Below are 115,343 nucleotides of genomic sequence, written 5' to 3'. Positions count from 1 at the left end.
GGCACCCTGCTGCCCGGCCACGGCGGGATCATGGATCGGCTGGACTCCATCCTGCCGTCCGCGTTCGTCACCTGGCTCGTCCTCGGGGCCTTCGTCTAGGCCGGTGACGAGAAGGCAGCGGTCCGACACGCACGGGGTGGTGCCCAGCCCCAACATCTGGCACTGGCCGGAGGTCTACGAGGAAGAGAACCGCGCCCAGGACGTCCACGGCGTCGTGTACACGGCGCTGCGCGAGGCATACGACTGGGCCGGTCGGGACGTGGTCGACGTGGGCTGCGGCACCGGCTTCCACCTGCCGATGTTCGCGGCCGCGGCGCGCACCGTGACCGGTGTCGAACCGCACCCGCCGCTGGTGGAACTGGCACGGCGACGGATGCGGGGCCAACCGGGCGTGCGAGTGCAGACCGGTTCGGCCGAGCACCTGCCGCTCGCGGACAGCAGCGTGGACCTCGTGCACGCCCGTACCGCGTACTTCTTCGGTCCCGGGTGCGGGGCAGGTATCGCCGAGGCGATGCGCGTGCTGCGGCCCGGCGGCGCCCTCGCGATCGTCGATCTCGACGCGACCGCCCATCCGTACGGCGAATGGATGCGCGCGGACCTGCCGCACTACGACCCGCGCACAGTCGAGGCGTTCTTCGACGCCCAAGGTTTCGACCTGCGCCGGCTCGACACGGAGTGGCGTTTCCCGGACCGCGCCACGCTCGAGCGCGTACTCGGCATCGAGTTCGGCCCGCGGGTGGCCGAGCGCGCGGTGCGTGGCACGGCAGGCACCGCCCTCACGGTGCGCTACCGGCTGCACGTGCGCCGCAAGCCCCGGGGACTGGAGATCGCCTGACCGTGCCGTGAACCTGCCGGGGGTCGCGAACCTGCCGGGGCCGCGAACCTACCGGTGGTGGGTGCCCCGGATGCGGAACACCCGGGCCAGTTCGCTGATCCTCTTGGCCTTGGCCAGGCGGGGCAGGTCACTGCCGTCGCGCACACCGCGGCCGTCCTCCCCGAGTGTGTCGATCACGTCGCGGGCCCAGCCGACCTCGTCGGAACTGGGGCTCAGGGCGGCGTTGGCGAACGGTGCCCGGGCCGGGGTCATGCACAGCTTCCCGGTCATTCCCATGGAGGCGGTCAGCTTCGCCTCCCGCTCGAGAACCTCGGGGTCGTCGGTCAGCGACGGTCCGTCGACGGGACCGGGCAGGCGGGCCGCCCGGCTCGACACGACCAGGCGGGAACGCGGGTACGCCATCGCGAGCGGGGAGTCGTCCATTCCGGTGTCGCGGCGGAAGTCGCCGCTGCCGAAAGCCAGCCGGAACGTCCCGTCGGCGCGGGCGATCTCGGGCGTGGCCTCGAGGCCCACCGCCGACTCGATGAGCACGAGGATGCGGGTTCCGGGCGGCAACTGAGCGGCGGTGGCGTCGACCTGCTGGCCGCTTTCGGTCTTGGCGAGCATCACGCCCTGCAGGCCGGGAACCGCGGCGAGCGCGGCGAGATCGTCGGCCCAGTGCACGGTGGTGGCGTCGTTGATCCGCACCCAGGCACGGCCACCGCCGCGCAGCCATTCGACGACGTGACCCCGTGCGGCGGCTTTGCCGGCCGCCGGCACGGCGTCCTCGAGGTCGAGGATCACGGCATCGGCTGCGGACGCGGCAGCCGCCGCGAAGCGCTCCGGGGCGGTGCCCGGAACGAGCAGCCAGGATCGGGCGAGCTCGGGTGCGACGGTGGCGGAGGCGGGGGCATCCAGGTGGGCGGTCACGTCAGGCTCCTCGGGTGAAGGTCTTGTCTCCAGGGTGCCCTCTTGTCGCCGCGTTGGGGAGATTGGGTGCGTTGTGTTCGTCACCCGCCGCTGGGCGGCGCTGTGTCACCGCCGCTTCGCGGCACGCTTGATCTGCAGGATCCGCACACCGCCCGCCAGCGCCATGACGAGGGCTCCCGCGATGGCCGACAGCAGCAGGCTCACCCCCAGCGGCAGGGTGAACTCCCAGGCGAACAGTTCCATGGTGACCGAGTCGAGGTTCTGCAGGATGAACACGAGCAGCAGGATCAGGACCAGAACACCGATGACCAGGCCGGTCCACGTCGATGCCGCGCGGCTGCGGTCGAGGGGAATCTCCGGCGCGGGACGGAGGTCGGAATCGGGCGTGGCCTTCGTCGAGCCCTGCCGGTCGGGCCGATCCCCGCCGGGCAGGTCCGGTACCGGATCGGGCAGATTCGCGGGGCGGTCGGTCATGGATCGATCATCTCGCTCCGGCTGCCGCTGCACACCGTATTCGGCGAGGAAGACCGGCTCCGCCGCCGTAATGGATAATGGGTCATTATGCCCTCCTCTCTTCCCCTGGTTTTCGACGCGCCCAAACGCGGTATGCCGCCGCGTCACCTCGCCGACCTCGACGCCGAGCAGCGCCGGGCGGCCGTGCGTGAACTGGGCCTGCCGGCCTTCCGGGCCGATCAGCTGGCCCGGCACTACTACGGGCGGCTCGAGGCCGATCCGGAGAAGATGACGGATCTGCCGGCGAAGGTGCGCGAGCAGGTGGGGGCGGCGTTCTTCCCCGCGTTGCTGACACCGGTCAAGCACGTGGCGTGCGACGGCGGCGAGACCCGCAAGACGCTGTGGCGCGCCGGGGACGGCACCCTCCTCGAGAGTGTGCTCATGCGCTACCCCGACCGCGCCACCCTGTGCATCTCGAGCCAGGCCGGCTGCGGGATGGCCTGCCCGTTCTGCGCGACCGGCCAGGGCGGCCTGGATCGGAACCTGTCCACCGCCGAGATCGTCGATCAGGTGCGCGCCGCGGCCGCGGCCCTGCGCGACGGTGACGTGGCCGGGGGACCGGGTCGTCTGTCCAACGTGGTGTTCATGGGGATGGGGGAGCCGCTGGCGAACTACAAGCGGGTGGTGGCCGCGGTGCGGCGCATCACCGCCCCGCCGCCGGAGGGACTGGGCCTGTCGCAGCGGTCGGTCACCGTCTCCACCGTCGGTCTGGCGCCGGCGATCCGCCGGCTGGCCGACGAGGGACTGCACGTGACCCTCGCCGTGTCGCTGCACACGCCGGACGACGAACTGCGCGACACGCTGGTGCCGGTCAACAACCGCTGGCCCGTCGCCGAGGTGCTCGACGCCGCGCGCTACTACGCCGACCGGACCGGTCGCCGTGTCTCCGTCGAGTACGCCCTGATCCGCGACGTCAACGACCAGCCGTGGCGGGCGGACATGCTGGGCAAGAAGCTGCACAAGGCGCTCGGCCCGCTGGTGCACGTGAACCTGATCCCGCTCAACCCGACGCCGGGCAGCGAATGGGACGCCAGCCCGAAGCCGGTCGAGCGCGAGTTCGTTCGTCGCGTCCAGGCTCAGGGGGTCTCGTGCACCGTGCGGGACACCCGGGGCCAGGAGATCGCGGCAGCCTGCGGCCAGCTCGCCGCCGAGAACTGAACACGGACTCGCGGCAAGCGAAGGGTCCGCCCGGGACGAACCGGGCGGACCCTTCGGTGTTGCTGTGGGGACGTGCGGCTACCTGCGGCGCCGGCGCTGGACGATGTCGCGCACCAGGATGGCGACGAGCAGCGCGGCGAAACCGATCAGGAACCAGTTCTCGACGTTGCCGTTGTGGTTGCCGATGATCATCGCCAGCAGGAACAGGGCGATGAGCCAGCCCATGAAACGGAACAGGCGGGGCGCCTCGCCACTCCAGCCCCACTCCGCCGACGGCACCTCGGCCGTGTCGACGCCAGTGGTCTTCAACTCGGTACCGGCCACCGCTTGTCCTCCTGGTCGCAAAGATCTTCGCTGTTGGGCCAATCGTGACATACGACCGCCCGTCGTACGAAGTGGGGGCGCGCTCCCGCGCGCCGGGCGGGTGATTCAGCCTCCCCTCAGGGCGGTCGGGAACAATGTCGGCGTGGCCGACTCGCAACCCAGCTCCCGCACCCGTGTCCTGCTGCTCGGCAGCACCGGCTCCATCGGCACCCAGGCACTCGAGGTGATCGCCGCCAACCCCGACCGGTTCGAGGTGGTCGGTCTCGCCGCCGGTGGTGGCAACATCGATCTGCTCGCCGAACAGATCCGCGTCACCGGTGTGACCGAGGTGGCCGTCGCGAACGCACAGGCCGCCGCGCGCCTCGACCTCCCGGGCCTGCAGGTCCGCAGCGGGCCGGAGGCGGTGACGAGGTTGGTGCGCGACGTGGAGGCCGACGTGGTGCTCAACGCCCTCGTCGGATCCCTCGGCCTGGAGCCGACGCTGGCCGCACTGGCGACGGGCGCACGCCTGGCGCTGGCCAACAAGGAGTCGCTCGTCGCGGGCGGCGCACTGGTCACCGCCGCCGCGGCCCCGGGGCAGATCGTGCCGGTGGACTCGGAGCACTCGGCGCTGGCCCAGTGCCTGCGCGGCGGCAGCCCCGACGAGGTGGCCCGGCTCGTGCTGACCGCCTCGGGTGGTCCGTTCCGCGGCTGGACGGCCGAACGGCTCGAGTCGGTCACCCCCGAGCAGGCCGGCGCCCACCCGACCTGGTCGATGGGCCCGATGAACACCCTGAACTCGGCGACCCTGGTGAACAAGGGACTGGAGCTGATCGAGACGCACCTGCTGTTCGGCATCGGTTACGACCGGATCGACGTCACCGTGCACCCGCAGTCGATCGTGCACTCGATGGTCACCTTCACCGACGGTTCCACCCTCGCCCAGGCGTCGCCGCCGTCGATGAAGCTGCCCATCGCGCTCGCGTTGGGCTGGCCGCACCGGATCGCGGACGCGGCGCCGGCCCTCGACTTCGCGACCGCCTCGACCTGGGAGTTCGAGCCGGTGGCGCACGACGTGTTCCCGGCGATCGAGCTGGCACGGGCCGCGGGGGAGGGCGGTGGCTGCCTGACCGCGGTGTACAACGCCGCCAACGAGGTGGCCGCGGAGGCGTTCCTCGCCGGTGCCCTGCCGTTCCCCGGGATCGTGCGCACGGTGGCGGCGGTGCTGTCCGACGCCGACGACTGGTCCGCCGCACCCGCTACCGTGGAAGATGTGCTCGCCGCCGACGGCTGGGCTCGGGACCGAGCCCACGCGCTCGTGAAGTAGGAGGACCGGCCACCGATGATGTTCGTTCTGGGCGTCGTGCTGTTCGCCCTCGGCATCGCCGTATCCATCGCCCTGCACGAGGCCGGACACATGTGGACCGCGCAGCGTCTGGGGATGAAGGTGCGGCGCTACTACATCGGGTTCGGGCCGCGGCTGTTCTCGTTCCGGCGCGGTGAGACCGAGTACGGCCTCAAGGCGATCCCGGCGGGCGGGTTCTGCGACATCGCGGGCATGACTGCGCTCGACGAGCTGGCTCCGGACGAGCACGAGCGCGCCATGTTCAAGCAGAAGGCGTGGAAGCGCGTCGTGGTGATGTCCGGCGGCATCGCGATGAACTTCGTCCTCGGCATGGTGCTGATCTTCGGGCTCGCCGTGGCGTGGGGTCTGCCCCGGCTGGGGGAGACCCCGGCGGAGATCGGCGAGCTCTCGTGCGTCGCACCGACCCAGGCCGGTGAGTCCGGGGGCTACGAGCTCGCGCCGTGCAGCGGGCCGGGTCCGGCCGCCGCTGCCGGCCTCGAAGTCGGGGACGTCGTCGTCTCCGTCGGCGGCACCGAGGTCGCGACGTTCGCGGACCTGGTCGACGTCACCCGCGCCGCGACCGGCACGGTGGATTTCGTCGTCGAGCGCGACGGCCGCACGTTGACGATCCCGGTGCCGGTCCAGTCCGCCCAGCGGTGGGTGCAGGACCCCGAGACGGGCGCGATCACTTCGGAGACCGTCAGCGCCATCGGCGTGGCCGCGCCGCCGTCCGTCACCGAGTACAACGCGGTCACGGCGGTGGGTGGCACGCTGCAGTTCACCGGCGACATGTTCGTCCTCACCGCGCAGGCCCTCGCCGACCTGCCCAGCAAGGTGGGGGCGCTGTGGGAGTCGGTGACGGGCGGCGAACGCGACCCCGACACCCCGATCAGCGTGGTCGGCGCCTCCGTCATCGGTGGGCAGGTCGCCGAGCGTGGCATCTGGCAGATGTTCGTCCTGCTGCTCGCGCAGCTGAACTTCTTCCTGGGCATGTTCAACCTGCTCCCGCTGCTGCCGCTCGACGGCGGCCACATCGCCGTCGTCGCGTACGAGAAGGTCCGCAACTGGATCCGCGGGCTGCGCGGGCTGCCGGTCGGCGGCCCGGTCGACTACACGAAGCTGCTACCCGTCACCTACGTGTTCGTCCTCATCGGCGGCGCGTTCATGCTGTTGACACTCACCGCGGACATCGTCAACCCCATCCAGCTGTTCTGACCCGCATCGCTAGAATTGCCGCGTAGCTACGAAAGAAGGCGAAACGTGACCAGCCCCGTCGGTTTGGGCATGCCCGAAGTCCCCGCCGTCCTCGCGCCCCGGCGCAAGACCCGTCAACTCATGGTCGGCGACGTCGGCGTGGGCAGCGACCACCCGGTGTCGGTGCAATCGATGTGCACCACCAAGACACACGACGTCAACGCGACGCTGCAGCAGATCGCCGAGCTCACCGCGTCCGGCTGCGACATCGTCCGGGTCGCGTGCCCGCGCCAGGAGGACGCCGACGCGCTCGCCACGATCGCGAAGAAGAGCCAGATCCCGGTCATCGCGGACATCCACTTCCAGCCGCGCTACATCTTCGCCGCCATCGACGCCGGCTGCGCCGCGGTGCGCGTCAACCCCGGCAACATCAAGGAGTTCGACGGCCGCGTCAAGGAGGTCGCCAAGGCCGCCGGTGACGCGGGCATCCCGGTCCGTATCGGGGTCAACGCCGGCTCGCTGGATCCGCGCATCCTGAGCAAGTACGGCAAGGCCACGCCCGAGGCGCTCGTCGAATCCGCGTTGTGGGAGGCGAGCCTGTTCGAGGAGCACGGCTTCGGCGACCTCAAGATCTCGGTCAAGCACAACGACCCCGTCGTGATGGTCGAGGCCTACCGTCAGCTCGCCGCGCAGTGCGACTACCCGCTGCATCTGGGGGTAACCGAGGCCGGGCCCGCGTTCCAGGGCACGATCAAGTCGGCCGTCGCGTTCGGTGCGCTGCTCAGCGAGGGCATCGGCGACACCATCCGGGTGTCGCTGTCGGCGCCGCCCGCCGAGGAGATCAAGGTCGGCACCCAGATCCTGCAGTCGCTGAACCTGCGCCCGCGCAAGCTCGAGATCGTCTCCTGCCCGTCGTGCGGCCGCGCCCAGGTCGACGTCTACACCCTCGCCGACGAGGTCACCGCCGGCCTGCAGGGCATGGAGGTGCCGCTGCGGGTCGCGGTCATGGGATGCGTCGTCAACGGCCCCGGGGAGGCACGCGAGGCCGACCTCGGCGTCGCGTCCGGCAACGGCAAGGGCCAGATCTTCGTCAAGGGCAAGGTCGTCAAGACCGTGCCCGAGGCCCAGATCGTCGAGACCCTGATCGAGGAGGCCATGCGCATCGCCGAGGAGATGGAAGGCGACGCCGGCACCGGAAACGCGGTGGTCTCGGTCGGCTGAACCGGTTCGGCGGGCACAGGACTCCCGCGCGGCCCCGGCTTCTGGCAGTCTGATTGCGTATCCGCAGTCGACAGGTGGTGGGACGTGCTCAAGCTTCTGGGAGTCCGGTCTCTCGGTGGCCGTGACACCGCACACGTGTTGCGGGTGCTGGCCCGCGATCCGGTGGCGGCGTGCATGGTGGCCGGCCGGATCGAGGAGTACGGTCTCGATTCCCGCGCAGTCGGCGGCGACATGTGGAGCCGGGGCGGACCCGACGAGTCGCTGTGCTTCTCGGGGGCGAACCTCGTCCCGCTGCTCGGTGATCGCGACGATCTGCACGCCTTCGCGGACCGCGCCGCCCGTGGCCCCCGCCTGTGCTCGTCGCTCGTCGGCCGCGCCGAACTCGCACTGCCGATGTGGGAGGTCCTGCAGCCGGAATGGGGTCCCGCGCGCGAGGTGCGGGCCGAACAACCGCTGCTGGTACTCGACCGGGAACCCCTCGTCGTCCCCGACCCGCTGGTGCGGCGCGTGCGACCGGACGAGATCGACGCCTACATGCCGGCCGCGATCGCCATGTTCCGCGAGGAGGTCGGGGTGGACCCGTGCGCGGGCGACGGCGGATCGGGATACCGCCGCCGGGTCCAGAGCCTGATCGCCACCGGACGCGCATGGGCCCGCTTCGAGCACGGCCGCGTGGTGTTCAAGGCCGAGATCGGCTCCCAGTCCTCGTCGGTGGGGCAGATCCAGGGTGTGTGGGTGGACCCCGGCAGGCGCGACGCCGGCCTCGGCTCGACCGGCACCGCGGCCGTCGCCGCCGCCGTCACCGCCGGTGGCCGGCTGCCGAGCCTGTACGTCAACAGCTTCAATCACCGCGCCCGCGCGGCGTATGCCCGTATCGGCTTCCGGCAGGTCGCGACCTTCTGCACGGTTCTGCTGGACTGAGGGGCCGCTTCGACCGGGTCCGTGTCGCCTCCCCGATCCCGGGTGCCACCGGTCCTACGATGACGGCGATGAGAACTCGATCCACCCGCGCCCCGGTCCCGCCTGTCCGGTTCGTCGCGGCACCGCGCCGGCTCGTGCCGATCCTGGCAGCCGCCGTCGCGCTGGCCGGCGGCGTCGTGGCATGCACTCCGAAACCCGCCGGACCGGAGCCTGCCGCCCAGGAGTTCCTCACCGACTTCGCCGACCGGGACTTCGCCGCGGCCGCTGCCCTGACCGATCGTCCCGAGTCGGCCGAGGAGGCGCTCGCGGCGACGTGGTCGGGGCTGCAGGCGGAAGGGCTCGAGGTGGACACCGACGGGGTGCGGATCGAGGGGGACACCGCGACCGTCACCTACGTCTACGAGTGGGACCTGCCCGGCGAGCGTGTGTGGCGGTACTCCGGGCAGATGAACATGGGCCGCAGCGGCGAGGACTGGGTGGTGCGCTGGACGCGATCGAACCTGCATCCCCAGCTCGGGGACCGGCAGCGGATGCAGCTGCGGACCAATCCCGCCCCGCGTGCCCGCGTCAACGAGCATTCCGGCTCGGACGTGCTCGTCCCGGGCATCGTCTACGGAATCGGTTTCGATGCTGCGCAGGCCGGCGACGTCCGGGCGGCGGCGCGGTCGCTGTCGGCGGCGCTGACCGAGTTCGACCCGTCGCTGACCGCGCAGTCGATCGCCGAGACCGCGACGGCCGCCGACGGCGCCTACTCGGTCGTGCGGCTGCGCGAGGAGGACTACGAACGCGTCGCCGACACCCTCGCGGCGGTGCCCGGCGTCACGATCACCGAGCAGGCCGATCTCGTCGCCACCGACCGCACCTTCGCCCCCGACCTCGTCGGCCAGGTCAAGAAGACCGTCATCGACGAGGTGGACGGCAAGGCCGGGTGGAGCGTCGTCGCGGTCAACCAGAACGGTGTCGACACCGGGGTGCTCACCGAGACCCCACCCGAACCCGCGCCGTCCTTCTCGGTCAGCCTGGACCGTCCCATCCAGGTGGCAGCGCAGGCCGCCGTGGACGCGCGCACCGACCAGGCGATGATGGTGGTGATCGAGGCATCGACCGGCGCGGTCCTCGCCGTCGCGCAGAACAAGGCCGCCGACCGGGACGGCCCCGTCGCGCTGGCCGGGCAGTATCCCCCCGGCTCGACCTTCAAGATCATCACCTCCGGCGCCGCGATCTCCGGAGGTGTCGCCACCCCCGGCACGATGGTGCCCTGCCCGGGCCGGATCACGATCGGCGAACGCAGCGTCCCGAACTACAACGAGTTCTCCGTCGGCACCGTGCCGATGGCGACGGCGTTCGCGCGCTCGTGCAACACCTCGTTCGCCAAGATCGCCTCCGAGCTGGCGCCCGACGCCCTCACCGTGGCGGCGTCCCAGTTCGGCATCGGTCCTGACTACGACATCGTGGGCATGCCCACGTTCTCCGGGTCGGTGCCGCCCGCCGAGGACATGGTCCAGCGCGCCGAGGACGGCTTCGGTCAGGGGCGTGTCGTCGTCAGCCCGTTCGGGATGGCGCTCGCCGCGGCGACCGTCGCGCACGGGAGCACCCCGGTGCCGTACCTGCTGCAGGGACGCGAGACCGTCGTGACCGGGGACCGGCCGCCGGTGACCCCGGAGATGGTCGACGGCCTGCGCGGCATGATGCGCCTGGTGATCACCAGCGGCACCGCCGAACGCATCCGCGACCAGGGCGAGGTGTACGGCAAGACCGGGGAGGCCGAGGTCGAGGGCGGTTCGCATGCCTGGTTCGTCGGCTACCGCGGGGACCTGGCGTTCGCGACGCTCGTCGTGCGCGGCGGCAGTTCCGACAACGCCGTCGCTGTCACGCGCGACATGTTCGCGGCGCTGCCGGAGGGCTACTGACCGGCCGGACGCGGCGCGGGAGAGCCCTCCGGTCGCCGGTCAGGGCAGCAGTCCCAGGCGCCGCGCGGCCACGACGGCCTCGTGCCGGGTGTGGGCGTCGAGCTTGCCCATCGCGCTGCGCAGGTAGCTCTTGACCGTCTCCTGACCGACCGACAGCCGGTCGGCGATCTCGGCGTTGGTGCATCCCAGCGCCACGTGCGCGAGCACGTCGGTCTCGCGTGGCGAGAGCACCACGTCGGTCTGCTGCGGTGCCGGGCCGCCCAGCGCCCCGGCCAGCCGGTCCGACAGGGCCCGCAGCTTGCGCTGCAGACCGGCATCCTCGACGCACTGGGCGAGGCCGCGCAGTTCCGCATGCACGTCCCGGATCTGGGCGGCCGCGACCGGGCTCTCGGCCGGGCGGTCGAGGGAGCCGAGCATCGCCAGCCGCCGGTCCACCTCGTCCCGGACGGCGATCTCGCTGCTGAGCCGTCGCGCCGCCTGCACGAAGGCTCCCACCGCGCGGTCGCCGATCGGTGAGCACTCCCGGATCGCGCCGTAGAGCACGGCACGCGCCGCGCCGCTCACCATCACCGGCACCGCGAGGATCGAGCGCAGCCCCTCGCCGAGGACCGGCCGATCGAAGTGGTGGGTGATCGACGACGACCGGCCGTAGTCCGGCACCGTCGCCGGCCGGGCCCGGTCCACCACGAGCCCGCCCAGACCGGCCCGCGGCGGCACCACGACTCCCTCGAGGCCGTTGGTGCGGGTGCCGAAGAACTCGGTCAGATGCAGGTTCCCGTCGCGGACCTCCCCGGCGAACACCACGGGAATCAGGGCCTCCGCCGCGGTACGACGGAGTTCCCCGCGCAGTGCGTCGCTGTCGCGGGGACGAAGGAGAGGCGAGGTGCCGGCCGGCGGCATCGGTCACCCCTTTCCGGGGGTATCGGGACGGACGTGTGACTTGGATCATAAAGGAATCGATCCTCGGGACGTTCACCCCGGGGTGCTTCACGAGAGGACGGATTCGATGACCACCGAGACCACCGCGCGTGCGCATTCCGAGCAGGAGGCACGGGTGCGGGAACTGCTGGAACGCTACGACACCGTCGACGCGTGTGCCGCAGAGCTGTTGTGCGACGGACATCCCGCGGACGCCGTCGCGTTCACAGTGGTCGAGGCGGATCTGACCGCGACCGACCTGACCTTCGGTGAGCTGCGTGCGCAGTCGACCCGGTTCGCCGCCGCCCTCGCCGATCTCGGCGTCGAGCCGGGCGACCATGTCGCCACCCTGATGGGCAAGTCCGCGGATCTGGTGGTGGCGCTGCTCGGCATCTGGCGTCGCGGTGCCGTGCACGTGCCGTTGTTCACCGCGTTCGCACCCCCGGCGATCGGTTTCCGACTCCAGGCCAGCGGTGCGAAGGTCGTCGTCGCCGACGCGGACCAGGTCGGCAAGCTCGCGCCGGGCGAGGACATCCCCGCCGACGCGCCGTGGCAGATCGTCGTCGCGGGTCCCGCCGAGGCCGCTGCCGCCGGCATCGGGGTGGGCTTCGCCGACCTGGTGGCCTCACACGATGTGGACGACCCGCGCGGTGCCGCGGTTGCCGTCGGTGGGCACGGCGGGCTCGTGCAGCTGTTCACCTCCGGCACGACCGGCACCCCGAAGGGTGTGCCGGTGCCGGTGCGGGCGCTCGCGTCGTTCCACGCCTACCTGGACTTCGGCCTGGACGTGCGTGAGGACGACGTGTTCTGGAACGCCGCCGATCCCGGCTGGGCCTACGGGCTCTACTACGCGCTGCTCGCGCCGCTGGCCGCCGGGGTGCGCAGCCTGCTGCTGCACGCCGGGTTCTCCGCCTCCCTCACCTGGCAGGTGATGGAGAAGTTCGGGGTCACCAACTTCGCGGCCGCGCCCACCGTCTACCGCAGCCTGCGGGCGGACTCGGCGCCGGTGCCGGAGTCTATCTCGCTGCGGCGCGCCTCGTCCGCCGGCGAGCCGCTCACCCCGGACGTCGTGGCGTGGTCCGAGCAGACCCTCGGCGTGATCGTGCGCGACCACTACGGCCAGACCGAGCACGGCATGTTCGTCGTCAACGCGTGGGCCGACGGGCTGCGCGAGCAGGTGCGGCCGGGGTCGATGGGCAAGCCCCTGCCCGGCTGGTCCTGCGCCGTGCTCTCCGACGACTCCGACGAGATCGCCGCCCCCGGCGTGCCCGGACGGGTGGCGATCGACACCCACGCCAGCCCCCTGCTGTGGTTCACGGGGTACGTGGACGCCCCGGAGAAGACCGCGCAGCGGTTCACCGAGGACGGCCGCTGGTACCTCACCGGCGACGCCGGTCAGGTCGACGAGGACGGGTTCTTCTACTTCTCCGCCCGCGACGACGACGTGATCATCATGGCGGGTTACCGGATCGGCCCGTTCGACGTCGAGAGCGTGCTGGTGATGCACGAGCATGTGGTCGAGGCCGCCGTCGTCGGTATGCCCGATCAGTTGCGCGGCGAGGTGCTCGAAGCGTTCGTGGTGCTGCGCGACGGAGTGGAGGGCACCGACGAGCTCGAGGCGGAGCTGCAGCAGCTGGTCAAGCGCAAGTTCGCGGCGCACGCCTACCCGCGGACCGTGCACTTCGTGCCGCAGCTGCCGAAGACGCCGAGCGGCAAGATCCAGCGCTACATCCTGCGCCAGGGCTGAGCCGCCCGCGGGGGGCGGCGCGGCCGACGCCGCGTCGCCCCTCGCCGGCCGGGGCTTATCCTGGTGACCATGCCTGTTCGCACCGCACTCGTCCCCGGAACCGTCTCACCCGTCCGCGCCGTCCCCAACGGGATCGCGCGACCGGAGTACGCGTGGAAGCCGACGGCGAACGAAGGGCACGAGCCGTGGGTGCAGACCCCCGAGACCATCGAGAAGATGCGGGTCGCCGGCCGTATCGCCGCCCAGGCGCTGGCCGAGGCGGGCCGGGCCGTCGCGCCGGGCGTGACCACCGACGAACTGGACCGGATCGCGCACGAGTACATGTGCGACCACGGCGCGTATCCGTCGACGCTGGGGTACAAGGGCTTCACCAAGTCGTGCTGCACGTCGCTGAACGAGGTGATCTGCCACGGCATCCCGGATTCGACGGTGCTCGAGGACGGCGACATCGTCAACATCGACGTCACCGCCTACATCGGGGGAGTGCACGGCGACACCAATGCCACGTTCCTGGCGGGCGAGGTCTCCGAGGAGCACCGCCTGCTCGTGGAGCGGACCCGCGAGGCGACGATGCGGGCGATCAAGGCGGTCAAGCCGGGCCGGGCGCTCAACGTCGTCGGCCGGGTCATCGAGTCCTACGCGAACCGGTTCGGATACGGGGTGGTGCGTGACTTCACCGGCCACGGCATCGGCGAGACGTTCCACAACGGGCTGGTGATCCTGCACTACGACCAGCCGTCCGTCGACACCGTGCTCGAGCCGGGCATGGTGTTCACGATCGAGCCGATGATCAACCTCGGCACCGTCGACTACGAGATCTGGGACGACGGCTGGACCGTGGTCACCAAGGACCGCAAGTGGACCGCCCAGTTCGAGCACACCATCGTGGTCACCGACACCGGAGCGGACATCCTCACGCTGCCGTGACGCAGCCGGGTGCCGGACGCATCGCCTTGTCGCGTACCGTGCTTCGGCATGGAACCGACTGACGTGGCGATCCCGGCCGGCACCTTCACCGTGCGCATCGACGGCCCCGAGAGCCGGCATGCGGTGCTGTTGCTGCCCGGCGCCGGGGAATCCGCCGACGTCTACGACGCGGTGTGTGAGCGGCTGCACCGTTCGGATCTGCGTACGTTCGTCCCGGAGACCATCGAGGGTCTCGACGTCGCGGGCGTGCACGCACTGCTCGACGCCCTGCAGTTGCGGTGGGTACACCTCGTCGGCAGCGGGGCGGGAGCGGAGCTGGCGTGGGCGGCCGCCTCGGGCCGGTTCGGGCGGTTCGCCAGCCTGGTGGTCGCCGACCGGGGCCACCCGGCGGTCCCGGACGTCGAGGGCGTCGTGCGGGACGCGAACGCCGCCCCCGCCGAGGTGCCCACCACCGTGGTCGTGGGCAGCGCTGCCCGCCGCCCGGAGGCCGACGCCTCGATGCGGTACGTCCTGTCGGAGTTCCGCGTCGTCGAACTGAGCGGAGTGGACAACATCCCCGCCGAGGCGCCCGCGGAACTGGCCGGCGCGATCGCCCTGCGCACCGGCAGCTGGTAGGCGGCTTCGCCGCCGGTGTGTCCTTCGGGCGGTGGGAGCCGCCCGAAGGACACCCCGGTCACAACCCGAGGAGAGCGTTCTCGACCAGTTCCGGCAGGGCCGGATGGATCCAGTACTGGCCGGTGGCCGTCTCCCGGGCGGTGAGACCGAAGCTCATCGCCTGGATCAGGGGCTGGATCACCGACGACGCCTGGGCGCCCAGGATGTGCGCGCCGAGCAGCTTGCCCGTGGTGCGATCGGCGATCACCTTGCAGAAGCCCTCGGTGTCCTCCATCGCCCAGCCGTACGCGACGTCGCCGTAGTACTGGATCTTCACCGCGACGTCGTAGCCCTGGGCGCGGGCCTGTTCCTCGGTCAACCCGACCGTCGCGACCTGCGGGTCGGTGAAGACCGCGGACGGCACGAACCGATGGTCCGAGCGGCGCAGGACCGAGAGGTCCTCGCCCCACGCGTCGTGGAGCAGATTGTGCTGTACGACGCGGGCCTCGTGATTGGCGACGTGCTTGAGCTGGTGCGGCGACGAGACGTCGCCGAGCGCGAATACCCCGCGCGCGGTGGTGCGCTGGAACTCGTCGACGACGATCCGGCCGTCGTCGTGCAGCGCGATGCCGCCCGCGGCGGCGTCGAGTGCGTCCCCGTTGGGTGTGCGGCCGACGGCGACGAGCAGCGCGTCGCCGCTGACGATGGTGCCGTCGGCCAGTTCCACCTCGACGCCGTCACCGACGGGTCGGAACGCCGTCGCGGGGTTGGACAGGTGCACGTCCCACCGGTCGGTGGCCAGGCCGGTGAAGTGCTCGGCCAGATCGTGGTCGAGGTGCCGCAGCAACTGGCCGGTACGGGCGAGCACCGACACCCGGGTGCCGAGAGCGGAGAAGACGTGCGCGAACTCCATCGCGATGAACCCGGAGCCGAGGATCACCAGCGATTCCGGCAGTTTCGGCAGCCGCATGATGTCGTCGTTGGTGTAGTAGCGGACCCCGCCGTCGAGCACCTCCTGCGGGATCACCGGACGCGCGCCCGCTGCGACGACGACCTGGTCGGCGGTGATGATCTCGCCCGTACCGGTGTCGAGGGTGCGCTCGCCCACGAACCGGGCGTGCCCGCGGTGGACGGTGACATTCGCGCAGTCCTCGGTGCGGTAGCGGTCTCCGCCGGCCGCGATCGGGTCGATCCGGCCGAACACCCGGTCGACGATGTCGCTCCACCGAACCCCGTCGAGCGTCGCGTCGACGCCGTACTTCGCGGCCTTGCGCACGGTCTGCGCGACCTCCGCCGCATAGACGTACATCTTGGTGGGGATGCAGCCGACGTTGAGACAGGTACCACCGAAGGTGCCCTGCTCGAGGATCGCCACCTTCCGGCCGTCGAATCGCTCGTCGATGATCGAGTTTCCGGATCCGGTGCCGATGATGGCCAGGTCGTAGTGACTCACTGTTCTCCCGTTGTCAGGTTCGCGTGGACGATCACAGGGATCTGCTGTGACCGTCCAACCAGTCCAGCCACAGATCCAATTCCCGGAATGCCACATCGAGCACGTCGGGTGTGGAGAGGAACACATCGTGGCGGGCCCCGGTGATCGGAACGATCGTCGTGCGATCGCCCAGGCATCCGGCCCACCGGGCGATCTGCTTGACGTCGAGGACCGCGTCGGCGGTGTCCACCGTGGGGTCGTACGCGGGGGCCCAGCGGGTGTCCTTCGACCGCAGGATCAGCGACGGGACGCCGACATCGAGGCCGCGGTGCAGTTTCGCGTGGCCGCGCCGGACCGCACGGAGCCAGCCGAACGTGACGGGAAACCCGGCCAGCGGCTTCCAGTCCAGGTCGTACTCCCAGTGGCCGTTGGCGTCCTTGTGCAGGCTCATCCCGTAGGTGTCCAGGCTCTGCCCCGGGATGACGGCGCGGCTGCGGACCCGCCCGACGGCATCGACCGCGACGGTACCGAGGCCGCGCAGGATCGACGGTCCCTGCAGGTCGAACCACGGGCTGTTGAGGATCAGGCCGTGGATCCCGGCGCCGCCCGTGCCGCCGGGCCGGCGGTTCAACCGATCGAGCCACAACGGCAGGACCAGCCCGCCCGTGGAATGCGCCACGAGCAGGATGCCGCCGTCGACCTCACCGCGGACGATCCGCAGTGCCTCCTCGAGTTCGGCGTCGTAGTAGGTCAGATCGGTGACGAAGTGCGGTGTCTGTCCGGGTTGCCGCGAGCGCCCGCACTTGCGCAGGTCCAGGGCGAAGAACCGGTAACCCTGGGCGGCGAAGTGCTCGGCGAGGTGCTGCTGGAAGAAGTAGTCGGTGAAGCCGTGCACGTAGATCACCGCACGGTCCGGCGCGGACTCGCCGCCGGGGTAGACGGAGGGCTGGTAGCGGACGAGGGTGGCGACGGCCTCGCCCTCACCGTCCGGATCGGGGCCGAGAGGCAGCGTGAGCTGCTCGTATCCGTCACCGAGGATGTCGGGCTGCCAAGTAGTCACGATCACACTGTATTGGTCGGTACGCGGACCTGTCGTCGGGGCACAATTGGGTGAAGACAAACGCCGGACAACGCGCGGGTAACCTGTTCGTCGCAGTCGGCGCGGCCGCGACGTCGCCGGGATCCGTGAGTTCAGCGAGACCCGGCGGCCGAGCACGGACGTGCACGGGACACTCATGCGGCGCAGTGCGGAACGCAGCGGCGCGTGCGAACAGACAAGGAAGTCGATCCTCCAGTGTCAGAGAACGTGGTAGAGGCCAAGACCGATGTAGTGCTCGTGGGTGCGGGCATCATGAGCGCGACACTCGGCGCCATCCTGCGCCGGCTGCAGCCCGACTGGTCCATCACCGCTTTCGAGCGGCTCGACGCCGCAGCGGCCGAGAGCAGCGACCCCTGGAACAACGCGGGCACCGGCCACTCGGCGCTGTGCGAGCTGAACTACACGCCTGCCAAGCCGGGCGGTGGCGTGGACATCACCAAGGCGATCAACGTCAACGAGCAGTTCCAGGTCTCGCGCCAGTTCTGGGCGTTCGCGGTGGACAACGGCATCCTCACCGATCCCAAGAACTTCATCAATCCCGTTCCGCACGTCAGCTTCGTCCACGGCGCCGACAACGTGAAGTACCTGCGTGCCCGCTACGACGCGCTGGCCGGGCACCCGCTGTTCGCGGGGATGGAGTACTCGGAGAGCCCCGAGTACTTCTCCGAACGGCTGCCGCTGATGGCGCAGGGCCGTGACTTCTCCGAGCCCATCGCACTGAACTGGACCCAGGACGGCACCGACGTCGATTTCGGCGCCCTCACCAAGCAGCTGCTGAACAACGTCGCCGCCTCCGGTGGCACCGTGCACTTCGGCCACGACGTGACCGATCTGGACAAGCAGTCCGACGGCAGCTGGATCGTCAAGGTCCGCAACCGTCGCACCGGCCAGGCCCGCAAGGTGCACGCCCGGTTCGTGTTCGTCGGTGCCGGCGGCGGCGCGCTGCACCTGCTGCAGAAGTCGGGCATCGCGGAGGCCAAGGGGTTCGGCGGCTTCCCCGTCTCCGGCCAGTTCCTGCGCTGCACCAACCCGGAGCTGATCGCCATGCACAGCGCCAAGGTGTACGGCAAGGCGGCCGTGGGTGCGCCGCCGATGTCGGTCCCGCACCTCGACACCCGCGTGATCGGCGGCAAGCAGGGCCTGCTGTTCGGCCCCTACGCCGGCTGGTCCCCGAAGTTCCTCAAGAACGGCAAGTTCACCGACCTGCCCGGGTCGGTCAAGCCGAACAACCTGCTGTCGATGATCGGCGTGGGCCTCACCGAGATGGGACTGACCAAGTACCTGATCGGTGAGCTGATGCAGTCGCCGCGCGACCGTATCGGCACCCTGGGCGAGTTCGTGCCGCAGGCCCGCATGGCGGACTGGGAGCTCATCACCGCCGGCCAGCGGGTGCAGGTCATCCGCCGTAAGGGCGCGGGCGGAGTGCTCGAGTTCGGCACCGCCGTGGTCAATGCCGGCGACGGCACGATCGCCGGCCTGCTCGGCGCGTCGCCGGGGGCCTCGACCGCCGTTCCGGCGATGCTCGACGTGCTCGAGCGGTGCTTCCCCGACCGGTGGACGGCATGGCAGGACACTCTGCGGGAGATGGTGCCGTCCCTCGGAGTCAAGCTCTCGGACGACACCGCACTGTTCGACAAGGTGTGGCGCTGGGGTACCAAGTCCCTGCAGCTCGATGTCGCCTCCCCGGTCGACGCCACCGCCCCGGCGGAGCCGGCGACGGTCTGACCGTCCTGTCCTGGAGACGGCCCGCGCGGGATCCGGTCGGGTCCCGCGCGGGCCGTCTCGTCCGCCGGAACGTCCTGGCGTCCCCGCCCGGCGGTCTACGCTCGTTCCGGCGTGGCGTGGGCCTTCGCTGTGAGCACCGGCGCGGGAGCACTGCCGGTCGCGCCTGCCCGCCTACAAGGTCCCGCGACGGGTGGTGGTGGACGACCTGCCACGCTTCCTGATCGGGAAAGTGCTGCGCCGGCAGGTCCGCGCTTCTCTCCTCCCCGGCTGATCCTTCCGGAGCCGCGTGGGCCGCGACTGCGGCGTCCCTCACGAAGTTCGTACGGCGGATGGCGCCGCAAACCACCCTGCCCGTAGTGTTTGTGCGTTCCACGCAGCGTGATGCGCGTTGCAGACAGTGCCGAAAGATGGGAAGTGCCGGTGTCCAGTGCTGCCGATGACGAGACCAACTACCTGGTCGGGCTCAATCTGCGGGGCCGGCGAGTGGTGGTGGTCGGCGGCGGTACCGTCGCACAGCGGCGGCTCGGCCTGCTCGTTGCCGCCGGGGCGCACGTGCACGTGATCACCCGGGCCGCGACACCCGCCGTCGAGGGCATGGCGACCGCCGGGCAGATCACCCTGGAACTGCGCGACTACCGCGCCGGGGATCTCGACGGCGCCTGGTATGCCATCGCCTGCACGGACGAACCGGACACGAATGCCGAGATCGTCGCGGAGGCAGAACGCGACCGCGTCTTCTGCGTCCGGGCCGACAACGCCCGTCGCGGCACCGCGGTGACCCCGGCCACCGCCCACTACGACGGGATGACCGTCGGTGTGCTGGCCGGCGGCGACCACCGTCGCTCCGCGGCCGTGCGCACCGCGATCCGCGAGGCCCTGCAGTCCGGCGCCGTCGTCGCAGACGCCGAACCCGCCCGTCCCGGGGTCGCGCTGGTCGGCGGTGGGCCGGGTGATCCCGACCTGATCACCGTCCGCGGGCGGCGCCTGCTGGCTCGGGCCGACGTCGTCGTCGCCGACCGGCTGGCCCCGCCGGAGCTGCTCGCCGAGCTCGGCCCGCACGTCGAGGTGATCGACGCCGCCAAGATTCCTTACGGCCGGGCGATGGCGCAGGAGGCCATCAACCAGGCCCTGATCGACGGCGCGAAGGCCGGGAAGTTCGTCGTCCGGCTCAAGGGCGGCGACCCGTACGTGTTCGGTCGCGGCTACGAGGAACTCGAGGCATGCGTTGCCGCCGGGGTGCCCGTGACGGTCGTGCCCGGCATCACCAGCGCCATCTCGGTGCCCTCCGCGGCCGGGATCCCGGTCACCCACCGCGGGGTCACCCACGAGTTCGTCGTGGTGAGCGGGCACGTGGCCCCGGACCACCCGGATTCGCTCACCGATTGGGGTGCGCTCGCGCGCCTGCGCGGCACGCTGGTGCTGCTGATGGCGGTCGAACGGATCGAGCAGTTCGCCGCCGCCCTGCTCGAGGGGGGCCGCCCCGCGCAGACGCCGGTCACCGTGATCCAGGAGGGCACGCTGCGCACCCAGCGGGTGCTGCGGGCCGATCTGGAGACCGTCGCCGCCCGGGTCCGGGAGGAACAGATCCGCCCGCCGGCCATCGTCGTCATCGGGCCGGTGGCCGCGTTCGACGCCGGGCCGGTGGCCGAGGTCGCCTCGGACGCTCGGTAACGTTGATCCACATGGCCGAAACCTCCTCGCCCGTGAGCTACCCCGTCACCACACGTGCGTTGGGTCTGGCGATCGTCGTCCTCAGCGGCCTGCAGCTGATGGTCGTGCTCGACGGCACGGTCGCCAATCTCGCGCTGGCTCCGTTGCAGGAGGATCTCGGCCTGAGCGACGCGGGCCGCAACTGGGTGCTCACGTCGTACGCGCTGAGCTACGGCGGTCTCATGCTGCTCGGCGGACGTCTCGGCGACGCCTTCGGTCGCAAACGCATGTTCATCGCCGGCGTCGGGCTGTTCACGGTCGCCTCGCTGCTGTGCGGGCTCGCCGTCAACGAGGGCACCCTGGTCGCGGCCCGCGCGCTGCAGGGCGTCGGCGCCGCTGTGGCCTCGCCCACGGCCCTGGCGCTGGTCGCGACCACTTTCGCGCCCGGACCGGCCCGCAACCAGGCGATCGCCATCTTCGCGGCCATGACCGGCGTCGGCTCGATCGCCGGGCTGATCATCGGCGGCGCACTGACCGAGGTGTCCTGGCGCTGGATCTTCCTGATCAACGTGCCGATCGGGATCCTGATCGTGACCCTGGCCGTGATCGCGCTCCGCGAGACCGCCGCCGAGCGGCTGCCGCTCGACGTACCGGGCGCAGTGCTCGCCACGCTCGGCTGTACCGGTCTCGTCTTCGGGCTCACCGAGGGCCCGGAGATGGGGTGGAGCAGCCCGGCGGTGGTCGGCGCGCTGCTCGCCGGTACTGCGCTGCTCGCGGTGTTCCTCGTCGTGGAGCGCCGCGCCGAGAACCCGCTGCTGCCGTTCGTGCTGTTCCGCAATCCCGACCGGGTCGCGACGTTCGTGTCGATCTTCTTCGCCGGTGCCGTCATGTTCAGCCTCGCCGCGTTCGTCGCCCTGTTCGTGCAGGACATCCTCGGGTACTCGCCGCTGCAGGCCGGTCTGGCGTTCGTGCCCTTCGCCTTCGGGCTGGGCGCCGCCGCTGCCGTCGCGTCGAAGCTCGCGGTCCGGGTGCGGCCCCGGTGGCTCGTCGTCACCGGAGCCCTGATCATGGCGGTCAGCCTGCTGTACGGGTCGACCATGTCGCACACCGTCGCGTACGTGCCGACGCTGTTCGTCCTGGTGCTCGTCGTCGGTTTCGGCGTGGGCCTGGCCGTGGTCCCGCTGCCGCTGTGTGCGATCGCCGGCGTCGGCTCGCACGAGATCGGCCCGCTCGCCGCGATCGCCCAGGTGGCGCAGACGCTCGGCGGCCCGATCGGTCTCGCCGTGATCGGCGCGATGGCCACCTCCCGGACCCTGTCCCTGGGGGGCACGTCCGGCGCCGTCGCCGACATGGACCCCGCACAGCTCTACGCGCTGGGGGAGGGCTACCTGTTCGCTCTCGTCGGTTGCGCGGTGTGCGCCGTGATCGCGGGGGCTGCGGCGCTGTTCATCCGCTTCACCCCGGAGCAGGTCGCGCAGGCCCAGGAAGCGGAGAAGGCGGCGCAGGGTACATAGACCTCCGCCGGCGAAGGCACAGGGTACATAGACCTCCGCCGGCGAAGGCACAGGGTACATAGACCTCCGCCGGCGAAGGCACAGGGTACATATACCTCCGCCGATGAAGGCACACGGTACCCAGACCTCCGCCCCCGTGGTCGCCGGGGTGTGACCGCCATGCGCTTCGGGTAGCCGGAGCACATGCTGTCCGCCCTCACCGATCGGGTCCGATACTCGGCGTCGTGGACGGTACGCGCGGTCCGCGAACGAGGCCACGAGCGCCATATCGCCACCCAGGCCGCCAAGGCGTCCGTGGCTGCGATGACGGCCTGGCTCGTCGCCGCCGAGTGGCTCGCGCTGCCGCAGGCCTATCTCGCGCCGTACGTCGCGGTGTTCCTCGTCGAGACGACGGTGTTCCGCTCGGTCCGGCAGGCGCTCGTGCAGATGGCGATCGTCCTGTCCGGGGTACTGCTCGCCGCGGCGGCGATCGCGCTCGTGCCCGGGACGACGCTGTCGATCGGTGCAGCCGTGCTCGTCGGCTGGTTCGTCGGCCGGTGGCGGGTGTTCGGCACCAACGGGATCTGGGTGGCGATCACCGCTCTGTTCGTCATCGCGACGGGCGTCGCGGGCGATCCGGTGATGCTGGGAGATCGGTTGATCGAGACCGCCATCGGCGCGGTCTGCGGACTCGTGGTGACCGCGGTGCTGTTCCCGCCCCTCTACCCGGTCGGAGACGAAGTCGAGGCACTCACCCGGGAGACCCGGTCCCTGCTGGGCGACATGGCCGCCGGGACGGGCGACGACGCGGGTCCCGGCCCCGGGGGCTGGGCGCGTCGGGCGGAGGAGATCGACCGGATGATGGAACGCGCGGCGGAATCGTCGCAGTGGGCACGCGAGAGCGCACGGCTCAACCCGCGCCCGATCGCGGACCGGGTCCGGGATCAGGCCACGGCCTCCCAGGACGTCCTGGGCCGGCTGTGGTATGCCGTGCCGGCGCTGCGCGAACTCGCACGCGTCGCCGAGTCGGCGTCGGACGGTGTTCTCACCGAGGCGGACGACGCGTCGCGCTGCACGGTGCCCGCCCTCCTGACGGCCCTCGCCGAGCTCGTGGACCGGATCGGGGACGCCGGCGACGACCCCGTCCGATTCGACGAGGCCCGCGACCGGTGCGCCCATCGGCTGGCCGAACTGCAGCGCTCGGCGGCCGGGTCCGGCGATCCGCACGTGGCGGCCGTGCTCGGAAGCTTCTGGCACCCGGCGCACCGGTTCCTCACCGCCGTGCAGGACACCGGGCGCACACCGCAGTCAGGTCAGGATCACCAGTTCGGTGGCTGACGCCGTCTCCACCCGCAGACCCGCGCGGGCCGCGACCCGGGCGACACCGTCGACGTCCGCCGGCTCCGCGCGGGTCAGCACGAGCGCACGTGCCAGCAGGCCCTTGTGGTGCTTGTTGAAGTGGCTGACCACCTTGCGGCTGCCGTCTCGCTGCTCGGTGAGCACGGTTGCCGTGACCGCACCGGGAACAGGTCCGAGCTGCTGATACACCCCCGACCGCAGATCCACCACGAGTTCCGCGGCGGCCTCCGCGGACAGTGCGTCGCTCAGTTCCGGGCGCCACCACGACGCGAGGGTGCCGAACCCGGGCAGCTTCGATCCGCCCGACAGGCGGTATGCCGGGACGGGATCGCCCGCACGGACCGCGCCGAACAGCGCCGACCCGATCGCGAGCCGCCGGTAGGCCTTCTCTCGCTGCGCCCTGGTGAATGCGGCGGCGTCGAGGGCGTCGAACAGCACCCCCGTGTATCGCGCGAGCGCCGGCCGCGTGGGTGAGACCCACAGCTTGGCGTTGCGCTCGATCTCGTCCGCCTGCGTGGGCCCCAGGCCGAGCGCCACGGTCGACGCCTCGTGGTCCGCGGCCAGGTCGACGAGCGCCTGCACGAGCGCCTCGCGGGTCGCGGTCAGCTGCGGCATCGACAGTTCGCCCAGGTCGAGGGGCGCACCGTCGCCGCCGTCGGACTTGGTTTCGGAAGGAGGCAGAAGCACCAGCACAAGCGGTAACCGTACCGAGGCCGGTCCGGGGGCGGCAGGTAGGCTGCTTTCCCGTGATCACCCGCATGTCGCACCTGTTTCTCCGCACCCTCCGCGACGATCCGGCCGACGCCGAGGTCGCCAGCCACAAACTGCTCGTGCGCGCCGGCTACGTCCGCCGCATCGCTCCGGGGGTGTACTCGTGGCTGCCGCTGGGTCTGCGGGTGCTGCGGCAGGTCGAGCGCGTCGTGCGCGAGGAGATGAACGCCATCGGCGCGCAGGAGATCTCGCTGCCGGCGCTGCTGCCGCGCGATCCCTACGAGACCACGAATCGGTGGACCGAGTACGGCGACGGGTTGTTCCGGCTGCACGACCGCAAGGGCGCCGACTATCTGCTCGGTCCCACCCACGAGGAGATGTTCGCGCTCACCGTCAAGGGCGAGTACAACTCCTACAAGGATTTTCCGGTCACGCTGTACCAGATCCAGACCAAGTACCGGGACGAGGAGCGGCCGCGTGCCGGGATCCTCCGCGGCCGCGAGTTCGTGATGAAGGACTCCTACAGTTTCGATCTCACGGACGAGGGCCTGGCCGAGTCCTACCGAGCCCACCGGGACGCCTACGAGCGGATCTTCGCGCGTCTCGGGGTGAAGTACGTGATCGTCTCCGCGACCTCGGGCGCGATGGGCGGCAGCGCGTCGGAGGAATTCCTCGCCGAGAGCGAGGTCGGTGAGGACACGTACGTGCGCTGCCTCGAGTCGGGCTACGCCGCGAACGTCGAGGCGGTGCGCACGCTGGCTCCCGAGCCGGTCGCGTTCGACGGGCTGCCCGAGCCGGTGGTGCACGACACCCCCGACACCCCGACCATCGAGACTCTCGTCGAGTGGGCCGCCGGTGCGCTCGACCGTCCGGTGACCGCTGCCGACACCCTGAAGAACATCCTCGTCAAGACGCGGCGACCCGGCGGGGAGTGGGAACTGCTCGGTATCGGCATCCCCGGCGACCGGGAGGTCGACGACAAGCGGCTCGGGGCGGCGCTCGAGCCGGCCGAGTACGAACTGCTCACGGACGCCGACTTCGCGGCCCACCCGTTCCTCGTCAAGGGATACATCGGTCCGAAGGCCCTGCTGGATAACGGGGTTCGCTACCTCGTCGATCCGCGGGTCGCGGACGGCACGTCGTGGATCACCGGCGCGGACGAGCCCGGCAGGCACGTCGTCGGACTCGTCGCGGGCCGGGACTTCGTCCCGGACGGCACGATCGAGGCCGCCGAGGTGCGCGACGGTGATCCGTCGCCCGACGGTGCCGGACCGCTCGTGTCGGCGCGTGGCATCGAGATCGGGCACGTCTTCCAGCTCGGCCGCAAGTACACCGACGCCTTCGCCGTCGACGTGCTCGGTGAGAACGGCAAGCCGGTGCGCCCGACCATGGGCTCCTACGGTGTCGGCGTCTCGCGGCTCGTCGCGGTGATCGCCGAGCAGCAGCACGACGACAAGGGCCTGCGTTGGCCGTCCGAGGTCGCTCCCTTCGGCGTGCACCTGGTGATCGCCAACAAGGACGAGGCGGCCCGGGAGGGCGCCGAGAACCTGGCGGCCGAACTCGACAAGGCCGGCGTCGAGGTCCTGCTCGACGATCGCAAGGCCTCGCCCGGGGTGAAGTTCAAGGACTCCGAACTGCTCGGCGTGCCACTGGTGGTCGTCGTCGGGCGGGGTTGGGCGGACGGCAAGGTGGAGCTGCGCGACCGGTTCGGCGGCGAGTCCCGCGAGGTACCGGCCGACGAGGCGCTGCAGGAGATCCTCGGTCGCTGAGACGCGTCCCGCCGTCGGCCCCCACAATCGGTGTCATGACCGACCACGACACCGCCGACGACTGGGCCGCCACGGACAGCTACCTCGCCGAGCTCCTCGTCGGCGACGACCCCGCCCTGACCGCGACGCTCGAGGCCAACGCCGCGGCCGGGTTGCCGCCGATCGACGTGGCTCCGGTGCAGGGCAAGTTGCTGCACCTGCTGGTCCGGATCCGTGGTGCGCGGAGCATCCTCGAGATCGGCACGCTCGGCGGATACTCGACCATCTGGCTGGCGCGGGCCGTCGGCGACGACGGACGCGTGGTCACCCTCGAGTACGAACCGCGGCACGCCGAGGTCGCCCGCGCCAACCTCGAACGCGCCGGGGTGGGGGAGCGCGTCGACGTCCGGGTCGGCGCCGCCCTCGACCTCCTGCCGTCCCTCACGGACGAGACCCCGTTCGACCTGGTCTTCGTCGACGCCGACAAGGAGAACAATCCGCACTACGTGCGGTGGGCGCTGCGGCTCGGCCGGCCCGGGACCGTGATCGTCGTCGACAACGTCATCCGGGGCGGGTCGGTGACCAATGCCGACCTCGACGACGAGCGCGTGCGCGGCGCCCGGGAGGTGCTCGAACTCATGAGGGCGGAGCCCCGCCTCGACGCGACCGCGCTGCAGACCGTCGGCGCCAAGGGGTGGGACGGCTTCGCGCTCGCCGTGATGACCGGCTGACCTGCCGCGCAGGGCGGCTCAGGGTTGCCCGGGCAGCGCGACGGACGGCGGGGCGATCCCGAGGTTGGCGCGCCAGCGTGCCGCCCGCATCGCCGACTCGGTGAGCGCCTCGATCGCCGCGCCGCGGGTGTGTTCGCTGCGTGCCCGCTCGACGACGGAACGCCACGCCACTGCGACATCGGTCTCGATCTGTACCGCCAGCTGTGCCGCCGAGACCGGATCGGTCACCGGGAAGGGCGTGGTGTACCCGGCGGCAGCGGTGGGTGGGGTCACGGCCGCTGCCCGCAGCGCATCCGTCGTGGCATCGCGCCGGGCGCGGTGGGCGGCGGTGTCGGCCGAGACCTCGGCCGCACGGGCGGGGTTGGAGAAGGCGGCGACGACCCCGTAGCCGAACACCGCGGCGTACTCGGCGTTCAACGCGTCCACGAGGGCCTGCTGTTCGACGCCCAGCGATTGCGAACTCACGGCAGCAGCACCTCCGTGTGCACGGCGCACGCGGCGCTGATCGAGGCCAGCAGGCCCGCGCGGTATCCCTGCAGGGTGCGGGCGAGATCGGCGGCGGCGCGGCGAGAGGTGCCCAGCCGGTCGCGCAGCAGATCGAGGGTCGGTGGATCCGCGGCCGGAGCGACGGTCGTCGTCGTGACGCCCGACACCGTCGGGTCGGTCCCGGCGAGCCGGGCCACTTCGGCGTCCAGGGTCTGGGCGTGGGTCGTGCGTTCGGCGGCGACGGCCTGCAGCGTCTGCGCGCGGTCGGGCAGCAGCGCGACGAGCAGGGCGGCGGTCGCAGCGTCGACGCGCGCCCGCTCGGCCTGCGCGATCAGCGGATCGACCTCCCCGGTGCCGTCGTCCTCGCCGGCCGCGCAGCCGGCGACGGTGAGCGCGCCGAGGCCGCCGAGAGCGGCGCCGGACCACCGCAGCACGGTGCGGCGGGATACGGGCGGTGAGGATGCGGGCGTCGGCACCGCACCATCGTGCCAGCCCGGTCTGTGCGGAGCCGACGGTGGTCGGGCCGCGGGGGTTGGTCACGGGGCCGTCGAATGCGCGATACCCTGGGATACCTGCCGGTCCGCTCGTGCGCCGGCATGTCGTCCGCTGCGATCACAACTGAACGAGGAGCTTGTCGCGATGCCGGTGCCGCCCCCGGAGAGAATTGCCGAACTCGTCTCCGGACCGATCGAGCGCGAGGGATACGACCTCGAGGACGTCGTGGTCACGTCTGCGGGCAAGCACAGCACGGTGCGGCTGTTCGTCGACAGCGACACCGGGTTGAGCCTCGACGAGGCCGCTCGGCTGAGCACGCTCCTCTCGGAGGTCTTCGACTCCGTCGCCGATTTCGGCGAGTCGCCCTACGTGCTCGAGGTGACCAGCCCCGGTATCGGCCGCCCGCTCACCCTCGAACGGCACTGGCGCCGGTCCCAGGCCCGCAAGGCGCGGATCGAACTGGACGACGAGACGATCGTCGGCCGCATCGGTGAGCTCGTCGGGGACGAGGTCCGGATCGTCGTTCCCGGCCGCGACGGGCCGTCCGTGCGGGTGCTTCCGCTCGCCGATGTGCGGCGCGCCGTCGTCGAGGTCGAGTTCAAGGCGCCGAATCCGCGCGAACTCGAACTCGCGGGCGGGGTGCCGGACGGCCGGGTACGTGCCGGCGAGATCGCCGAGAGCGACGGCGAGGATCCGGACGACGAGAACGGCACGGACTACAACGGCACGGACGAAGTGAAGGTGGACAAGTGAATATCGACATCGCAGCCCTGAAGGTCCTCGAGGCCGACAAGAACATCCCGTTCGATGCGCTGATCGAGACGATCCAGACGGCCCTGCTCACGGCCTACCGGCACACCGACGGGCACCAGCCGCACGCGAGTGTCGACGTCGATCGCCGGACCGGCGCAGTGCGGGTGATGGCGCAGGAGTTCGACGCGGACGGCAACCTCGTCTCCGAGTGGGACGACACCCCCGAGGGGTTCGGCCGTATCGCGGCGACCACCGCCCGCCAGGTGATCATGCAGCGCATCCGCGATGCCGAGCACGAGCAGCGGTTCGGGGAGTTCGCGACGCACGAGGGCGAGGTCGTCGCCGGCGTCGTCCAACGCGACACCCGCGCCAACGCCCGCGGCATGGTCGTGGTGAAGATCGGTGGCGAGACCACCGGCACCGAGGGGCTGATCCCGCCGGCCGAGCAGGTGCCCGGCGAGACGTACGAGCACGGCGACCGGATCCGGTGCTACGTCGTAGGAGTCTCCCGGGGGCAGCGCGGCCCTCAGATCACCCTGTCCCGGACGCACCCCAACCTGGTGCGCAAGCTGTTCGCCCTCGAGGTGCCGGAGATCGCGGACGGGTCGGTGGAGATCGTGGCCGTCGCGCGGGAGGCCGGCCACCGTTCCAAGATCGCTGTCCACTCGCGAGTGCCGGGACTGAACGCCAAGGGCGCGTGCATCGGCCCGATGGGGCAGCGGGTGCGCAACGTCATGCGGGAACTCGGTGACGAGAAGATCGACATCATCGACTTCGACGAGGATCCGGCGCGGTTCGTCGGTAATGCACTGTCCCCCTCGAAGGTGGTATCCGTCACAGTCGTCGACCCCGACGCGCGCGCGGCCCGGGTCGTCGTCCCCGACTATCAGCTCTCCCTCGCGATCGGCAAGGAGGGGCAGAATGCCCGCCTGGCTGCGCGGCTGACGGGGTGGCGGATCGACATCCGCAGTGACGCCGCGGCCGGGGGCTCGGAGTCGGCGGGGTCGCCCGCGACAGGCAGGTAGGTGTGGAATGCACGGTTCCCGCCCGATCAGCGGTAGAGTGGTCGATGGCTCAGCATGAGCTGCCCTCGGCCGGCCGAGAGCGCATCGGTCCGGTGCGCACCTGTGTCGGTTGTCGGCAGCAGGTGCTGGCTGCCGATCTGCTGAGGGTCGTGGCGCGGGCGACGGAGCCTACAGGCTTCGTGCTGGTGCCGGACCCGGGGCGGAGGATGCCCGGTCGGGGCGCGTGGCTGCACCCCGATCCGGAATGCCTCGGTCAGGCGGAGCGGCGTCGAGCATTCGGCAGAGCGCTGCGGGTGTCGGGAACAATCGACCCGTCTGCGCTTGTTCAGCTGGTCGGGGTCCGGAACGAGGGGAACTCGGCGTAGCGATACGCGCCGGACCGGGGACACCAACTCTGAGAAGAACAGGTACGAGCACTCATGAGCACACCGTGAAGCACCAGCGATGAACGTCCATCGGAGATAACCCGAGGTCGTGCGGGCACCAGCCGCTCGACCTCATCAGTGAGGAGAGCAGTGGCAGGCAAGGCCCGTGTACACGAGTTGGCCAAGGAACTCGGTGTCACCAGTAAGGAACTTCTCGCCCGTTTGAAGGAACAGGGCGAATTCGTGAAGTCGGCGTCGTCGACAGTCGAGCCGCCGGTGGCGCGCCGACTGCGCGAGTCCTTCGCGAAGGCGAACGGCGACGGCTCAGCCCCGTCGGCAGCAGCCCCCAAGCCCGGGGCGCCGCGCCCCGGTCCCCGTCCGGCAGCGCCCGCGCAGGCCGCGCCGGCACCCACCCCGGCCCCGCAGCCGGAAGCCGCCGCCCCGGCGCCGAGCCCGGCTCCGGCGGTGCGTCCCGCCGCGTCCGGCCCCAAGCCCGGTGCTCCGCGCCCGGCCGCCCCGAAGCCGGCCACCCCGGAGGCCCCGGCCGCGCAGGCCGCCCCGCAGGCACCGGCTCCGCAGGCACTGGCTCCGCAGGCACCGGCTCCGCAGGCACCGGCTCCGCAGGCGCCGAGCCCCGGCCCCAAGCCGGGCGGTCCCCGTCCCGGTCCCAAACCGCCGCGTGTCGGCAACAACCCGTACTCGTCCGCGCCCGCGGAGCGGCCTGCGCCGCGTCCTGGCGCCCCGCGTCCGGTTCCCGGTCAGGGTCGTCCTGCGGCCGGTCCCGGTGGTGCCCGTCCGGCCCCCGGTCAGGGTCGCCCCGCGGCCGGTCCCGGCGGTCCCCGTCCGGCCCCCGGTCAGGGTCGCCCCGCGGCCGGTCCCGGCGGTCCCCGTCCGGCCCCCGGTCAGGGTGGCCCCCGGCCGTCCCCGGGATCGATGCCTCCGCGTCCCAACCCGGGCGCGATGCCGCAGCGTGCTGCACGTCCCGGCCCGACCGGTCGTCCCGGTCGTCCCGGTGCCCCCGGTGGGCGTCCGGCCGGCGGCGGCGGTGGCGGTTACCGCGGTGGCGGCGGCGGCGCTCCCGGTGCCGGTGCCGGTGCTCCCGGTGGATTCCGCGGCCGCCCCGGTGGCGGCGGTGGCGGCGCCGGTCGCGGTGGCCGCGGTGGCACCGCGGGTGCCTTCGGCCGTCCCGGTGGCGCTCCGCGCCGTGGTCGCAAGTCGAAGCGGCAGAAGCGGCAGGAATACGATTCGATGCAGGCACCGTCGGTTGGCGGTGTGCGGCTCCCGCGCGGCAACGGCGAGACCATCCGTCTCGCTCGCGGTGCGTCGCTGTCCGACTTCGCGGAGAAGATCGACGCGAACCCGTCGGCCCTGGTCCAGGCTCTGTTCAACCTCGGTGAGATGGTCACGGCCACTCAGTCGGTGAACGACGAGACCCTCGAGCTGCTCGGCTCGGAGATGAACTACAACGTTCAGGTCGTCAGCCCCGAGGACGAGGACCGCGAGCTGCTGGAGTCGTTCGACATCACCTACGGCGAGGACGAGGGCACCGAGGAAGACCTCGTGCAGCGTCCGCCGGTGGTGACCGTCATGGGTCACGTCGACCATGGCAAGACCCGCCTGCTCGACACGATCCGCAAGGCCAACGTCCGCGAGGGCGAGGCCGGCGGCATCACCCAGCACATCGGCGCCTACCAGGTGATGACTCACCTCAACGGCGAAGACCGGCTGATCACCTTCATCGACACCCCGGGTCACGAGGCGTTCACCGCCATGCGTGCCCGCGGCGCGAAGTCGACCGACATCGCGATCCTCGTGGTCGCGGCCGACGACGGCGTCATGCCGCAGACGGTGGAGGCGATCAACCACGCTCAGGCTGCGGACGTGCCGATCGTGGTTGCGGTGAACAAGATCGACAAGGAGGGTGCGAACCCTCAGAAGATCCGTCAGCAGCTCACCGAATACGGCCTGGTCACCGAGGAGTACGGCGGCGACACCATGTTCGTCGACATCTCGGCGAAGCAGGGCCTGAACATCGATCAGCTGCTCGAGGCCGTGCTGCTCACCGCGGACGCGTCCCTCGACCTGCGGGCCAACCCGGACATGGAGGCGCAGGGCGTCGCGATCGAGGCGCACCTCGACCGTGGCCGCGGCCCCGTAGCCACCGTCCTGGTCCAGCGCGGCACGCTGCGGGTCGGCGACTCGATCGTCGCGGGCGACGCGTACGGCCGGGTCCGCCGAATGGTGGACGAGCACGGCGACGACGTCCTCGAGGCCTCGCCCTCGCGGCCGGTCCAGGTCATCGGCTTCACGTCGGTGCCCGGCGCCGGTGACAACCTCGTCGTCGTCGAGGAGGACCGCATCGCACGGCAGATCGCGGACCGCCGCAATGCGCGCAAGCGCAACGCGCTGGCCGCCAAGAGCCGCAAGCGGATCAGCCTCGAGGACCTCGATGCCGCGCTCAAGGAGCACAACGAGCTCAACCTCATCCTCAAGGGCGACAACGCCGGTACGGTCGAAGCCCTCGAGGAGGCCCTCATGGGTATCGAGGTCGGGGACGAGGTGCGCCTGCGGGTCATCGACCGCGGTGTCGGTGGCGTCACCGAAACCAACGTCAACCTGGCTGCCGCGTCGAACGCCGTGATCATCGGCTTCAACGTCCGCGCGGAGGGCAAGGCCACCGAGCTCGCCAACCGCGAGGGTGTCGACATCCGCTACTACTCGATCATCTACCAGGCGATCGACGAGGTGGAGAAGGCGCTCAAGGGCATGCTCAAGCCCATCTACGAGGAGGTCGAGCTCGGCCGCGCCGAGATCCGGGCGATCTTCAAGTCGTCCAAGGTCGGCAACATCGCGGGCTGCATGGTCCAGTCCGGCATCGTCAAGCGCAACGCGAAGGCCCGTCTGCTCCGCGACAACAACGTCGTCGCCGAGACGGTCACCATCTCCTCGCTGCGGCGCGAGAAGGACGATGTGACCGAGGTGCGGGAAGGCTTCGAGTGCGGTCTGACGGTCACCTACTCCGACATCAAGATCGGTGACGTGATCGAGGCGTACGAGCTGCGCGAGAAGCCGCGCGACTGACGCGGCCGGATACACCCGACGGTCTCGTCGACGGCGGTGGGCGAGAGGATCGCCCGCCGCCGTCGGCGTGCCGGAGATCGGCACCGCACGACATCGGAGGACGGATGTATCTCGGGGCTCTGGAATTGGACGTTCTGCTCGGCGACGTGCGCTCGCTCAAGCAGAAGCGGTCCGTGATCCGCCCTGTGCTCGCCGAGCTGCGGCGGATGACGGTCAGTGCCGCCGAGACCGGTGACCAGGACCTCTACCGCCGCGCCGAGATCGGGGTGGCGGTGGCCGCGTCCGCGGTGCCGTACCTCAACGAGGTGCTCGACACGTGCGAGCGGCTCGTCGCCGATCGCCCGGAGTTGCAGCTGCTCTCCGTGCGGCGAAGGATTTTCGGTCCGGAGGACTGACCGGACCGGTCGAACAACATGTGGTCGCCGCCGGCGGCCGGGGAGAGGAACCGACTGACATGGCCGATCCAGCACGGGCACGTCGACTGGCCAAGCGCATCGCCACGATCGTCGCCACGGCCATCGATCACGAGATCAAGGATCCGCGGCTGGCGTTCGTCACGGTGACCGACGCGAAAGTCACCGCCGATCTGCACGACGCCACCGTCTACTACACGGTCCGCGGCGAGAATCTGGACGCCGAACCCGACCTCGCCGCGGCTGCCGCCGGCCTGGAGAAGGCCAAGGGCGTGCTGCGCTCGAAGGTGGGGGCAGGAACCGGAGTGCGATTCACCCCCACGCTGACCTTCGTCACCGACACCGTGCCGGACACCGCCCGGCACATGGAGGAACTTCTCGAGCGGGCACGGGCTGCCGACGAGGAGCTGGCCAAGGCCCGGGAGGGTGCCGCTCCGGCCGGCGAGCCCGACCCCTACAAGGAGCCCCGGACGCGTTCCGACGGTGACGACCTGTCGCGTCCCGACGGTGACGACCTGTAGCGCACCGATGGCCGAATCGACGCAGGCCGCCACGGCGGTCGATCTCCGCGCCGCCGTCGCGCTCCTCGAGGACGCGACTTCGGTGACGATCCTCTGCCATGTCCAGCCCGACGCCGACACCTTCGCCTCCGGCCTTGCCCTCGGCACGGTGCTCGAGCGGCGCGGCACTCCGGTGCAGGTGGCGTTCGCGTCTCCGGCTGCCGTCCCGGCCTCGATGCGCGACCTGCCCGGCGGGCACCTCCGGGTGCCCGCCGGGCAGGTCCGTCACGAGGTCGATCTCCTCGTCACCGTGGACTGCGGGACGGTCGGCCGGCTCGGGCAGCTCGCCGGCCGCCTGGCCGGAGCGAAGCGCATCCTGGTGATCGACCACCACCGCTCCAACACCCGATTCGGCACCCACAACCTGATCGACGAGGCCGCCGAATCCACCACCGCCGTGCTCGCCGAACTGTTCGACGAGTGGGGCGTGGAGATCGACGCGGATCTCGCCCACTGCCTGTACGCGGGGCTGGTCACCGACACCGGATCGTTCCGCTGGGGGCGTGCGGGCGCGCACCGCCTGGCGGAACGGCTGCTGGCGACCGGGATCGACGGCGCCGCGATCACCCGCCGACTCCTCGACACCCATCCGTTCGGGTGGCTGCCCATGCTGTCGAAGGTGCTCGCATCGGCGACGCTCGTCCCCGATGCCGCCGGCGGGCGTGGCCTCGTCCACGCGACCGTGCGCCGCGCGGACTCCGCGCAGCTGGGGGCCGAGGAGATCGAGAGCGTCATCGACATCGTCCGGACGACGGCTGAGGCAGAGGTCGCCGCCGTGTTCAAGGAGTGCGGGCCGGACGTGTGGACGGTCTCGCTGCGATCGAAGCGGCACGTCGACGTTTCCGCGACCGCCGCCGCGCTCGGTGGGGGCGGGCACCGGTTCGCATCCGGCTACACCGCGTACGGCGACCGCGACCTGATCGTCGCGGCCCTGCGCGCGGCACTGGGCTGACGATGCCGGCGCCGCAGGACACCGCCGGCCCGGAACCCGACGCAGCGTCCCACGTCGTCCCCGAGGCCACCGCAGGGCGCATCTTCGGGCTCGCGGTGCCGGCACTCGGGGTGCTTGCCGCCGAGCCGCTGTACCTGCTGTTCGACATCGCCGTCGTCGGCCGGCTCGGCGCCCTGGCATTGGCCGGGCTGGCCATCGGCGGCCTCGTCCTCGCCCAGGTCAGCACCCAGTTGACCTTCCTGTCCTACGGCACGACCGCGCGGGCCGCCAGATTCCACGGCGCCGGGCGACGGGACGCCGCCGTCGCCGAGGGGGTGCAGGCCACCTGGCTCGCACTCGGCGTCGGGACGGCGATCCTGATCATCGGCCAGCTCCTGGCAGCACCGGTGGCTGCGCTGATCGCCGGCGACGAGCAGATCGCCGAGGCCGCAGTGTCGTGGCTGCGGGTCGCCCTGTTCGGCGCGCCGCTGATCCTCGTGGGTCTCGCCGGCAACGGCTGGATGCGCGGAGTACAGGACACCGCCCGCCCCCTGCGGTACGTGCTTGCCGGGCTCACGCTCTCGGCGGTACTGTGCCCGCTGCTCGTGCACGGCCTGGCCGGAGCTCCCCGCTGGGAACTCGCCGGCTCCGCCGTCGCCAACGTGGCCGGCCAGAGTGTGTCCGCAGCGCTGTTCGTCGTGGCACTGCTCCGGGCGGGTGTGCCGCTGCGGCCACAACGGACGGTGATCGCCGCACAGTTGCGGCTCGGCCGCGACCTGATCGCCCGCAGTCTGGCGTTCCAGGCGTGCTTCCTGTCCGCGGCCGCGGTCGCCGCCCGGTTCGGGGCGGCCGCCGTCGCAGCGCACCAGGTGGTACTGCAGTTGTGGAACTTCGTCGCGCTCACCCTCGACTCGCTCGCCGTCGCCGCTCAGGCGCTCGTGGGTGCGGCCCTGGGGGCCGGAGCCCGCGCCGATGCGAAGCGCCTGGCGTGGCGGATCACCGCGTGGTCCACGGTGTTCGCCACCGGTCTGGCGCTGGTGTTCTCGCTGGGCGGCGACGCGATTCCGGCGCTGTTCACCAGCGATCCCGGGGTGCTCGAGCAGATCGACGTCGCCTGGTGGTTCTTCGTCGCGCTCCTACCCGTCGCCGGCGTGGTGTTCGCGCTCGACGGCGTGCTGCTCGGCGCCGGCGACGCCGCCTTCCTCCGCACCGCCACGCTCGCGTCCGCACTGTTCGGATTCCTGCCCGTCGTGTGGTGTTCGCTGGTGTGGGACTGGGGCCTCGCGGGTATCTGGACTGGGCTTACGGTGTTCATAGTGTTCCGGATGGCGGCCGTCGTGTGGCGGACGCGGTCGGGGCGGTGGGCGGTGACCGGTGCGGACCGGCAGGCCCGGCTCCCGCACGAGACGGCGCGCGACGAGACGAATAAGGAGAGCCGGTGACGGGGAAACTCTGGGCGGTCAGCGACATCCACGTCGGGCACCGAGGCAATCGCCCCGTCACCGAGGATCTGCACCCCGAATCGCCGGAGGACTGGTTGATCGTCGCCGGCGACGTCGCCGAGAAGTCCGACGACATCCGCTGGGCGCTGTCGCTGCTGCGCAGCCGTTTCGCGAAGGTGATCTGGGTGCCCGGCAACCACGAACTGTGGACCACCGCCAAGGATCCGGTGCAGATGCACGGCGCCGCCCGGTACGACTACCTGGTGACGATGTGCCGCGAACTCGACGTGCTCACCCCGGAGGACCCGTACCCCGTGTGGCACGGCGAGGGCGGGCCCGTGACGCTCGTGCCGATGTTCCTGCTCTACGACTACTCGTTCCTTCCCGAGGGCACCGCGACGAAGGCCGAGGGCCTGGCGCTGGCCCGCGAACGCAACGTCGTCGCCACCGACGAGTTCCTCCTCGCGCCCGACCCGTACGTCACCCGGGACGTGTGGTGCCGCGTACGGCTCGACGAGACCCGCAAGCGTCTCGACGCCCTCGATCCGTCGCTGCCGACGGTACTGATCAACCACTTCCCGCTGGTGCGCGAGCCCACCCGAATGTTGTTCTATCCGGAGTTCGCCCTGTGGTGCGGCACGACCGAGACCGCCAACTGGCACCTGCGCTACCGCGCCCTCTGTGCCGTGTACGGGCACCTGCACATCCCGCGCACCACCTACTACGACGGCGTCCGCTTCGAAGAGGTCTCCCTCGGCTATCCGCGGGAATGGCAGCGCCGGGGCCTGCCGGAGCGGCTGCTGCGCCAGATCCTGCCCGTGCCGGAGTACCCCCCGGGATCGTTGAACAAGTGGGGCGGACACTTCCGGGTCACCCCCGAGATGGAAGCCGAAGTCGAGAAGATGCGTGCTGCGCGCACTGCACAGAACATGCGCGCGGGGCGCGCTGCACAGAACATGCGCGCGGGGCGCGCTGGGGAGTTGCGATGACCGACCCGACCACCGCGACCCGCACCGGGCTGATCGGCCGGATCCTGCCCGACGGGATCGCCGCCGCGGAGTTGTTCGAGGACCCGCCCGGTCTGCGACCGCACCCGCAGGAGGAGCCGCTGGTCGCCCGTGCGGTGGACAAGCGCCGGCGGGAGTTCGCCGGGGCGCGGCACTGCGCCCGGCTGGCCATGCGGAAGCTCGGGGTGGAACCCGGGCCGGTGCTCAAGGGCGACAAGGGGGCACCGGTCTGGCCGCGGGGGGTCGTCGGCAGCCTCACCCACTGCGACGGCTACCGCGGCGCCGTCCTGGCCTACGCGTTGCAGGTGCGGTCGCTGGGCATCGACGCCGAGCCGCACGGCCCCCTTCCGGACGGGGTGCTCGACGCGGTCTCCCTGCCGCAGGAGCGCACCTGGCTCGCGGGCACCGATCCGAGCCTGCACATGGACCGCCTGCTCTTCTGCGCCAAGGAGGCCACCTACAAGGCGTGGTTCCCGCTCACCGGACGCTGGCTGGGTTTCGAGGACGCCCACATCACGTTCGAGCGCGACGCCGCGGCCGCTCCGGGCGCAGCCGCGTCGGGCACGTTTCGTTCCGAGCTGCTCGTCCCCGGAGACACCCGGACGGGTGCCCCCCTGGCCGCGTTCGACGGGCGGTGGCTGATCACCGACGGGCTGGTGCTCACGGCGATCGTCGTGCGCTGACGTCGCAGCCGTCGTGGCAGAATCGGGCCCCGTGTCTGCCTCCGAGAATCCCGCCCTCACCCGTGCCGGCCTGCTCGTCGTCGACAAGGACGAGGGCATGACGAGCCACGACGTGGTGGCCCGCTGCCGGCGGCTGCTCGGCACCCGCAAGGTCGGTCACGCCGGCACCCTGGATCCGATGGCGACGGGCGTGCTCGTCCTCGGGGTGGAGCGCGCGACGAAGATCCTCGGCCTGCTCGCCCTCACCACCAAGGCGTATGCGGCGACGATCCGGCTCGGACAGAGCACCGTCACCGACGACGCCGAAGGCGAGGTGCTGGCGACCACCGACGCCGCCGCCGTCACGGACGAGGCGATCGCGGCGGCCGTCGCCGCGCTCACGGGAGACATCTCCCAGGTGCCCGCCAGTGTCAGCGCGATCAAGGTGGACGGCAAGCGTGCCTACGCCCGGATCCGCGAAGGGGAGGCCGTCGAGCTGGCGGCCCGGCCGGTCACGGTGTCCCGCTTCGCGGTGCTCGCCCGGCGTGAGGTGCGCGCGGACCACGGCGACGGGTGTTTCGTCGACCTCGACGTCGAGGTGGAGTGCTCGTCGGGCACCTACATCCGGGCACTCGCCCGCGACCTGGGGTCCGCGCTGGGTGTCGGCGCGCATCTGACCGCGCTCCGCCGCACCCGTGTCGGTCCGTTCGGACTCGAGCACGCCCGCACGCTCGCCCAGCTCGAGGACGACCCGACCGTGAGCCTGGACATCGACGCCGCGATCCGGACGGCGTTCCCGTGCCGGGACGTCACCGTCGAGGAGGCGGCACTGCTCGCGAACGGCCGCTGGCTGGACCCGGTGGGGATTGCCGGCGTGTACGCGGCGATCGACCCGTCCGGCCGTGCCGCGGCGTTGCTGCAGGAGAAGGGCACGCGGGCCTCGGCCGTGTTCGTCGTGCGCCCGGCCACCATGTAGCGGTGTAGCCGCCTACACCAGCCAGATCGCGTCGGCCGCGGGGTGTCCGAGGTCGACCGTGCTGCCGCTGTCGCCGCCGATGCGGACCGAGACGGTGCCCGCGAAGTCGCGGCGTTCGACGACACGGATGTCGGTGTCGAGCGCGATGCCCACGTCGTCGAAGTAGCGCAGCATCGCCGGGTCCGCGTCGGAGATGCGGGCGACCCGGCCGTGCTCGCCGTCGGCGAACGCGCTGAGCTGGCGGGCCGGCGGTGTGGGAATCGTGCCGTCGTCCGCCGGGATCGGATCGCCGTGCGGATCCCGTTCGGGATGGCCGAGCTTGGCGTCGATCGCGGCGACGAGCCGGTCGGAGACGGCGTGCTCGAGCACCTCGGCCTCGTCGTGCACCTCGTCCCAGCCGTAGCCGAGTTCCCGGACCAGATACGTCTCGAGCAGGCGGTGCTTGCGGACCATGGCCACGGCCGCCGCGCGCCCGGCCTCGGTGAGCGAGATCGCGCCGTAGCGTGCGTGGTCGACGAGACCCTGCTCGGCGAGCTTGCGGACGGCCTCGGAGACGGTCGAGGCCGACACTCCGAGCTTCTCGGCGAGCAGCTTCGTCGAGACCTTCTCACCCGACCATTCCCGGACGGTCCAGATGATCTTGAGATAGTCCTGCGCGACCGGCGTCAGCATGTCCGTCGCCGCCACCTCGGTCGCCCCGCTCCTGTCGCCCACGGGGACAGCTTAGGCAACTCTCACCGTCGAATCATCCGGCTCGCGCAGCCGAGTGCGCCGTCGCAGGGCTCCGGTGACGAGTCCCTGGTGGGGCGAGAACAGATAGGCCATCGTGAACACGACCGCTTGGGCCAGAACGACGACGCCGCCGGTGGAGGCATCGGTGTAGTAGCTGACGTATACGCCGGTCGCCGACGTCAGTGCAGCCAGGGTGGGAGCGAGCACCAGCATCCGCGACAGCCGTTCGGTGAGCAGGTACGCCGTCGCACCGGGGATGATCAGCATCGCCACGACGAGGATGACCCCGACGGCCTGGATGGCGGCGACGATGGTGACCGCCAGCAGCGCGAGCAGCAGCGCGGACAACCGGGCCGGGGAGATCCCGAGGGCATGGGCCTGCCCCCGGTCGAACGCGAACAGGGTGAGGTCGCGGCGCTTGGTGATCAGCACGACGAGGACGACCACTGCCAGCGCGGTGACCTGCCACATGTCCGCGGTGGCCAGGCCCAGCAGGTTGCCGAACAGCACGTGGTGCAGGTCCACCTGGCTCGGGTTCTTCGAGATCAGCACGACACCGAGGGCGAACAACGTCGTGAACACCACGCCGATCGCGGCGTCCTCCTTGACCTTGGTGGTGTTGCGCACGAGTCCGATCAGAGCGACGGCAGCCCCGGCGAACAGCAGAGCGCCCAGGGCGAACGGCGCTCCCACCAGGTAGGCCAGCACAACGCCGGGCAGCACGGCGTGGGAGACGGCGTCCCCCATCAACGACCACCCGATGAGCACGAGCCAGCAACTGAGCAGGGCACACACGATCGTGGCCGCCACCGCGACGACCAGTGCGCGCTGCATGAAGCCGTACTGGAGCGGTTCGACGATCAGTTCGACGAGGTTCACCGTGCCTCCTGGGCGACGTGGGGGGCCGGCAGGGGGTCGACGCCGAAGGCGCGCGCGAGGTTCTCCGGCCGTAGCACCTCGTCCGGGGAGCCGTGGACGAGGATGCGCCGCTGCAGCAGTGCGGCCTCGTCGCACAGCGACGACAGTCCGGCGAGGTCGTGGGTGGCGACGAGGATCGTGTGCCCCGAACCGGCGAGATCGCGGATCACCTCGGTCAGGGCAGCCTCGGTGCGCTTGTCCACGCCGGCGAACGGCTCGTCGAGCAGGAGCAGGGGAGCGCCCTGGGCGATGGCACGGGCGACGAAGACGCGCTTGCGCTGACCTCCCGAGAGCTGCCCGATCTGCCGCTGCACGTAGGCCGCCATGTCGACGCGTTCGAGCGCGGTCCGGACGGCGGCGTGGTCGGCGGGCCGCGGCCGGCGCAGCCAGTTCTGGCGACCGTACCGGCCGGTCATCACGACTTCGCCCACGCTGATGGGGAAGTCCCAGTCGACGGCCTCGCTCTGCGGCACGTACGCGACGGCACCGGCCTTCCGGGCGGTGAGGGTGTCGGTCCCGCCGATGGACACGGTGCCGGCGCTCGGTCGCACGATGCCCATGATCGCTTTGAAGAGGGTGGACTTGCCGGAGCCGTTGGTGCCGACGAGCCCGCACACCCGGCCGGGCGTGAGAGTCAGGTCGACGCCGTCGAGCGCTGTGACGGTGCGATAGTGCACGCTGAGCCGCGAGACGGCCAGGGCGGGGGCGGATGTCGCGGTCATGGGCGCAGCCCTTCGGTGATGGTGCGGACGTCGTGCCGGAGCAGGTCGAGGTAGGTCGGCACGGGACCGTCCGGCTCGGAGAGCGAGTCGACGTACAGGATTCCACCGAACCGGGCCCCGGTGTCCTCGGCGACCTGCCGCTGGGCCTTGTCCGAGACGGTGGACTCGCAGAACACGGCAGGCACGGCGTTGGCCCGGACGAAGTCGACGGTTCGGGCGATCTGCTGTGGGGTGCCCTGCTGGTCGGCGTTCACCGCCCACAGGTAGGCCTCCCTCAGGCCGGCGTCGCGGGCCAGGTAGCTGAAGGCCCCCTCGCAGCTGACCAGTGCCCGGTGGTTCGGCGGCAGCGCGGACAGCTCGGCGACGAGCTCTTCGTGCAGGGCCTGGAGTTCGGTGCGGTACGCCGCAGCGTTGGCGGCGTAGTCCGCGGCGTGCTCGGGGTCGAGGTCGGTGAAGGCGGCAGCGATGTTGTCGACGTAGGTCTGGGCCGCCAACGGGGACATCCACGCGTGCGGGTTGTGCCGCCCCGCGTAGGCGTCCTCGCCGATCGGCAGCGGCACGACCCCGTCACTGAGCACGGCGTGGGCCGCGTCGGTATCGGCGAGGAACTGCTCGAACCAGCGCTCGAGGCCGAGGCCGTTGTCGAGGACGAGGTCGGCGCGGGAGGCGTAACGCAGGTCGCCCGGTGTGGGTTCGTAACCGTGGATCTCGGCGCCGACCTTGGTGATCGACTCGACCTGCAGGTGCTCCCCGGCGACGTTGCGGGCCATGTCCGCGAGCACCGTGAAGGTGGTCAGTACCAGGGGCCGGTCGTCGTCGGAACTCTGCGCCGAGGCGCAGCCCGCCAGCATCGTCGTGGCTGCGAGGGCCACGAAGATTTTGCGTAATCCAACGAAAATGTTCGGCATGCCGAAATTATGGCGGGGCGCGGGCGGAGTTGTCCATGCGGCGCCCCGGGCGAGCCGGAGATGACCGTCCGGCCGCCGGGTCGTAGGCTGCAGCTTGTGCAGAGATGGCGAGGTCTCGACGAAATTCCTGCGGATTGGGGTCGTTGTGTCCTGACGATCGGCGTGTTCGACGGTGTGCACCGCGGACATCAGCAGCTGATCGCGCGGGCGGTGAAGTCGGCGAAGGAGCGCGGCACAGCCAGCGCCCTGATGACGTTCGACCCGCACCCGATGGAGGTCGTCCGGCCGGGCAGCCACCCGGCGCAGCTCACGACCCTGGCGCGACGTGCCGAACTGGCCGAGGAACTCGGCATCGACGTGTTCTGCGTCATGCCGTTCACCCCCGAGTTCATGAAGCTGTCCCCCGAGCGGTACGCCCACGAGATCCTCGTCGAGCGGCTCCACGTCGCCGAGGTCGTCGTGGGCGAGAACTTCACCTTCGGCAAGAAGGCCGCCGGCAATGTCGACCTGTTGCGCACCATCGGCGAACGTTTCGGCTTCGCCGTCCAGGGCCTGACCCTGCTCAGCGAACATGCGGTGACGTTCTCGTCCACCTACATCCGCTCGTGCGTGGACGCCGGCGACGTCGCCGCCGCGGCCGACGCGCTGGGCCGACCCCACCGCGTCGAGGGTGTCGTGGTGCACGGAGACGGCCGGGGCCGCGATCTCGGCTTCCCCACGGCGAACGTCGCGCCGCCCATGTACTCGGCGATTCCCGCGGACGGCGTCTACGCGTGCTGGTTCACCGTCCTCGGCCCAGGCAGCGGTGGGCTCGGCACCGTCACGCCGGGGGAGCGGTACCTCGCGGCCGTATCGGTGGGCACCAACCCGACCTTCTCCGGGCGTACCCGCACCGTCGAGGCGTTCGTCCTCGACGAGGAGGCCGACCTGTACGGCCAGCACGTCGCGGTGGACTTCGTGGAGCGGTTGCGCGGGATGGAGCGGTTCGAATCGGTGGAGGCTCTGGTCTCGGCGATGCACCGCGACGCCGAGCGGGCTCGCGAAGTGCTCGAGCGCGCTCGCGGCTAGGGGCCGTTCCGGCCCGGGATCGCGCCCCGATCGGGGACAATTTCCGGTGTGTCGATACGTCAGTGGCGGCACGCGCGCCTGACCTGGGCAGATGCCGCGAACTACTACGAGTCGAAACCGGGGCGGCCGACCGACTGGTCCGCATTCGTCGTGTTCGACGAGCAAGACGGGACTGTTCGCGGCCCCGGGGACGCGCTCGCTCACCTGCGTTCCCGGGCGCATCTGCTGACGGCGCTGGACCGGCGGATCGTCGAGGCTCCCGGCCGGCTGGACTACCCGTACTGGGTGCGGGCGCAGCTCCCGCCCGAGCAACGTATCGAGTACCGCGAGTGGGCCGGCCGCTCGTTCACGGACTGCATCGACGCCATCGCCGACCTCTGCGCGGACCCGCTGGACGTCCGGCGGCGTGCGTGGTGCCTGCACGTCTTCGCCGGGGTGTCCGACCCCGACGACCCGACGGCGACCGTGACGGTCGTCGTGCTGCAGGTCAGTCACGCCGTGATGGCAGGCTCGGCGTTGGGCGCGTTCCTCGGCGCACTGTTCGGCGCGGACGGGCAGCCACTGCGCGTTCCCGGCCTGGCGCCGGCCGCGACACGCCCGCACCACGTCGCCGCAGCGGTGTCGGGGGTGGCACGCTCCGCTCGCTGGTACCTGGGGCTCGGCGTGGTCCTGGTGCGGCGGGCGGCATCGGCGCGGTCCGCGGACATCCCGGCGGTCCCGTCGCCGGCGGCGCGGTCGATGCTCTCCCTTGCCCCCGGGCGCGACCGGGTGATCCGGATCGTGTGTCCGGACCTGGGCAGCCTCGTCGGCCGGACCTACACCGTGACAGCCATGGGCCTGGCGGCGGTATCCCTGGCACTGCAGCGCTACCTCGGCGAGCACGGCGCGCCCGTCGGCGACGTACACGTCGCGGTTCCGGTTGCGGTGGGCGCGGCCGGTGTCGCGCTGGGCGTCAACCGGCTCACAGCCGCGATCGTTCCGTTGTGCACCGAGGTCGCCGATCCCCGCGACCGGGTGGCGGCTGTGGCCGACGCGCTCGCCCACGAGCGGCGGATCGCGACGTCACCCGAGGTGTTGGACCGCCTGGCGGGCGCGGGTGCGGTGCCGTATCCGGTGTACCGCCGGGCGGCGGACCGGCACGACCGCGCGGCGTCGGCAGGTGCAGCCGCGGGCCCCGCCCGGACGGCGGTCACCAGTGTCGACTGTGGCGCCGAGGCCGACTGGTCCTACGGCGGCTCGGCATTCCGATTCGTTGCCGGCATCCAGTCTCTGCGTCCGGGGATGGGTCTGGTGCACTCCTTCAGCCGGGCCGGCGATTCGTTCGCCGTCACGGTCATGAGCTCCCCGCTGCTGATGCCGGACCTCGACCGGTACGCGACCCTCCTCGAGGAGGGATTCGCCGAGGTGATCGAGGCCACCGGCGGCCGGCGATCCGGCACCGGCCGGCGGGGTCGAGGGTGACCGAAGCGGGAGCGCACGCCTCTGGTACGCTCATTCGCTGGTGTGCGCTGCGGTTCGCGGCGGCCGCACCGGCGGGCTCCGGCCCGTTCCACGAAGCGCGCGGACGTCATCGATCAGGAGTATCACCAGTGGCATTGACCACCGAGCAGAAGAAGCAGATCCTCGGCGAGTACGGCCTCCACGAGACCGACACCGGATCGCCCGAGGCGCAGGTCGCGATGCTCACCAAGCGCATCCAGGACCTGACCGAGCACCTGAAGCAGCACAAGCACGACCACCACTCCCGCCGCGGCCTGCTGCTGCTGGTCGGTCGTCGTCGCCGTCTGCTCAAGTACGTCGAGAAGGTCGACGTCAACCGCTACCGTTCGCTGATCCAGCGTCTGGGTCTGCGCCGATAGGAGCGCGACGAAGCGACGACGCGATCTGCGTTCGCTGATCTTTCCGATAGCCAACGAGGCAATGCTTAGACTGAGCCTCGTTGGCTATCGGTGTTTGGCTGCTGTGCGGTCGGAGACGGGCGACGTGCCCGTCGGACACCGGCAGCGGCACCCGCGGACGGCGACACCGCCCGCGGAACCGTATGCACCGACGGTGTCGGTCTTCGGTAGTGACCTTCCGGACCCGGTCCGGACGGTTTCGATCGACGACCGCCTCCGCACGCACGGCCCGTGAGACGCGGGTACGGGCGATCGGTGCGCAGCTGCAGCCACGAGGGTTGTGGCGCCCGCGCGGGTACGGCGAAGACGAGAGGGAAGAGAAGAGTAGAGATGACCAGCAATTCCGCAGTCGAGGTCGACGAGGGCGTGTTCGAGTCCGTCGCAGTCCTCGACAACGGGTCCTTCGGCACCCGTCAGATTCGTTTCGAGACCGGCCGCCTCGCCCAGCAGGCCGCCGGCTCCGTCGTCGCATACCTCGACGACGAGACCATGCTGCTGTCGGCGACGAGCGCCTCGAAGCAGCCCAAGGAGCACTTCGACTTCTTCCCGCTGACGGTGGACGTCGAGGAGCGCATGTACGCCGCGGGGCGCATCCCCGGCTCGTTCTTCCGTCGTGAGGGCCGGCCCTCGACCGACGCGATCCTGACCTGCCGTCTCATCGACCGGCCGCTGCGCCCGTCGTTCGTCGACGGTCTGCGCAACGAGATCCAGGTCGTGGTGACGGTGCTCAGCCTGAACCCGAACGACCTGTACGACGTCGTCGCCATCAACGCCGCGTCGGCATCCACGCAGATCGCCGGCCTGCCGTTCTCCGGGCCCGTCGGTGGCGTGCGGGTCGCGCTGATCACCTCGGAGGAGAACAAGACCGGCCAGTGGGTCGCGTTCCCCACGGTCGAGCAGCTCGAGAACGCCGTGTTCGACATGGTCGTCGCGGGCCGCATCGTGGGCGGCGGCGACAACCCCGAGACCGCCGACGTCGCGATCATGATGGTCGAGGCCGAGGCCACCGAGAACGTCGTCGAGCTGGTGGCCGGCGGGGCGCAGGCCCCGACCGAGACCGTCGTCGCCGAGGGCCTCGAGGCCGCCAAGCCGTTCATCGCGCGGCTGTGCATCGCCCAGCAGCAGCTCGCCGCCGCCGCGGCGAAGCCCACCGGTGACTTCCCGGTCTTCCCGGCCTACGAAGCCGACGTGTACGAGGCCGTCGAGGCCGCCGCCTCGGCCAAGCTGAGTGAGGCGCTGACCATCGCCGGCAAGCAGGAACGCGACGAGCGGACCGACGAGGTCAAGGTCGAGGTCCTCGAGCAGGTGGCCCCCAACTTCGAGGGCCGCGAGAAGGAGATCGGCGCGGCCTTCCGTTCGCTGACGAAGAAGCTGGTCCGCCAGCGGATCCTGCGGGACCAGTTCCGCATCGACGGCCGCGGGGTCACGGACATCCGTGCCCTGTCCGCCGAGGTCGCGGTCGTGCCGCGCGCTCACGGCTCGGCGCTGTTCGAGCGCGGCGAGACTCAGATCATGGGCGTCACCACGCTGGACATGGTGAAGATGGCGCAGCAGATCGACTCGCTCGGTCCCGAGACCAGCAAGCGGTACATGCACCACTACAACTTCCCGCCGTACTCCACCGGTGAGACCGGCCGCGTCGGCTCCCCGAAGCGCCGCGAGATCGGCCACGGCGCCCTCGCCGAGCGGGCCCTGATGCCGGTCCTGCCCAGCCAGGAGGAGTTCCCCTACGCGATCCGGCAGGTCTCCGAGGCGCTCAGCTCGAACGGATCCACCTCCATGGGCTCCGTGTGTGCCTCGACGCTCTCGCTGCTGAACGCCGGCGTGCCCCTCAAGGCCCCCGTCGCCGGGATCGCGATGGGCCTGGTCTCCGACGAGGTCGACGGCGAGACCCGTTACGTCGCGCTCACCGACATCCTCGGCGCCGAGGACGCGTTCGGTGACATGGACTTCAAGGTCGCCGGCACCAAGGACTTCGTCACCGCCCTGCAGCTCGACACCAAGCTCGACGGGATCCCGTCCCAGGTGCTCGCCGGCGCGCTGGCGCAGGCGCGCGACGCCCGCGCCACCATCCTCGAGGTGATGGCCGAGGCCATCGAGACCCCGGACGAGATGAGCCCGTTCGCTCCGCGGATCACCACCATCAAGGTCCCGGTGGACAAGATCGGCGAGGTCATCGGCCCCAAGGGCAAGATGATCAACTCGATCACCGAGGAGACCGGCGCGAACATCTCCATCGAGGACGACGGCACGGTGTACGTCGGAGCCGCCGACGGCCCGTCCGCGCAGGCTGCGATCGACAAGATCAACGCCATCGCGAACCCGCAGCTGCCGAAGGTGGGCGAGCGGTTCCTGGGGACCGTGGTCAAGACCACGGCGTTCGGCGCGTTCGTCTCGCTGCTGCCCGGCCGCGACGGCCTGGTGCACATCAGCAAGCTCGGCAACGGCAAGCGCATCGCCAAGGTCGAGGACGTCGTCAACGTCGGCTCGAAGATTCGCGTCGAGATCGCCGACATCGACAACCGGGGCAAGATCAGCCTGGTGCCGGTGCCCGACGAGGACACCGCGGACGCCTCCTCCGACGCGCCCGCGGCGGACAGTGCCGCGGACAACGCCGAGGCCTGACGCACGTCCTTCGACCGCCCGCGTCTCGTCCACCTTTGCGGTGGACGGGCGCGGGCGGTCGTGCGTGTGCGGCCGGTGCGGCGCGTTACGGTGCGGCCGGGGACGAGGCGGACGCCGACAGCAGCCCGAGTTCCCGCGCCCGCACCACCGCTTTGCGACGATTCGCGGCACCGAGCTTGCGGTAGAGCGACTTCAGATGCACCTTGACGGTATTGACGGACACGAACAGCTCGTCGGCGATCTCCGCGTTGCTCATCATGGTCGGCAGCAGTAGCAGAACGGCCCGTTCACGGCTGGTCAGCGGCTCGAGCAGGCACGGGGCGGCGGCCTCGCCGGAGGCCCCGCCCAGCCTGCCGATCAGCATCGACACGAATCCGCCGTGGGCATCGTCGATGCGGCCGTGCCGCTCCAGCAGCGCCCGGGCGCGGTCGCCGGCCAGTAGGAACGGCCGCGCGATGCCTGCGGTGGCGGCCACCGCGAGAGCGTGCGCCACAGCGGCCTGCGCTTCGCCGTCCCTACGCAGACGGTCGTGCGCCAAGGCGGCGAGCAACCAGGCGTCGACGGTGGGGCCGTTGTCGATGGGCGGCCCGTCGAGCAGAGCCGCCACCAGTTCGAGGCAGCGGCGCGGCTCGTTGGTCGCCAGGTGCGCCCGCGCGACGAGGACCGTCCGGTGCGCGCCTGGGCGGGCGAGACCCGGCTGTGCCCGTTCGGTGCCGGTCAGCAGCGCCTGAACCTCGTGCGGCCTTCCCTCGGCCAGCAGGATTTCGGCCTCGACGAGCTTGTACCATTCGGCGAGGAAGCGTGGCGCCACCCAGTCCGACATGCGCCGGCGCAGCGACACGAGGTGGGCTCGTGCCGCGGCGGCGTTGTCCGTCGAGAGGGCCAGCCGTGCCTGCACGAGCCCGAAACTGGTTTCGGTGTAGCGGTCGCGGAACTCGCCGAGGCACGCGTGTCCCCGTGCGACGGCCACCGAGCAGGCCCCGGTGTCCGCCTCGAGCAACCGGATCATCGACTCGGCCAGCAGCGCCGTGGCCGACGGCGGCAGAAAGGTCCAGCCCAGCTCGTCGGCGATGGCCAACGCACGGTCGACCTCGACGCGCGCCTCCCGGAGCCGTCCGGCCATCGCCTCGAGAACGGCGGTGTTGCCGTACAGGTGCAGGGCGAGCACGGGCGTCATGGCCGAGCGGGCGGCCACCGCCGTCGTCGTGGCGGCGAGCATGGCCTCGGCGGTGTCGAGGTCACCGGACCACAGCCTGCCCATCGCGAGGACGGTGGCGGCGGCGATCCGGTACACGGGGGCGGCCGGCAGGTCCGCCGGGGACACCGTCTCGAGCCGGCGGATCGCCTCCTGCGCGGCCCTGATCTGCCACGACGGATCGGCCTTCATCCAGGCGAGGACCGCGTCGAGCGTGACGAGGACCGTCTCGGTGAGCCGCGCATCGGCCGCCGGGAGCCGATCGAGCAGTTCTCGGGCGCGAGCCATGTGGGTGGCGACGCCGACAGGGTCGTACTCCGCGTACGCGGCGACCCCCGCGGCCGCAGCCACCTCGGGGTGGTCACCGACCAGATCGGCGGGCGCGTCCCGCAGCAGCGCCACCAGCGCCGGCCGTTCCGGACCCAGGATCTCCGCCCCCGCGACCCGTAGGACGAACCGGGCCAGCCCCAGCCAGTCCTCCGCGGCGCGCAGGTGACGGGCGGACTCGAGGAGCTCGCCGCGGTCGGCGAACCATCCGGCGGCCCGCCGGTGCAGCATCCGTCGGCGCTCGGGATCCTCGGTCCTGAGGCGGTGGCGCAGCAGGTCGCCGAAGAGTTGGTGGTAGCGATACCACGCTCGACGGTGGTTGAGCGCGACGACGAACAGGTTGTCCCGCTCGAGTCGGACCAGGAGCTGCTGCCCGTCCGTGCGCCCGGTCAGGGCATCGGCCAGTTCGCCGCAGACGCGTCCCACGACGCACGTGTCGAGCAGGAACTCCATCAGCTCCGGGTCCTGGCTGGCCAGCACCTCCTCCGCGAAGTAGTCGGCCACGGACCGCTCGTCGCCCGCAAGGGCTGCCACGGTGGCCGCCACGTCGTCCGACGTCCGGAGCGACAGGGCCGCGAGTCGCAGCCCGGCCGCCCACCCCTCGGTCTTGGCGACCAGGGTCTCGAGTTCATCGGGTCCGACGGCGACGTCGTGGTCGGCCAGCAGCGCTGCCGCCTCCGTGGCATCGAAGCGCAGCGCTTCCGCCCGGATCTCGGTCAACTCGCCACCGAGCCGGAGCCGTTGCAGGGGCAGCGCCGGATCGCTGCGGGTCGCGACCACCAGTCGCACGTTGCCCAGACCCCGGCGGACGGCCGCCGCGAGCGACTCCTCGGCCGGCGTCCCTGCCAGGAGGTGCATGTCGTCGAGCGCCAGGACGACAGGACGGGTAAGCCGGGCGCACGCGTCGACGAACACCGAGACGAACCGGGGGTCGAAGCTCGGTGGGACCCGCATGGTGGCCAGCAGCGAATCGGTGGGGAACCCGCCGACCATCCGGAGCGAATCCAGGACCCGCCCCCAGAACTGCGCCGGCTCGGCGTCCTCGCGCTCCACCGAGAGCCACGCCACCGGACCGGGATGTGTCGCCGCCCACGATGCCAGCAGCAGCGTCTTACCGGACCCGGCCGGCGCCGAGACGAGCACGAGGCCGGACTTCACTCCCTCTTCGAGGATGCGTTCCAGACGCGGGCGCCGCACGACCCGGCGGGGGAGTCGGGGCACGGAGGAGCGCGCCAACGACAGCGGCGGGGCATCGTCACCCTGCGCGCCGGCCGGTGGCCCCGTCATGAGAGTCAGGGTAGTACGGCGGGATCGAGGGGAACGGAAATCGAAACCGGGTCACGTATCCGACGAACCGGTCGCCGACCGCACGCACGGCGGCTCGTTCCGCGAGTGGTGCGGCGCGGGCACGACGTCGCTGTCGTAGTCGAACATCGCGGCGATGCGGACCTTGATCTCTTCCGTGGTCATCGTGGGGATGCGGCCGTTGGCGGCGCGTCGTGTGCTCATGTTGTCCTTCGCGTGGGGGTGGGGACGAGATGTCAGGCCCGGATCATCAGTGCGGCGAGGGCCACGGCGGCGGTCGTCACTACCGCGGTGAGGACGCCGGTGAGGACGGAGCCGGTATACGCACCCACGGGCACGGAGGCGACCGCCGCGGCGCCGCACACGATGCCGGAAATCGGCAAGGAGCGGGGCGTGTCGTGGCGGCCGCTACCGGGCCTACGCCATGCCGAGTTCTGCCGGCGGTTCCGGCGGGTGGACGGTGGGTTCACGGACATCGTCGATCCATTTCCTTCGATCGGGCGGCGGATGCACCCGACATGCGGCCACGAGAGAGGTTCGCGGTCGACTCCGACGGTAGGGCGGCCGCCGAGCCGTCTCCTCACCCTCGGCGGGTGAACCGGCACGGGCGGGTGAATGCCGTGGTACCGCGTGGTGTTCCGGTTCCGGGGCGGCCCCCCACGCGACACCGACCGTCGGTTTGTTTCGCCGAATCCGGTTCGCGCATGCCCGGCCGATGGTTCGCTGTAGCAGTGACAGCTTCAGTTGATGTTGTCGGCACGCGACGGAGCTCGAACCTCGCACTGGCAACCTGGGTCTCGGCGATCAACTTCTGGGCCTGGAACATGATCGGTCCCCTGTCCACGACCTATGCGAGCGATCTGTCGCTCAGCAGCACCCAGGCGTCGATCCTCGTGGCGACGCCCATCCTCGTGGGTTCTCTGGGGCGCATCGTGGTGGGTTCGCTCACGGACCGCTACGGCGGACGGGTCATGTTCATTGCGATCTCGCTGGCGTCGATCCTGCCGGTGCTGGCCGTCGGGGTGGCCGGCAGCGTGGGTTCCTATCCGCTCCTGCTCGTCTTCGGCTTCTTCCTCGGCATCGCGGGCACGATCTTCGCGGTCGGCATTCCGTTCGCGAACAACTGGTACGAGCCGGCCCGGCGCGGCTTCGCCACCGGCGTGTTCGGTGCCGGCATGGTGGGCACCGCGCTGTCCGCGTTCTTCACCCCCCGGTTCGCGCAGTGGTTCGGCCTGCTGACCACCCACGTCGTCGTCGCGGTGGCACTCGCCGTCACGGCCGCGGTGTGCATCCTCGTGATGCGCGACTCGCCGGAGTTCCATCCGAACACCGACCCGGTCGTTCCCAAACTGAGGGCAGCCCTGAAACTGCGGGTCACGTGGGAGATGTCGTTCCTCTACGCGGTCGTCTTCGGCGGCTTCGTCGCGTTCAGCAACTACCTGCCCACCTACATCAAGACGATCTACGGATTCTCGGCCGTCGACGCGGGCGCCCGCACAGCGGCCTTCGCGCTGGCCGCGGTGATCGCCCGGCCCATCGGCGGGGCGCTGTCCGACCGGATCGCCCCCAAGTATGTCGTGCTCGCGTCGTTCACGGGCACGGCGGTCATGGCGGCAGTCGCCGCCACGCAACCGCCGCCGGACGTGTGGTCGGCCACGACGTTCATCCTGCTCGCGGTTTTTCTCGGCATGGGCACCGGCGGAGTGTTCGCATGGGTCGCGCGTCGCGCGCCCGCCAAGTCTGTGGGATCGGTGACCGGCATCGTCGCCGCCGCGGGCGGGCTCGGCGGGTACTTCCCGCCGCTGGTCATGGGTGCCACCTACGACCCCGTCGACAACGACTACACCGTGGGTCTGTTGCTCCTCGTGGCGACTGCGCTCGTCGCGCTGGCCTATACCGCGGTGAAACTGCGCGCCCACGAGAACGTTCCGACCGGAAACTGACGTCGAGTCCGAAGGGAGAAACGTGACCACCCATCACACCGGAGGACCCGCGGAGGAGCTGCTGCGCCGCAGCGGGCGGTTCTTCACCGCAGGCGAGGTCTCCGACGACGGCCGCACCGTGACCCGTCACGGCGGTCGCGACGGCGACATCTTCTACCGCGATCGCTGGAGCCACGACAAGGTCGTCCGGTCCACCCACGGCGTGAACTGCACGGGATCGTGTTCGTGGAAGATCTACGTCAAGGACGGCATCATCACCTGGGAGACCCAGGAGACCGATTATCCGTCGGTCGGTCCGGACCGGCCCGAATACGAACCGCGCGGCTGCCCGCGCGGCGCGGCGTTCTCCTGGTACACCTACTCGCCGACCCGGGTGCGCTACCCCTACGCCCGCGGCGTGCTCGTCGAGATGTACCGCGAGGCCAGAGCCCGGCTCGGTGACCCCGTGCTGGCCTGGGCCGACATCCAGAACGACCCGCAGCGACGCCGCCGGTACCAGCGGGCCCGCGGCAAGGGCGGTCTGGTCCGGGTCACGTGGGCCGAGGCCACCGAGATGATCGCCGCCGCGCACGTGCACACCGTCAAGGAGTACGGCCCCGACCGGGTGGCCGGATTCTCGCCCATCCCGGCGATGTCGATGGTGTCGTTCGCGGCCGGTTCCCGGTTCGTCGAGTTGATCGGCGGCGTCATGACCTCCTTCTACGACTGGTACGCCGACCTGCCCGTCGCATCGCCCCAGGTGTTCGGCGACCAGACCGACGTGCCGGAGTCCGGCGACTGGTGGGACGCGGCGTACCTGATGATGTGGGGATCGAACGTCCCCGTCACCCGGACACCGGACGCGCACTGGATGACCGAGGTCCGTTACCGCGGCACCAAGGTCGTCGTCGTCAGCCCCGACTACGCCGACAACACGAAGTTCGCCGACGAGTGGATGCCGTGCGCGGCGGGCACCGACGGGGCGCTGGCCATGGCGATGGGGCACGTCGTGCTCACCGAGTGCTTCGTGCGACGGCGGGTGCCGTTCTTCGTCGACTACGTCCGCCGGTACACCGACCTGCCGTTCCTGGTCCGGCTCGAGGAACGCGACGGCAGGCTGGTGCCCGGCAAGAACCTCACCGCCGCCGACCTCGGCCAGGACGTGGAGAACGCGGCGTTCAAGCCGGTGCTGCTCGACGGTGCCACCGACACGGTCGCGGTGCCGCACGGCTCCCTCGGGTTCCGCTACGGCGACGACGGAGCCGGAAAATGGAACCTGGACCTGGGCGATCTCGTGCCGGCGCTGACCGTCGCGCATCGGGACGACGCCGCGGACGAGACCGCGCTCGTCCATCTGCCCGGTTTCGACACCGTCGACGGCCACGGCGAGACCGTCGAACGCGGCGTCCCCGTGCGGCGGGTGGGCGGACATCTGGTGTGCACGGTGTTCGACCTCATGCTGGCCCAGTACGGCGTCGCGCGTCCGGGACTGCCCGGACACTGGCCCAGCGGGTACGACGACCCGGCCTCGCCGTACACCCCCGCCTGGCAGGAGCCGATCACCGGGGTCTCCGCCGCACAGGCCGTCCGGATCGCGCGCGAGTTCGCCCGCAACGCGGAGGAATCCGGCGGCCGGTCCATGATCATCATGGGTGCCGGCATCTGCCAGTGGTTCCACGGCGACACCACCTACCGGGCAATTCTCGCCTTGCTGATGCTCACCGGTTCCATGGGCCGCAACGGCGGCGGCTGGGCACACTACGTGGGTCAGGAGAAGTGCCGTCCGGTCACCGGGTGGGCCGCGATGGCCATGGGAACGGACTGGTCCCGCCCGCCTCGGCAGATGGCGGGAACCTCCTACTGGTACGTCCACACGGACCAGTGGCGCTACGACGGGTACCGCGCCGACGCGCTCGCGAGCCCGCTCGGGCGGGGCCGGTTCCGCGACAAGCACACGATGGACGTGATGGTCTCCGCCGTCGCGATGGGGTGGACTCCGTTCTACCCGCAGTTCGATCGCAACACGCACGACCTCGCCGACGAGGCGCGAGCAGCAGGCGAGGACATCCCCGCGTACGTCGCCCGGAAACTCGCGAGCGGCGAGGTGAAGCTGTCGGTCACCGACCCGGACAACCCGCGCAACTGGCCGCGGGTGCTGAACGTGTGGCGGTCCAACCTGCTCGGCTCGTCCAGCAAGGGCAACGAGTACTTCCTGCGGCACCTGCTCGGGACCGACGCCAACATCCAGGGCGCCCCCACCGGCCCGGACCAGCGTCCACACGACGTCGAAGGTCCGGACGAGGTGCCCGAAGGCAAACTCGACCTGCTGATGTCGATCGACTTCCGGATGACGTCGACAACCCTGTTCTCCGACGTGGTGCTGCCCGCCGCGACATGGTACGAGAAGGGCGACCTGTCGAGCACCGACATGCATCCCTATATCCACGCGTTCAGTCCCGCGATCGACCCGCCGTGGGAGACCCGTTCCGACTACGAGGCATTCGGCGCCGTCGCGAAGGTGTTCAGCGCGCTGGCGTCGAAGCACCTCGGCACCCGCACCGACATCGTGCTCGGCACTCTGCAGCACGACACCCCGGGGGCGATGGCGTATCCGTCGGGCACGGAGAACAACTGGCGCGTGACCGGGGAGGTGCCGGTCCCGGGCAGGACCATGGGCCCGCTCGCGGTCGTCGAACGGGACTACGGGGCGATCGCCGACAAGTGGTCGACCCTCGGGCCGCTCGTCGACACCCTCGGCCTGACCACCAAGGGCGTCACGACGCACCCGGTGCAGGAGGTCGCGGAACTCGCCGAGAAGTTCGGCGTGATGAATTCCGGTGCGGGCGAGGGCCGCCCGGCGGTCACCAGCGCCGAACGCATGGCCGACGTCATCCTCGCGCTGTCGGGCACCTCGAACGGACGGCTCGCGGTCGAGGGCTTCCGCGAACTCGAGAAGCGTACCGGCCGCCGGCTCGTGCACCTCGCCGAGGGCAGTGAGGAACGCCGTATCACCTACGCCGACACCCAGTCCCGCCCGGTCCCCGTGATCACCAGCCCGGAATGGTCCGGCAGCGAGACCGGTGGGCGCCGCTACGCCCCGTTCACGGTGAACATCGAGGAACTCAAACCGTTCCACACGCTCACCGGCCGCATGCACTTCTACGTCGATCACGACTGGATCGAGGAACTCGGCGAACAACTCCCCACCTACCGCCCGCCGCTGGACATGTCGCGCCTGTTCGGTGAACCGGCCGTCGGCAGCGGCGACGGCGTCGGACTGACCGTGCGGTACCTCACCCCGCACTCGAAGTGGTCGATCCACTCCGAGTACCAGGACAACCTGTTCATGTTGTCGCTCTCACGCGGTGGACCGACCATGTGGATGAGCCCGGCGGACGCGGCGAAGATCTCGGTGCGGGACAACGACTGGGTCGAGGCCGTCAACCGCAACGGCGTCGTGGTGTGCCGCGCAATCGTCTCGCACCGCATGCCCGAAGGTGTGGTGTACGTCTACCACGCGCAGGAGCGCACCATCGACGTGCCGCTCACCGACACCACCGGTACCCGCGGCGGCATCCACAACTCGGTCACGAAGATCCTGATCAAACCCACCCACATGGCAGGCGGCTACGCGCAGACCGCCTTCGCGTTCAACTACCTCGGGCCCACCGGAAATCAACGCGACGAGGTGACGGTCGTACGCCGCCGGTCGCAGGAGGTCACGTACTGATGTCGATGCTCACGACCACGACCGGCGAAGCGAGGCCGGCATGAAGGTGATGGCCCAGATGGCGATGGTGATGAACCTCGACAAGTGCATCGGTTGTCATACCTGCTCGGTCACCTGCAAGCAGGCCTGGACGAACCGTTCCGGCACCGAATACGTGTGGTTCAACAACGTGGAGACCCGGCCCGGCCAGGGATACCCGCGCACCTACGAGGACCAGGACCGCTGGCGGGGCGGATGGATCCGCGACCGCAACGGGCGGCTGCGGCTGCGTGACGGCGGCCGGTGGAGCAAGCTGTTCCGGATCTTCTCGAATCCGAAGATGCCGGCGATCGACGACTACTACGAGCCGTGGACCTACGACTACGAGAACCTCACCACCGCGCCGCTCGGCGACCAGATCCCGGTGGCACCGCCTCGCAGTCTGATCAGTGGCAAGCCGATGAAGGTCGAATGGTCGGCGAACTGGGACGACGATCTCGGCGGCTCCCCGGAGATCGTGCCCGACGATCCGGTGCTGAAGAAGATCGGCGAGCAGGTCCGGCTCGAACTCGAACAGACCTTCATGTTCTACCTGCCTCGCATCTGCGAGCACTGCCTGAACCCGTCGTGCGTCTCGTCGTGCCCGTCCGGAGCGATGTACAAGCGCGTCGAGGACGGCATCGTTCTCGTCGACCAGGACCGCTGTCGCGGCTGGCGGATGTGCGTGTCCGGATGTCCTTACAAGAAGGTGTATTTCAACCACAAGACCGGCAAGGCCGAGAAGTGTACGTTCTGCTATCCGCGCGTGGAGGTGGGCCTGCCCACCGTGTGTTCCGAAACCTGTGTGGGTCGGCTGCGCTACATCGGCCTCGTGCTCTACGACGCCGACCGGGTGCTCGAGGCCGCGTCCGTCGAGGACGAGAAGGACCTCTACGACGCACTGCGGCAGGTGCTGCTCGACCCCGCCGACCCGGACGTGATCGCCGGCGCCCGCGCCGAGGGCATCTCCGACGAATGGATCGAGGCCGCCCAGCGGTCACCCGTGTACGCGTTGATCGACACGTACCGGGTCGCGTTGCCCCTGCATCCGGAATACCGCACGATGCCGATGGTCTGGTACGTGCCGCCGCTGTCCCCGGTGGTCGACGCGGTCTCGCGCGACGGTCACGACGGCGAGGACATGGGCAATCTGTTCGGTGCCCTCGAATCACTGCGTATCCCGATCGAGTATCTGGCGGGACTGTTCACCGCGGGCGACACCGACGCCGTCGAAGCGGTGCTGCACCGGCTCGCCGCGATGCGGTCGTACATGCGCGACATCAACCTGGGCCGGGACACGCGACCGGAGATCCCCGACGCCGTCGGCATGACCGAGGAGCAGATGTACGAGATGTACCGCCTGCTCGCCCTGGCCAAGTACGACGAGCGGTACGTGATCCCGACCGCCTACGCCGCCGAGGGCCACCGGCTCGAGGAATCCGCCACCGACTGCGCACTGTCGTACGACGGCGGCCCCGGAATGTACGACTCCGGGCCGTTCGGGGAGGCCAGCGGCGGTCCGGTCCCGGTCGCGGTGGAGACCTTCCATGCGCTCCGGCAGCGGCAGACCTCCGAGGGGATGGCGGCGAACGCGTCGAATCCCTCCCGTGTGAACCTGCTCAACTGGGACGGCAAGGGCGTGCCCCAGGGCCTGTTCCCGGCCGGGCATCGGGTCGAGGACCGGGGGAGTGGGCAATGAGGGTGCGGATACGCCGTGGGCGCGACACCGCGACGCGGCAACTGCAACACCGGCTGATCCGGCAGGCGGCCTCGCTGCTGCTGGCATACCCCGACGATCGGCTGCCGTCCCGTCTCGCGACCGTCGACGGTCTTCTCGGGCACGTCACCGGGGCGCCGGCGCAGTTGCTGAGCCGGACGCTCGCCGCCCTGCGCGACGCCGATCCGTTTGCTGCGCAGGCCGACTACGTCGACACCTTCGACATGCGCCGGCGGTCGACGATGTATCTCACGTACTGGACCGGCGGTGACACCCGCAATCGCGGCACAGCGATCCACGCGTTCGCCCAGGCCTACCGGGACGCCGGCGTGGAGCCACCGACCGGGGAAGCGCCCGATCATCTGCCGGTGGTGCTCGAGTTCGCCGCCACCGTCGACCCGGACGCGGGGGAGCGACTGCTCGCCGCGCACCGGGTCCCGATCGACGTGCTCCGAATCGCGCTCGAGAAACGCGATTCCTGCTATGCGGCGACGATCGGGGCGGTGTGCGCGACGTTGCCTCCGGTCGGCGATCAGGAAGTCCACCGCGCCCGGTACCTCGCCGAGACCGGGCCGCCCGCCGAGGCGATCGGCCTCGAACCGTTCACCCTCACGGTCCCACCGCGCCGCACTGCACCCGCCGCGGAGCAGACCCGAGTCGAAGGAGTCGGCTGACATGTCCGCAGGGGAGATCTTCTGGGACGTCGCGCCGTACGTCACGATCGCCGTGGTCGTCGTGGGTACGTGGTGGCGCTACCGTTACGACAAGTTCGGCTGGACCACGCGTTCGTCTCAGCTCTACGAGAGTCGGCTGCTGCGCATCGCCAGCCCGATGTTCCACTTCGGGATCCTCGTGGTGATCGTGGGGCACGTGATCGGTCTGCTCATTCCACAGTCCTGGACCGATGCGGTCGGCCTGAGTCAGCACGCGTATCACGTACAGGCGGTGACGCTGGGCACCATCGCCGGGATCGCCACCCTCGTCGGAATCCTGTTGCTGATCTACCGTCGCCGCACCCGTGGACCGGTGTTCATGGCGACCACGGCCAACGACAAGCTCATGTATGTCGTCCTCGTCGCCGCGATCGTCGCGGGACTCGCCACGACTCTGATGGGGTCGGGTGTCGTGGGCGAGGAGCACAACTACCGCGAGACCGTCTCGCCGTGGTTCCGATCCATCTGGATCCTGCAGCCGCGCGGCGATCTCATGGTGCAGGCACCCCTGTCGTTCCAGCTGCACGCGCTGATCGCCTTGATCCTGTTCGCGCTGTGGCCGTTCACCCGCCTGGTGCATGCCTTCAGCGCGCCGATCGGATACCTGTTCCGGCCGTACGTGGTCTACCGCAGCCGCGACGTCGCCGCGAAGGGACAGCTCGTCGGGTCGCAGCCGCGCCGCCGCGGGTGGTGACCGGATCGGCCGGAGAGCGCCGCGTGTAGTGTGAGTTGTTCAGTCCAGCACACCCACTCGCCTGTAGGACCGTCGAACATCTTCATGGCTGCCACCCGCCGCTCCGCCGCCCCGTCCGTCGCCGTATCCACGTCGGCGTCCACCGAGCCCGACGCCGGGGTGCGACGCACCCTCCTGCCCGGAGGTCTGCGCGTCGTCACCGAGCACGTGCCCGGCGTGCGTTCGGCCGCCGTGGGTGTCTGGGTGGGCGTCGGCTCCCGCGACGAGCAGCCCTCCGTCGCCGGTGCGGCCCACTTCCTCGAACACCTGCTGTTCAAGGCCACCCCCACCCGGACGGCGCTCGACATCGCCGAACTCGTCGACGGCGTCGGCGGTGAACTCAACGCGTTCACCTCGAAGGAGCACACCTGCTTCTATGCCCACGTGCTCGACGACGACCTGTCCCTGGCCGTCGACCTCGTCGCCGACGTCGTGCTGCGCGGCCGATGCCGCAGCGCCGACGTCGACCTGGAACGGCAGGTCGTCCTCGAGGAGATCGCGATGCGCGACGACGATCCCGAGGATCTGCTCGGGGACGCCTTCCTCACCGCGCTGTACGGCGACCACCCGATCGGTCGGCCCATCATCGGCTCGGTCGAATCGATCGAGGCGATGACCCGTACCCAGCTGCACTCGTTCCACGTGCGGCGGTACACGCCGGACCGCATGGTCGTCGCCGTCGCCGGCAACGTCGACCACGACCACACCGTCGAACTGGTCCGTCGGGCCTTCGCCGGGCACCTCGACCCCGCCGCGACCGCCGCCCCCCGGCGGGAGGGCAGTCTCCGCCTGCGCACGGCGCCGACGCTGAGCATCACCGACCGCGACGGTGAGCAGGCGCACCTGGCGGTCGGTGTGCGGTCCTTCGGCCGTCACGACCCCCGGCGCTGGGCGCTGTCGGTACTCAACGCCGCCGTCGGCGGCGGCTTGAGCTCACGGCTGTTCCAGGAGATCCGGGAGCAGCGCGGCCTCGCCTACTCGGTGTACTCCGGTGTGGACACCTTCGCCGACACCGGTGCGTTCTCCGTCTACGCCGGGTGCCAGCCCGAGAACCTCGGCGAGGTCGCCGGCCTCGTCCGTGAGGTGCTCACCGACGTCGCCGACAACGGCGTCACCGAGGCCGAGTGCGCCCGTGCCAAGGGCTCGCTGCGCGGTGCGCTGGTCCTCGGTCTCGAGGACACCGGGGCCCGGATGAATCGGATCGGCCGCAGCGAACTGAGCTACGGCACCCACTGGAGCGTCACCGAGACACTCGAGCGGATCTCGTCGGTGAGCGCGACGGAGGTCCGCGAGGTCGCCGCCGAACTGCTGCACCGGCCGTTCGCTGCGGCCGTCGCCGGGCCGTACCGGCGGCCCCGGGACCTGCCCGCCTCGGTGCGCGCTCTCGTCGCGTGACCGCGGCCTGACCACGGGCAGGGACGTCCGGTTGCGTAGGCTGCTGCGGGACGGATCGGACGAGGAAGCGTGGAGAGTCAAGTGAACGCAGCAGCAATCCGGGTCGGTGTGCTCGGCGCCAAGGGCAAGGTCGGACAGGCGATCTGCGCGGCCGTCGAGGCGGCCACCGACCTCGAGCTCGTCGCCGCGGTCGACCGGGACGACAGCCTCGAGGACTTCGTCACCTCCCGCGCACAGGTGGTGGTGGACTTCACCCATCCCGACGTGGTCATGGGCAATCTGCAGTTCCTCGTCGAGCACGGCATCCACGCGGTCGTCGGCACCACCGGATTCGACGAGGCACGACTGGGCAGGGTCCGCGACTGGCTGGCCGCGACACCTGAGGTCGGCGTCCTGATCGCGCCGAACTTCGCGATCGGTGCCGTGCTGTCGATGCGCTTCGCGCAGGCCGCCGCGCGGTTCTTCGACTCCGTCGAGGTCATCGAGTTGCACCACCCCAACAAGGCGGACGCGCCCTCCGGCACGGCCTACCGCACCGCGGCGCTCATCGCCGAAGCCCGCGCCGCGGCCGGCGTGGGCCGCAGCCCGGACGCCACGACCACCGAACTCGACGGTGCCCGCGGCGCCGACGTGGCGGGGGTGCGGGTGCACTCGGTGCGCCTGGCCGGCCTCGTCGCCCACCAGGAGGTGCTGCTCGGCACCCAGGGCGAGACCCTGACCATCCGTCACGACTCGATCGACCGTTCCTCCTTCGCGCCCGGCGTGCTGCTCGGCGTGCGTGAGATCGGCGGCCGGCCCGGCCTCACCGTCGGCATCGACCCGCTCCTCGACCTGTGAGGCGCGACCTGGTCAAGGTCCTGGCGCCGATCGTCTTCATCGTCCTCGCGCTGGGGTTCTACTTCGTGCTCCTCGGCGGGCGTGGGCTCGAACTGGTGCGCTCGGGCGAGGCTGCGGCCGTCGGGCTCGGCATCGGCGTGCTGCTGCTGCCGTTGGTGGGCGTGTGGATCGTCTACGCCACCCTGCGGGCCGGTCTCCAGCATCAGCACCTGTCCCGCCGGATCCACGAGGAGGGCCTCGAACTCGACGTGAGCGATCTGCCGCGCCGGCCCTCGGGACGGGTCGACCGCGACGCCGCCGACGCCCTGTTCGAGCAGGTCAAGGAGGAGTGGGAGGCCGACCCGGACAACTGGCGCCACTCGTACCGGCTGGCCCGCGCCTACGACTACGCCGGTGACCGCGGCCGGGCCCGGGAGACCATGCGCCGGGCGGTCGCCCTCGAGAAGCTCGAACGCACACAGTCCCCCGACTGATCCCGCGCCGAGCGAATGTATCGGTCCTCTCCTCGGCAGTCGCGGGCGGTACATGCGCTCGATCCACGTCGGCGGCACCCGCACCCGGCCCGGCGCGGGTGGCGGGTGCCGTTGCGGGGCACGGACACCGCGCGGCCGGCGACGTACCCTGCAGGGTGTGACCGAGGCTCCTGCCGACGGCGAGCGCACGCTGCTCGTCGTCCACCACACCCCGTCCCCGTCGACCCGCGAGTTGCTCGAGGCGGTGCTCGCCGGGGCGCACGACCCCGACATCGCCGGGGTGCGGGTGCGGACGGTGCCCGCGCTCGGTGCGACGGTGCCGGATGTGCTCGCCGCCGACGGCTACGTGTTCGGCACCACCGCGAACTTCGGGTACATGTCGGGGGCCCTGAAGCACTTCTTCGACACCGTCTACTACCCGTGCCTCGACGCGGTCGCAGGGCGGCCGTACGGGCTGTGGGTGCACGGCAACAACGACACCGCGGGCGCCGTTGCCTCCGTGCGGAAACTCGTCACGGGCCTCGCCCTGGCGCAGGTCACGCAGGACCTCGAGATCACCGGTCCGATCGACGCGAAGGTCCGGGAGCGCTGCTACGAGCTCGGGGCGACCGTCGCGGTGTCCGTGTCACCGGAGGTCTGACCGCGCGGACACCGCGCGGCGCGTCAGAGCAGCTTCTCGACGAACTTCGTCAGACCCTTCTCGGCGGTCTCCATCGCCATCCTCTGCGCCTTCTTCACCATGAAGCCGGGCAGCGGGATCTTCGGGTCGATCGTGAGGGTGAAGTCCACCCGGGTGCCGCTCTCGGTGGCGGTGAGGGTGTAGGTGCCGTCCTGCTGATGCTGCTGGTGGCTCTCGATCAGGGTCCAGGACATCGACTCGTCGCCGTTCCAGAAGTAGTCCACCACCTGTTCGTCGTGAATTCCGATGATGGACACGGTCATCCGGACGCGGTGGGGGCGGCCGTCCGGGTGGGTGGTCTCGACGACGACGGTCTTGTGCGGACCGGACCACTCCGGCAGTCGATCGACCGCGGCGATGCCCGCCATCACGCGACTCGGGTCGGCCTTGATCTCGAAACTGCTGGAACTGCTGACGGCCATGCGCTCACTTCCTCGGCTTTCGGGTGACGTGCGTCGGCAATGTACCGCACCGCCTCCCGCTCAACCGTCCTCGCGCTCGGAGGTTTCGGACGGACCCGCTCCGGTTTCGTCGGCGGGGCGCCTCGTGGCGCGCTCGTCGGCGCGGCGCTGGTATCGCATCTGTTCGCGCAGCGCCCCCTGGACGGCCTGCGACACCCACGAGTTCAGCGACACACCGTTCTGGGCCGCCGCCTCCTCGGCGCGGGCCTTGATCTGCTCGACCAGGCGCAGGGTCACCCGGCTGATGTCTCCGGTGACGTCCTCGAAAGTCTGGGCAGGGCTGGGGGTTTCGGCGGACATCTCCGACCGCACCTCGAGTACGGCGTCGTCGCCGTCCAGACGTACGGTGACCACCCGGTCGCCGAGTTCGCCCGAGATCTCCGCCGCCATGTCCGACAGTGCCTGCAGCACGGCCAGGCGGGCGGGCGCAGCGACCGCTGCGGCGAGGGCCGCCGCGGTCCGGCGGGTCTGTTCGTCGCCGAGTTCCGCGGCGGCGACGAGGGAATCGGTGATCGCATCCAGATACGGATCGAGGCGCATGACGCCATCATGACGTCATATGTGATGTCAGTCAAGGCGTCGGAATGCAGCCCGCGGTCGGGTGCCGCCCCGCGCGGCGCTACGGTCGACTGGATCGACAACCTGGAGGAGAACCGATGGCGCCCGAGCCAGTCACGCTCAAGGTCAGGCTGGTGGCCAAGACCGAGTTCGTCCCGCCCGCCGACGTGCCCTGGGAGACCGACGCCGACGGCGGAGAGGCACTCGCCGAGTTCGCAGGCCGGGCGTGCTACCAGAGCTGGTCCAAGCCGAACCCCCGCACGGCCACCAATGCCGGATACCTGCGCCACCTGCTCACGGTCGGGCACCTGTCCGTGCTTGAGCACGGTTCGGTGAGCTTCTACATCACCGGCATCTCCCGGTCCTGCACCCACGAACTCATCCGGCACCGGCACTTCTCCTATTCCCAGCTGTCCCAGCGGTTCGTCCGCGGCAGCGACGCTCCGGTCGTGGTCCCGCCGGCCGTGGCGGGGGACCCGCGGCTCGAGGAACTGTTCCTCGCTGCCGCCGAGTCCAGCCGGGCCGCGTACATCGAACTGCTCGACGCGCTCGACGAGAAGCTCTCCCATCTGCCCGAGGGGCCGATCCGTGCGAAGCAGGCCCGTGAGGCCGCGCGATCGGTGCTGCCCAACGCCACCGAGACCCGCGTCGTCGTCACCGGCAACTACCGGTCCTGGCGGCACTTCGTGGCTATGCGCGCGACCGAGCACGCCGACGTCGAGATTCGCCGCCTCGCCGTCGAGTGCCTGCGTCAGCTGCAGGACGTCGCGCCGAACATCTTCGGCGACTTCACCATCACCCGTCTGCCCGACGGTTCCGAGGTCGCCGCCGGTGCCTTTGCGACCGACACCTGACCGGCAGGTGTGTGTGGAACAGCCCGGGTCACGCGGTAGCCTTCTGACCATGACCAACGGTGATTCCGCTTCTGCTGTCGAGCTTCCGTTCGGCACCATCGCCACAGCGATGGTGACCCCGTTCACCGCCGACGGCAAGCTCGACGTGGACGCGGGTGTGCGTCTTGCCGCCTATCTGGTCGACGGCGGCTGCGATGCGCTGGTTCTCGCGGGCACCACCGGCGAATCGCCGACCACCACCGAGAACGAGAAGCTCGAACTGATGCGCGCCGTGCTCGCCGCGGTGGGGGACCGCGCGAAGATCATCGCCGGCGCCGGCAGCAACGACACCGCCCACAGCGTCGAACTCGCCCGCGACGCCGCGCGAGCCGGCGCCCACGGGCTGCTCGTCGTCACCCCGTACTACTCCCGGCCGCCGCAGGCAGGGCTCTACGCCCACTTCACGGCCGTCGCGAACGCCACCGACCTGCCCGTCATGCTCTACGACATCCCGCCGCGCTCGGTCGTGCCGATCGAAACGGAGACGCTGCGCCGGCTCGCCGAGCATCCCCGCATCGTGGCGGTCAAGGACGCCAAGGGCGATCTCAACGCCGGCGCCGAACTCATCGGCACCACCGACCTGAAGTTCTACTCCGGAGACGACCCGCTCAACCTCCCGTGGCTGTCCGTCGGTGCCGTCGGATTCGTCAGTGTCATCGGACATCTCGTGCCCGGCCGCCTGCGGGAGCTGTACGACGCCTTCCAGGCCGGTGATCTCGTCCGCGCCCGCGCGATCAACCTGAGCCTCATGCCGATCCTGCGTGCCGTCTCCCGCCTCGGGGGGGTGAGCGCGTCGAAGGCGGGCCTGCGGTTGATGGGTCTCGACGTCGGCGAGCCTCGCCTGCCCCAGGTGGCGCCGACCTCCCTGCAGATCGACGCACTAGCCGCAGACCTGCACGCCGCAGGGGTGCTCGCGTGAGCCGCCCGTCGCGCGGCCGGGGCCGCGCCACCCGCAACGCCGGACCGCCCAGCACCCGGCCGGTGCGCCGGACCGTGCAGAACTCGGCCGACACCCAGCGGCCCGATCCGCGCAAGGTCGCGGACATGTCCGTGCGGCTGGGCACCCCGCCGAAGGCACCGCCCAAGGGGCTGCGCGTCGTCGCGCTCGGCGGCATCGGCGAGATCGGCCGCAACATGACGGTCTTCGAGCACCAGGGCAAGCTCCTCGTCATCGACTGCGGCGTGCTCTTCCCCGAGGACCAGCAGCCGGGCGTCGACCTCATCCTGCCGGACTTCCGGCACATCGAGGACCGCATGGACGACGTCGAAGCCGTCGTCCTGACCCACGGGCACGAGGACCACATCGGGGCAGTGCCGTTCCTGTTGCGGCTGCGTCCCGACATCCCGGTCGTGGGTTCGAAGTTCACCCTCGCTCTCGTCGCCGCGAAATGCCGCGAGCACCGGCTGCGCCCCAACCTCGTCGAGGTCGTCGAGGGCGACAAGACCACGCACGGGCCGTTCGAGTGCGAGTACTTCGCCGTCAACCACTCGATCCCGGACGCGCTCGCCGTCGCCGTCCGTACCGAGGCCGGCCTCGTGCTGCACACCGGCGATATCAAACTCGACCAGTTGCCGCTCGACGGCCGCCTCACCGACCTCGCCGGATTCTCCCGGCTCGGCGACGAGGGAGTCGACCTGTTCCTCGTCGACTCCACCAACGCCGAGGTGCCCGGCTTCGTGATGCCGGAACGCGAAATCGGCGGCGTGCTGGACAATGTCATCGGTAAGGCCACCCAGCGTGTGATCGTCGCGTCCTTCGCCAGCCACGTGCATCGCATCCAGCAGGTCGTCGACGTCGCCGAGCGGTACAACCGCCGCATCGCCTTCGTGGGGCGGTCGATGGTGCGCAACATGCAGATCGCGCAGGATCTCGGCTACCTGCGGGTGCCGGACGGGCTCGTCGTCGACCTCGACACCGCGGCGACGCTGCCCGACAACCGGCTCGTGCTGATCTCCACCGGCTCCCAAGGTGAACCGCTGTCCGCACTCTCCCGGATGGCGCGGGGCGAGCACCGCCAGATCAACATCCGGGCCGACGACCTCGTCGTCCTGGCGTCCTCGCTGATCCCGGGCAACGAGAACTCGGTGTTCGCGGTCGTCAACGGCCTCGCCAAGCGGGGCGCCACCGTCGTCACCCAGCAGAATGCGAAGGTGCACGTCTCCGGCCACGCCTCCGCGGGCGAGCTGCTGTACCTGTACAACGCGGTACGCCCGACGAACGCGATGCCGGTGCACGGGGAATGGCGGCACCTGCGGGCCAACGCGAAGCTCGCCGAAGCGACCGGGGTGCCGCGCGAGCGGATCGTGCTGGCCGAGGACGGCGTGGTCGTCGACCTCGTCGACGGGCTCGCGGAGATCGTCGGGCAGGTGCCGGTCGGCCACGTCTACGTCGACGGCCTGTCCGTCGGCGACGTCGGCGAATCCACCCTGTCGGACCGGCTGATCCTCGGCGAGGGCGGCTTCATCTCGATCTCCGTCGCCGTGGACGAGAGTGGTCGTGCCGTGAGCACGCCCGGGGTGTCCGGGCGCGGCTTCTCCGACGACCCGGGAGCGCTGTCCGAGGCCGCGCAGCTCGTGGACAAGGTTCTCAACGAGCTCGCTGCCGAGGGCATCGACGACGCCCATCGCATCGCCCAGGCGATCCGCCGCGTCGTCGGGCGCTGGGTGTCCGACACCTACCGGCGCCGGCCGATGATCGTGCCGACGGTGATCACCGTTCCGGGCCCGGCGTAGCCGTACTCCGCGGCGCCGGACGGTCCGGCCCGTCCGGCGCTACAGTGGGCCGGGTGAGCCTCGCCCGTGACGAACGACACGCACTCGTCCGCACCATGACGCAGACCGGCCCCGACGCCCCCACCCTGTGCGGGGACTGGACCACCCGGGACCTGGCCGCCCATCTCGTGGTCCGCGAACGCCGGATCGACACGATGCCGGGCATCGTCCTGCCGCCCCTGGCCGGGCACACCGAGCGGGTGCGCGCCGGGGCGGCGGACCGGCCGTGGGAGCAGCTGCTCGCCGACATCGAGTCCGGACCGCCCGTCTGGTCGCCGTTGTACCTCGTCGACGGACTCGCCAATGCCGCGGAGATGTTCGTCCACCACGAGGACGTGCGCCGCGCCGCGCCCGGGTGGGAGCCGCGGCCGCTCGACGCGTCGACCCAGGACCGCCTGTGGCAGATGGCCCGGCAGATCGGCCGGCGTGGTTACCGCGGCACCGACGTCACGGTCGTGTTCGAGCGCCCCGACGGCACCCGCGCGACGGTCCGGCGGCGCGGTCCGCGGACCGTGATCCTGCGGGGCGAGCCCGCCGAGTTGTTGCTGCACGCCTTCGGCCGTGACGAGGTGCGCGTCGAGACCACCGGGCCGGCCGCCGACGTCGCCGAGGTCGCCGCGTCCGGTCGCGGCGTCTGATCCGCCCCGGCACCCGTGTGACCACCGCGTGCGGCTGATGCCGGTGTTGCGGATGGTTCGGTTGTGGACATTGCGACTAACCTGACGGGTATGGCAGGAAAGTCGGGTGCCCGCGGATCGTCGTCGACGACCTCACGGTCGAGGTCGGGTGCGCGCGGCTCGTCCGGGGCCACGGGTGCGTCGCGCGCGAAGGGCAGCACCCGCAAGCCCGCTACGACCACCCGCCGGCAGCCCGCCGCACGACGCCCGGCCCGCAGCACCGCCACCCCTCGGCGCAAGGCGCCCGCCCGTTCGTCACGACCGGGCGTCCTGCACACGCTCGGCCGCGGGATCGGCACCGGCTGGACGATGATCGCCCGCGGGGTGGGTGCCACCACCCGCACGGTGGGCAGGGTGACGGAGGTCGAGCACGGCCACCGCCGCGACGGCATCGCCCTCGGGCTCATCGCCGCGAGCATCGTCGTCGCCGGCAGCGTCTGGTTCGCCGTCGGCGGCCCGCTCGGCGGCTGGATCGAGGCCGCGGTCCGTGCGGTCGTCGGCGGCGCGAGCGCGGTGCTGCCGCTGACCGGTCTCGTGATCGCGGTCGTCCTCATGCGCACCGAGCCACGGCCGGAGATCCGGCCCCGGCTCGTCCTGGGGTCGATGCTCGTCGCCCTTCCTGCGCTCGGCCTGTGGCACATCGCCTCGGGCATGCCCAGTGACGGTGCGGGCCGGGCGGGTGGCGCCGGCTTCCTCGGATACCTGGTGGGCGGGCCCCTCACCGACGGCCTGACGGTGTGGTTGTCGGTTCCGTTGCTGCTGATGGCAGCCGGGTTCGGCATCCTGCTGCTCACCGGCACGACGATCCGGGAACTGCCCGGCATGTTCCGCGAGTACTTCGGCCTGCACTACCGAGCCGACGACGAGTACGGCGCATACGACCCGGACCACGCCGACGACTACGACGCCGATCGGGACCCGACTCTGTTCGACGCCGACGGCTACCCGGTCGAGCGGCGGACCAGGGGCCGGCGGCGTACTCCCGTCGAGAACTACCCCACGGACGAATTCGACGGCGACGCCCGCACCGAGGTGCTGCCGGTGTGGGATCCGGAGCCGGCGCCCGCCGCGCCCCCGGCGCCGGAACCCGCACCGGAACCGGCACCCGAGCCGCCCCGCGCCCGCGCCCGGTCCAAAGCGGCCCCCGCGCCGGCCCCGCCGGTCGAGGAGTCCGCCGACGACGGCAAGCTCGAGCCGCTCGTTCCCGACCGGGTGGTGGAGGGCGACTACGCTCTGCCGTCGCTCGGGCTGCTGCTCGAGGGCGATCCGCCCAAGAAGCACAGTTCGGCGAACGACCAGATGATCGAGGCCATCACCGAGGTGCTCGAACAGTTCAAGATCGACGCCGCGGTCACGGGCTTCACCCGCGGCCCCACGGTCACCAGGTACGAGGTGGAACTCGGGCCGGGCGTGAAGGTCGAGAAGATCACCGCGCTCGCCCGCAACATCGCCTATGCCGTGGCCACCGACAACGTGCGCCTGCTCGCGCCGATCCCCGGCAAGTCCGCGGTGGGCATCGAGGTCCCGAACTCGGACCGCGAACTGGTGCGTCTCGCCGACGTGCTCGCCGCTCCGTCGACGCGCAAGGATCACCATCCGCTGGTGATCGGGCTCGGCAAGGACATCGAAGGCGACTTCGTCTGTGCGAACCTGGCCAAGATGCCGCATCTGCTCGTCGCCGGCTCCACCGGCTCCGGCAAGTCGAGTTTCGTCAACTCGATGCTGGTGTCGCTGCTCGTGCGTGCCACCCCGGACGAGGTCCGGATGATCCTCATCGACCCGAAGATGGTCGAGCTCACGCCGTACGAGGGCATCCCGCACCTGATCACGCCCATCATCACCCAGCCGAAGAAGGCGGCCGCCGCCCTCGCGTGGCTGGTGGAGGAGATGGAGCAGCGCTACCAGGACATGCAGGCCAACCGCGTCCGGCACATCGACGACTTCAACACCAAGGTCCGGTCCGGCGAGATCACCGCCCCGCTCGGCAGCGAGCGGGTCTACCGGCCGTACCCGTACATCCTCGCGATCGTCGACGAGCTCGCCGACCTGATGATGACGGCCCCCCGCGACGTCGAGGACGCCATCGTGCGGATCACGCAGAAGGCCCGCGCCGCCGGCATCCATCTGGTGCTCGCCACGCAGCGGCCCTCCGTCGACGTGGTGACCGGCCTGATCAAGACGAACGTGCCGTCGCGGCTCGCGTTCGCGACCTCGTCGCTGACGGACTCCCGCGTCATCCTCGACCAGCCCGGTGCCGAGAAGCTCATCGGCATGGGCGACGGCCTGTTCCTGCCGATGGGGGCCGGCAAGCCGATCCGGATGCAGGGCGCGTTCATCACCGACGAGGAGATCGCGGCCGTCGTCGACTTCGCCAAGAACCAGAAGGAACCGGAGTACACCGAGGGTGTCACCACGGCGAAGCCCGGCGAGAAGAAGGATGTCGACCCCGACATCGGTGACGACCTCGACGTGTTCCTGCAGGCGGTCGAGCTGGTGGTGTCGAGCCAGTTCGGGTCGACGTCGATGCTGCAGCGCAAGCTGCGGGTCGGGTTCGCGAAGGCGGGGCGCCTGATGGATCTGATGGAGACCCGCGGGGTCGTCGGCCCCAGCGAAGGCTCCAAGGCGCGGGAGGTCCTGGTCAAACCGGACGAACTCGACGGCCTGCTGCTCTCCATCCGGGGCGGCGGGGACGCGGACGCGCCGGCACCGGCGGAGTAGGAGCAGCACGGTTCGATGCCGCTTCCCCTGTGTGGTTGAATGGACGAAGTGGAGGGGAGTATCCCCTAACTCGCGGCAGTTCCGTCAACACGTGCGACACCGATGTCGTCCCGGGGCTGTCGACCTCGAACCTGCTCCCCGGAGCCGTGAATCGAGGTGGGAGAGACCTCCGGTGGTTCGCTGTGCCTACCGGAGGAATGCCTGCAGATGCATGTCACCCCGCTCGTCTGGATCGTCACCATCCTGGTGATCCTGGGACTGTTCGTCTTCGACTTCTACGCTCACGTCCGCAAACCGCACGCGCCCACGCTGCGCGAGTCCGGCTTCTGGTCGGCGGTGTTCATCGGCCTCGCCGTGGTGTTCGGCGTCGTGGTGTTCGCGATCTGGGGACCGACGTACGGCGGCGAGTACTTCGCCGGGTACGTCACCGAGAAGGCTCTCAGTGTCGACAACCTGTTCGTCTTCGTGATCATCATGTCGACCTTCGCGGTGCCACGTGAGTACCAGCAGAAGGTACTCACCATCGGCATCGTCCTGGCACTCGTGATGCGCGGGGCGTTCATCGCCGTCGGGGCGGCTGCCATCAATGCCTACAGCTGGGTGTTCTACCTCTTCGGCGCATTCCTCATCTACACCGCGATCAAGCTGATCCGCGAGCACGGTGAGGAGGTCGAGCACGAGAAGGAGCGGGAGAACCGGATCGTCTCCCTGGTCCGCAAGGTGTACCCGACCACCGACGAGTACCACGGCGACAAGCTGTTCACCCGGATCGACGGCAAGCGCTTCGCCACCCCGATGCTGCTCGCTCTGGCCGCCATCGGCTTCACCGACATCCTGTTCGCGCTCGACTCGATCCCCGCGATCTACGGACTCACCAGCGAGCCGTACCTGGTGTTCACCGCGAATGCATTCGCGCTGATGGGCCTGCGACAGCTGTTCTTCCTCATCGGCGGCCTGCTCGAACGGTTGGTCTACCTGTCCTACGGCCTGTCCGTGATCCTCGGGTTCATCGGTATCAAACTGGTGCTCCACGCGCTGCACGAGAACACGCTGTCGTTCGTCAACGGCGGTGAACACGTCGCGGTGCCGGAGATCTCGACGTGGTTGTCGCTGGGCGTGATCGTCGGTGTGCTCGTGGTGACGACCGTGGCCAGCCTGCTCAAGACGCGCAGCGAGAAGGCCGACCTCACCTGACCTCCCCGCCGGTGATGGGCGTCAGTCGTTGAAGACGCCCATCACCGGGAGCCACTCCGTGATCCGGACCGCGTCGACCAGGCCGTGACGAGCGAAGGGATCCTGCGCCATGACCTCGCGCACCGCCGGCTCGTCCGCAGCCTCGACGACGATCAGCGCGCCCGATCCGTCGGCCCACGGACCGGTCGCCCGCACTGTCCCGGCGTCGACGAGTTCGCCGAGCCAGCCCCGGTGGGCGGGCCGGTGCTCGTCGCGGCCGTCGGTGGTGGCTTCGGAGTAGGTGTACTCGACAGCGAACAGCGGCATGGATCCTCGCATTCGTGGTGGTGGGGCGGACGCGGCTCAGAGCGAGAGCAGCATCCGGGTGTTTCCCAGGGTGTTCGGTTTGACGTAGCTCAGGTCCAGGAACTCGGCCACACCGGTGTCGTAGGAACGGCACATCTCCGCGTACACCTCGGCGGTGACGGGAGTGCCGTCGATCTCCGTGAATCCGTGCCGGCCGAAGAACTCGACCTCGAAGGTGAGCACGAACAGCCGCTCCAACTCGAGTTCGCGGGCGACTTCGATCAGGTGGGCGACGACGAGGTGGCCGACTCCACGGCCCTTGACCCGCGGATCCACCGCGACGGTGCGGATCTCACCCAGGTCGGACCACAGCACGTGCAAGGCCCCGCAGCCGACGACGGTGCCCGCTGTCTCGGCCACCCAGAACTCCTGCACGGACTCGTACAGGGTGACGAGATTCTTCTCCAGGAGGATCTTGCCCGCATAGATGTCGACCAGTCGCTTGATCTCCGGAATGTCACCGGTTCGCGCACGTCGCACGACAATGCGGTCGTGGGTCTCCGGGTCCGTCGTCCGCGAATTCATAGTGGTGAACAGTAGCCGGTCGCTCTACCGATATTGTGTCCGTGTGCCGGTCGGATCCCCATGCTCACGTGTCGCCCCGGCGGACCCGGGTCCGCGTCGTCCCGCGGCGCCGTCCGCGGCGGGGAGGCCGGCGTGAGCGCGCCGCATCCCGAGGTGGCCGGGACCGGCGGGGCCGCGGCGGCCCCCGGGCCCCACGCGCCCGCGGCCGCGGAGCCGGTGCCGCTGTGGAACATCGCCAACATCCTCACCATGCTGCGGATCGCTCTGGTGCCGGTGTTCCTGCTGGCGTTGTTCGCCGGCGACGGCCACGATGCCGCGTGGCGCCTCACCGCCACGGCTGTGTTCGCCGTCGCGGCGATCACGGACCGGATCGACGGTCAGCTCGCGCGCAAGCACGGGCTCGTGACCGATTTCGGCAAGCTCGCCGATCCGATCGCCGACAAGGCGCTCATCGGCGCCGCCCTCGTGGGCCTGTCGCTGCTCGGTGACCTGTCGTGGTGGGTGACCGGCATCATCGCGGCCCGCGAACTCGGCGTCACCGCACTGCGCTTCTTCGTGTTGCGGCATGCGGTGATCCCCGCGAGCCGCGGCGGCAAGGCCAAGACCCTGTTCCAGTCCCTCGCGATCGTGCTGTACCTGCTGCCGCTGCCGGCGGCGGCCGCGCCGTTCGCTGTCGCGCTGATGGGGCTGGCGGTGATCCTCACGGTGGGTACCGGCATCGACTACGTGGTCCAGGCGGTGCGGCTGCGCGCCGGAGTGCACCGCGTCGAGCACCAGCACGAGGAGTGAGGCGGTGCCCGACCCCCTCGTTCCCGGCACCGCGGCCGCGGAACTGGTCGCGGCCCTGGCCGCACAGCGGCAGACGGTGGCCACGGCGGAATCCCTCACGGCCGGGCTGATTGCCGCGACGATCGCCGGGGTACCCGGTGCGAGCGTGGTGCTGCGCGGCGGACTGATCGTCTACGCCACCGACCTCAAGTCCACCCTGGCCGGGGTGGACGCGGGCCGGCTCGCGGTGGACGGGCCGGTCTCCGAGTCCACGGCCGCGGCGTTGGCCGAGGGCGCCGCGGAGCGCTGCGCAGCGACGTGGGGCGTGGGCGTCACCGGCGTGGCCGGGCCGGACCCGCAGGACGGGCATCCGCCGGGCACGCTGTACATCGGGATCGCCGGACCGGGAGGCACGGTGGTCACCCGGCCGTCGGTGTCCGGTGACCGGTGGGACATCCGGACCGGTGCCACCCGCGCCGCCGTGTCGGGCCTACTCACCCGCGTGCACGCTGCCGCGGGGATGTAGTGTCTTGACACCGCGGTACCGGTGGTAACCGGACCCGTGCGGAGCCGCGCCCGGCAGGGGTTTTCGTGCCCGGGCGGGGAGCCGGGAACCCGGCGACGTGCGTCGTGCGTTGACGGGATGAGCGACGACGGACGAAGGAGGATGGGATGGCGCTGTTGTTGCGTGAGGCAATCGGTGACAGCCTTCGGCGCACCCGCGTTTCGCAGAGCCGCACCCTGCGTGAGGTCTCCAGCAGCGCCCGGGTCAGCCTCGGCTACCTCTCCGAAATCGAACGCGGACGCAAGGAGGCGTCGAGCGAACTGCTCGCCGCGATCTGCGACGCCCTCGACGTGCCCTTGTCCGACGTGCTCTTCGACGTCAGCGAGTCGCTCGCCGATGCGGTTCCGGCCCGCGGCCGGACCCCGGTGGGTGCGGCGGGTCTCGGGGCCGAGCCGGCGCCCCGCGACGCGGAGGCCCTCGCCGCCGAGCACGCGGCACTCGTCGCGCAGGACACGCGGGTGGTGATCCCGCCGCCGGCAGCACGTGCGCTGGCTGCCGCATAACATGGAGGTCGGACCGCGCCGGCCTGGCCGGACGCGGCCGAAAGCGACACACTCCGGGTCACCACCGGGGGGTGGCTCGGGACACACGACGGCCGGGTCTGCGGGGATCCCAGGGCCGTCCGGAAACGGTGCGCGAGGGCCGTGCATCGGGTCGCGTTCGCCGCGGCGTACCAGATGGAGGCAGGATCACACCCATGGCTAATCCGTTCGTCAAGGGTTGGAAGTACCTGATGGCACTGTTCAACTCCAAGATCGATGAGAAGGCCGATCCGAAGGTCCAGATTCAGCAGGCGATCGAGGATGCGCAGCGTCAGCACCAGGCGCTGTCCCAGCAGGCCGCGTCCGTCATCGGCAACCAGCGTCAGCTGGAGATGAAGCTCAACCGTCAGCTGGACGAGGTCGAGAAGCTGAACGCAAGCGCGCGACAGGCCGTGCTCATGGCCGACCAGGCCAACGCCGCCGGAGACACCGAGAAGGCCATCCAGTACACGAACGCCGCGGAGGCCTTCGCGGCCCAGCTCGTCACCGCCGAGCAGTCCGTCGAAGACCTGAAGGTCCTGCACGACCAGTCTCTGCAGGCCGCGGCCCAGGCGAAGAAGGCCGTCGAGCAGAACGCGATGGCGCTGCAGCAGAAAGTGGCCGAGCGCACCAAGCTGCTCAGCCAGCTCGAGCAGGCCAAGATGCAGGAGCGCGTGAGCGAGTCCCTGCGCTCGATGGACTCGACGCTCGCCGCGCCGGGCACCACACCGAGCCTCGACGCGGTCCGCGAGAAGATCGAGCGCCGCTACGCCACCGCGCTCGGGTCGGCCGAACTCGCCCAGAACTCGGTGCACGGCCGGATGCTCGAGGTCCAGCAGGCCACCGTCCAGATGGCCGGCCACAGCCGTCTCGAGCAGATCCGGGCCTCCATGAAGGGCGAGGCGCTGCCCGGTGCCGCGGCGCCCGCGACCCCTGCGGTCAACCCGACCAAGGAACCGCCCTCGGCGGCGGGCAGCGCCGGCTCTCAGTAGCTCCGGCGACGAGGACCGACGGCAGAAACGCGACATCGTCATGAACATTCCCGCACGCGGCCGGACCGGCCAGTTCCCCGGTCCGGCCGCGGCCGCGCTCCGGGACATGACCGGCAACGTGGTCGAGGCGGCACGCCGCTGGAACGACCCCGCAGCCCGGTTGCGCCGCAAGAAGCGTCGCGCCCGCCGCCGGGCCCGCACGTTCGGCACCGCCTCCGGAATGGGTGGCGTCGGCACGGCGACCCTGGTGGCCGCGTCGGCTCCCGACTGGACCATCGTCGCCACCGGCGGCACGACCGCCGCGCTCGTCGTGCCCGCCGCACTCGCATTCCGTACCTTCCGGCGTCTCGACGCCGTGGCGCTGCCGCCGCCGGCGCCCGCCCGCCGGGCGCTGCCGCCGTCGGGTTCCGTGGCGCGGGCCCCGATGGCCCGGCTCGCCAGCGACGAACAGAGTCTTGCCCAGCTGCTGTCGGTGCTGGCCCGCTCCCGCACCGTCGCCGCCGACGACCTCGAGGAGATCGCGTCGGCCGCTCGGGATGCCTCCGCCGCCCTCGAAGCGGTCGCGGTCGACGTGGTCGCGCTCGAAGCCGCGGCCCGTGACAGCGCCGCCGCGCAAGCCCACCTCGGACCGGCCGTCGCGGCCGCCGGGAAGCGGCTCGACACGGGTGTCGACCAGTTCGAGGAACTCGTCGCCGCCGCCGCGCGGCTCGCGGCGGCCCCGGACGGAACCCGCTCGATGGAACTGCTCGACCGTCAACGCGCGGAGCTGATCTCGGCCTCGGATCGACTCGAGGGCTGGGCCCAGTCGTGGCGGGAGATCCAGCAGATCGAGGGCCGCTACCGGTACTGACGCCGCATCGGCGACTCAGTCGTCCAGCCCGCGGGCGACGAGGGCCTCGCCCATCGCCTCGGCAGTCAGCAACGCCCCCACCACGACGGGCACCGCCAGGGCCCGCAGCGAGAAGCCGAGGCCGCGGGCCTTGCGGGCCTCGGTGACCTGCGCGACGATCGCGCCGAGCATCGGGACGGCCCGGACGGTCATCACCAGTACCAGGCCCACCCGTTCCGCGTCGACGCCGACCCGGCGGAGCGGACGAAGTCCCGTCACGATCGCGTCGAGCATGTCGCTCACCCGGGTCGTCAGCGTGACGAGCGCGGCCAGGGCCACCGCGACCAGCAGCTGGCCGCACACCACCACCGCCCGCTCCCAGCCGGCGAGCAGCACCTGGAACGCCGCGATTACAACGAGCATCCACAGCAGCGGCCGGAGCTGGCGCAGTGCGGGACGGGGCGGGATCCGTGCCGTCAGGTAGAGCCCGAGCACGAGCGCCGCGGCAACCGGCACCTGCCACGGCTGCCGCATCCATACCGTGAGCGCCACGATGAGTGCGGCGGTGACGAGCAGCTTCGGCCCCGCCGGTGCCCGGTGCATCGGTGACGACGCACGGTGGTACAGCCCCAGGGTGCTCACGAGACCAGCCTGCGGTAGAAGTCGATCGCCGGGCCCGGCGCATCGTCGGCGACGACGCGGCCGCCGTCGACGACGAGCACCCGATCGAAGCCCGCCAGCAGGTCCAGATGGTGGGTGACCACGACCAGTTGCTGCTCGAGGGCGGCGAAGGTCCGGGCGATCAGCCGGGCGTTGCGCAGGTCCAGCAGTGTCGTCGGCTCGTCCGCCACCAGTACGCGCGGCTCGGTGACCATGATCGCCGCGAGGGCGAGGAGCTGCTTCTGCCCCCCGGAGAGCAGGTGACTCGGGTGGTCGTGGTGCCCGGCCAGCCCGAAGTCGGCGAGCACCCGCCGTACCCGTTCCGCGCGCTCGTCCTTGCCGAGTCCGCTGCGGCGCAGGGAGAACGCGACGTCCTCCGCGACGGTGGGCATCACGATCTGATGATCGGGATCGGTGAAGACGAATCCCACGCGCCGGCGCACCTCGCGGGCCTTGCGGGCGGTGTCGAGGCCGTCCACCGTCACCGTGCCGGAGGTCGGGACCACCAGTCCGTTGATCATCCGGGCCAGAGTGGACTTGCCGCTGCCGTTGGCACCGACGATCCCGACGCGGCGCTCGGTGAGGGTCACGTCGATGCCGTCGAGGACGGTGCGCTCCCCGTAGGCGTGCCCCACCTGCCGGAAGCGGATCTCGCTCATGCGGTCGTGCCCGGCGCGACGTCTACTGCGCGGGATCGACGGCCGGGCGCGCCGGTGCGCTCGGGCTCGACAGGGCGGGGTAGGCGCGGTGCACCTGCGCGGCGACGACCGCCGCCACGACGGCCTTGAGCAGGTCACCGGGCAGGAAGGTGGCGTTCGCGCTCAGGGCCGCCCACAGCGTGAGATCGGTGCGCGCGAGCATGCCGGCGATCCCGAACACGTAGAGCACGACGATGCCGCCGAGCACGTTGACGGCGATGCCCGGCAGCACCCGGTAGCGGGGCAGCATGCGCGCCGAGAGCCAGCCGATCACCGCGACGGCGGGCAGCCAGCCGAGCAGGAAGCCGACCGTGGGCCCGGCCAGCGCGGTGAGGGTGGTGCGTCCCCCCGCGAGCACCGGCAGCGCCAGGCCCAGCACGATCACCGTGGCCACCGACAGCACGCCCTTGCGGACGCCGAGCAGAGCGCCGGCAAGCATGACGCCCAGCGTCTGCAGCGTGATCGGCACGCCCGACGAGCCCACGGTGATCTGTCCGGGCAGACCCAGGGCGATGATCAGGGCGGCGAACACGGCGATCTGCGCCAGGTCGCGGGCGGGCGTGCTGCGGGTCGAGGACACGATTCTCAGCCTTCTGACGAGGGGACCGAACCTGTCGAGGGTATGCCGCCGCGGCGTGCTCCTTGTCACCACCCCGCTCCGGGCCGGGCCCCCAACGGTGCCGCCCCGGCCTCGGGGTAACCACCCATCTTTCCCTGATCTCTGCGTTGACCTGGTGTTTTTCGACGCGGGGAGTGTCAGGATCGACCTCGAACGGCAACGAGGCAAGGAGTAGGCGATGTTCTGGAAGATCGTGGGTGTGGTGGCGCTGGTGTGGATCGCTCTCGTGGTGATCGGGGCGCTTGCGGAGCACCTGTTCGGAATTCTCGTGGTGAGCGCGCTGATCTTCGGCGGCTACATGGTGTACAAGGCCGTGAGCGGCAGCAAGGACGATCACATCACCCGCGTGTGAGGTGACGCCGGCTCATCTGCGCAGCAACTGTGCGACCAGCCGGCGTCCCTGCCCGAGCGACACGTCGGGCAGATATGCATGCCCGACGGCGAGTCCGATGGTGGGCAGTGCTGCAGCGTCGGGGAAGACCATGTACATGGGCCGGTGCTGCGGCTGGAACTTCGCCTTGAAGGCGAGCAGGGACCGGAATCCGTAGACCGGCTCGAGGGTGCGGCCCAGCAGATCGAGCAGCGCGTCGAGTGCGCCGCGGTCGAATGCGTCGGCGGCCGGGTCGGTTCCGGCGAGTGGCGCGCCGGACAAGCTGAGGAACTCGAGACCCTCCTCCTGCGCGGACATCGCGGCGGAGGCGATGAGGAATTCCATTGCGGGACGGAATCCGTCCGAGCGGCGGCGCATGAAGTCCAGCGTCAGACCGACCAGGGCGCCGTCCCGGTAGACCGGCAGCCACGAGGTCACCGCGTGCACGCGGTCGTCCGCGTCGATCGCCAGGAGCAGCCGCACCTCGGGGTCGCGCAGTTCTTCGAGCCCACCGAGGGTGAAGCCCATCTCGGGGAGGCCCTTGTCGGCGACCCACTCCTCGGAGATCTCCACGATCTGTTCCGTCACCGCCAGCGGAGCTTCCGTGAACGTCGTCCACCGTGCCTGCACTCCGTCCTTGACGGCGCGGTTGAGCGCGGTGCGCACGTCCTGGAACTTCTTGCCCTTGAAGGCGAGGTCGGGCAGCGCCACGACCGTCTCCTCGGCTACCCGCAGGCAGCTCCAGCCGTGGTCCCGGGCGATCGCGGCGGTGCCCTCCCCGACGGAGTAGAAGCACGGGGTCCAGCCGTTGCCGAGACAGTACGTGGCGAACTCGTCGACCGCCCGCTCGAGGTCGGCCGGATCGCCCACGGGGTCACCGGTGGTCAGCGCGACACCCGAGTGCACCCGGTAGGCGACGGCGTGCCGGCCGTCGTCGGTGAACCAGTACCGGTTGCCGCTCCACGTGGTCATCCACGACAGGGACCCTCCCCCCGGGTGGTGCAGCAGCGCGCGGACGCGAAGCTCGTCGCGGGGATCGTGCCCGACGGCCGGGACCACGAAGCTGCGCAGCATCAGCAGGCAGAACGTGACCCACACGAGGACTCCGACCCACTCGAACAGCAGCGTGGCGGGCGACGTCAGCGGCAGCACGGGCGGTTCGAACAACTGCAGGTACACCGGCGGGACGAGCCGCCGCGGCGCGTCGCGCAGCAGCGTGCCCATGCCCGGATCGCGGTCGAAGTCGTCGGAGAGCAGAGTTCCCAGCGCCACGTAGGCCACGAGGGCGACGCCTGCGGCGGCCCCGGTGCCCAGCCACACGCGGGGATAGGTGCCGCGCGGTGCCCGCACGCCGAACAACCGCCGGGTCGCCAGCAGCAGCACGAGCACCGCGACGAGGGCGAGCAGCGGGGCGAGTTCCATGGAGACCGAGCTGCTGCGGCGCGCGCCGTACAGCAGCGAACGGGTCTCGTCCTGCTCGGTGATCTGCACGATCACGCTCACTGCGGCCACGGCGATCAGTGCGGCATGTCCCCACACCGACAGCAGCCAGGCCGCGCGGCGCCCGCGGCGCAGACCCTCCGCTCCGACCAGCAGCACCGCCGACGGCATGAGGTTCATCACCAGGGGCCCGATGCCCGACAGGCGCAGCGCCTGCTGCCCCTTGCGGCACTCGTCGCGCAGCGCCGGGTCCGCGCAGACGTCGACCAGCTCCCGTGCGGTGTAGGGGACCTGGTCGAACAGCTCGCGCAGCGCGGACAGCGGGCCGATGGCGTGGGGGGAGAACGCCGCGAGGACGGGCCCGAGGACGCTCGCCGCCACGACGAGCGCCACCAGGGTGCGGCGCTCCCGCACCGTGCCGCCGAGTGCCGGACCGCGGGCGGCCCGCCCGAACAGCACCGGACCGAGGAACAGCCCCGTCAGCGCCGCACAGAGGCGGGTGACGTCCTGCAGGTGGCCGGCGAACAGCGCGGTTGTGACGAGGAACGCCAGCAGCAGGGTGCGAATACGGCGACGCCACAGTGTGCCCATGGCCGCGGTGGCCGCGAGCAGGGTGCCCAGGATCCACGGCAGCGGGTCCTCGATCAGGTGACCGTGCAGTGCGAAGCCCCACGAGTTCGGCACGGAGGACGCGAGCAGCGCCACGACGAGCGCGAGCGCGGCCCCTGTGCCCTGCGAGACGACGGCGGCCACCGCGAACCTGCGGGCACCGATCCGGTTCTCGACGGGCACGGCCACCGCGAGGATCGCCGCAGTCGCGAGAATGTACTCGCCGAGACCGGAGGCGAACAGCCCGGAGGTCCACAGCACCCACACGCGGCCCTCGCCGATGCTGCCGGTGCCCAGCGAAATCTGGAGGGCCAGCTCGCGCGACGGGCCGTGCAGCACCGAACCGGTGACGAGTCCGGCCACCCAGATCACCGCGAGCAGGGTCAGGGACACCGGAGCCCGGCGCAGCACCCGGCCGGCACGCGCCGTCATCGAGCGACGAGGCCGAGTCGTCGGCTGAGCCACGGCAACTCCTTCTCCAGTCCGGCCGACCACACCGCGAAGCTGTGTGCGCCGGGCAGCTCCGTCAGGTGGACGTCCATTCCGGCGGCCGCGGCCGCTGTCGTCAGTTGCTCCAGTCCGGAACGATATTCGCGGTCGTCGAGACCGACGACGAAGGCACCCGCCGATCCGGGGTACCGGTTGCGGGTCAGCAACTCGGCCGGGTTGTTGCGTGCGAAGGCGGCCGCGTCGCCGCCGAACACCTCCCGGACGGTGCGGTCCCGGTCTCCGATGGTGGGTTCCGCCTGTCCCGACAGGTCGAGGAAGGTCGGGTAGACGTCGGGCCGGGTGGTCGCCAGCTGCAGGGCGCACGTCCCGCCGTAGGAGAAGCCGCCGATCGCCCATCCGGACGGATCGGGGTCGACCTGCAGCTGCCCGCGCACCCAGGCCGGCACGTCGACGGTCAGGTACGTCGCGACGTTGCCGAGATGCGAGTCGACGCACAGCGGGTTGTCGAACTGCCCGCCGGTTCCGTCGGCCAGCACGACGACGGGTGCGAGGCCGTCGTGCTCCGCCGCGTAGGCGTCCATGATCTGTGTCAACCGTCCGCCGACGAGCCAGTCCTCGGTGCCACCGGGCTGGCCGGCCAGCAGCACCAGTACGGGCAGCTCGGGTCGCGGGTCGGCGAAGTATGCCGGGGGGAGGTAGATTCGCGCGTCCCGCGCACGGAATCCGGAGACAGCCCCCGGTATCCGTGCGGTCGTCACGGCCCCGGTTTTCGGCAGGTCGCCGGGCGGTGTCCAGTTCTCCGACAGCGGTCGCCGGTCGATCGTCGCCGTCGCTGGGCCCAGGGCCTCGGCGAGCGGCACCGTGCGGTAGTTGCTCAGACCGAGGGCCGCACGCACCGTCGGATAGGCGTCGTACACCGCGTTGACCTGACCCGCGGCGGCCACCACCACCGCCACGACGGCCACGACGAGACCGGCTGCGGCCAGCGGTCGCCGGTCCCGGTGCCGGACGACCCACCGGCCGGCGCCGAGCGCGATCGCGAGGACCGCCAGGCCGGACCACACGTACACCGAGCGTGGCAGTCGGTCCGGAAACGGTCGCCACACCTGCTCGACGAGCACGGCCGCCGCGAGCACGAGCACGACCGCGGACGCGACGGCCACGGGAACCCACACGACGAGCCATCGGCGGCTCCGGCGTGCGAGGAGCGCGGTGAAACCGCCGAGGGTGAGGACGACGAACACCACGGCGGCGGCCGTCGTGGTCAATCGCACGTCGAGCGCTGCCTCGACGAGTCCGGACCACGACACGACCTCCAGTATGCGCGAGGCTCCCACCGGCGCACCGGGATCGGCGATAGTGGAGCAATGGAACCGGTACCCGAGGACTGGCAGCGTGCGCTCGTGATCGCCGCGCACCCGGACGACATCGAGTACGGTGCGGCGTCGGCGGTGGCGCGGTGGACCCGCCAGGGCAAGGACGTGCGGTACGTGCTGGCGACCAGCGGTGAGGCCGGCATCGCAGGTCTGCCACCGGCCGAGTGCGGGCCGCTGCGTGAGCAGGAGGAGCGGGCTTCGGCTCGCGTCGTCGGAGTCGAGGTGGTGGAGTTTCTCGGGCACCCCGACGGCCGCCTGGTGGCCGGACCGGAACTGCGTCGCGATCTTGCGGCGGCGATCCGGCGTCACCGTCCGGAGATGGTGGTGACCGGCCATTTCGGGCTCACGTGGTTTCCCGGTGTCCTCAACAGTGCCGATCACCGGGCCCTGGGACTGAGCGTGCTCGACGCGGTCGCCGACGCGGCGAACGAGTGGATCTTCCCGGAGCTGACCGAGCAGGGACTGCCGCCGTGGCCGGGAGTGCGGTGGGTCGCGGTGAGCACGACGTCACCTACTCACGCGGTGGACGTCACCGACACGGTCGAGGCCGGTGTCGCGTCCCTGGCCGAGCATCGCCGCTACCTCGAAGCACTCGCGCCCGACCCCGTGATCGACCAGGCCCGGGCGCAGGTGGAGTCGGCCACCGCGGCGCTGCCCGGCTTCGACCGGGCCGCCGGCTTCGAGCTCTACACGTTCGGGGGCTGAGCAGCGGGCACGAGGACGACTCCGGCGCCGGGTACGGCCTCCACGTCGACGGGCAGCGGGCCGAGCGGCTCGCCGTCCGCGTAGGCGGAGATGCCGGGACATTCGAGCCGGACTCGCCGGGTGCGGCGTACGGTCACCTCGTCCAGCTCGACATGGGTGCCGCGATAGACGGTCGGGAACAGGCGCAGCAGGCGGGTCCGGTTGGCCGAGGTCACGATCACGATGTCGAGGAGGCCGTCGTCGAGACGTGCGTCCGGGGCGATGCGCATGCCGCCCCCGTAGGTCGAGGTGTTGCCCACAGCCACCATCGTCGCCGCCACCTCGAGGTCGTCGTCGTCCAGCGTGATGCGGTACGGGAGCAAGCGCAGATGTGCCAGTTCCGCAACCATCGCGACGTTGTAGCGCAGCCGGCCGCGCGGCCGCCGCATCCGGTTGGCGCGGTCGGTGACCAGTGAGTCGAAGCCGCTGGCGAGCACGGTGCCGAACCAGTGGTCCGGCCGGCCGGCGGCCCGGACCCGGCCGAGATCGATCGTCCGCGTGGACCCGTCGGCGACCACGTCGGCCGCGGCCACCGGATCCGACGGCAGTTGCAGGACGCGGGCCAGATCGTTGCCGGTTCCGGCCGGGACGATGCCGAGCGGTATGCCGGTCTGCGCGAGTGCCTGCCAAGCGAGCCAGACGAGCCCGTCCCCGCCGACCGCGACGAGTGCCCCGGTACCGGCGGCCACGGTGTGCCGTACCAGTTCGAGCGAGTGATCCGGGGTGTCGCCGGCGATCTCGGTGACGTGCAGGCCCCGTTCGCGCAACCGGGCCGTGGCAGCCCTCGTCGCGCGCGCGGTACGCGGACCCGCGGCCGGATTCGTCAGGACGGTGACGGATTCGATCACGGCAGCAGCTTTCCAGGGTTGAGGATGCCGCGGGGGTCGATTGCGTCCTTGACCGCACGCAGCAGGCCGGTGCCGAGTGTGCCGATCTCCTCGGCCATCCAGGGCCGGTGGTCCCGGCCCACGGCGTGATGGTGGGTGACCGTGCCGCCGGCCGTCACGATCGCGTTCGTCGCGGCACGTTTGGCTGCCGACCACTGCGTGAGGGGATCGTCCGCCTGTGCGCACACGACGGTGAAGTACAGGGATGCTCCGGTGGGGTAGGTGTGCGAGATGTGACACAGCACCAGCGGCGGGGTGCCCTGGTCCTGCAGTGAAGCGGTGAGCGCGTCGGTCACCGCGGTCCGCAGCCGCGCCAGATTGCTCCAGGTGGTGGCGGTTTCGAGGGTCTCGGCGAGTGCCCCGGCCCGCAGCAGCGCGTCGCGCAGGTGCGGTGCGTCGAATCTGCCCTGCTCCCAGGTCCGGGCCGGTTCTTCACCGAGGTCGGTGCCGCCGGTGGCCGCGAGCAGCGCATCGATCTCGGCGGCGCGGGCCCGCACATGGTCGGCGGTGCCCTCGACGGTGGTCACGGCCAGGCAGCCGGTAGGGGCGGTCGAACCGATGTGTTCGTGCATCGCGAGGTTGACCGCGGTCTCGGACTCGTCCGACAGACGCAGCACGGTGGGGACGGCGCCGGTCTGCACCAGGGTGCGCAACGCGTCTGCACCCGTGGCGAAGTCCGGGAACGACCAGGCGCGACGGGCGACCGCGGCGGGGATCGGGTGGATGCGCACGCCGACCTCGGTGACGATGCCGAACAGTCCCTCGGAGCCGAGGAACAACTGCCGCAGGTCCGGCCCGGCGGCCGAGGCCGGGGCGCGGCCTGCCCGCACGGTACCGCTCGGCGTGGCGACGACGAGATGCTCGACCATGTCGTCGAATCGGCCGTAGCCCGCAGACGCCTGGCCGGAGGACCGGGTCACGGCGAATCCGCCGACGGTCGCGTGGCGGAAACTCTGCGGGAAGTGCCCGAGCGAGAAGCCGTGGGCGCCGAGCAGTTCCTCGGCCTGTGGTCCGGTCGCGCCGGCCTGCAGCGTCGCCAGACCGGAGACCGGATCGAGATCGGTGAGCGCGTTCATTCGTTGCAGGTCCACTGCGACGACGGTGTCGAATCCGCCGCGCACCGGGTCCAGTCCGCCGACGACGCTGGTGCCGCCGCCGAACGGAACGACGGCGATCGCCTCGACGGCGCAGTAGTCGAGTACGGCGAGTACCTCGTCGTGGCTGCCGGGGCGCACCACCGCGTCGGGGGCCTCCTGCGGACCGGGGTCCTGTCGTCGCAGCAGGTCGAGGGTGCTCTTGCCGCCGGCGTGGCGGAGCCGGGCCGCGTCGTCGTCGGCGACGTGCCCGGGACCGACGATGCGTTCGAGGCTGTGGCGGTGCCGGGTGTCCAGCCGGGAGGGGAGGAGCCGCACCGCGGTTTCGGGCAGGGACGGGGCCCGGCGGGTGTCCACGCCGAGGGCCTGTTGCAGCAGGGCGCGGACGCCTTCGCCGAGTTCCTTCCGGCGATCCGCCGTACCCCACGCGTCCCACTCCATCTCGGTGGCAGCGGACGGATGTCGGGGTGTGAAGCTCGCAGTCATGCGTTACAGTGTTACACACAATGTCTATCCGTAACGAAGAATTCCGGTCGTCGGGCGCGCCGGCGACGACCGTCGAGAATCAGATCCTCGACGCCACCCGCTCCTGCCTGCTCGACTTCGGGCTGCGGCGCACCACCCTCGCCGAGGTGGCGCGCCGCGCCGGTGTCAGCCGCCCCACGGTCTATCGCCGCTGGCCCGACACCCGTACCCTGGTCGCGGACCTGCTCACCCGGGAAATCCGCGCTGTCCTGCCGGATCTCGGCGGCGAGGAACCCGTCCGCCCGCGGATCGTGCGAGCCGTCGTGACGGCCGTCGACGAGATCGGCACGCACCCGCTGTTCGAGAAGATCCTGCGGTCGGATCCGGACCTGCTCATGACGTACATCGTGGACCGGCTCGGCACCAGCCAGCACGCGGTGCTCGAGGTGCTGACCGGTGCGCTCACCCGCGGTCAGCGTGACGGCACCGTCCGCGCCGGGGACGCCCGTACGCTCGCCGCGTTCGTACTGCTCACCGCCCAGTCGGTCGTACAGTCCGCCGGAATGATCGCCGAGGTGGTCGACCGGGAGGCGCTGCTGACCGAGCTGGCGCACGCCGTGGACACCTACCTGGCCCCTGCCGGAGAGGATCGACCGTGACCGGACCTGCCTCCAGCGCCCTCGACGCCGCCCGCAGACGGCGGGAACTCGACGACCTCGCCGCCCACCCCTCCGTCGACGTGCTCGTCGTCGGCGGTGGGGTCACCGGCACGGGCGCCGCCCTCGACGCGGCGGCACGCGGCCTGAGCGTCGTCCTCGTCGAACGGCACGATCTCGCCTTCGGCACGAGCCGGTGGAGCTCGAAGCTCGTCCACGGCGGACTGCGCTACCTCGCCACCGGGAACATCGGCATCGCCCGCGAGAGCGCCGTCGAGCGGGGCATCCTGATGACCCACACGGCGCCGCACCTGGTGCGGGCGATGCCGCAGCTGGTACCGCTGCTGCCGTCGGTGGGCCGCGGCGAGGCCGCACTCGTGCGCACCGGGTTCCTCGCCGGCGACGCCCTGCGCGTCTCCGCGCACACGTCGTCCGCGGTGCTGCCGCGCTCGCGTCGCATCGGCGCGGGACGCGTCGCCGACCTGGTGCCCGCCGTCCGGCGCGACGGGTTGCGCGGGGGACTGCTCGCCTACGACGGCCAGCTCGTCGACGACGCCCGGCTCGTCGTCGCTCTCGCCCGCACCGCCGCCTCGCACGGTGCCCGCATCCTCACCCGCGTCGACGCGCATTCGGTCACCGCCGGCGGTGCCGTCCTGCGTGACACGCTCACCGGCACCGAGATGCGGGTGACGGCCGCTGCCGTGATCAATGCGGCCGGCGTGTGGGCCGGACAGGTGGATCCTTCGATCCGGCTGCGACCCAGCCGCGGCACGCACCTCGTCCTCGACGCCGCCGTCCTCGGCAACCCGACCGCCGCGCTCACCGTGCCGATACCCGGCGCCACCAACCGATTCGTCTTCGCGCTGCCCGCGCAGTCGGGCCGGATCTACCTGGGTCTGACAGACGAGGCGGCGCCCGGCCCGCTGCCGGACGTCCCGCAGGCCACCGACAGCGAGATCGATTTCCTCCTCGACACCGCCAATACGGCCCTCGCCACGCCCCTGACCCGCAACGACGTCCTCGGGACCTTCGCGGGACTGCGGCCGCTGCTCGACTCGTCTGCACCGGGCACCGAGACCGGGGATGCCACCGCGGACCTGTCACGCCGGCACGCAGTCGTGCGGTCCGAATCCGGTCCGATCGGCATCGTCGGGGGCAAGCTCACCACCTACCGGCGGATGGCGCAGGACGCCGTCGACGCGGCCGTCGAGACGGCCGGGCTGCGTGCCGGGCCGTGCCGCACCACCCGGCTCGCCCTCGTCGGCGCGGCCCCGCCCGGCGTGCTGCGCACCGTCGCGGCCCCGCCGAACCTGGTGCGGCGCTACGGCACCGAAGCTGCGCTGCTCGCCGTGGGCCCGCACGCACTCGAACCGATCGCCCCCGGACTCGACGTCAGCCGTGCGGAACTCGAGTTCGCGGTCACCCACGAGGGCGCCCTCGATGTCGACGACCTCCTCGACCGCCGCACCCGGATCGGACTCGTACCCGGTGACCGGGCCCGAGCGCTCCCCGCCGCCGGTGACGTGCTGAGCGACGTACCGGACTGACCCCGGCGGCGACCGGTGTGACGCCCGCCGCACTCCCGCCGATCGGGAATCGTAGGTGTGCCCGCGCCCGTTGCCCCTGCCATGGACTTGTTCACACCCGTCACTCTCGGAGATCTCGAGCTCGCCAACCGGGTCGTCATGGCCCCGCTGACCCGGCTGCGGTCCGGACCGTCCGGTGTTCCCGGCGACCTGGTGGTCGAGCACTACCGGCAGCGGGCGAGCGTCGGGCTGATCATCACCGAAGGCACCTACCTGAACCACGAGTCGCAGGCCTTCGTCGGCCAGCCGGGAATCGTCACCGATGCGCAGGTGGCCGGGTGGCGACGGGTGGCCGAGGCGGTGCACGCCCGCGGCGGCCGCATCGTGATGCAGGTGATGCACGGCGGACGTGTGACCCACCCCGACGTGAACGGCGGCCGGCGGGTCGTCGCTCCGAGCGCGATCGCGATCGACGGCGTGGGGCACACCGAGAAGGGCAAGCAGCCGTATCCGGTACCGCACGCGCTGAGCGCCGACGAAGCGCGGGGGATCGTCGAGGAGTTCGTCGCCGCGGCGCGCCGGGCGATCGAGGCCGGGCTGGACGGCGTGGAGATCCACAGCGCCAACGGCTACCTGCTGCACGAATTCCTATCGCCCGCCGCCAATCAGCGCACGGACGAGTACGGCGGCTCTCCGGAGAACCGGGCTCGCTTCGTCGTCGAGGTGGTCACGGCGGTGGCGTCGGCCATCGGACCCGGCCGGGTCGGACTGCGGATCTCGCCCGAGCACAACATCCAGGATGCCTACGAGACCGATCGCGACGACGTCCTCGCCACCTACGGCGCCCTCCTCGACCGGCTGCGTCCACTGGGCCTGGCATACCTCTCCGTGCTGCACAAGGATCCGGCCGGCGAGCTGGTGCAGGAGCTGCGCCGGCGGTTCGGCGGCAAGCTGATCGGCAACAGCGGCTTCGGCTCGCCGACCACCCGGGACGAAGCGGTGGAGCTGATCGAGGCCGCCCATGCCGACGCCGTGGCCGTGGGCCGGGCGGTCCTCGCCAACCCGGACCTGGTCGAGCGCTGGGCGGGGGAGCACCCGGAGAACCAGCCGCAGCCGTCGCTGTTCTACTCGTCAGGCGCCGAGGGCTACACCGACTACCCCTTCCTGCACGCGGGCTGAACACCGCGGCTCTGCCCGGCTCCGGCAGCCGGGCAGAGCCGGCCGGGTGGCCGCGCGCCTCGTGGTCACCTGCCGCCGACCAGGTCTCCGGCGCCGGGGTGCGTGCGATCCTCCCGCGCCTCGGACGACGTCGACTCGCGCCTCGATCCGATTCGGAGCATTCGGCTGCGGGGCCTACGTCGGTGCGCGATAGTCTGAGGCGGCAGTCGGGCGGGCGCCCGCGACGGACTCGGGAGTGGACGACACCGTGGGAGAATTGCAGCCCGGTTCCGTGTTCGCCGGGTACCGCATCGAACGCCGCCTCGCGACCGGGGGCATGGGCAGCGTCTACCTCGCGCGGCATCCCAATCTGCCACGTTTCGTCGCACTGAAGCTGCTCGACCTGTCGGCGACCGCGAACCCCGGCAACCGCAGCCGGTTCCTCCGGGAGGCCGACCACGTGGCGCGGCTCGAGCATCCCAACATCGTCACCGTGTACGACCGCGGCAACGTCGGCGACCAGTTGTGGATTGCGATGCAGTACGTGGACGGCACCGATGCGGTGGGTGCGCTGCGAGAGGGTCCGATGCGTCCGGCGCGCGCCGTGCACATCGTGTCCGAGACCGCTCGGGCACTCGATCACGCGCACGCGCACGGTGTGCTGCACCGCGACGTCAAGCCCGCGAACATCCTGCTCGCCACGAGTAGTGGCAGTGAACCCGAGCGCGTCCTGCTCGCGGACTTCGGGATCGCCAAGGGTCTCGGCAGCACGGCGGTCACCGAGACCGGCATCCTCGTCGCCAGCCTGCAGTACGCCTCCCCGGAACAGATCGAGGGACGGCCGCCCGGCCCTCGCACCGACGTCTACGCCCTGGGCTGCACGCTCTATCAGCTGCTCACGACCCGGCCCCCCTTCCCGGGAACCGAGGCGGCGCATCTGGTTCACGCACATCTGCACTTGCCCCCGCCGCGTCCCACCGTGGCGCGGCCGGAGCTGCCACCCGCGCTCGACACCGTGATTGCCCGTGCGATGGCCAAGCGACCCGAGGACCGCTTCCACACGTGCGGCGCGCTGGCCGCCGCGGCGCGCGCCGCTCTCGACGAGCCGGTCACCGAGCCGACGCGGACGGTCGCCGCCGCATCGACCCCCGCCCCGCTGCATTCCGGGCCCACCGCCGCGTCCGAACCTCCGACGGCGCGTTCCCGGCGGCCGTTGTTCGTGCTGCTGGGCGTGGTGGCGGCTGTCGCGCTGGCCGGGGCACTGACCGGGATTCTGCTCGCCCGCGACGGCTCACCGGACGCAGACGTACGGGCCGGCGTCTCGGCCACCGGACAGGCCGCCACTCCCGGGCCGGCCACGCCTCCGTCCGCGTCCGCTCCCACCGCGGCCGAAGTCACCGACCTCACGATCCCCTCCCTCGCACCGACGACCACCGCCGTGCCGCAGAGCCGCCCGGACCGCATCCCCGTCGCGCAGGCAGGTATCCGGGGCTTCGACGACGACATCGGGCCGCGCTGCAACGCTGCCGACGAGGCCGTCGCGGTGGCGCGCACCTCGGAGTCGCGGGTCCTGGTATGCCGCAACGGGTTCGACGACCTGTACTACAAGGGTCTACGGCTCAGCGACGGCGCCGACATCGAGCTGGCCGATGCCGTCCCGGATGCCACCGGATTCACGGTCGTGTCGGGACCCGTGCGGTACACGTTCGACCGGAACGAACTGCTGATCATCGAGAACGGAACGGTCACCACCCGCGAACAGGTGCTCCAGTTCTGGTCGGCGTATCCCTGACGGTCGCCCGGGACGACGGGATCGGCACGAGCCGGGCGCCCCCCGCCGGTGACGCCCTCGGGCGCCGGGCCGACCCTCGCCGCTCGCAGAGTGCGAGATCCCGGTGTGGCAGTCTGAATCGATGCGAGTGGCAGTGGTTGCCGGGCCGGACGCCGGGCATGCGATCCCCGCGATAGCCCTGAGCCTGCGGCTGGCCGAGGCGGGCGACGACCCGGTCCTGTTCACCGGCGAGCGGTGGCTGGGCCTGGACCTCGACGGCGTGACCCTCGCGCCGCTCGCCGGCCTGGCGCCGCGTCCGGAGGACGACGACGCCGATGCCGGTGCCCGCATCCATGCCCGCGCCGCGCACATCGCGTCGGAGATGCTGCCCGGGCTCAGCGCCCTGCTGCCCGACCTCGTCGTCTCCGACGTCCTCACCGCCGGCGGCGGCATGGCCGCGGAACGTCTCGGCATCCCCTGGGTGGAGTTGTCGCCCCATCCGCTGTATCTGCCCTCGCGAGGGTTGCCGCCCGTCGGCAGCGGTCTCGCCCCCGGCACCGGCCTGCGCGGCCGGGCGCGGGACGCGGTGCTGCGGGCGGCGACCGCCCGCTCGATCCGGCAGGGGGAGCGCGAACGGGCGCAGGCCCGCGTCGGGATCGGTCTGGCCGCGCGGGACCCGGGGCCGGCAGCCCGGCTCGTCGCCACCCTGCCGGCCCTCGAGGTGCCGCGACCGGACTGGCCCGTGCAGGCGCACGTCGTGGGCCCGCTGCTGTGGGAACCCACCCGCGAGGTCCTGGAGCCGCCCTCCGGTGACGGACCTCTGGTGATGGTGGCGCCGTCCACCGCGGCCACCGGGGTGCCCGGCCTGCTCGACGCCGTGTGCACGGGTCTCGGCGGCTCCGGGATTCGGATCGTCGTCGCGATGCTCGAACCGCCCGAGCGGACCTGGCCGGACGGTGTCGTGGCGGGGCACGGCCGGCAGGATCTGCTGCTCGAGCAGGCCGACGTGGTGGTGTGCGGCGGCGGGCACGGGATGCTCGCCAAGGCGCTGGGTTCCGGGGTGCCCGCGGTGGTGGTGCCGGGCGGCGGCGACCAGTGGGAACTGGCCAATCGGGCCGCCCGGCAGGGCAGTGCGGTCGTCGTGCGGCCGCTCGACCCCGGCGCGCTGCGGGCGGCCGTGGACACCGTGCTGGCCGAGCCGCGCTTCGCCCGGGCGGCACGCCTGGCCGCCGCGACGGCAGCGCAGGTCGAGGACCCGGTGAAGGTCTGCCGCGGCGTCGTGCGGTCGGCGCGGTGACGCGTGGGTGTTTGTGAGGTGCGCGCGGTGACATGGGCGCGGGGCCGTGGGCGCTGCGCCGGGGCAGGTGCCGGAAGCGACTACCGTGGCACAGGTGCGATTGACCGAATTCCACGAGTGTGTCCGCAACGAGTTCGGGCAGATGCGTGGCGATGCCCTGCTCCGTGACCACGTACTGCTCTCCCTCGGCGGGTGTACCGCGGCCGAGGCCATCGAGGCCGGGCAGGAACCTCGCGAGGTGTGGCGGGCCCTGTGCGACGAATTCGACGTCCCGCCCGCGCGGCGGTGAACCGCACCGTTCCGTTCGAACAATTGTTCGCCTATGCTGGGGCGCGGGTGGTGGAGAAGTAGTCCACAGGCGTCCGATTCATCCACAGATCCGGCCGCTCGCCGGTCGGGACGGCGAACTTGTCGGTGCCGGACTCTAACGTCATCGGCAAGTAAGACGAGACTCGAAAAGGGGACCACGATGGCACCACAGGCACACGATCGCGACAAGGCGCTCGAACTGGCGCTCGCGCAGATCGACAAGAGCTTCGGCAAGGGCTCGGTGATGCGCCTGGGGGAGGAGTCCCGCCAGCCCATCGCCGTGATCCCGACCGGCTCGATCGCACTCGACGTCGCGCTCGGCATCGGTGGCCTCCCGCGCGGACGGGTCGTCGAGATCTACGGCCCGGAATCCTCGGGTAAGACGACGGTCGCGCTGCACGCGGTCGCCAACGCCCAGGCCGCCGGCGGCATCGCCGCCTTCATCGACGCCGAGCACGCTCTCGATCCGGAGTACGCCCGTAAGCTCGGCGTCGACACCGACGCCCTGCTCGTATCGCAGCCGGATACCGGTGAGCAGGCACTCGAGATCGCGGACATGCTGATCCGTTCCGGCGCACTCGACATCATCGTGGTCGACTCGGTGGCGGCGCTGGTGCCACGCGCCGAGATCGAGGGCGAGATGGGCGACAGCCACGTCGGCCTGCAGGCCCGGTTGATGAGCCAGGCGCTGCGCAAGATGACCGGCGCGCTCAACAACTCCGGCACCACCGCGATCTTCATCAACCAGCTGCGCGAGAAGATCGGCGTCATGTTCGGCTCGCCCGAAACGACCACCGGCGGTAAGGCTCTGAAGTTCTACGCCTCGGTGCGACTGGACGTGCGGCGCATCGAGACCCTCAAGGACGGCTCCGACGCGGTGGGCAACCGCACCCGCGTCAAGGTCGTCAAGAACAAGGTGTCGCCGCCCTTCAAGCAGGCCGAGTTCGACATCCTCTACGGCCAGGGCATCAGCAAGGAGGGCTCGCTCATCGACATGGGCGTCGAGCAGGGCTTCATCCGCAAGTCCGGCTCCTGGTACACCTACGAGGGCGACCAGCTCGGTCAGGGCAAGGAGAACGCCCGCAAGTTCCTGCTGGAGAACACCGACATCCGGGACGAGATCGAGAAGAAGATCAAGGAGAAGCTCGGTATCGGGGCGGACGTCACCGCCGAGCCCGCCGACGAGCCCGCCGACTTCTGAGTCGGGCATTGGACGGCGACTCCCGTCGCGGTGACCGGCGCGGCGGCGACCGGCCCGGTGGCGGAACGGAGGCACAGGCCAAAGACCTGTGCCTCCGTCTGCTGACCGACCGGGCTCGCAGCCGCGCCGAACTCGCCGCGAAACTCGAACAGAAGGGTTTCGCCGCGGACGTCGCCGAGCGGACCCTCGACCGGTTGACGGAGGTCGGTCTCGTCGACGACGCCGAGTTCGCCCAGCAGTGGGTGCGCTCGCGCCACCTGTACGCCGGGAAGGGCAAACGCGCCCTGGCCCTGGAACTGCGCCGCAAGGGAATCGGGCAGTTCGAGGCCGCGGAGGCGCTCGAGCAGATCGACGGCGACGACGAACGCGCCCGCGCCATCGAACTGGTGCGCAAGAAGCTGCGCACCCAACCTCCGCTGCCCACGGCGGGCGACCGGCGCGAGATCGCCGCGGAGCGGGACAGGGTAGTGCGACGGCTGGTCGGCATGCTCGCCCGCCGGGGGTACCCGCAGGGCCTGGCCTTCGAGGTGGTGCGCAACGAACTCGCCGGGCACGATCCCGGGCCCGGCGAGTTCGCCACCGACTGACGCGTTACCGGCGCTTGTCGTGCTCGCCGGTGATGTCCACCCCGGGCACGGTCATGCCGGACAGGACGTTGTCGGGCGCGTTCTCGTCGGCCTCCGGCATGGCGGCCCGGTTCTTGCGCCCGGTCCGCAGGCGACGCTCGAGCCGGGTCGCGAGGACCGTCAACGCGCCGTTGAGCACGATCATGATCGCGGCCACCACGAGCAGCGACGGCAGGTAGTTGCCGAAGAACGCGCCGAGCTGCTGACCGGACCGCACGACTTCGACGTAGCCGATGAGATAACCGAGTGCGGAGTCCTTCAGGGCCACCACCATCTGCGAGACGATCGCCGGCAGCATCGCGGTGACGGCCTGCGGTAGCAGGATCAGACGCATGATCTGGCTCTTGCGCATGCCCAGCGCCGCGGCGGCCTCGGTCTGCCCGCGGGGCAGGGACCGGATGCCGGCACGCACGATCTCGGCGATCACCGAGCCGTTGTAGAGGGTCAGACCGGTGACCACCGCAGCCAGTGCCAGATACTTCGACTGGAAGACCTGGTACTCGGCGAACAGCTGGTAGGCGAAGATCATCAGGATCAGCACCGGGATGGCCCGGAACAGTTCGACGACGAACCCGCACACCGCGCGCACGGGCCGGTGATCGGAGAGCCGGCCGATCCCCAGTGCGGCCCCGAGGATCAGGGCGAGCACGATCGATATCGCCGCGGCGACGAGGGTGCCGCGGATGCCGGGGATCAGGTACGTGGTCCACGAACTCGATTCGAGGAACGGGTCCCACTTCTCGCTGGTGAGCTGCCCCTTCTCGTCGAGAGCCCGGTAGACGAAGTAGCCGACGGCGACGAGCAGCACGGCCACCGCCGCCGAGGCGATGTGGTAGAGGGTTCGCGCCCGGGGACCGGGAGCGTCGTAGAGGACGGTTGCGCGGCCGGTGCTCACCGGGACACCTCGAATCGCGTGCTCAGCCAGCCGAACAGCAGGCCCGTGGGCAGGGTCAGGATCACGAAGCCGAGGGCGAAGATACCGCCGATGAGGAAGATCTGCGCCTCGTTCTCGATCATGGTCTTCATCAGCAGGGAGGCCTCCGAGACGCCGATGACGGACGCGATCGTCGAATTCTTGGTCAAGGCGATCAGCACGCTACCGAGAGGGGCGATCACCGCACGAAACGCCTGGGGCAACACGATCAGGCGCAGATTCTGGCCGAAGGTCAACCCGAGGGAACGGCCCGCCTCGGCCTGCCCCACGTTCACGGTATTGATGCCCGAGCGCAGCGACTCGCAGACGAACGCCGCGGTGTACACGCTCAATCCCAGCACGGCGAGCCGGAAATTGTTGTCCACCAGGAAGGTCGGCGACGACTGCGGCGCCAGGCTGATGCCGAGCGTCTGCGACAAACCGAAGAGACAGAAGATGATGATCAGCGTCAGGGGGGTGTTGCGGAAGATCCCCACGTACACGGTGCCGACCGCCCGCGCCACCGGCACGGGGGACACGCGCATCCCGGCGAGGATCGTTCCGAGGATCAGCGCGCCGATCGCCGAGAGCACCGTCAACTGCACGGTGGTCCAGAAGGCGTCGATCAACTCGTCGCCGTACTTGCTCAACAGATCCACAGGTCAACTCCACCGATGGGGGACTGGGATCCGGCCGGCCCGCGACGAGTCGTCGCACGGGCCGGCCGGACGGCATGGGACGGTCAGTAGCGGTCGACCTGCGGCGGCTCCGGCAACGGGTAGCCGGACGGACCGACCGTGGACTCGAGGGCCGCCTGCCAGGCACCGCTCGCGATCATCTCTTCGATCGCGTCGTTGAGCTGATTGCGGGACTCGGTGTCACCCTTGGCCAGGCCGATGCCGTAGCGCTCCTCCGTGAACGGCTCGCCCACGACCTTCAGCTGGCCCGGGTACTGAGCCGCGTAACCGGCGAGGATGATGTCGTCGGTGGTCACGGCGTCGACCGCGCCGTTGCGCAGCGCCTCCACGCAAGCGGAGTACGTGTCGAACTCCTGCAACTGCACATCCTGCGCGTAGGTGTCCTTGACGTTCTGTGCGGGCGTGGAACCGGCCACCGAGCACAGCCGCTTACCACCGCTGAGCGACTCCGGTCCGGTGATGTCGGTGTTGTCGGCCCGCACGAGCAGCGACTGGCCCGCGATGAAGTACGGCCCGGCGAAGTCGACCTTCTCCTTGCGCGCGTCGGTGATCGAGTAGGTGGCGACGATGTAGTCGACCTCACCGTTCTCGATGAGGGTCTCGCGCTGCGGCGACGGAGCCTCCTTGAACTCGATGTTCTCCGGCGCCACCCCCAGCTGCTGCCCGACGTACTTCGCGACCTCGACATCGAACCCGCTGAAGGTGCCGTCGGGGTTGCGCAACCCGAGTCCGGGCTGGTCGAACTTGATGCCGACGACGAGGGAGCCGCTCTCGGCGGACTGCGACACACTGCGCTGCTCGTCTCCGCCACACGCGGTGGCGAGCACAGCGACGGCTACAGCGCCGATGCCCAGGCGAACCGAGCGGGTGATTCTCATCGAGTACCTCCGTGTTGTGGGTGGTGCCGCCCCGGATCGGGTGCGGCGGCGACGCCGGGTCAGTGACTGAGGATCTTGCCGAGGAAATCCTGGGCGCGGGCGGACTTGGGTGCGGTGAAGAACGTGTCGGGATCGGTGTCCTCGACGATCTGCCCGTCCGCCATGAACAGCACGCGGTTGCCGGCCTTGCGGGCGAAACCCATCTCGTGGGTGACGACGAGCATCGTCATGCCCTCCCGGGCCAGCGACGTCATGACGTCGAGCACCTCCTGGACCATCTCGGGATCCAGCGCCGACGTCGGTTCGTCGAACAGCATGACCTTCGGGCTCATCGCCAGGGCCCGCGCGATCGCGACGCGCTGCTGCTGCCCGCCCGAGAGCTGGGCGGGATATTTCTCCGCCTGGTTGGCGATTCCGACACGGTCGAGAAGCTGCAGGGCCTGCTCCTTGGCATCGTTCTTGCCCTTGCGTCGCACCTTCACGGGGGCGAGCATGACGTTCTCGAGGATCGTCTTGTGCGCGAACAGGTTGAACGACTGGAACACCATGCCCACGTCGGCTCGCAGCGCCGCGAGCGCCTTGCCTTCCGCGGGAAGTACCTTCCCGTCCACCCGGATCTCGCCCGAGTCGATCGGCTCGAGCCGGTTGATGGTCCGGCACAGGGTGGACTTGCCCGACCCGGACGGCCCGACCACGATCACGACCTGCCCCGCAGGTACCTCCAGATTGATGTCCTGCAGCACGTGCAGGGCTCCGAAGTGCTTCTGCACCTCCGACATCGAGATCATCGGGGGTGCGCCGCCCGCCGAGCCGGAGGGCTTCTCGGATTCGACCGCCGCTGGTGTCATGGACAGAACCCTATGCTGCCCGTGCCGCCGTGCAGCAACTTTCGGAAGCCGAGTTCGGACTGCGTAATGGAAAATTTACGGTCGGCGCCGAAAGGCCGGAGCCGGTTCGCCCCGCGGCGACCGGCGATGGACTAAGTTGTTTCCCTTGGCGTTGTTTCCCTCGGCCCATTTCGGGCCCGGCCCGGCCCGTGAGCTAGGCTGAGACGTGTCATCGATCGACCGTGAACCCAGCGCCCCGGCCGCCCTCGACGCGACCGTCGAGGCCGGCGCCCGCACCTACGAGGTGCGCACCTATGGCTGCCAGATGAACGTGCACGACTCCGAGCGCCTGTCCGGCTTGCTCGAGGACTCCGGATTCGTCAAGGCCGGGCCGGGTGCGGCCGCCGACCTCGTGGTCTTCAACACCTGCGCGGTACGTGAGAATGCCGACAACAAGCTCTACGGCAACCTGAGCCATCTGCGGCCGGTCAAGGACGCCAATCCGAACATGCAGATCGCCGTCGGCGGGTGCCTCGCCCAGAAGGACCGCGAGGTCGTCGTGAAGAGGGCGCCGTGGGTCGACGTCGTGTTCGGCACGCACAACATCGGCAGTCTGCCGGCACTGCTCGACCGTGCCCGGCACAACCGCCGCGCCGAAGTGGAGATCCTCGAATCCCTCGAGGCGTTCCCCTCGACCCTGCCCGCCCGACGCGAGTCCAGCTACGCCGGGTGGGTGTCGATCTCCGTCGGCTGCAACAACACCTGCACCTTCTGCATCGTCCCGTCGCTGCGTGGCAAGGAGGTGGACCGCCGGCCCGGTGACATCCTCGCCGAGGTCCGTGCGCTCGTCGACGAAGGTGTGCTCGAGGTGACTCTGCTCGGGCAGAACGTCAACTCCTACGGCCGCTCGTTCGCGGACCCCGAACAGCCCCGTGACCGCGGCGCGTTCGCCGCGCTGCTGCGCGCGTGCGGCGACATCGAGGGCCTCGAACGGGTCCGGTTCACCTCCCCGCACCCCGCGGAGTTCACCGACGACGTCATCGAGGCGATGGCCGAGACCCCCAACGTGTGCCCGCAGCTGCACATGCCGCTGCAGTCGGGTTCGGACCGCGTCCTGCGCGCAATGCGACGGTCGTACCGCAAGGAGCGGTTCCTCGGGATCATCGAGAAGGTGCGTGCGGTGATGCCGCACGCGGCGATCACCACCGACATCATCGTCGGATTCCCCGGCGAGACCGAGGACGACTTCCAGGAAACCCTCGACGTCGTCGAGAAGGCCCGATTCACCAGCGCCTTCACGTTCCAGTACTCCAAGCGCCCCGGCACCCCCGCCGCGGAGATGGACGGCCAGCTGCCCAAGGCCGTGGTCCAGGAACGGTACGAACGGCTCATCGCTCTGCAGGAGCGGATCACCCTCGAGGGAAACCGCGCACTCGTGGGTACGGAGGTCGAACTGCTCGTCGCCGCCGGGGAAGGCCGCAAGGACGCCGAGACCGCCCGCATGAGCGGTCGCGCCCGTGACGGCCGGCTCGTACACTTCCGGCCCGCGGGGAACGTCGACCGTGCGGTCCGCCCCGGGGACATCGTCACCGTCGTCGTCAGCGACGCGGCTCCCCATCATCTCGTCGCGGACACCCCGATCCTGACCCACCGGCGCACCCGCGCGGGCGACCGGTTCGAGCAGGGCCGCACACCCAAGACACCGCCCATCGGTGTCGGGCTCGGCCTCCCGCAGATCGGTGCGCCCGAACCGCTGCCGGCCCCGACGGGATGCGGCGCATGACGGCGGGCGGCCCCGACGAGGGTAGAACCCCCGGCGACGGCGCCGGGAACGACGGAAGGGATCCGATGGACGAAGTCCGTGCCGACCTCGAAGCGGCCGAACGCAAGATCGCCGGTGAGATCGACCCGGGCGCCCGGGCGCTCGTCGTCGCGGTCGCGGTGCTCGTGCTGCTCGGCTCGTTCAGCCTGCCCCACGCCGGGGCAGCGAACGCGTGGGAGGTGCTGTCCTTCGCCCCCGATGCGACCGCCGAGTCCATCGCCCTGCCGTCCCGCATCTTCGTGTGGCTCGCCCTGGTCTTCGGCGCGATCTTCGCCATCCTGGCGCTCGTCACCCGCCGATGGGTGCTGGCGTGGCTGGCGCTGGCCGGCTCCGCGGTGTCGATCGTGTTCGGCATGCTCTCGATCTGGACGAGGCAGACCCTGCCCGTCGGCGACCAGGGAGCAGGACCGGGCATCGGGCTGATCCTGGGCTGGTTCGCCCTCATGGTGCTCACCTTCCACTGGGCGAAGGTGGTGTGGACGCGCACTTCGCTCCAGCTCGCCGCCGAGGCGGAACTGCGTGACGCGGCGGCCCGGCAGGAGAACAAGGGCCTGCTCGACGACTGACCGTCCCCCGGCATCCGACGGTGCCCCGGCTCGAACGAGCCGGGGCACCGTCGTGTCCGGGGTTCAGTCGTGTCCGGGGTTCACCGCTCCCCGACGGCGCCCTCCGCGGCGTCGGCCCATTCCCGCCACTGCTGCGCCTGCGCGAGCGCGCTCTCGGCGTCCTTCGGGCGGCCCGCCGCGGTGGCCTTGGCCGCCTGCTCCTCGAACTGGCGCACACGCTCCCGGAACTGGGCGGCCCGGGCCAGTGCCTCCGGGTCGGTACGCCGCCACTCGGACTCGGCGGCCTCGCGGACCCGCTTCTCGATCGCCCGCAGCCGGCCCTCGAGGTCGTGCATGCGTTCCCGCGGGACCTTGCCGATCTCCTCCCACCGGTCCTGCAGTTCGCGAAGCCGGGCCCGGGCGGCGTCGATGTCCGCCGACGGATCGATCGACGCCGCCGACTGCAGCAGCGCCTCCTTCGCCCGTGCGTTCTCCTCGAACTCGGCGTCCCGCTCCGAGGCGGCGGCGTTGCGGGCGGCGAAGAACACGTCCTGGGCGCCCTTGAACCGCTTCCACAGCTGATCGTCGGCCTCGCGCGGGGCGCGGCCGGCCGCCTTCCACTCCGACAGCAGTTCACGGAAGGCGGCCGCCGTCGCGCCCCAGTCCGTCGAGTCCTGCAGTTCCTCGGCCCGCGCCACGAGTTCCTCCTTGCGGGTCCGGGCCGCGGCACGCTCACGGTCCAGTTCGGCGAAGTGCGCGCCCCGCCGGCGGTTGAACGCCTCCCGGGCCTTCGAATAGCGCCGCCACAGGGCGTCGTCGACCTTGCGGTCCACGCCGCGGATCGTCTTCCACTCCTCGAGGATTTCGCGCAACCGGTCACCGGCGGCCTTCCACTGCGTCGACTCGGCGCCGATCTGCTCGGCCTCCGCCGCGAGCGCCTCCTTACGGGCGGTGGCCGCTGCCCGCTGATGCTCCTTCTCCTGCTTCGCGGCGACGGCCGCCTTCTCGGAGTCCGCCACGATCGCCGCAAGCCGTGCGGCGAGGGTGTCGAGGTCACCGATCACGGCGGCGGTGGGAAGGGACTCGGCGAGCGACTGGGCGGCCGCCCGGGTCTTCTTCGCATCGCCGGTGCCCGAGCTCAGACGCGACTCGAGGATCGCCACCTCGGTCGCAAGGTCGTCGTACCGGCGGCCGAAGTGAGCCAGACCTTCGGCGGCGTCGCCCGCCTGCCAGGACCCGATGCACCGCTCGCCCTCGGCGGTCTTCACCCACGCCGTGCCGTCCTCGTCGACGCGGCCCCACCGGCTCGGATCGCTGGCCGGAACGGTGGGCTGCGGGTGGGGATGAGCGGCCGGGTGTGGTTTGGGAGCGGAGGTCTCGGCGGCCGGCCGCTGCCGACCCGGTTTGGGGGCGCCCGGCTTCGGAGCGCGGGATTCCTGGGTTGCGTTCGGGTCGGTCATCGGTCCTCATCTCTGCCGCGCGGCACGGCTGCCTGGTCGCACTGGTTCGCTTGGTCGGGCCGCGGAGGTCGCTCCGAGACCACGCCCGCCCACTATTGAAACAGGTCGCACGCCTGCGAGGCGGCGGGTCGGGTCGACTACGGTGGCCCGTGTGTTGATCGCCGCGGCGTTCGTGCCGTCCCCACCCCTGCTCGTTCCCGAGCTGACCGGCTCCGCGGCCACCGAGACCGCCGACCTGCGCGCCGCCGCGCTTGCCGTCGGGGCGGAACTGCGTGCTGCCGCGCGGTGGGTCGTCGTCGGTGCGGGCACGGACGCGTCGGACGTTCCGGACACGGCCGTCGGAACGTTCCGTGGCTTCGGCGTCGACCTGGTCGTCGCGCTCGGGCCGGCGGCCACGGGGACCCCCGATCCGCAGCTGCCGTTGCCGGCGCTCATCGCGGGCTGGCTGCGCGACCGGACGGCGCCGGTCGTGCGCGCCACCACGCACGTCGTGCCGGCCGGGACGAGCCCGCAGGACTGCGCCCGGCTCGGGCGACAACTGCGCAGCACCCTGGATGCGGACCGCACCCCGACGGCGCTGCTCGTGGTGGCCGACGGCCCCGCCACGCTCACCGCGAAGGCCCCCGGCGCCTACCATCCGGAGGCGCAGAACCTGGACGAGGCGCTCGGCGTCGCCCTGGCGGTCGGCGACGTCGCCGCCCTCGCGACGCTCGACCCGGCACTGTGCGCCGAGACGGTCTGCGACGGCCGCGCGGCCTGGCAGGTGCTGGCCGCCGTGTTCGGTCCCGACGGACCGGCGTCGGCCGCCACGACCCACAGCAGCGCACCGTACGGGGTCGGATACCACGTGGGGATGTGGCGGCCGTGAGCGCCTACTCCACCCGCCCGGTCGCCGTCGTCGGCCCGACAGCCACCGGAAAGTCCGACCTGGGCCTGGATCTCGCCGAGGAACTCGGCGGGGAGATCGTCAACATCGACGCCATGCAGCAGTACCGCGGCATGGACATCGGCACCGCCAAGCTGGCCGTCGGCGAGCGCCGCGGCATCGCCCATCATCAGCTCGACGTCCTCGATGTCACCGAGACCGCCACGGTCGCCCGGTACCAACAGGCCGCGACCGCCGACGTCGAGGCGATCCGGGCGCGGGGCGCCGTGCCGATCATCGTCGGCGGCTCGATGATGTACGTCCAGGCGCTCCTGGACGAGTGGCAGTTCCCCGCCACGGATCCGCAGGTCCGGGCCAAGTGGGAGGCGCTGCTCGCCGACGAGGGGGTGGGCGCGGTGCACGACGCGCTGCGCCGGGCCGACCCGGTGGCCGCGGCGACGATTCTGCCCACCGACGGCCGCCGCATGGTTCGCGCACTCGAGGTGGTCGAGCTCACCGGGGCGCCGTTCGCGGCGTCGCAGCCGCAGATCGGCGAACCCCGGTGGGGGACGGTCGTGATCGGGGTGGACCGGGACACCGTGGCGCTCGACGACCGGATCGCGCGGCGCACGGACCGGATGTTCGAGCAGGGACTGGTCGACGAGGTCGCGGCCCTGTGCGAGCAGGGGCTGCGCGAGGGTGTCACGGCCCGCCGGGCGATCGGGTACGCGCAGGTGCTCGAGTACCTGGCCGGGGAGTGCGACCTCGCACACGCGCGGGAACGCACCTTCATCGGGACCCGGCGCTATGTGCGCCGGCAGCGCTCGTGGTTCCGCCGGGACCCGCGGGTGCACTGGATCGACGGCGCGGATCCCGGGCTGCGGGACGTGGCGCTTCGAGTTCTCGCCGGGGCGGACCGTCGATAAGGTGGCGGGCATGGACTTCAGCAAGGGCCACGGCACCGAGAACGATTTCGTGATCCTTCCCGATCCGGAGGTGCGGATCTCCCTCGAGCCGAAGCGGGTGGCGGCGTTGTGCGACCGTCGTCGCGGTCTCGGCGCCGACGGCGTCCTGCGCGTCGCGCGGGCGGGGGCGCTGGTCGACGCCGGGGTCCTGCCCGCGCTGCCGGAGGGGACGGCCGCGGACGACTGGTTCATGGACTATCGCAACGCCGACGGGTCGATCGCGGAGATGTGCGGCAACGGAGTGCGGGTGTTCGCCCACTTCGTCACGGCCGGCGGGTTGGAATCCCGCGACGCGTTCGTCGTCGGCAGTCGCGCCGGCGGCAAGCCGGTGCAGGTGCACAGCGCCGACGCGACGCACGGCGAGGTCACCGTCGACATGGGCGTGGTGCGCGAGCTGGGGGAGTCGACCGCCACCATCGAGGGCCGGGTGTACCGCGGTCTGGGCATCGACGTCGGGAACCCGCATCTGGCCTGCGTCGATCCGCACCTGACCGCGGCGACCCTGGCGGCCCTGGACCTGTCCGGTCCGGGTTTCGACCCCGGTTTCTTTCCCCAGGGCGTCAACATCGAGTTCCTCACGCCGATCGCCGCGGGCGCGGTGGACATGCGGGTGTACGAGCGGGGCGTGGGGGAGACCCGGTCCTGCGGCACCGGCACGGTCGCGGCCGCCGCAGCGGCGTTGCGCTTCGACGGTGCCGACTCCGGAACCGTCCGGGTGCACGTCCCCGGTGGGGCGGTGCAGGTGCGCATCGAGGACGGCCGGGCCGCGCTGCGCGGCCCCTCGGTGCTGGTCGCGTCGGGCACGATCGGTGACCACTGGTGGGACGGTCTGGGCTGACTGTCACTGCGACACCGCGACGTCGCCGGGTTTCGCCCTGCGCGGACACCCGGAAAGTCGCATGCGTCGGCGCGCCCGAAGTGGGACGATGGTCGTGTATGACGAACACACCACGAAACGAATCGGCCACCGACGACACGGACCGTGTCCCCGGCTGGGCCGCCGCCGACCCGTCGGTCGGCGAGATGCAACTCGAGGACCGCAGCGCCCTGCGCCGCGTCGCCGGGTTGTCCACCGAACTCGAGGACATCACCGAGGTCGAATACCGGCAGCTGCGCCTCGAGCGGGTCGTGCTCGTCGGGGTCTGGACCGGAGGCACCGCGGTCCAGGCCGAGGCGAGTCTCGCCGAGCTCGCCGCCCTGGCCGAGACCGCCGGTTCCCAGGTGCTCGAGGGCCTGATCCAGCGCCGGGACCGTCCCGACGCCGCGACCTACATCGGTTCCGGCAAGGCCGAGGAACTGCGCCAGGTGGTTCTGGCGACCGGCGCCGACACCGTCATCTGCGACGGCGAGCTCACCCCCGCGCAGCTGACCGCCCTGGAGAAGATCGTCAAGGTCAAGGTCATCGACCGCACCGCGCTGATCCTCGACATCTTCGCCCAGCATGCGACCTCCCGCGAGGGCAAGGCACAGGTGTCGCTCGCGCAGATGGAGTACATGCTGCCGCGGCTGCGCGGGTGGGGCGAATCGATGTCGCGGCAGGCCGGCGGCCGTGCCGGCAGCAACGGGGGCGTGGGTCTGCGTGGTCCCGGTGAGACGAAGATCGAGACGGACCGTCGCCGTATCCGCGAGCGGATGGCCAAGCTGCGCCGCGAGATCAAGGCGATGAAGTCCGTTCGGGACACCAAGCGCACCCGGCGGATGCGCAACCGCATTCCTTCGGTCGCGATCGTCGGCTACACCAATGCCGGCAAGTCGAGCCTGCTCAACAAGCTCACCGGTTCCGGTGTGCTGGTGCAGAACGCGTTGTTCGCGACGCTCGATCCGACCACCCGCCGGGCCGAACTCCCGGACGGGCGCGAGTACGTGCTCACCGACACCGTCGGGTTCGTGCGGCACCTGCCGACCCAGCTCGTCGAGGCGTTCCGTTCGACCCTCGAGGAGGTCACGGACGCGGACCTGCTGCTGCACGTCGTCGACGGGTCCGACCCGCTGCCGACCGACCAGATCAAGGCGGTGCGCGAGGTGATCACCGACGTGCTGCGCGAGTCCGACGCGCCGCCGCCGCCCGAGCTGATCGTGGTGAACAAGGTCGACGCCGCAGACCCGTTGACCATCACCGAACTACGTGCCCTGCTCCCCGACGCGGTATTCGTCTCGGCGCGCAGCGGTGCGGGACTCGACGACCTGCGCGAGCACCTCGCTGCGCTGCTCGAACACCCGGACGTCGAGGTGAAGGTGCTGCTGCCGTACACCCGGGGCGACCTGCTCGCGCGGATCCACTCGGACGGGCAGGTCCTGACCTCCGCGCACGAGGTGGACGGTACGCGCGTACACGCCCGCGTGCCGCTGGCCCTCGCGTCGGCCCTGGTCGAGTACGCCGCCTAGTGCGCGGCGCCCTCGTCGCTCTGGCGGTCGCGGCGGTGTCGGCGCCGGTCGCCACGGCACAGACCACGACGGCCCCGGCCGCCGAGGTCGACGGGGGTGTGCTGTGCACTCCCACCGACCCTGCCCTCGCGGAACTCTCGGGCCTGGCCGTCGCCGGGGGGCGGCTGTTCGCGGTGCCGGACGCCGGCGCCGACGAGGCCGTCTTCGAGCTGGGGGACGACTGCGCGGTGCTGCGGCGCATCCCGCCGGCCGTCGACCCGTACGACGTGGAGGACCTCGCCGCGGGTCCGGACGGCCGGCTCTGGCTCGGCGACATCGGCGACAATCGCGCCGCCCGCGAGACCGTCGCGTTGATCTCGGTCGACCCGGATACCGGCGCGGGGAGTCTGCACCGCCTCACCTACCCCGACGGTCCGCGCGATGCGGAGACGCTGCTCCTGCCCCGCGACGGGGTGCCGCTGATCGTCTCCAAGCCCCTGTTCGGCAGCGCCGGCATCTACCGGCCGGCCGGCGGATGGAGCGTGGACGAGCTGCCGGAGCCGGGGCCGGTCCCTCTCGAACGCATCGGGACCCTCACCCTCGGTCCCACGGACACCCCCGGCGGACCCGTCGGCGGGGCGTCCTCCACGCTGGTCACCGGTGGCGCGGTCGGTCCCGACGGCACCGTCGCCGCGGTGCGCACGTACACCGACGTCCACCTCTTCCACGCTCCCGACGGCGACGTCGTGGCGGCGCTCGCGGCGGGACCGTCCCTGCGGGTGCCGGTGCCCGGCGAACCCCAGGGCGAGGCGGTGGCCTTCACCGCGGCCGGGGATCTGCTGACCGGATCCGAATCCGCCGGGGGTGCCCTGCCGGCGGTGCGGGTGTGGCGTGATGTGGTGACCCTCTTCCGGCCCGCGGCCGCGCCGGAGCCGGCGCAGACCCCGCAGGGCGCGATGCCCGCGGCGATCGCCGCGGGCATCGTGGTGGTCGCCGCCGCTGCCGGCGGGCTGTGGCGACGGTCCTCGGGCCGGCGCCGGGGCTGAGGTCAGGCGTCGAGGTCCGCGGCCACCAGCTCGGCGATGCGGGCGAGCACGTCGGCGTCGTCGCTGGTGACGGTGACCTCGGTGCCCTGGGTGGCGCCGAGCGTCATGACGAGCAGCGCCGAGCCCGCGTCGACGGGTTCGCCGCCGTCCACGGCGAGGGTCACCGGGACGCCGGAGGCGACCACGGCTTCGGCGATGATCCCGGCCGGCCGCGCATGCAGGCCGATGGACGAGCCGACGGTGACGGTGGTGCTGGGCATGAGAACTCCTTCGGGGTAGGGACGGTCGTCGATCGGATCGGGCGACGTCGGATCAGGCGACGGCGGGCTGGGCCGCGGTGTCGCTGCTGCGCAGGTGGGCGGGTCGGTGCACCTCCTTGGCCAGGGTCACGCAGAGCGCACCCACGACGGTGCCGGCGGCGAGGGCGACCAGGAACCACAGCAGGTTGCCGATGGCGAAGAACACGAAGATGCCGCCGTGCGGGGCGCTGAGGGTTGTCCCGGTGGCCATCACGATCGCACCGGTGACGGCGCCGCCGGCCATCATGGACGGGATCACCCGAAGCGGGTCCGCCGCCGCGAACGGGATCGCTCCCTCGGAGATGAACGAGGCGCCGAGCAGCCAGGCGGCCTTGCCGTTCTCCCGCTCGGCGGTGCTGTAGATTCCCGGCCGCAGAGTCGACGACAGCGCCATCGCCAGCGGCGGCACCATACCGGCGGCCATCACGGCCGCCATGATCTGCAGCGAGGCGTTGTTCGAGACGTCGAGCCCGGCGACGGCGAAAGCGTAGGCGGCCTTGTTGACCGGGCCGCCGAGGTCGAAGCACATCATCAGGCCGAGGATCACGCCCAGGATGACGACCGAGGTCCCGGACAGGCCGTTGAGCCAGTTCGTCAGGCCCGAGGTGATCGCGGCGAGGGGCTTGCCGAGGACGAGGAACATCAGGGCGCCGACGGCGAGGGTCGCGAACAGCGGGATGATCACCACCGGCATCAGGCCGCGGGCCCACACCGGGACGGGGATGCGACCGACCCACAGCGCGGCGAAACCGGCGATGATGCCGCCGACGAGGCCGCCGATGAATCCGGCGCCGACGAACACGGCCACCGCACCGGCGGTGAAGCCGGGTGCCAGGCCGGGCCGGTCGGCGATGGCGAAGGCGATGTAGCCGGCCAGTGCGGGTACCAGGAACGAGAACGCGAGCGAGCCGAGCTGGAAGAGCACGGCGCCGAGGTAGGTGGGCAGGCCACCGGCCGGCAGGTCGGCGAGCGAGTTGTTCACCACGATGTCGGCGGCGGAGTCGGTGATCTCGTATCCGCCGAGTAGGAAGCCGAGGGCGATGAGCAGGCCGCCCGCGGCGACGAACGGAATCATGTAGCTCACGCCGGTCAGCAGGATCTGCCGCAGCCGGATCCCCCAGCCCACCTCGCCGGAGGAGGGTTCGGCGGCGGCGGCGGCAGCGGCGGCGGCCGCGTCGACGGTACTCGCGGATGGATCCTTCGCCGCGCGGACGGCCTCGGCGACCATCACGTCGGGCTCGTTGATGGCTCGTTTGACACCCGAGGCGATGACCGGTTTGCCCGCGAACCGTTCCCGGTTCTTCACACCGACGTCCGTGGCGAAGATGACGGCGTCGGCGCCGGCGATCACGGACGCCGGCAGCGGGGTGCTGCCGCTCGAGCCCTGGGTCTCGACCCGCACCGTGACCCCGGCACGCTCACCCGCGGCCTTGAGGGCATCGGCGGCCATGTAGGTGTGGGCGATTCCCGTCGGGCAGGCAGTGACAGCGACGATGGTGCGCTCGGCGGTCGCGGGGGCCGGCGTGGGTTCGGTGACGGGAACGGGCGGGGCAGGTTCGGCCGCCGCATCGGCAGCCGCAGTGGTGGTCGGCGCGGGCTTCGGCAGCACTCCTTCGACCAGCGCGATCACGTCCGCGGCAGTGGCGGCCTCGCGCAGCGACCCGACGAAGTCCGGCCGCACGAGCGCCCGGGCGAGCGACGAGAGCAGCTTCATGTGCTCGGCACCGCCCCCTTCCGGGGCGGCGATCAGGAACACGAGGTCCGCGGGTCCGTCGGGGGCGCCGAAGTCCACCTTGGGGGACAGCCGCGCGAAGCCGAGCGATGCGGTGACGACGGCGTCCGCGCGGCAGTGCGGGATGGCGATCCCACCCGGCAGGCCGGTGGCCGACTTGGCCTCCCGGTCCAGGGCGGCGGCCGTCAGTGCCGCCGCGTCGGTGGCGCGGCCGGCGTCGGCGAGCCGCGCGGCCAGCGCGGCGATGACCGACTCCTTGTCGGCGCCGAGGTCTGCGTCGAGTGCGATCAGGCCGTCGTCGATGATCGCGGGCCCGGAGGCGGGGCCGGAGGCGAGGTCTGGCATGGCGTGTCCTTACTGGTGGTGAGGGAGGGCCGGGGAGGGGGTGCCGAGGGGGCGGGGACGGATCGGGGTGACCTCGACGGCGCCGGTGTCGACGTCGTCGGGTCCGGGCAGCGTGGTGCCGGGGAGGGCCACGGCTGCCGAGCCGTATGCGACAGCGTGGCGGAGCCGCTCGGCGGGATCGAGTCCGGCCAGCTCCGCGACGAGGTAGCCGGCGAGGGAGGAGTCGCCGGCGCCGACGGTGCTGCGGGCGGTGACGGGGCCGGGTACGGCGTGCCAGGCACCGTCGGCGGTGACCAGGACCGCGCCGGCCGCACCGAGTGTGGCCAGTACCGCCCCCACGCCACGTTCGACGAGCCGGCGTCCCGCGGTGACGACGGGTCCGGTGTCACCGGCGGCCGCCGCGGATTCCAGGGTGGTGGCGTCCGCGCCGGTGAGTTGCGCGAGCTCGTCCGAGTTCGGCTTGAGCAGATCGGGTGCGGCATCCGGGAACCCGGCCGCGAGCGACAGCAGGGGAGCCTCGGAGGTGTCCACGGCGATTCGGCAGGCCGACCCGTCTACGGCGGCACGAACGGAGCGGACGAGGTCGGCGTACCAGTCGGCGGGCACGCCGGGCGGAAGGGATCCGGACATCACCAGCCAGTGAGCGGCGGCGGCGGTGTCGACGACGGTGTGGCGCAGCGACTCCAGGGTGCCGTCGGTGTACGCGGGCCCGGGTTCGTTGAGTTTGGTGGTGGTGCCGTCGGGCTCGGCGACGGTGATGTTGCTGCGGGCGGGACCCCCGGTCGGCACGGCGCGGTAGCCGATGCCGTGGTCGTCGAGTGCGGTGAGCAACGGGTCGCCGGTGTTTCCCGGCAGGACGGCCAGGACCGGTCGTCCGGCCGCGCGGAGCACCCGGGCGACGTTGACGCCCTTGCCGCCCGGGTCCACGCGGGTGGCGGCGGCGCGGTGCACGGCACCGCGGACGAGCGGGCCGGTCAGCGCGACCGTCCGGTCCAGGCTGGGGTTGGCGGTCAGCGTGACGATCATGCCGTCACCACCTCGATTCCGTTGTCGGTGAGCTCTTTGCAGTCGGTGTCGTCGATCTCGGTGTCGGTGACGAGCACGTCCACGGCGTCGACCGGGGCGAAGCTGATGAGGTGCTGTCGGCCGATCTTGGAGGAGTCGGCGAGGACCACGACCCGGTCGGCGCAGCGCACCATCGCACGTTTGACGGCGGCCTCGTCCGGGTCGGGAGTGGACAGGCCGTGGCCGACGCTGAACGCGTTCGTGCCGATGAAGGCGACGTCGACGTGCAGCGCGCGGAGGAACCGCAGCGCGTCCTCGCCGACCGTGGCCTGCGTGATCCCGCGGACCCGGCCGCCGAGCATGTGCAGATGCACCGATCCGAGGCCGGCGAGCCGTGCGGCGATGGGAACCGAGTTGGTGACCACCTCGAGGTCGACGTCGGCGGGCAGGGCCGCCACCAGGCGGCTGGTGGTGGTGCCGGCGTCGAACACCACGCTGCCACCGGCGGCGGGGAGGTACCGGGCTGCCGCGGCCGCGATCCGGTCCTTCTGGGCGGCGTGGGTGTGTTCGCGCTCGTTCAGCGCGGGTTCGGTGACGGTGAGTGCGGCGGTGGGGATTGCGCCGCCGTGCACGCGGCGCACATGTCCGAGCCGTTCGAGCAGGGCCAGATCCCGGCGGACGGTCTCGGTGGTGACGCGGAAACGGGTCGCGAGATCGGCGACGGACATCCGTCCCCGTCGGCCGATCAGCTCGGCGATCGCCTGCTGCCGTTCCTCCGCGTACACACCGGGCTCCTTGCTGCTGAATGTTGTTTCATGTTGTTTTACGCCCGTATGTGTTGACATGTCAATGGTTCGGAGTAATCTCGATCACAGAGTTACCCCGGACGCACATCCCGACACACCGGGCGGCGAGGAGGAGACATGGAGAAGGTGATCCCCGCAGCGGCGGCGATCTCGATCGTGCGGGGCACGCCGGTCGTGCCCGGGGTTGCCTACGGGCCGGTCGTACGCCCCGCGCCGCGGCCGCAGATTCCCACCACGTTCGAGCGCATCCCGGACACCGCGCGCGACGCCGAGGCCGAGCGCTTCCGGGTGGCTGCCGCCGCGGTCGCGGATCGGCTGCGCGGTCGCGCCGGCCGGGCCTCGGGCGCCGCCGCCGAGGTCCTGCTCGCCAACGCCCAGCTCGCCGAGGACCGCGGGTGGCTCGGCGCCGTCGCCGCGAAGATCCGCAACGGAGCCGGCGCGATCGAGGCCGCGGTCGGCGCCACCGATCAGTTCGCCGACATGTTCACCAAGCTCGGCGGGCTGATGGCCGAGCGCGTCACCGATCTTCTCGACATCCGCGACCGGGTGATCGCCGAACTCGCCGGCCATCCGGAACCGGGTCTCGACCTGCCCGACGAGCCGTCCATCCTGCTCGCGGAGGATCTCGCCCCCGCCGACACCGCGGGCCTCGATCCGACCCGGGTGATCGGACTCGCCACCACCCTCGGCGGGCCCACCAGCCACACCGCGATCATCGCCCGCCAGCTCGGTATCCCCTGCGTGGTCGCGGCGGCCGACCTCGACACCGTCCCCGCCGGCACCCGCGTCCTGCTCGACGGCGCTGCCGGTGAGCTCCGCCTCGACCCCGACCCCGACGAGGCGGCGGCCGCCGTCGCCGCGGACCGCAGCGAGCAGGCGCGCGTCGCGTCGTGGGCCGGTCCGGGCACCACCGAGGACGGGCATCGCGTCGAGATCCTCGCGAACGTCCAGGACGGTGCCGGTGCCCGCGCGGCCCGCGCGACCCCCGCAGAGGGGGTCGGGCTGTTCCGGACCGAGCTGTGCTTCCTGGACCGGGAAACCGAGCCGACCGTCGAGGAGCAGGCGGAGATCTACGCCGAGGTGTTCGGCGCCTTCGCCGGCCGCAAGGTCGTCCTGCGGACCCTCGACGCGGGCTCCGACAAACCGCTGCGCTTCGTCGACCATCCCGACGAGCACAACCCGGCACTCGGCCTGCGCGGTATCCGGATTGCGACCGCCACCGAAGGTCTGCTCGACCGGCAGCTCGACGCCGTCGCCGCCGCGGCCGAGCGCACGAGCACCGAGCCCTGGGTGATGGCACCGATGATCGCGACTGTCGCCGAGGCCGCGCACTTCGCCGCCGCCGTCCGTGCCCGCGACCTCGTGCCCGGGGTGATGGTGGAGGTGCCGGCCGCCGCGCTGCTCGCCGAACGCCTCCTCGAACACGTCGACTTCCTGTCGATCGGCACCAACGACCTCGCGCAGTACACGATGGCCGCGGACCGCATGTCGCCCCACCTCGCGTCCCTCACCGACCCGTGGCAACCGGCCGTGCTGGCCCTGGTCGCCCGCACCGCCGCCGCCGGACGCGCCGCCGGCAAGCGAGTCGGGGTGTGCGGGGAGGCGGCCGCAGACCCGTTGCTCGGCTGTGTCCTGGCCGGCATGGGCGTCACCTCGTTGTCGTGTGCCGCCGCGGCCGTCGCCGGTGTCGGGTCCCGCCTGGCCGCGGTGACCCTCGACCGCTGCCGCGAGGCCGCGGACGAGGTCCTTCGCGCCGTCGACCCCGGCGAGGCCCGCGACGCGGCGGCCCGCGTACTCGCCTGACGCACGTGATCGGCGCCGGGAGCCACCGACGCGACCGGACCGGGGACGCCTACCATTCCCCGTTGTGAAGGAACAACTGAGGACGCGGACGGCCGGATTCGGCTGGACCCTGCACGGCGACGGGCGTCGCGTTGCCGACGGCGAGGTCGTCGCCCCGGACGAACGGCTGTCCTGGCCCCGCACCGTGGGCATCGGCATGCAGCATGTCGTCGCCATGTTCGGCGCGACACTGCTCGTGCCGACGATCACCGGCTTCCCGGTCACCACGACGCTGCTCTTCTCCGGCATCGGCACTGCCCTGTTCCTGCTGATCACCCGCGGGCGGGTACCCAGCTACCTCGGCTCGTCGTTCGCGTTCATCGCACCGCTCACGGCCTCGGCCGGTGCGGGCCCCGCCGCCCAGCTCGGCGGCATCGTCGCCGTGGGCCTCGCTCTCGGGCTCGTCGGGCTCGTCGTCAAGGCGTCGGGATCCCGCGTCGTCGACGCACTGATGCCCCCGGTGGTGACCGGCGCGATCGTCGCGCTCATCGGCTTGAATCTCGCGCCGGTCGCGGTCGGGTCCTTCGAAGCGCAGCCGCTCGTCGCGGCGATCACGCTGACCGCCATCCTGCTGGTCACCGTGCTCGGCCCCGGCCTCCTCGGTCGCCTCGGCATTCTCGTCGGTGTCGTCATCGGCTGGGTGTTCGCCGCCGTCACCGGCGGACTCGCCGAGGAACGCGTCACAGCCCTCCGTGACGCCGCGTGGTTCGGCCTGCCCGAGCTGCGCGCCCCGGCGTTCGAGTTGTCCGTCGTACTGCTCGCCCTGCCTGTCGTGGTGGTGCTCGTCGCCGAGAACGTCGGCCACGTCAAGGCCGTGGCGGCCATGACCGGACGAAACCTCGACGACGTCGCCGGCGACGCCCTGCTCGCCGACGGCCTCGCCACGACCCTCGCCGGAATCGGGGGCGGGTCGGGCACCACCACCTACGCGGAGAACATCGGCGTGATGGCCGCGACGCGGGTGTACTCGACCGCGGCGTACTGGGTGGCCGCCGCAACCGCCGTGGTCCTCGCCTTCTCGCCGAAGTTCGGTGCCCTCGTCTTCACCGTCCCCGACGGGGTGCTCGGCGGCGCCACCCTGGTGCTGTACGGCCTGATCGGCATTCTCGGCGTGCGGATCTGGATGGAGGCCGATGTCGACTTCACCGATCCGGTCAACCTCACGGTGGCCGCCGCCGCGCTGGTGGCCGGGATCGGCGATCTCACCCTCACCGTGGGCTCCGTCGAGCTCGGCGGCATCGCGTGGGGCTCGATCGGCATCCTCGTCGCCTACCCGATCCTGCGCCGGGCGGCGGATCTGCGCCGTCCGGCGCCCGGCGCGTCCGGTCACAAATAACGCTCGTTCCTGTCAGCGTCAGACGGGCCTTCCGATGTCTACCGTGAGCGTGACGTACGTCATCGGATACAGGAGCGCACATGGAACGCACCCTCTTCGAGCCCGAGCACGAACTCTTCCGGGAGTCGTACCGGAAGTTCCTCGAGCAGGAGGTGGCTCCCTTCCACGAGCAGTGGGAGCAGGACAAGATCGTCGACCGTGAGGTCTGGAAGAAGGCCGGCGCGCAGGGCTTCCTGGGCATGGCGGTGCCGGAGGAGTACGGCGGCGGCGGTGTCGAGGACTTCCGCTACAACACGATCGTCACCGAGGAGACCACCCGCGGAGGATTCAGCGGCATCGGTTTCATGCTGCACAACGACGTCGTGGCCCCGTACCTGCTGAAGCTGGCGGACGAGGAGCAGAAGCGGCGCTGGCTGCCGGGATTCTGCTCCGGTGAGATCATCACTGCGATCGCGATGACCGAGCCCGGCACGGGCAGCGATCTGCAGGGCATCAAGACCCGCGCAGTGCGGGACGGCGATGAGTGGATCCTCAACGGTTCCAAGACCTTCATCACCAACGGCATCAACGCGGACCTGGTGATCGTCGTCGCCTGCACCGATCCGGAGAAGGGCGCGCAGGGTTTCTCGCTCCTCGTCGTCGAGCGCGGGATGGCGGGCTTCGAGCGGGGCCGCAACCTCGACAAGATCGGCCTCGCGGCGCAGGACACTGCCGAACTGCACTTCACCGACGTGCGGGTGCCTGCCGCCAACCTCCTCGGCGAGGAGGGCATGGGCTTCATCTACCTGATGCAGAACCTGCCCCAGGAACGTCTGTCGATCGCGGTGGTGGCGGCGGCGGCCATGGAAGCGGTGCTCGAGGACACGATGCAGTACTGCCGCGACCGCAAGGCATTCGGCAAGTCGATCGGCAGCTTCCAGAACACCCGGTTCGAGCTGGCCGAGCTGGCCACCGAGACCACCCTCGCGCGCGTCTTCGTGGACAAGTGCATCGAGCAGCTCAATGCCGGCACCCTGAGCGTGCAGGAGGCGGCGATGGCCAAGTACTGGACCACCGACAAGCAGGTCGAGTTGATCGACCGCTGCCTGCAGCTGCACGGCGGATACGGCTACATGCGTGAATACCCGGTCGCGAAGGCGTATCTCGACGCCCGCGTGCAGAAGATCTACGGCGGCACCAACGAGATCATGAAGGACATCATCGGCCGCGGTCTGAACCTCTGATCCCACCCGGGAACGAGCAGGGCGGCGCCGCGGATCGCGGCGCC

General features: G+C 71.0%; 107 protein-coding genes (1 of these 107 running past the window's edge). 72 read left to right on the top strand and 35 right to left on the bottom strand.

Annotation, left to right across the window (positions count from 1 at the left end):
* A protein-coding gene (locus QYS60_RS10560; protein WP_010592738.1) for a phosphatidate cytidylyltransferase crosses the window boundary here: on the top strand, nt 1-99 show its 3' end. 864 nt of this gene lie to the left of the window's left edge; 99 of the gene's 963 nt are visible here — the last part of the coding sequence; its start codon lies off the left edge, out of view; the stop codon is at nt 97-99.
* 37 nt (nt 100-136) lie between these two features.
* The gene (locus QYS60_RS10555; protein ID WP_010592737.1) at nt 137-835 is read left to right on the top strand and encodes a class I SAM-dependent methyltransferase; all 699 of its coding nucleotides are present in this window, start codon (nt 137-139) and stop codon (nt 833-835) included.
* Nucleotides 836-883: 48 nt separating this feature from the next.
* Here QYS60_RS10555 and QYS60_RS10550 read toward each other — a convergent pair whose 3' ends face one another.
* A complete protein-coding gene (locus QYS60_RS10550) occupies nt 884-1,744 on the bottom strand; it encodes a CoA ester lyase (RefSeq protein ID WP_017680559.1) in 861 nt (286 codons plus the stop codon).
* 105 nt (nt 1,745-1,849) lie between these two features.
* Nucleotides 1,850-2,218, bottom strand: a complete 369-nt coding sequence (locus QYS60_RS10545) for a lipopolysaccharide assembly LapA domain-containing protein (protein ID WP_040271831.1) — start codon at nt 2,216-2,218, stop codon at nt 1,850-1,852.
* Nucleotides 2,219-2,305: 87 nt separating this feature from the next.
* On the opposite strand from QYS60_RS10545, the gene rlmN reads away from it, so the two are divergent.
* The gene (rlmN, locus tag QYS60_RS10540; RefSeq protein WP_010592733.1) at nt 2,306-3,415 is read left to right on the top strand and encodes a 23S rRNA (adenine(2503)-C(2))-methyltransferase RlmN; all 1,110 of its coding nucleotides are present in this window, start codon (nt 2,306-2,308) and stop codon (nt 3,413-3,415) included.
* A 78-nt stretch (nt 3,416-3,493) separates the two neighbouring features.
* Here rlmN and QYS60_RS10535 read toward each other — a convergent pair whose 3' ends face one another.
* Complete coding sequence (locus QYS60_RS10535) at nt 3,494-3,739, bottom strand: DUF2631 domain-containing protein (protein WP_010592732.1); 246 nt, start codon at nt 3,737-3,739, stop codon at nt 3,494-3,496.
* Nucleotides 3,740-3,881: 142 nt separating this feature from the next.
* Between QYS60_RS10535 and dxr the strand changes: the two genes are divergently transcribed.
* The 5 genes from dxr (at nt 3,882) to QYS60_RS10510 (ending at nt 10,309) form a co-directional block, all read left to right on the top strand.
* On the top strand, nt 3,882-5,045 hold the full coding sequence (dxr, locus tag QYS60_RS10530; RefSeq protein ID WP_371383092.1) for a 1-deoxy-D-xylulose-5-phosphate reductoisomerase: 1,164 nt from the start codon (nt 3,882-3,884) through the stop codon (nt 5,043-5,045).
* 15 nt (nt 5,046-5,060) lie between these two features.
* Entirely contained in the window at nt 5,061-6,278 is a 1,218-nt protein-coding gene (locus QYS60_RS10525) for an RIP metalloprotease (RefSeq protein ID WP_289379231.1), read from the top strand.
* A gap of 45 nt (nt 6,279-6,323) precedes the next feature.
* Complete coding sequence (ispG, locus tag QYS60_RS10520) at nt 6,324-7,478, top strand: flavodoxin-dependent (E)-4-hydroxy-3-methylbut-2-enyl-diphosphate synthase (protein WP_371383091.1); 1,155 nt, start codon at nt 6,324-6,326, stop codon at nt 7,476-7,478.
* Nucleotides 7,479-7,562: 84 nt separating this feature from the next.
* Complete coding sequence (locus tag QYS60_RS10515) at nt 7,563-8,399, top strand: GNAT family N-acetyltransferase (RefSeq protein ID WP_003938990.1); 837 nt, start codon at nt 7,563-7,565, stop codon at nt 8,397-8,399.
* Between the two features lie 68 nt (nt 8,400-8,467).
* Nucleotides 8,468-10,309, top strand: coding sequence for a penicillin-binding transpeptidase domain-containing protein (locus tag QYS60_RS10510; protein WP_003938989.1), 1,842 nt, complete (start codon nt 8,468-8,470; stop codon nt 10,307-10,309).
* Between the two features lie 39 nt (nt 10,310-10,348).
* On the opposite strand, the gene QYS60_RS10505 is transcribed toward QYS60_RS10510, so the two are convergent.
* Nucleotides 10,349-11,209 (bottom strand): LuxR C-terminal-related transcriptional regulator, encoded by an 861-nt coding sequence (locus QYS60_RS10505; protein WP_371383090.1) that lies wholly within the window; start codon nt 11,207-11,209, stop codon nt 10,349-10,351.
* A 106-nt stretch (nt 11,210-11,315) separates the two neighbouring features.
* Between QYS60_RS10505 and QYS60_RS10500 the strand changes: the two genes are divergently transcribed.
* From QYS60_RS10500 to QYS60_RS10490, 3 genes are all read left to right on the top strand, one after another.
* Complete coding sequence (locus QYS60_RS10500) at nt 11,316-12,974, top strand: AMP-binding protein (RefSeq protein WP_371383089.1); 1,659 nt, start codon at nt 11,316-11,318, stop codon at nt 12,972-12,974.
* Between the two features lie 69 nt (nt 12,975-13,043).
* Complete coding sequence (map, locus tag QYS60_RS10495; RefSeq protein WP_371383088.1) at nt 13,044-13,901, top strand: type I methionyl aminopeptidase; 858 nt, start codon at nt 13,044-13,046, stop codon at nt 13,899-13,901.
* Between the two features lie 48 nt (nt 13,902-13,949).
* Nucleotides 13,950-14,516: a hypothetical protein gene (locus tag QYS60_RS10490; protein WP_040784192.1), complete on the top strand. Its 567-nt coding sequence runs from the start codon at nt 13,950-13,952 to the stop codon at nt 14,514-14,516.
* A 58-nt stretch (nt 14,517-14,574) separates the two neighbouring features.
* Here the strand turns inward: QYS60_RS10490 and mtr are convergent, their stop codons facing one another.
* Together mtr and QYS60_RS10480 are read right to left on the bottom strand one after the other, a co-directional pair.
* Nucleotides 14,575-15,948, bottom strand: coding sequence for a mycothione reductase (gene mtr / locus QYS60_RS10485; RefSeq protein WP_371383087.1), 1,374 nt, complete (start codon nt 15,946-15,948; stop codon nt 14,575-14,577).
* Between the two features lie 31 nt (nt 15,949-15,979).
* Complete coding sequence (locus QYS60_RS10480) at nt 15,980-16,987, bottom strand: alpha/beta hydrolase (protein WP_371383086.1); 1,008 nt, start codon at nt 16,985-16,987, stop codon at nt 15,980-15,982.
* A gap of 234 nt (nt 16,988-17,221) precedes the next feature.
* Between QYS60_RS10480 and mqo the strand changes: the two genes are divergently transcribed.
* From mqo to QYS60_RS10460, 4 genes are all read left to right on the top strand, one after another.
* Entirely contained in the window at nt 17,222-18,751 is a 1,530-nt protein-coding gene (gene mqo, locus QYS60_RS10475; RefSeq protein WP_289379226.1) for a malate dehydrogenase (quinone), read from the top strand.
* A gap of 381 nt (nt 18,752-19,132) precedes the next feature.
* On the top strand, nt 19,133-20,422 hold the full coding sequence (gene cobA, locus QYS60_RS10470; protein ID WP_371383085.1) for a uroporphyrinogen-III C-methyltransferase: 1,290 nt from the start codon (nt 19,133-19,135) through the stop codon (nt 20,420-20,422).
* An 11-nt stretch (nt 20,423-20,433) separates the two neighbouring features.
* Complete coding sequence (locus QYS60_RS10465; protein WP_289379223.1) at nt 20,434-21,915, top strand: MFS transporter; 1,482 nt, start codon at nt 20,434-20,436, stop codon at nt 21,913-21,915.
* A gap of 183 nt (nt 21,916-22,098) precedes the next feature.
* Nucleotides 22,099-23,232 carry an aromatic acid exporter family protein gene (locus tag QYS60_RS10460; RefSeq protein ID WP_371383084.1) on the top strand — a complete coding sequence of 378 codons (1,134 nt, stop codon included), beginning with the start codon at nt 22,099-22,101 and terminating at the stop codon, nt 23,230-23,232.
* On the opposite strand, the gene yaaA is transcribed toward QYS60_RS10460, so the two are convergent.
* Nucleotides 23,203-23,946, bottom strand: a complete 744-nt coding sequence (gene yaaA, locus QYS60_RS10455; protein WP_371383083.1) for a peroxide stress protein YaaA — start codon at nt 23,944-23,946, stop codon at nt 23,203-23,205. The two genes, QYS60_RS10460 and yaaA, sit on opposite strands and share 30 nt — an antisense overlap.
* A gap of 53 nt (nt 23,947-23,999) precedes the next feature.
* Here yaaA and QYS60_RS10450 point away from each other — a divergent pair, with 53 nt between their 5' ends.
* On the top strand, nt 24,000-25,733 hold the full coding sequence (locus tag QYS60_RS10450) for a proline--tRNA ligase (RefSeq protein ID WP_371383082.1): 1,734 nt from the start codon (nt 24,000-24,002) through the stop codon (nt 25,731-25,733).
* Nucleotides 25,734-25,768: 35 nt separating this feature from the next.
* A complete protein-coding gene (locus tag QYS60_RS10445; protein WP_371383081.1) occupies nt 25,769-26,443 on the top strand; it encodes an O-methyltransferase in 675 nt (224 codons plus the stop codon).
* Between the two features lie 18 nt (nt 26,444-26,461).
* Here QYS60_RS10445 and QYS60_RS10440 read toward each other — a convergent pair whose 3' ends face one another.
* Nucleotides 26,462-26,908, bottom strand: a complete 447-nt coding sequence (locus QYS60_RS10440) for a ferritin-like domain-containing protein (RefSeq protein ID WP_003938975.1) — start codon at nt 26,906-26,908, stop codon at nt 26,462-26,464.
* A complete protein-coding gene (locus tag QYS60_RS10435) occupies nt 26,905-27,405 on the bottom strand; it encodes a hypothetical protein (protein ID WP_289379219.1) in 501 nt (166 codons plus the stop codon). Before QYS60_RS10435 ends, QYS60_RS10440 begins: the two co-directional genes overlap by 4 nt.
* A gap of 163 nt (nt 27,406-27,568) precedes the next feature.
* Between QYS60_RS10435 and rimP the strand changes: the two genes are divergently transcribed.
* The 11 genes from rimP (at nt 27,569) to truB (ending at nt 38,639) form a co-directional block, all read left to right on the top strand.
* Entirely contained in the window at nt 27,569-28,177 is a 609-nt protein-coding gene (gene rimP / locus QYS60_RS10430; RefSeq protein ID WP_003938973.1) for a ribosome maturation factor RimP, read from the top strand.
* Complete coding sequence (gene nusA, locus QYS60_RS10425) at nt 28,174-29,202, top strand: transcription termination factor NusA (RefSeq protein WP_289379218.1); 1,029 nt, start codon at nt 28,174-28,176, stop codon at nt 29,200-29,202. Before rimP ends, nusA begins: the two co-directional genes overlap by 4 nt.
* A 44-nt stretch (nt 29,203-29,246) precedes the next feature.
* Nucleotides 29,247-29,567, top strand: coding sequence for a YlxR family protein (locus tag QYS60_RS10420; RefSeq protein WP_371383080.1), 321 nt, complete (start codon nt 29,247-29,249; stop codon nt 29,565-29,567).
* Between the two features lie 150 nt (nt 29,568-29,717).
* The gene (gene infB, locus QYS60_RS10415) at nt 29,718-32,648 is read left to right on the top strand and encodes a translation initiation factor IF-2 (RefSeq protein WP_371383079.1); all 2,931 of its coding nucleotides are present in this window, start codon (nt 29,718-29,720) and stop codon (nt 32,646-32,648) included.
* Between the two features lie 104 nt (nt 32,649-32,752).
* The gene (locus QYS60_RS10410; RefSeq protein ID WP_371383078.1) at nt 32,753-33,043 is read left to right on the top strand and encodes a DUF503 domain-containing protein; all 291 of its coding nucleotides are present in this window, start codon (nt 32,753-32,755) and stop codon (nt 33,041-33,043) included.
* Nucleotides 33,044-33,102: 59 nt separating this feature from the next.
* Nucleotides 33,103-33,582 carry a 30S ribosome-binding factor RbfA gene (gene rbfA, locus QYS60_RS10405; RefSeq protein WP_371383077.1) on the top strand — a complete coding sequence of 160 codons (480 nt, stop codon included), beginning with the start codon at nt 33,103-33,105 and terminating at the stop codon, nt 33,580-33,582.
* A 7-nt stretch (nt 33,583-33,589) separates the two neighbouring features.
* A complete protein-coding gene (locus QYS60_RS10400) occupies nt 33,590-34,573 on the top strand; it encodes a bifunctional oligoribonuclease/PAP phosphatase NrnA (protein WP_371383076.1) in 984 nt (327 codons plus the stop codon).
* Between the two features lie 2 nt (nt 34,574-34,575).
* A complete protein-coding gene (locus QYS60_RS10395; protein ID WP_371383075.1) occupies nt 34,576-35,994 on the top strand; it encodes an MATE family efflux transporter in 1,419 nt (472 codons plus the stop codon).
* Nucleotides 35,991-36,983 carry a metallophosphoesterase gene (locus QYS60_RS10390; RefSeq protein ID WP_371383074.1) on the top strand — a complete coding sequence of 331 codons (993 nt, stop codon included), beginning with the start codon at nt 35,991-35,993 and terminating at the stop codon, nt 36,981-36,983. Before QYS60_RS10395 ends, QYS60_RS10390 begins: the two co-directional genes overlap by 4 nt.
* Nucleotides 36,980-37,684, top strand: a complete 705-nt coding sequence (npt, locus tag QYS60_RS10385; RefSeq protein WP_371383073.1) for a 4'-phosphopantetheinyl transferase Npt — start codon at nt 36,980-36,982, stop codon at nt 37,682-37,684. Before QYS60_RS10390 ends, npt begins: the two co-directional genes overlap by 4 nt.
* A gap of 31 nt (nt 37,685-37,715) precedes the next feature.
* Entirely contained in the window at nt 37,716-38,639 is a 924-nt protein-coding gene (gene truB / locus QYS60_RS10380; RefSeq protein WP_371383072.1) for a tRNA pseudouridine(55) synthase TruB, read from the top strand.
* A 12-nt stretch (nt 38,640-38,651) separates the two neighbouring features.
* Here the strand turns inward: truB and QYS60_RS10375 are convergent, their stop codons facing one another.
* Genes QYS60_RS10375 through QYS60_RS10360 form a run of 4 tightly spaced genes read right to left on the bottom strand, consistent with a single transcriptional unit; the run spans nt 38,652 to nt 41,919 of the window.
* Nucleotides 38,652-39,311: a metal-dependent transcriptional regulator gene (locus QYS60_RS10375; RefSeq protein ID WP_371383162.1), complete on the bottom strand. Its 660-nt coding sequence runs from the start codon at nt 39,309-39,311 to the stop codon at nt 38,652-38,654.
* A gap of 51 nt (nt 39,312-39,362) precedes the next feature.
* Nucleotides 39,363-40,250 (bottom strand): metal ABC transporter permease, encoded by an 888-nt coding sequence (locus QYS60_RS10370; protein WP_371383071.1) that lies wholly within the window; start codon nt 40,248-40,250, stop codon nt 39,363-39,365.
* Nucleotides 40,247-41,011, bottom strand: coding sequence for a metal ABC transporter ATP-binding protein (locus QYS60_RS10365; RefSeq protein WP_289377881.1), 765 nt, complete (start codon nt 41,009-41,011; stop codon nt 40,247-40,249). The genes QYS60_RS10370 and QYS60_RS10365 overlap by 4 nt, the downstream gene beginning before the upstream one ends.
* Entirely contained in the window at nt 41,008-41,919 is a 912-nt protein-coding gene (locus QYS60_RS10360) for a metal ABC transporter substrate-binding protein (protein WP_052033936.1), read from the bottom strand. The genes QYS60_RS10365 and QYS60_RS10360 overlap by 4 nt, the downstream gene beginning before the upstream one ends.
* A 96-nt stretch (nt 41,920-42,015) precedes the next feature.
* Here QYS60_RS10360 and QYS60_RS10355 point away from each other — a divergent pair, with 96 nt between their 5' ends.
* From QYS60_RS10355 to QYS60_RS10340, 4 genes are all read left to right on the top strand, one after another.
* Complete coding sequence (locus QYS60_RS10355) at nt 42,016-42,987, top strand: bifunctional riboflavin kinase/FAD synthetase (protein ID WP_026137746.1); 972 nt, start codon at nt 42,016-42,018, stop codon at nt 42,985-42,987.
* Between the two features lie 48 nt (nt 42,988-43,035).
* The gene (locus tag QYS60_RS10350; RefSeq protein ID WP_371383070.1) at nt 43,036-44,448 is read left to right on the top strand and encodes a WS/DGAT domain-containing protein; all 1,413 of its coding nucleotides are present in this window, start codon (nt 43,036-43,038) and stop codon (nt 44,446-44,448) included.
* A 128-nt stretch (nt 44,449-44,576) separates the two neighbouring features.
* Nucleotides 44,577-44,846 carry a 30S ribosomal protein S15 gene (gene rpsO / locus QYS60_RS10345; RefSeq protein WP_003935677.1) on the top strand — a complete coding sequence of 90 codons (270 nt, stop codon included), beginning with the start codon at nt 44,577-44,579 and terminating at the stop codon, nt 44,844-44,846.
* A 369-nt stretch (nt 44,847-45,215) separates the two neighbouring features.
* A complete protein-coding gene (locus tag QYS60_RS10340; protein ID WP_289377887.1) occupies nt 45,216-47,510 on the top strand; it encodes a polyribonucleotide nucleotidyltransferase in 2,295 nt (764 codons plus the stop codon).
* A gap of 85 nt (nt 47,511-47,595) precedes the next feature.
* Here the strand turns inward: QYS60_RS10340 and QYS60_RS10335 are convergent, their stop codons facing one another.
* Together QYS60_RS10335 and QYS60_RS10330 are read right to left on the bottom strand one after the other, a co-directional pair.
* Nucleotides 47,596-50,319 (bottom strand): LuxR C-terminal-related transcriptional regulator, encoded by a 2,724-nt coding sequence (locus QYS60_RS10335; protein ID WP_371383069.1) that lies wholly within the window; start codon nt 50,317-50,319, stop codon nt 47,596-47,598.
* Nucleotides 50,320-50,370: 51 nt separating this feature from the next.
* Nucleotides 50,371-50,541, bottom strand: a complete 171-nt coding sequence (locus tag QYS60_RS10330; protein WP_371383068.1) for a hypothetical protein — start codon at nt 50,539-50,541, stop codon at nt 50,371-50,373.
* 527 nt (nt 50,542-51,068) lie between these two features.
* Between QYS60_RS10330 and QYS60_RS10325 the strand changes: the two genes are divergently transcribed.
* The 9 genes from QYS60_RS10325 to QYS60_RS10285 all read left to right on the top strand — a co-directional run bounded on the left by QYS60_RS10325 (nt 51,069) and on the right by QYS60_RS10285 (nt 62,515).
* Nucleotides 51,069-52,280 (top strand): NarK/NasA family nitrate transporter, encoded by a 1,212-nt coding sequence (locus QYS60_RS10325; protein WP_052033935.1) that lies wholly within the window; start codon nt 51,069-51,071, stop codon nt 52,278-52,280.
* A 22-nt stretch (nt 52,281-52,302) separates the two neighbouring features.
* Entirely contained in the window at nt 52,303-55,989 is a 3,687-nt protein-coding gene (locus QYS60_RS10320) for a nitrate reductase subunit alpha (protein ID WP_371383067.1), read from the top strand.
* Nucleotides 55,990-56,029: 40 nt separating this feature from the next.
* On the top strand, nt 56,030-57,706 hold the full coding sequence (gene narH / locus QYS60_RS10315) for a nitrate reductase subunit beta (RefSeq protein ID WP_289377894.1): 1,677 nt from the start codon (nt 56,030-56,032) through the stop codon (nt 57,704-57,706).
* Nucleotides 57,703-58,398 carry a nitrate reductase molybdenum cofactor assembly chaperone gene (gene narJ, locus QYS60_RS10310; RefSeq protein WP_371383066.1) on the top strand — a complete coding sequence of 232 codons (696 nt, stop codon included), beginning with the start codon at nt 57,703-57,705 and terminating at the stop codon, nt 58,396-58,398. The genes narH and narJ overlap by 4 nt, the downstream gene beginning before the upstream one ends.
* Before the next feature lies 1 nt (nt 58,399).
* The gene (narI, locus tag QYS60_RS10305; RefSeq protein ID WP_371383065.1) at nt 58,400-59,131 is read left to right on the top strand and encodes a respiratory nitrate reductase subunit gamma; all 732 of its coding nucleotides are present in this window, start codon (nt 58,400-58,402) and stop codon (nt 59,129-59,131) included.
* A gap of 84 nt (nt 59,132-59,215) precedes the next feature.
* Nucleotides 59,216-60,565: a M16 family metallopeptidase gene (locus QYS60_RS10300; RefSeq protein WP_371383064.1), complete on the top strand. Its 1,350-nt coding sequence runs from the start codon at nt 59,216-59,218 to the stop codon at nt 60,563-60,565.
* A gap of 81 nt (nt 60,566-60,646) precedes the next feature.
* Entirely contained in the window at nt 60,647-61,402 is a 756-nt protein-coding gene (gene dapB, locus QYS60_RS10295) for a 4-hydroxy-tetrahydrodipicolinate reductase (RefSeq protein ID WP_289377898.1), read from the top strand.
* Nucleotides 61,399-61,875: a hypothetical protein gene (locus tag QYS60_RS10290; protein WP_371383063.1), complete on the top strand. Its 477-nt coding sequence runs from the start codon at nt 61,399-61,401 to the stop codon at nt 61,873-61,875. Before dapB ends, QYS60_RS10290 begins: the two co-directional genes overlap by 4 nt.
* Nucleotides 61,876-62,032: 157 nt before the next feature.
* Nucleotides 62,033-62,515, top strand: coding sequence for a flavodoxin family protein (locus QYS60_RS10285; RefSeq protein ID WP_010592680.1), 483 nt, complete (start codon nt 62,033-62,035; stop codon nt 62,513-62,515).
* A gap of 23 nt (nt 62,516-62,538) precedes the next feature.
* On the opposite strand, the gene QYS60_RS10280 is transcribed toward QYS60_RS10285, so the two are convergent.
* Nucleotides 62,539-62,976 carry an SRPBCC family protein gene (locus QYS60_RS10280; protein WP_010592679.1) on the bottom strand — a complete coding sequence of 146 codons (438 nt, stop codon included), beginning with the start codon at nt 62,974-62,976 and terminating at the stop codon, nt 62,539-62,541.
* Between the two features lie 60 nt (nt 62,977-63,036).
* A complete protein-coding gene (locus QYS60_RS10275; protein WP_010592678.1) occupies nt 63,037-63,555 on the bottom strand; it encodes a toxin-antitoxin system HicB family antitoxin in 519 nt (172 codons plus the stop codon).
* A 116-nt stretch (nt 63,556-63,671) separates the two neighbouring features.
* On the opposite strand from QYS60_RS10275, the gene thyX reads away from it, so the two are divergent.
* The 6 genes from thyX to QYS60_RS10245 all read left to right on the top strand — a co-directional run bounded on the left by thyX (nt 63,672) and on the right by QYS60_RS10245 (nt 71,827).
* Entirely contained in the window at nt 63,672-64,427 is a 756-nt protein-coding gene (thyX, locus tag QYS60_RS10270; RefSeq protein WP_371383062.1) for an FAD-dependent thymidylate synthase, read from the top strand.
* Between the two features lie 49 nt (nt 64,428-64,476).
* A complete protein-coding gene (gene dapA / locus QYS60_RS10265) occupies nt 64,477-65,385 on the top strand; it encodes a 4-hydroxy-tetrahydrodipicolinate synthase (RefSeq protein WP_010592676.1) in 909 nt (302 codons plus the stop codon).
* Nucleotides 65,382-67,199 carry a ribonuclease J gene (locus QYS60_RS10260; protein WP_052033934.1) on the top strand — a complete coding sequence of 606 codons (1,818 nt, stop codon included), beginning with the start codon at nt 65,382-65,384 and terminating at the stop codon, nt 67,197-67,199. The genes dapA and QYS60_RS10260 overlap by 4 nt, the downstream gene beginning before the upstream one ends.
* A gap of 53 nt (nt 67,200-67,252) precedes the next feature.
* Nucleotides 67,253-67,876, top strand: coding sequence for a TIGR03085 family metal-binding protein (locus QYS60_RS10255; protein ID WP_040781745.1), 624 nt, complete (start codon nt 67,253-67,255; stop codon nt 67,874-67,876).
* A gap of 90 nt (nt 67,877-67,966) precedes the next feature.
* Nucleotides 67,967-70,633: a DNA translocase FtsK gene (locus tag QYS60_RS10250; protein WP_371383061.1), complete on the top strand. Its 2,667-nt coding sequence runs from the start codon at nt 67,967-67,969 to the stop codon at nt 70,631-70,633.
* Nucleotides 70,634-70,840: 207 nt separating this feature from the next.
* Nucleotides 70,841-71,827, top strand: coding sequence for a TerC family protein (locus QYS60_RS10245; RefSeq protein WP_003935657.1), 987 nt, complete (start codon nt 70,841-70,843; stop codon nt 71,825-71,827).
* A 21-nt stretch (nt 71,828-71,848) separates the two neighbouring features.
* Here QYS60_RS10245 and QYS60_RS10240 read toward each other — a convergent pair whose 3' ends face one another.
* Nucleotides 71,849-72,133: a YciI family protein gene (locus tag QYS60_RS10240; RefSeq protein ID WP_003935656.1), complete on the bottom strand. Its 285-nt coding sequence runs from the start codon at nt 72,131-72,133 to the stop codon at nt 71,849-71,851.
* A 36-nt stretch (nt 72,134-72,169) separates the two neighbouring features.
* The gene (locus QYS60_RS10235; protein WP_003935655.1) at nt 72,170-72,697 is read right to left on the bottom strand and encodes an amino-acid N-acetyltransferase; all 528 of its coding nucleotides are present in this window, start codon (nt 72,695-72,697) and stop codon (nt 72,170-72,172) included.
* A 132-nt stretch (nt 72,698-72,829) separates the two neighbouring features.
* Between QYS60_RS10235 and pgsA the strand changes: the two genes are divergently transcribed.
* From pgsA to QYS60_RS10210, 5 genes are all read left to right on the top strand, one after another.
* Entirely contained in the window at nt 72,830-73,486 is a 657-nt protein-coding gene (gene pgsA / locus QYS60_RS10230) for a CDP-diacylglycerol--glycerol-3-phosphate 3-phosphatidyltransferase (protein WP_371383060.1), read from the top strand.
* Nucleotides 73,487-73,490: 4 nt separating this feature from the next.
* A complete protein-coding gene (locus QYS60_RS10225; RefSeq protein ID WP_371383059.1) occupies nt 73,491-73,991 on the top strand; it encodes a CinA family protein in 501 nt (166 codons plus the stop codon).
* 146 nt (nt 73,992-74,137) lie between these two features.
* Nucleotides 74,138-74,533, top strand: coding sequence for a helix-turn-helix domain-containing protein (locus tag QYS60_RS10220; protein WP_003935652.1), 396 nt, complete (start codon nt 74,138-74,140; stop codon nt 74,531-74,533).
* Between the two features lie 194 nt (nt 74,534-74,727).
* A complete protein-coding gene (locus tag QYS60_RS10215; protein ID WP_003935651.1) occupies nt 74,728-75,543 on the top strand; it encodes a PspA/IM30 family protein in 816 nt (271 codons plus the stop codon).
* A gap of 40 nt (nt 75,544-75,583) precedes the next feature.
* Nucleotides 75,584-76,393: a hypothetical protein gene (locus QYS60_RS10210; RefSeq protein WP_371383058.1), complete on the top strand. Its 810-nt coding sequence runs from the start codon at nt 75,584-75,586 to the stop codon at nt 76,391-76,393.
* Between the two features lie 15 nt (nt 76,394-76,408).
* Here QYS60_RS10210 and QYS60_RS10205 read toward each other — a convergent pair whose 3' ends face one another.
* From QYS60_RS10205 to QYS60_RS10195, 3 genes are read right to left on the bottom strand one after another with little or no spacing between them, the layout of a single operon-like run.
* Nucleotides 76,409-77,014, bottom strand: a complete 606-nt coding sequence (locus QYS60_RS10205) for an energy-coupling factor transporter transmembrane protein EcfT (protein ID WP_371383057.1) — start codon at nt 77,012-77,014, stop codon at nt 76,409-76,411.
* Nucleotides 77,011-77,691 (bottom strand): energy-coupling factor ABC transporter ATP-binding protein, encoded by a 681-nt coding sequence (locus tag QYS60_RS10200; RefSeq protein WP_289377910.1) that lies wholly within the window; start codon nt 77,689-77,691, stop codon nt 77,011-77,013. Before QYS60_RS10200 ends, QYS60_RS10205 begins: the two co-directional genes overlap by 4 nt.
* Nucleotides 77,692-77,713: 22 nt before the next feature.
* Nucleotides 77,714-78,310: a biotin transporter BioY gene (locus QYS60_RS10195; RefSeq protein ID WP_371383056.1), complete on the bottom strand. Its 597-nt coding sequence runs from the start codon at nt 78,308-78,310 to the stop codon at nt 77,714-77,716.
* A gap of 217 nt (nt 78,311-78,527) precedes the next feature.
* Between QYS60_RS10195 and QYS60_RS10190 the strand changes: the two genes are divergently transcribed.
* Nucleotides 78,528-78,701, top strand: coding sequence for a hypothetical protein (locus tag QYS60_RS10190; protein ID WP_003935645.1), 174 nt, complete (start codon nt 78,528-78,530; stop codon nt 78,699-78,701).
* Between the two features lie 12 nt (nt 78,702-78,713).
* On the opposite strand, the gene QYS60_RS10185 is transcribed toward QYS60_RS10190, so the two are convergent.
* Both QYS60_RS10185 and QYS60_RS10180 read right to left on the bottom strand, forming a co-directional pair.
* Nucleotides 78,714-81,200: a phosphatidylglycerol lysyltransferase domain-containing protein gene (locus QYS60_RS10185; protein ID WP_371383055.1), complete on the bottom strand. Its 2,487-nt coding sequence runs from the start codon at nt 81,198-81,200 to the stop codon at nt 78,714-78,716.
* Nucleotides 81,197-82,528 carry an alpha/beta hydrolase gene (locus tag QYS60_RS10180; RefSeq protein ID WP_371383054.1) on the bottom strand — a complete coding sequence of 444 codons (1,332 nt, stop codon included), beginning with the start codon at nt 82,526-82,528 and terminating at the stop codon, nt 81,197-81,199. Before QYS60_RS10180 ends, QYS60_RS10185 begins: the two co-directional genes overlap by 4 nt.
* Before the next feature lie 57 nt (nt 82,529-82,585).
* On the opposite strand from QYS60_RS10180, the gene QYS60_RS10175 reads away from it, so the two are divergent.
* A complete protein-coding gene (locus QYS60_RS10175) occupies nt 82,586-83,299 on the top strand; it encodes a PIG-L deacetylase family protein (protein WP_003935642.1) in 714 nt (237 codons plus the stop codon).
* Here the strand turns inward: QYS60_RS10175 and QYS60_RS10170 are convergent.
* Nucleotides 83,281-84,186 carry a diacylglycerol kinase gene (locus QYS60_RS10170; RefSeq protein WP_371383053.1) on the bottom strand — a complete coding sequence of 302 codons (906 nt, stop codon included), beginning with the start codon at nt 84,184-84,186 and terminating at the stop codon, nt 83,281-83,283. The two genes, QYS60_RS10175 and QYS60_RS10170, sit on opposite strands and share 19 nt — an antisense overlap.
* The gene (locus tag QYS60_RS10165) at nt 84,183-85,805 is read right to left on the bottom strand and encodes an FAD-binding oxidoreductase (RefSeq protein WP_371383052.1); all 1,623 of its coding nucleotides are present in this window, start codon (nt 85,803-85,805) and stop codon (nt 84,183-84,185) included. Before QYS60_RS10165 ends, QYS60_RS10170 begins: the two co-directional genes overlap by 4 nt.
* Nucleotides 85,806-85,825: 20 nt before the next feature.
* On the opposite strand from QYS60_RS10165, the gene QYS60_RS10160 reads away from it, so the two are divergent.
* The 8 genes from QYS60_RS10160 (at nt 85,826) to recX (ending at nt 94,289) form a co-directional block, all read left to right on the top strand.
* Nucleotides 85,826-86,443 (top strand): TetR/AcrR family transcriptional regulator, encoded by a 618-nt coding sequence (locus QYS60_RS10160; RefSeq protein WP_371383051.1) that lies wholly within the window; start codon nt 85,826-85,828, stop codon nt 86,441-86,443.
* Nucleotides 86,440-87,987, top strand: coding sequence for a glycerol-3-phosphate dehydrogenase/oxidase (locus tag QYS60_RS10155; RefSeq protein ID WP_371383050.1), 1,548 nt, complete (start codon nt 86,440-86,442; stop codon nt 87,985-87,987). The genes QYS60_RS10160 and QYS60_RS10155 overlap by 4 nt, the downstream gene beginning before the upstream one ends.
* A gap of 81 nt (nt 87,988-88,068) precedes the next feature.
* A complete protein-coding gene (locus tag QYS60_RS10150) occupies nt 88,069-89,145 on the top strand; it encodes an alkene reductase (protein ID WP_003935637.1) in 1,077 nt (358 codons plus the stop codon).
* A 235-nt stretch (nt 89,146-89,380) separates the two neighbouring features.
* On the top strand, nt 89,381-90,916 hold the full coding sequence (locus QYS60_RS10145; RefSeq protein ID WP_371383049.1) for a protein kinase: 1,536 nt from the start codon (nt 89,381-89,383) through the stop codon (nt 90,914-90,916).
* Between the two features lie 121 nt (nt 90,917-91,037).
* On the top strand, nt 91,038-92,192 hold the full coding sequence (locus QYS60_RS10140; RefSeq protein WP_371383048.1) for a glycosyltransferase: 1,155 nt from the start codon (nt 91,038-91,040) through the stop codon (nt 92,190-92,192).
* 94 nt (nt 92,193-92,286) lie between these two features.
* The gene (locus QYS60_RS10135; RefSeq protein ID WP_054373281.1) at nt 92,287-92,481 is read left to right on the top strand and encodes a DUF3046 domain-containing protein; all 195 of its coding nucleotides are present in this window, start codon (nt 92,287-92,289) and stop codon (nt 92,479-92,481) included.
* A gap of 180 nt (nt 92,482-92,661) precedes the next feature.
* Complete coding sequence (gene recA, locus QYS60_RS10130) at nt 92,662-93,702, top strand: recombinase RecA (protein WP_003935633.1); 1,041 nt, start codon at nt 92,662-92,664, stop codon at nt 93,700-93,702.
* An 8-nt stretch (nt 93,703-93,710) separates the two neighbouring features.
* The gene (recX, locus tag QYS60_RS10125; protein ID WP_371383047.1) at nt 93,711-94,289 is read left to right on the top strand and encodes a recombination regulator RecX; all 579 of its coding nucleotides are present in this window, start codon (nt 93,711-93,713) and stop codon (nt 94,287-94,289) included.
* A gap of 4 nt (nt 94,290-94,293) precedes the next feature.
* Here recX and QYS60_RS10120 read toward each other — a convergent pair whose 3' ends face one another.
* The 4 genes from QYS60_RS10120 to QYS60_RS10105 all read right to left on the bottom strand — a co-directional run bounded on the left by QYS60_RS10120 (nt 94,294) and on the right by QYS60_RS10105 (nt 97,605).
* Complete coding sequence (locus QYS60_RS10120; protein WP_003935631.1) at nt 94,294-95,223, bottom strand: amino acid ABC transporter permease; 930 nt, start codon at nt 95,221-95,223, stop codon at nt 94,294-94,296.
* Nucleotides 95,220-95,900 carry an amino acid ABC transporter permease gene (locus tag QYS60_RS10115; protein WP_003935630.1) on the bottom strand — a complete coding sequence of 227 codons (681 nt, stop codon included), beginning with the start codon at nt 95,898-95,900 and terminating at the stop codon, nt 95,220-95,222. The genes QYS60_RS10120 and QYS60_RS10115 overlap by 4 nt, the downstream gene beginning before the upstream one ends.
* An 83-nt stretch (nt 95,901-95,983) precedes the next feature.
* Nucleotides 95,984-96,817: a glutamate ABC transporter substrate-binding protein gene (locus QYS60_RS10110; protein ID WP_003935629.1), complete on the bottom strand. Its 834-nt coding sequence runs from the start codon at nt 96,815-96,817 to the stop codon at nt 95,984-95,986.
* A 59-nt stretch (nt 96,818-96,876) separates the two neighbouring features.
* A complete protein-coding gene (locus QYS60_RS10105) occupies nt 96,877-97,605 on the bottom strand; it encodes an amino acid ABC transporter ATP-binding protein (RefSeq protein ID WP_203011861.1) in 729 nt (242 codons plus the stop codon).
* 274 nt (nt 97,606-97,879) lie between these two features.
* Here QYS60_RS10105 and miaB point away from each other — a divergent pair, with 274 nt between their 5' ends.
* Both miaB and QYS60_RS10095 read left to right on the top strand, forming a co-directional pair.
* Nucleotides 97,880-99,427, top strand: a complete 1,548-nt coding sequence (gene miaB / locus QYS60_RS10100) for a tRNA (N6-isopentenyl adenosine(37)-C2)-methylthiotransferase MiaB (RefSeq protein ID WP_371383160.1) — start codon at nt 97,880-97,882, stop codon at nt 99,425-99,427.
* Nucleotides 99,424-100,032, top strand: coding sequence for a hypothetical protein (locus tag QYS60_RS10095; RefSeq protein ID WP_040781726.1), 609 nt, complete (start codon nt 99,424-99,426; stop codon nt 100,030-100,032). The genes miaB and QYS60_RS10095 overlap by 4 nt, the downstream gene beginning before the upstream one ends.
* A gap of 80 nt (nt 100,033-100,112) precedes the next feature.
* Here QYS60_RS10095 and QYS60_RS10090 read toward each other — a convergent pair whose 3' ends face one another.
* Nucleotides 100,113-101,471: a DUF349 domain-containing protein gene (locus QYS60_RS10090; protein ID WP_203011744.1), complete on the bottom strand. Its 1,359-nt coding sequence runs from the start codon at nt 101,469-101,471 to the stop codon at nt 100,113-100,115.
* 151 nt (nt 101,472-101,622) lie between these two features.
* Between QYS60_RS10090 and QYS60_RS10085 the strand changes: the two genes are divergently transcribed.
* From QYS60_RS10085 to QYS60_RS10065, 5 genes are all read left to right on the top strand, one after another.
* Entirely contained in the window at nt 101,623-102,339 is a 717-nt protein-coding gene (locus QYS60_RS10085; RefSeq protein WP_371383046.1) for a class III extradiol dioxygenase subunit B-like domain-containing protein, read from the top strand.
* Nucleotides 102,327-103,262 (top strand): tRNA (adenosine(37)-N6)-dimethylallyltransferase MiaA, encoded by a 936-nt coding sequence (gene miaA, locus QYS60_RS10080; RefSeq protein ID WP_371383045.1) that lies wholly within the window; start codon nt 102,327-102,329, stop codon nt 103,260-103,262. The genes QYS60_RS10085 and miaA overlap by 13 nt, the downstream gene beginning before the upstream one ends.
* Before the next feature lie 10 nt (nt 103,263-103,272).
* Nucleotides 103,273-104,139: a diaminopimelate epimerase gene (gene dapF / locus QYS60_RS10075; RefSeq protein WP_371383044.1), complete on the top strand. Its 867-nt coding sequence runs from the start codon at nt 103,273-103,275 to the stop codon at nt 104,137-104,139.
* A 98-nt stretch (nt 104,140-104,237) separates the two neighbouring features.
* A complete protein-coding gene (gene hflX, locus QYS60_RS10070; RefSeq protein ID WP_003935621.1) occupies nt 104,238-105,686 on the top strand; it encodes a GTPase HflX in 1,449 nt (482 codons plus the stop codon).
* Nucleotides 105,686-106,711 (top strand): hypothetical protein, encoded by a 1,026-nt coding sequence (locus tag QYS60_RS10065; RefSeq protein ID WP_371383043.1) that lies wholly within the window; start codon nt 105,686-105,688, stop codon nt 106,709-106,711. The genes hflX and QYS60_RS10065 overlap by 1 nt, the downstream gene beginning before the upstream one ends.
* A gap of 2 nt (nt 106,712-106,713) precedes the next feature.
* Here QYS60_RS10065 and QYS60_RS10060 read toward each other — a convergent pair whose 3' ends face one another.
* Genes QYS60_RS10060 through QYS60_RS10045 form a run of 4 tightly spaced genes read right to left on the bottom strand, consistent with a single transcriptional unit; the run spans nt 106,714 to nt 110,877 of the window.
* The gene (locus tag QYS60_RS10060; RefSeq protein ID WP_003935619.1) at nt 106,714-106,971 is read right to left on the bottom strand and encodes an HPr family phosphocarrier protein; all 258 of its coding nucleotides are present in this window, start codon (nt 106,969-106,971) and stop codon (nt 106,714-106,716) included.
* 52 nt (nt 106,972-107,023) lie between these two features.
* The gene (locus QYS60_RS10055; RefSeq protein WP_371383042.1) at nt 107,024-109,087 is read right to left on the bottom strand and encodes a fructose-specific PTS transporter subunit EIIC; all 2,064 of its coding nucleotides are present in this window, start codon (nt 109,085-109,087) and stop codon (nt 107,024-107,026) included.
* 9 nt (nt 109,088-109,096) lie between these two features.
* Nucleotides 109,097-110,113 (bottom strand): 1-phosphofructokinase, encoded by a 1,017-nt coding sequence (gene pfkB, locus QYS60_RS10050; RefSeq protein ID WP_003935617.1) that lies wholly within the window; start codon nt 110,111-110,113, stop codon nt 109,097-109,099.
* On the bottom strand, nt 110,110-110,877 hold the full coding sequence (locus tag QYS60_RS10045; protein ID WP_371383041.1) for a DeoR/GlpR family DNA-binding transcription regulator: 768 nt from the start codon (nt 110,875-110,877) through the stop codon (nt 110,110-110,112). The genes pfkB and QYS60_RS10045 overlap by 4 nt, the downstream gene beginning before the upstream one ends.
* Nucleotides 110,878-111,015: 138 nt before the next feature.
* On the opposite strand from QYS60_RS10045, the gene ptsP reads away from it, so the two are divergent.
* The 3 genes from ptsP to QYS60_RS10030 all read left to right on the top strand — a co-directional run bounded on the left by ptsP (nt 111,016) and on the right by QYS60_RS10030 (nt 115,299).
* Complete coding sequence (gene ptsP, locus QYS60_RS10040) at nt 111,016-112,701, top strand: phosphoenolpyruvate--protein phosphotransferase (protein ID WP_371383040.1); 1,686 nt, start codon at nt 111,016-111,018, stop codon at nt 112,699-112,701.
* A gap of 64 nt (nt 112,702-112,765) precedes the next feature.
* Nucleotides 112,766-114,076 (top strand): uracil-xanthine permease family protein, encoded by a 1,311-nt coding sequence (locus tag QYS60_RS10035; RefSeq protein ID WP_003935614.1) that lies wholly within the window; start codon nt 112,766-112,768, stop codon nt 114,074-114,076.
* Nucleotides 114,077-114,156: 80 nt separating this feature from the next.
* Complete coding sequence (locus QYS60_RS10030) at nt 114,157-115,299, top strand: acyl-CoA dehydrogenase family protein (RefSeq protein ID WP_003935613.1); 1,143 nt, start codon at nt 114,157-114,159, stop codon at nt 115,297-115,299.
* Nucleotides 115,300-115,343: the final 44 nt, after the last annotated feature.

Origin of the sequence: Rhodococcus sp. GXMU-t2271, assembly GCF_041414735.1 — a bacterium.
GTDB lineage: Bacteria > Actinomycetota > Actinomycetes > Mycobacteriales > Mycobacteriaceae > Rhodococcus > Rhodococcus indonesiensis.
This window is presented reverse-complemented; position numbering and strand designations above follow the sequence as displayed.

Coding starts and splice junctions, on each gene's coding strand:
- QYS60_RS10095 (WP_040781726.1), top strand. CDS start 99,424: ATGACGGCGGGCGGCCCCGACGAGGGTAGAACCCCCGGCGACGGCGCC.
- dapA (WP_010592676.1), top strand. CDS start 64,477: ATGACCAACGGTGATTCCGCTTCTGCTGTCGAGCTTCCGTTCGGCACC.
- map (WP_371383088.1), top strand. CDS start 13,044: ATGCCTGTTCGCACCGCACTCGTCCCCGGAACCGTCTCACCCGTCCGC.
- hflX (WP_003935621.1), top strand. CDS start 104,238: ATGACGAACACACCACGAAACGAATCGGCCACCGACGACACGGACCGT.
- QYS60_RS10280 (WP_010592679.1), bottom strand. CDS start 62,976: ATGGCCGTCAGCAGTTCCAGCAGTTTCGAGATCAAGGCCGACCCGAGT.
- QYS60_RS10165 (WP_371383052.1), bottom strand. CDS start 85,805: ATGACTGCGAGCTTCACACCCCGACATCCGTCCGCTGCCACCGAGATG.
- pfkB (WP_003935617.1), bottom strand. CDS start 110,113: ATGATCGTCACGCTGACCGCCAACCCCAGCCTGGACCGGACGGTCGCG.
- QYS60_RS10110 (WP_003935629.1), bottom strand. CDS start 96,817: ATGAGAATCACCCGCTCGGTTCGCCTGGGCATCGGCGCTGTAGCCGTC.
- QYS60_RS10360 (WP_052033936.1), bottom strand. CDS start 41,919: ATGCCGAACATTTTCGTTGGATTACGCAAAATCTTCGTGGCCCTCGCA.
- QYS60_RS10400 (WP_371383076.1), top strand. CDS start 33,590: ATGGCCGAATCGACGCAGGCCGCCACGGCGGTCGATCTCCGCGCCGCC.
- thyX (WP_371383062.1), top strand. CDS start 63,672: ATGGCGCCCGAGCCAGTCACGCTCAAGGTCAGGCTGGTGGCCAAGACC.
- rimP (WP_003938973.1), top strand. CDS start 27,569: ATGCCGGTGCCGCCCCCGGAGAGAATTGCCGAACTCGTCTCCGGACCG.
- QYS60_RS10300 (WP_371383064.1), top strand. CDS start 59,216: ATGGCTGCCACCCGCCGCTCCGCCGCCCCGTCCGTCGCCGTATCCACG.
- QYS60_RS10105 (WP_203011861.1), bottom strand. CDS start 97,605: ATGATCTCGATGTCGGAGGTGCAGAAGCACTTCGGAGCCCTGCACGTG.
- narJ (WP_371383066.1), top strand. CDS start 57,703: ATGAGGGTGCGGATACGCCGTGGGCGCGACACCGCGACGCGGCAACTG.
- cobA (WP_371383085.1), top strand. CDS start 19,133: ATGCGCGTTGCAGACAGTGCCGAAAGATGGGAAGTGCCGGTGTCCAGT.
- QYS60_RS10175 (WP_003935642.1), top strand. CDS start 82,586: ATGGAACCGGTACCCGAGGACTGGCAGCGTGCGCTCGTGATCGCCGCG.
- QYS60_RS10200 (WP_289377910.1), bottom strand. CDS start 77,691: ATGAGCGAGATCCGCTTCCGGCAGGTGGGGCACGCCTACGGGGAGCGC.
- narI (WP_371383065.1), top strand. CDS start 58,400: ATGTCCGCAGGGGAGATCTTCTGGGACGTCGCGCCGTACGTCACGATC.
- QYS60_RS10510 (WP_003938989.1), top strand. CDS start 8,468: ATGAGAACTCGATCCACCCGCGCCCCGGTCCCGCCTGTCCGGTTCGTC.
- recA (WP_003935633.1), top strand. CDS start 92,662: ATGGCACCACAGGCACACGATCGCGACAAGGCGCTCGAACTGGCGCTC.
- QYS60_RS10490 (WP_040784192.1), top strand. CDS start 13,950: ATGGAACCGACTGACGTGGCGATCCCGGCCGGCACCTTCACCGTGCGC.
- QYS60_RS10340 (WP_289377887.1), top strand. CDS start 45,216: ATGACCAGCAATTCCGCAGTCGAGGTCGACGAGGGCGTGTTCGAGTCC.
- QYS60_RS10505 (WP_371383090.1), bottom strand. CDS start 11,209: ATGCCGCCGGCCGGCACCTCGCCTCTCCTTCGTCCCCGCGACAGCGAC.
- QYS60_RS10090 (WP_203011744.1), bottom strand. CDS start 101,471: ATGACCGACCCGAACGCAACCCAGGAATCCCGCGCTCCGAAGCCGGGC.
- QYS60_RS10250 (WP_371383061.1), top strand. CDS start 67,967: ATGGCAGGAAAGTCGGGTGCCCGCGGATCGTCGTCGACGACCTCACGG.
- QYS60_RS10525 (WP_289379231.1), top strand. CDS start 5,061: ATGATGTTCGTTCTGGGCGTCGTGCTGTTCGCCCTCGGCATCGCCGTA.
- ptsP (WP_371383040.1), top strand. CDS start 111,016: ATGGAGAAGGTGATCCCCGCAGCGGCGGCGATCTCGATCGTGCGGGGC.
- QYS60_RS10235 (WP_003935655.1), bottom strand. CDS start 72,697: ATGAATTCGCGGACGACGGACCCGGAGACCCACGACCGCATTGTCGTG.
- QYS60_RS10055 (WP_371383042.1), bottom strand. CDS start 109,087: ATGCCAGACCTCGCCTCCGGCCCCGCCTCCGGGCCCGCGATCATCGAC.
- QYS60_RS10245 (WP_003935657.1), top strand. CDS start 70,841: ATGCATGTCACCCCGCTCGTCTGGATCGTCACCATCCTGGTGATCCTG.
- rbfA (WP_371383077.1), top strand. CDS start 33,103: ATGGCCGATCCAGCACGGGCACGTCGACTGGCCAAGCGCATCGCCACG.
- QYS60_RS10365 (WP_289377881.1), bottom strand. CDS start 41,011: ATGACCGCGACATCCGCCCCCGCCCTGGCCGTCTCGCGGCTCAGCGTG.
- QYS60_RS10060 (WP_003935619.1), bottom strand. CDS start 106,971: ATGCCCAGCACCACCGTCACCGTCGGCTCGTCCATCGGCCTGCATGCG.
- QYS60_RS10150 (WP_003935637.1), top strand. CDS start 88,069: ATGGACTTGTTCACACCCGTCACTCTCGGAGATCTCGAGCTCGCCAAC.
- dapF (WP_371383044.1), top strand. CDS start 103,273: ATGGACTTCAGCAAGGGCCACGGCACCGAGAACGATTTCGTGATCCTT.
- QYS60_RS10185 (WP_371383055.1), bottom strand. CDS start 81,200: ATGACGGCGCGTGCCGGCCGGGTGCTGCGCCGGGCTCCGGTGTCCCTG.
- QYS60_RS10465 (WP_289379223.1), top strand. CDS start 20,434: ATGGCCGAAACCTCCTCGCCCGTGAGCTACCCCGTCACCACACGTGCG.
- QYS60_RS10500 (WP_371383089.1), top strand. CDS start 11,316: ATGACCACCGAGACCACCGCGCGTGCGCATTCCGAGCAGGAGGCACGG.
- QYS60_RS10375 (WP_371383162.1), bottom strand. CDS start 39,311: ATGCTGACGCCGGTCGCGCAGGACTATCTCAAGATCATCTGGACCGTC.
- QYS60_RS10220 (WP_003935652.1), top strand. CDS start 74,138: ATGGCGCTGTTGTTGCGTGAGGCAATCGGTGACAGCCTTCGGCGCACC.
- QYS60_RS10335 (WP_371383069.1), bottom strand. CDS start 50,319: ATGACGGGGCCACCGGCCGGCGCGCAGGGTGACGATGCCCCGCCGCTG.
- QYS60_RS10410 (WP_371383078.1), top strand. CDS start 32,753: ATGTATCTCGGGGCTCTGGAATTGGACGTTCTGCTCGGCGACGTGCGC.
- QYS60_RS10460 (WP_371383084.1), top strand. CDS start 22,099: ATGCTGTCCGCCCTCACCGATCGGGTCCGATACTCGGCGTCGTGGACG.
- QYS60_RS10395 (WP_371383075.1), top strand. CDS start 34,576: ATGCCGGCGCCGCAGGACACCGCCGGCCCGGAACCCGACGCAGCGTCC.
- QYS60_RS10275 (WP_010592678.1), bottom strand. CDS start 63,555: ATGCGCCTCGATCCGTATCTGGATGCGATCACCGATTCCCTCGTCGCC.
- QYS60_RS10140 (WP_371383048.1), top strand. CDS start 91,038: ATGCGAGTGGCAGTGGTTGCCGGGCCGGACGCCGGGCATGCGATCCCC.
- QYS60_RS10545 (WP_040271831.1), bottom strand. CDS start 2,218: ATGACCGACCGCCCCGCGAATCTGCCCGATCCGGTACCGGACCTGCCC.
- rlmN (WP_010592733.1), top strand. CDS start 2,306: ATGCCCTCCTCTCTTCCCCTGGTTTTCGACGCGCCCAAACGCGGTATG.
- QYS60_RS10445 (WP_371383081.1), top strand. CDS start 25,769: ATGACCGACCACGACACCGCCGACGACTGGGCCGCCACGGACAGCTAC.
- narH (WP_289377894.1), top strand. CDS start 56,030: ATGAAGGTGATGGCCCAGATGGCGATGGTGATGAACCTCGACAAGTGC.
- QYS60_RS10420 (WP_371383080.1), top strand. CDS start 29,247: ATGGCTCAGCATGAGCTGCCCTCGGCCGGCCGAGAGCGCATCGGTCCG.
- QYS60_RS10330 (WP_371383068.1), bottom strand. CDS start 50,541: ATGAGCACACGACGCGCCGCCAACGGCCGCATCCCCACGATGACCACG.
- QYS60_RS10215 (WP_003935651.1), top strand. CDS start 74,728: ATGGCTAATCCGTTCGTCAAGGGTTGGAAGTACCTGATGGCACTGTTC.
- QYS60_RS10190 (WP_003935645.1), top strand. CDS start 78,528: ATGTTCTGGAAGATCGTGGGTGTGGTGGCGCTGGTGTGGATCGCTCTC.
- QYS60_RS10160 (WP_371383051.1), top strand. CDS start 85,826: ATGTCTATCCGTAACGAAGAATTCCGGTCGTCGGGCGCGCCGGCGACG.
- npt (WP_371383073.1), top strand. CDS start 36,980: ATGACCGACCCGACCACCGCGACCCGCACCGGGCTGATCGGCCGGATC.
- QYS60_RS10210 (WP_371383058.1), top strand. CDS start 75,584: ATGAACATTCCCGCACGCGGCCGGACCGGCCAGTTCCCCGGTCCGGCC.
- QYS60_RS10240 (WP_003935656.1), bottom strand. CDS start 72,133: ATGCCGCTGTTCGCTGTCGAGTACACCTACTCCGAAGCCACCACCGAC.
- QYS60_RS10030 (WP_003935613.1), top strand. CDS start 114,157: ATGGAACGCACCCTCTTCGAGCCCGAGCACGAACTCTTCCGGGAGTCG.